The sequence below is a fragment of the Microbacterium sp. NPDC055442 genome (assembly GCF_053644215.1).
The window spans coordinates 111,101-226,443 of sequence record NZ_JBSHLF010000005.1; the positions used below are offsets into that span (position 1 = coordinate 111,101).

The window sequence follows — 115,343 nt, forward strand, 5'->3', positions numbered from 1 at the left end:
TACGGCGGCACCTACCGCCTGATCGCCCGCATCTTCGGCGCATGGGGCGTCGGCGTGCGCGTCGTCGAGATGAGCGACCTGGCAGCAGTCGAAGCGGCGCTCGTCGAGCGGCCCGCCCGCATCCTGTGGGTGGAGACGCCGAGCAACCCGCTCCTCAAGATCAGCGACGTCGCCGAGCTCGCGCGGCTCGGTCACGCCGCCGGCGCCCTCGTCGTCGTCGACAACACCTTCGCCTCCCCCGCCCTGCAGCAGCCGCTCGCCCTCGGTGCCGACGTCGTCGTGCACTCGACGACGAAGTACATCGGCGGGCACTCCGACGTCGTCGGGGGCGCACTCGTCTTCGCCGACGAGGACCTCGCCGGCGAGGTGCAGTTCGTGCAGTTCGCCGCCGGGGCCGTCTCGGGCCCGATGGATGCCTGGCTCACGACCCGTGGCATCAAGACGCTCGATGTGCGCATGCAGCGGCACAGCCAGAACGCCCAGGCGATTGCGGAGCATCTCGAGGCCCACCCGAAGGTGCAGCGCGTGTACTACCCGGGGCTGACATCGCACCCCGGTCACGAGCTCGCCGCCCGCCAGATGTCGAGCTTCGGGGGCATCGTCTCGCTCTCGCTCGCCGATGCCGCGACGGCCCGTCGTTTCGCCGAGTCGACGAGCCTGTTCACGCTCGCCGAGTCGCTCGGCGGCGTCGAGTCGCTCATGAACTACCCCGACGCGATGACCCACGCGTCGGTGCGCGGCACCGAGCTCGCGGTGCCCGAGGACCTCGTGCGCCTGTCGGTGGGCATCGAGTCGGTCGACGACCTGATCGCCGACCTCGACCGCGCTCTCGCCACCCTCTGACCCTCCGCGCCCCGCCGTCCCCCCCGCCCCCGCCGCCCGTTGACTTGCGCCTTGTGCTGAGATCTTTCGGCGTGTCGGCGACAGAGGCCGCAAGTGGGCGGGTGGGGAACGGGGCGGGCGGATGCTGCTCCAACCACCACCGCCACCACCGCCACCACTTCCCTCCGTCCGTTGACTTGCGCCTTGTGCGGAGATGTTCCGGCGTGTCGGCGACACAAGCCGCAAGTGGACGAGGGGGAATGGGGCGGGCGGATGCTGCTCCACCACCGCCACCACCTCCCTCCGCCCGTTGACTTGCGCCTTGTGCGGAGATCTTTCGGCGTGTCGGTGACAAAGGCCGCAAGTGGACGGGTGGGAACGGGGCGGGCGGATGCTGCCGGTCAGCGCGGCAGCACGAGCGAGAGGGCGAACACCCACACGCAGATGAAGGCGAGCATGCCGAGGCTGTACTTGACGGATGCGCGCAGGATGTCGCCCTCGCGTCCGGTCAGGCCGACAGCACCCGCCGCGATCGCGATCGACTGCGGTGAGACGACCTTCGCGACCGTGCCGCCGGCGGTGTTCGCGGCGACCAGCAGCGTCGAGTCGACGTCGATCCGCTCGGCGGTGATGGTCTGCAGGTGCGCGAACAGGGTGTTGTTGTTGACGACCGAGCCGGTGATGAAGACGCCGAACCACCCGATGATCGGCGCGAAGAGCGGAAACAGCATGCCCACCGCCGCGAGCGCGTTGCCGATCGAGGCCGAACCGCCCGAATAGTTCGCGATGTTCGCGACGATCAGGATGAGCGCGATGAGCACGATCGGCCGCCACAGCTCGCGCACCGTCGCGGCGAACTGCGCGCCGAGCTGAGACGCCGACAGCTGCGGTGTCGTGAAGAAGGTGATGAGCACCGCGATGAGGATCGCCGTGCCCGTCGCATTGATCGGCGTGAGCGCCCAGGTCGTCGTCACCGCAGCCTCGGCGCCTTCGGGACGCACGACGCCCGTGATGCCGGGGATCGGCACGTTCACCACGAGCCAGGACAACGGCCCGTCCGCGGCGAAGAGCGACTTGAACCACGGGATGCTCCACACGAAGATCACCCCCGTGAGGATGTAGAACGGGCTCCAGGCGACGACGACGTCGCCGAACTCGTGCTTCTCGATGGCGGGCGGCTCGCCCCCGTCCTCGCGGTAGATGCGCTTGGGCTGCCACGCGCGGCCGATCGCGAAGATCGCGACCATCCCGAGCAGACCCGGCACGATGTCGGCGAGCTCGGGGCCGAGGAAGATCAGGATGCCGGCCTGCGTGCCGCTGTACACCGCGCTCACTCCGAGCGTCGCCGGCCAGGTTTCACGGATGCCGCGCCACCCGTCGAGGATCATGACGAGGATGAACGGCACGGCGAAGGTCAGCAGTTGCAGCACGACCACCATGTCGAGCGTGAGGTCCATCAGCTCGACCTCGCCGACCTGCGCACCGACGATCACCGGGATGCCGATCGCACCGTACGCACCGGCCGCCACATTCGCGACGAGCGACAGCATCGCCGCCTTGATCGGGCCGAACCCCAGCTGAACCAGCAGCGCCGCGCAGATCGCGATCGGCACGCCGAAGCCCGCCGCACCCTCGAGGAACGCGCCGAAGCAGAAGCTGATCAGCAGCACCTGGATCCGCTGGTCGGGGGAGATGCCCGAGATGCTCGCGCGGATGACCTCGAAGCGACCGCTCGCGACGGCCAGCTTGTAGAGCCACACCGCCATCACGATGATGTACGCGATGGGCCACACGGCCGTGAGGATGCCGAGCAGCCCCGCGCCAGCGATCGAGCCGACCGGCATCCCGAACGGCCACAGGGCGACGAGCACCTGCAGGGCGACGGCGATGAGCCCGGCGGTGATGCCCTTCAGCTTGAACACGACGAGGCACACCAGGAACACGAGGATCGGGGCGACGGCGAGCAGGGCGGACAGCCAGAGCTGTCCGGTCGGGTCGATCGACTGCATCCACATGGGCGGCTCCTGCTCTGGACGGTCAGCGCTGACCGCCACGCTAGCGGCGGCGCCGCCAGCGGGGGGAGACGGGACGAAGTCAGGCGCAAACACGACGTTCCGACGCCGTCCTCCCGTGCCGTGTGCAGGAAGCCCGCTCTCTCTGCCGCTCCGTGCACGGTGTGAGGCGGCTTCCGTCACACCCGGTTCTGCCCGTCGCACACCTGCCGCACCGCGGGCCGCGTGAGTACGCTCGGTCGCGTGGACCCCGTCGTCGCAACGCTCGTCATCCTCGTGCTCGCGGTCATCGGGTTCGTCAGCAACCGGGTTCCCCTCGGCGTCGTGGCGATCGGGGTGTCGCTCGCACTGTTCTTCACGGGCGTCCTCACGCTTCCGCAGGCGCTGGCCGGATTCGGCGACCCGATCGTGCTCTTCATCGCGGCGCTGTTCGTCGTGAGCGAGTCGTTGGATGCGACGGGGGTGACGGCGTGGGCGGGTCAGGTGGTGATGGGCCGGGCGGGCACAGGACGCCGACGGCTTCTGCTCGTCGTCGGTGTGCTCGTCGCCGTGCTCACGGCGTTCATCAGCCTCAACGGGGCCGTCGCCGCCCTGCTGCCGCTCGTGGTGGTCGTCGCCGCGCGTGCCGGCATCCCGACCTCGCAGCTGCTCATGCCGCTCGCTTTCGCGTCGCATGCCGGATCGATGCTGCTCCTGACGGGGACGCCGGTGAACGTCATCGTCTCGTCGATCGCCGCAGACAGCGGAGGACGCCGGTTCGGCTACTTCGAGTTCGCGCTGGTCGGGCTGCCGCTGCTGGCGGGCACCCTCATCATCATCGGATTGTTCGGCTCGCGGCTGCTGCCCTCGCGCAACGGCGCGCTCATGCCGACCGACCTGGCCCGGCATGCGCGGCTGCTGCGCGCGCAGTACGACGTCACCCTGGACACCGGCACGATGCTGGGGCCGGTCAACGGCGTGACCGAGGTCGTCGTGCCGCCGCGCTCTCCGCTCATCGGCGCGCGCCTGTGCACCGGCATGGCGACCCCGAGCGGCGACCTCGTGCTGCTCGCGGCGCGGCGGGGCACGGAGCATCTGACCGGACAGGACATCGTCGTGCAAGCCGGGGACGCCCTCTTGCTGCAGGGCACGTGGGACGACCTCGCGCGCCACACCGAGTCGCCGGCGGCATCCATCATCCCCGTCGACGCGCCCGCCCGGCTGCGACGCTCGGTGCCGCTGGGCAGACGCGCCCCGGTGGCCCTCGCCGTGCTCGCGGCGATGGTCGTCGCCCTGGCGACGGGACTCGTGCCGCCCGCCGCCGTCGCCCTGATCGCGGCCTGCGTCCTGGTGGTCACGCGCACGGTTCCGGTCGCGCAGGCCTATCAGGCGATCCCCTGGACGACGATCGTGCTCATCGCCGGCATGATCCCGCTCGCGACGGCGTTCATCCAGACCGGCGCCGCGGACCTGATCGCGGGCGGCCTGCTCGGGGTGATCGGCGACGGCGGCGCGCAGGTGGCGCTGCTCGCCCTGTGCCTGGTGACCGTCGTGCTCGGCCAGCTCATCAGCAACACCGCGACGGTGCTCATCGTCGCGCCCGTCGCCGTATCGATCGCCGCGACGCTCGACGTTTCGGTGCAGCCGTTCATGATGGCGCTCACGGTCGCCGGCGCGGCGGCGTTCCTCACGCCGATCGCGACGCCGGTCAACCTCATGGTGATGGAGCCGGGCGGCTACCGCTTCGGCGACTACTGGAAGCTCGGGCTGCCGCTGGTCGTGCTGTTCCTCGTGGTCGCGGTGCTCTACGTGCCGCTCGTGTGGCCCTTCTGACGCCGGTCGCGCCGCGGCATCCGTCGGTCAGCCGCCCAGCCCCGGCCAGATCTTCGGCATCGCGGTCAGGATCTGCTCGACGCAGATCGCGAGCAGGATGAGGCCGAAGAGCTTCTGGAAGATGTCCATGCCCGCGGGGCCGAGCGCTTTGGCCAGGTAGGGGCCGAAAAAGTAGATGATCGCCGTCGCGACGGCCGACACCAGCACGATGAGCAGCCCCCACAGGTAGTCGAGCAGGGCGGGGTTGTCCTTCGCGAACGCGATGACGAGGGCGATCGCGCCGGGGCCGGCGACGACCGGCATCGCGAGGGGAACGATCGCGGGATCGCCGTCGTTCTGCTTCGGCAGGATCGACCCGCTTCTGGTCATCATCGCCCAGGCGATCGTCGAGACGAAGAGGAATCCCGCGATCTTGAGCGAGGGCACGTTGATGCCGAAGAACTGCAGGATGAGCGAGCCGAGCACGAGCGAGACGGCGAGCACGGAGAACACGCCGACCCCCGTCATCAGCGCGACCCTCCGCTGCTTCGCGACCGTCATGCCCTCGGTGACGCTCAGGAAGACGGGCAGAGTCCCGACCGGATTGCAGATGGTGAACAGCGCAACCCCGGCCGTGATGAGCGCGGTCTCGTCGATGATCCGGTCCTCTCGTCGCCGATCACCCTAGCGAGGCGCTCCGAGTCGCGTCCACGCCTCCAACAGCACGCGGCGCAGGATCCGCTCGAACTCGGCACGGCCCGATCGCGGCGGCACCGTCCTGCAGTCGCACGGTCCAGGACGCAGAATGGGGGTGTGGGAGCCGATGACGTCGACGACATCGCGGCGGAGCTGTACGTCCTGCCGCCGGACGAGTTCACCGCGGCCCGCAACGCACGCGCGACGGGGCCGCACGCGAGGTCGGTGAAGGCGCTGCGCAAGCCCACGGTCGCGGCGTGGGCGGTCAACCTGCTCGTTCACGACGGGCAGCTCGCCGAAGCGGTCGAGCTGTCGGCCGCACTGCGCGACGCGCAGGACGACCTCGACGCGGCGGAGCTCGCGAAGCTCGGCCGCCAGCGCCGCGCGCTCGTCGCCGCCCTCGCGGGAGAGGCCGTGCGCCTCGCCGAACGGGCCGCGACGGCCGTCAGCGCCGCAGCACGCGACGACATCGAGAAGACCATCAATGCCGCGATCATGGATGCTGCCGCAGCTTCGGCCGTTCTGACGGGACGCCTCGTGAAGCCGCTCGAGGCGGGCGCGATCGGCGACCTCGCGGGCGCTGTCGGCGGGTCGCTCGCCGGTGTCCCGCAGCCGGCGCCTCGCGACGACCTCGCCGAGCGCCGTGCCCGCAAGGCGGCGGAGAAAGCCGCGCGCGAGGCCGAGCGGCTCGCGGGCGAGGCGGATCGGGAGCTCCGCCGTGCCGCCGCACAGCGCGAGAAGGCGCAGGAGCGCGTCGATCACCTGTCCGAGCGCATCGAAGACCTGCGGCGTGACCTGCACCGGCTCGAGGCCGACGCCGAAGCCGCCGACGAGCAGCTGCGCCTCCGCGACGCGGAGCACGCCGCCGCGGCCGAGCAGGCCCGCGCGGCCGAGAAGAAGGCGGATGCCGCGCGCGAAGCGCTCACCTGAACCGCCTCAGCGGGCATCGGGTGCCCCGATCCGCGGCACGTCCGGGCGGTGAGGGTGAGACGATCCGTGCCAGATCCGCGTGTCCGCGGCGCCGGTGCCGGGCTGCGCCCCGCCGGGCCGCCATGCTGGTGCTCACGTGCATCGGCACGGGCAGGAGGAACCATGGACTCCCATATCGTCGGCTTCGTCGCGGTCTTCGGTGCGATGTTCGCGATCGCCAATCCCTTCTCCGGCATCCCGTTCTTCCTCGGCTACACCGCGCCGCTCACGACATGGCAGCAGAAGCTGCTGGGCGCCGTGCTGACGGTCGCGACGGTCTGGGTCGGCGGCGTCATCGTGCTGTACGCGGGCAACGCCGTGCTCGGCTTCTTCGGGATCGACATCGCGGGACTGCGGGTCGGCGGCGGTTTCGTCATCCTGCTCTCGGGCATCGCGATGATGAACACGCACGCCGACGACACGAAGAAGGCGGGGCGCAGCCTGTGGCGGGTCGTCCACGACCTCGTCAAGCGCGGACACACGGCCGTGCACGCCGCGGCATCCGTGCACGCATCATCGACGGATGCCGCATCCTCACTCGCGACGAACGCGGTCAAGGGCGGGCCGGACGCCGTTTCGACGGCCGTGACGCAGGCGGTCGCGGGATGGGCGCCGCCGCCGCCCACGAGCGAGGAGTCCGCCGCGGGCCGGCGAGCCGCGTTCCTGACGCTCATGTTCCCGTTCGCGGTGCCGATGATCCTCGGACCCGGCTTCATGTCGACGATCCTGATCGCGACGGCCGACAACCCCTCGCTGACGGTGCTGCTGGCGCTCACGGCGAACGTCGGGATCGCGTTCGTCGTCTTCCTGCTCGCTACTCCGATCCGGGCCGTGCTGGGCACGTTCGGCATGAACATCCTGCTGCGCCTGGTCGGTCTCATCGTCATCGTGCTCGCGTTCGAGATCATGGCCGCGGGCCTCGTGAAGCTGTTGCCGGGTCTGGCCGGGGCGGCGAGCTGACATGTGCCGCTGGTTGGCCTATCTGGGAACGCCCGTCGCCCTCGAAGACGTGCTCGTCAAACCCGACCACTCGCTCATCGACCAGAGCCTGCTCGCGCGCGAGCTGTACCTGCCGGGCGCCGCGATGGCATCGCAGTTCCGCCGCCGGGCGTTTCCGACCAACGGAGACGGGTTCGGTATCGCGTGGTCGGGCCGCGGCGGCGCGCTCGGTCAGTACCGCCAGATCACGCCGGCGTGGGACAGCCGCAACCTCAGGGACCTCGCCGCCCACATCGAGTCGGGATGCTTCCTGGCCCATGTCCGCGCGGCGCCCGGCGGCACCATCTCGGAGCAGAACACGCATCCGTTCGTGCACGACGGGTGGATGTTCCAGCACAACGGCGAGATCAGCGGGTTCGATCAGGTGCGCCGTGAGCTGACGTTCGAGATCGATCCCGGTCTATACCCCCGTCTGCTCGGCACGACCGACAGCGAGGTGTGCTTCTTCCTCGCTCTCACCTACGGCCTCGCCGCCGACCCGGTCGCCGCGCTCACCCGCATGGTCGGTCGCGTCGAGCGGGCGCGGAAAGAGCACGGCATCGCGGAGCCGTTCCACGCCACGATGTGCGCGTCCGACGGTGATCGGCTCGTCGTGCTGCGGTGGACGAGCCCCGACGCGGGGCCGGCTCCCTCGCTCTTCCACAGCGTCGGGCCGGAGACGCTGCACGTGGCCACGGGTGTCGTCGAGCCGCTGCCCGCCGACGCTCAGATCGTCGTCTCCGAACCGCTCGAGCTGCACTGGAGCAGGCGGCACTGGCAGGAGGTGCCCGAGGCGACTGTCGGCGTCTTCACGCGAGGCGCGCCGCCGCGGTTCTCACCGCTCGTCGTCTGAGCGGACACGGCATCGCTAATGTGATGCCGTGGACGATCTCGAGCCGACGCTGCTGGTGATCCCGCTGCTCGCTGTGCTGGCTCCGATCCTCGCCCGAGGGCTGCACCGCTGGGTGCGCATCCCCATCGTCGTGTTCGAGCTCGTGCTCGGCATCGCGGTCGGTCCGAGCCTGCTCGGCTGGGCGCAGCCGTCGGCGTTCGTCGACACCCTCGCGCAGTTCGGCGTCGCGATGCTGTTCTTCGTCGCGGGGACCGAGATCGACGTCGCGTCCTTCCGCGGTCGCGGCGGCCGCACGGCGGGCGTCGGCTGGCTCGTGAGCCTCGCCGCCGGCATCGGCCTCGGCTGGATGATCGCGCCCGGCGAAGCCGCCGTCATCATCGGCGTCGCACTGTGCTCGACCGCGCTCGGCACGATCCTTCCGATCCTGCGCGATGCGCGCGAGCTGCGCACGCCGTTCGGCCGGGCGGTGGGCGCGGTGGGAGCCGTGGGCGAGTTCGGGCCGCTCGTGGCGATCTCGATCTTCCTCGGCGGACGCGACCCGGGGCTGTCGACCGTGGTCCTCGCCCTCTTCGCCGTCGTCGCGGGCGCGGCGATCTGGCTCGCGTTCCGTGTGCCCGTCGGAGCGATGCACCGCGCCGTGAACGCCACCCTGCACACGTCGGGACAGTTCGCGATCCGGTTGGTCTTCCTCGTGCTCGCCGCCCTCGTCGTGTTGAGCATCGTGCTCGACCTCGACATGCTCCTGGGCGCATTCGCCGCGGGCATCGTGTGGCGTCTCATGATGCGCGATGCCGCGCCCGCCGACCGCGAGGCGGTCGAGAGCAAGGTCGAGGGGGTCGCCTTCGGCTTCCTCATCCCGATCTTCTTCATCTACACCGGCATCACGTTCGACCTCGATGCTCTGCTCGCCGAGCCCCTGCTGCTCGCCGCCGTGCCGGTCACCGCTCTCGTGCTCGTCATCGTCCGCGGCATCCCGTCGATGTTCGCGGCGCCGGACGGGTCGTCCCGCCGCGACCGCGTCGCCCTGGGCCTCCTCGGTGCGACGGGACTGCCGATCATCGTCGCCGTGACCGCGATCGGCGTCGCCGAGGGCGTGCTCACGTCGGCCGCGGCATCGGTGCTCGTCGGCGCCGGCATGCTCTCGGTGCTCGTGTTCCCCCTCGTCGCCATGGCGCTGCGTCGCCCGCAGCCCGAAGAGACCGTCGTTCCGTCCGAGGTCGAAGCGTGAGCGTCGCGGCGATCCTCGCCGACGCGCGCCGGCGGCTGGCGGATGCCCCGCGCGAAGGGCTCGGCGAACAGGTCCACCCGCGCCGCATCCTCGGGATCGCTCGGGCGCCGCGGATCGTGCCGCGGGGTTCGGCATGGCGCGTGGGCGTGCTGCTGCTGTCAGAGGACGCGGTGTATGCCGTCGGCGACATCCTGCGGGCGCGCGAAGAGGTGCGCCGCGGATTCACGGCCGAAGCGCAGCGCCGCCGCGCAGCCCTGGCCGCGGCCGCCCGCCGCGGTGGATTCGCCGAGGGCGCGACCGTGCACATCGGCTGGCGGATGCTGGATCCTGTCGCCGTCGATACGGGTGGGGCCTCCGGCCCTCTCGCGATCGTCGATGGCGTGCCGAGCGTGAAGTGGAGCGCCTCCGGCGGCTACACGCCGCTGCAGGGCTACCTCGATGACCGCATCGCGCTGCTGCTCGACCACCCGCTCGATGGGTGACTCGCCACGTGTCAAGCCCCTGACCGCACGCGCGGGATTCCGTACGGTCGCAGGATGGCCGCTTCGTCGAAGGACCTCACCCGCCAGATCGCCGTCATCTCCGCGACCGTGTTCATGGTCATCTCCTCGCTCGCCGGCAGGGGGCTGATCGGCGACACCCCGGTCGAAGACGCGCAGGGCGGCGCGCTCGATTCCGACGCGACGCTGCTCACCCCCGCCTCGACGGCGTTCGCGATCTGGAGCGCCATCTACGTGCTGATGATCGGGTACGCGATCTGGCAGGCGCTGCCGAACCAGCGCACGCGCGAGAGGCAGCGTGCCATCGGTTGGTGGATCGCGCTGTCGGCCGTGCTCAACGGCGTCTGGATTCTGCTCGCCCTGTATACGACGCTGCTCGTGAGCGTCATCGGCATCGTCGCGCTGCTCATCGTGCTGTGCATCGCCTTCCAGCGCACGGTGGCCTATCCCGCCGAAGGCTTCCTCGATTCGTTCCTGACCGACCTGAGCGTGGGGCTGCATCTGGGGTGGGTGTCGCTCGCGACGGTGGCCAACGTGTCGGCCTGGCTCACCGAAGAGGGGCCGGCCGAGTGGGCTGATGCCGGAACGCCCATCGGGGTCGCCGTCGTGATCGTCGTCGGGCTGATCGGGCTCGCCGTCGCGTGGCGGTCGGGTTGGCATGTGTCCCCCGGTCTCGCCCTCGCGTGGGGCCTGGGGTGGGTCGCCTACAACCGACTCGCGCTCGAACCACGCGACACCGCGATCGGTGTGACGGCGATCATCGTCGGCGTCCTCGTGATCCTCGTACCGGTGGTCGCGACGCTCGCCAGCCGCGTCGTCGGCGCCCGCAACGCCGAGGCCTGAATCAGGCCGGCCCGAACCGTTTCGCGAACGCGCGCAAGAGACGCGGGGGCTCGGTGACGGATGCCGCCAGCACGCGCCCCGCGACGACGTCGTAGTCGTCGGTGTCGAAGTAGCCGTCGTCGCGGTACACCGCCATGCGATCCACGAGCGCGCGCGGGGTGAGTTCGGGGTGGAACTGCGTCGCATAGAGGTTGTCGCCGACGCGGTACGCCTGCACGGGGCAGGCCTCGTTCGTCGCGAGCAGGACCGCCCCCGGAGGGGCGACACCGGCGCCCTCCTTGTGCGCCGTGAGCGCCGTGAACCGGTGCGCGAGGCCGCCGAAGAGGGGGTCCGTCGCGCCGTCATCGGTGAGCTCGACGACCGTGGGGCCGGTGTCTTCGGGGTGTGCGCGGCTGACTTCGCCGCCGAGGAGCCGCGTCACGATGCCGATCCCGTAGCACGTGAACAGCGACGCGGTGCGGCCCTCGAGTGTGGCCTGCGCGAGCTCGGCGAGTTCGCGCTCGACGCGCAGCTGCGTGTCGGGCTTCGTCGATTCGGGGTCGGTCACGCTGAACGGACTGCCGCCGACGACGAACCCGCTGTAGCGCTCGAGGGCGTCACCGGGCAGGGGCGCCCCGACGAGGTCGTGCGAGTCGATGCCGTCGACATCGAGCCGTGCCCCGGCCCGGAACGACTCGTACTCGGCCTCGGCGGCCTCGCGCTGCGGCCGCACGCAGACATAGAGCAGAGGGGCGGTCGTCATGGCGCGAGTCTAGGTCGACCCGTGCGGGGTTGCGAGTCGGTCGCTGTGTCGCCGCACGGTGCTGCGGCGCGACCCTGAACAGTCCTGCACGTGAGCGTGCTGCGCATCCCGGTATAGAGAACCCCGTTCCGCGCTGCTCGGACCGATGTATCAGACTCGGGGTTTCGTGCTCTGGATCGGTGTGGACACAATGGGCGTCATGACGCACACCGGCTCCGAGGCATCCGCCCCTTCGACCGAGCCGAGTCGCTGGGAGCGCGCCGCCGACCTCTTCGAGAGGTGGCGGGCGGGCGATCGTCGCGCCATGGACGATCTCGTGCGCCTCATGACACCGGTGCTGTGGCACGTCGTGCGTGCGTACGGCCTCGAACGCACGCTCGCCGAAGACGTCGTGCAGACGGCCTGGCTCACGCTCGTGCGCCGTCACACGACGATCACGCAGCCGCGCGCCGTCGCCGGCTGGCTGACGATGTGCGCGCGCCGCGAAGCATGGCGGGTGAGCAGACTGCACAGACGAGCGGATGCCACCGATGCCGACACCCTCGAACCGCACCTGCCGACGGGGGAATCCGCCGAGCGCACGGCCGTGCGCGACGACGAGACCCGCCGGCTGTGGGCGGGCGTCGGCTCGCTCGATGAGCGATGTCGCCGGCTGCTGCGCGTCGTGGCGTTCGAGGAGCGCCCCGACTACGCGCGCATCGCCGAGGACCTGTCGATGCCGGTCGGATCGATCGGGCCGACCCGACAGCGGTGCCTCGGCAAGCTCCGCAAGAAGCTCGAGGGCGAAGGATGGGGAGAGGGCCGTCATGGCAACTGAGGATCTCGCCGCGGACGCGGCACTGTTCGCACGACTGCGCGGCGTGTGGGAGGCCGTCGATCCCGCACCGGCCGACCTCGTCGACCGCATGGTCGCGGCCGTCGCGGTCGAGGACCTGTCGCACGAGTACGCGCTGCTGACCCTCGTCGAGGCGTCGGAGCCCGCAGCCGTGCGCACCGGGAGCGACGCCTCGACGCTGCAGTTCAGCGACGGCACGACGACCGTGCTGCTGCACGTCACCAAGGCGGCCGGGCAGACCCGCCGCATCGACGGCTGGGTCGACGTTCCCGCACTCGCCGTGCGGTTGGTCCAGGATGGACACGAGGAGACGGCGCAGTCGAGCGAGCACGGACGGTTCGCCTTCGCCGACGTCGCCGCCGGCCTCTGGCGGCTGCGGCTCGCGGTGAAGGATGCCGCGGGCGACATCCGCGACTTCCAGACCCCGCAGTTCGAGGTCTGACCCGACGAAAGGCGTGCTCATGGCGGACGACCCCGGCTTCCGGTCCTGGCGGGAGCGTGAGGCGGCCGCGCTGCCTCGCGGTGTCGCGCTGGATCCGCGGCGCGATCCGGTTCCTGGGATCCCGGCCTTCGGCACGGTGTACGCCGCGGGGCACCTGATCATTTCGGGCGAGCCCGGCGACGCGCACGCGGTGCTGCGGGAGGCCGCCGCCGAGCTCGGCTGGGACGTCGAGCTCGAGACCATCCGCAAGAACGGCGAGCAGCTCACGCGGGCCCGCATCGTGCAGGCGCCCAACCCGCAGCGCGACGACGAGCCCGTGCCGCCGATCGACGCGTGGCGGCTTCTGCAGCACGCGCGCCGACGTGCGCTCGAGCCGCGCCGCAAGAAGCGAGGAAAGCGCGACGAGGACCCGCAGCTGGCCGACGCGAAGCGCCGCATCTCGCTCGCGGCATCCCGATCCCTCGATCGCTCGGTGCGGGAGCGGACCGCCGAGTCCGAGCGCGACGCCATCACGGGCGACGCGGCCCTGCGCCGCACGGGTCTGGACCACGTGCTCTCGGTCGCGCCGATCGGACTCAACCCGCACGGCAAGACGAACCCGCACGGCAAGACCAATCCGCACGGCAAGACGAACCCCTCGGGCACCGACGGATACGCCTATCCGGGCACGGGCGGCCTCGAGGTCGTCGATTACATCGGCCCGGCACCCGTGCGCACCCGGCCGCTCGCCCGCGGCGGGCGCCGCCCCGTCATCGCGTACTTCGACACGGGATGCGGCGTGCACGACCCGTGGCTGCCGCCCGAGACCGGATCCGGCGACATCGTCCGGCGACGTGTGCCGTCGCCCACGCGCCCGGGCGAGGTGATCGGCGTCGAGGACCCGCTCACCGACCCCGAGGTGTACGGCGATCAGACCGGTCCGCGCGACGGCTACCTCGACGACGCGGCCGGCCACGGCACGTTCGTCGCCGGCATCCTGCGGCAGGTGTGCCCCGAGGCCGATCTCGTCTCGATCCGGGTCGCCGACAGCAACGGCACGGTGCTCGAGAGCGAACTCATCGACGCGGTCGAAGAGCTCGCGGTGTGGGCCGAGAGCAATCCGCTCGACGTGGTCAACCTGTCGCTCGGCTACTACCACGAGACCCCCGAGGACGGCCTGTTCTCACTGCGGCTCTATGACGCGCTGCGGCGCCTGCGCGCGCTCGGGGTCATCGTCGTGTGCTCGGCGGGCAACGACGCGACCGACCGCCCGACCTTTCCCGCGGCGCTCTACGGCTGGGGCGACACCGATCTCGGCATCACCGAGAAGAAGGGGCTCGCGCGGCACCTCGCGGTGGGGGCGCTCAATCCGCAGCGCACGTCGGTCGCGCTGTACAGCAACATCGGCCCGTGGGTGAACGCCTACGGACGCGGCACTTCGGTGCTCAGCGCCTTCCCCGCCCTGATGGGCGGCGTGCAATCGGGGTCGAGCGCCGACCTGCTCGGTCGCCGGCGGCAGAGCCTCGACCCCGACGACTACTCGGCGGGATACGCGATCTGGAGCGGCACCTCGTTCGCCGCGCCCTACGTCGCGGCCCGCATCGCGACGGCGCTCGTGCCCGGGCTCATGGCGAACTCCGCGCACAAGCCACGCGACATCGTCGGGAAGGCGCTCGCCGAGATCGCGGCCGAGGACGGCTCGCGCATCGAGCCCTGACGATGCGCGGCCCGCCGCGACGGGCCATCATGTGAAGGTGACCGCGAGCGCCGAAGACCTCTCCGCGCGCGGTGTCGAGCTCGTCAACGCGGGCCGGTACACCGCGGCCCGGGCGGTGCTGGCGGATGCCGCGGCCGCGGCCGCGCGCGACGGCGACAGCGACGTGCAGGCCAGGGTGACCGGCACGACGGCGTACCTGCTCGCGCGACTCGGAGATGTGGACGGCGGCGTCGCGCTGTGCCGCCAGGCGATCGCGCGCACCGACCTCGGCGAGGACACCCGCGCGATCCTCGCGGGACAGATGGGTGCGCTCGAGCTCGAGCGAGGCGCGCTGGACAGCGCCGTCTCCTGGCTCACCGACGCGATCGACGCCCTCGACGGCGACCCCGTGCGCTCGGCCAACATGCGGATGAACCGCAGCGTCGCGGACATGCAGCGAGGACGGTGGGAGGCCGCCGCCGACGATCTGCACTGGGCCGAAGCCGCCTACCGGGCGGCAGGTCGCGCGCTGGAAGCCGAGCAGGCGGTGCACAACCGCGGCTATGTCGCGATGCTCTCGGGCGACCTCGTGACGGCGCTGTCGCTCATGCAGTCCGTCCGCGAGCCGCTCGACGGGGAGTCCGACTTCTGGGCGGCCGTCAATGAGCTCGACCACGCCGAGGTCCTGCGCGACGCGGGGTTGCAGACCGAGGCGGAGCACGCGCTCGCGAACGTCGTGCATGTCCTCGGCCGGCACCGCGCGCCCGGCGAGCGCGCTCGTGCCGAATACCAGCTCGCCCGCTCGCTGCTCGATCACGATCCGGCGCGCGCGGCGGCCGTCGCGCACGCATCGGCGCGCCGGTTCCGAGGGCAGGGCAGTCACGCCTGGGCGGCGCGTGCCGACGGGATCCGGCTGCGCGCCCGGCTGTCGCACGGTCGGCTCGACCGCGCGGGGACGCCGCTGACGCCCGGTCGTCCCCCGTCCCCGGTCGCCGTCGCGGCGGTCGTCGAGGCGCTCGAGACGCACGGGTTTCCGCACGACGCCGCCGCGCTGCGCCTGACCGCGGCGCTGGACGCGCTGCGACGTGGTGGGGACCCCGGCATCCGCGGTCCGCGCCTGCGCGCCGGCACACCGCTGGACATCGCGATGCTGTCGCACGAAGTCGCCGCCGAGCGCGCCCGGCGCGCGGGTCGCGAGAGTGACGCGCGACGGCGCGCGGCGCAGGGCATCGACCTGCTCGAACAGTCGCAGCGGCTCGGGGCGAGCCTCGAGCAGTCCGGCTCGATCGCGCGGCAGGGGCTCGGCCTCATGATGACGGGGCTCGCGTCGGCGTTGCGATCGGGTCGACCCGACATCGTGTTCGAGTGGTCCGAGCGTTCGCGACACCTGCACACGCAGGTCGTGCCGCTGCGACCGCCGCCCGATCCCGTGCTGGCGTCCGAGCTCGAAGAGCTGCGCCGCATCCGTCTCGCGGACCCGGACGGCGATTGGCTGACCGATGCGCGCGTCGACGTGCTGCGCGCTCGCGCGCGGGAACGGCAGTGGGCCCGAACGCGCACGGCCGCCGTGCACGACCGCGTCACGCTGGGCCGCGCGCAGGCGGCCCTCGACGAGGACACCGTGCTCATCTCGTTCGTCTTCGACGGGCGGGCGTTCGTCGCTCTCGTCGTCGATCGCGATTCGGCCCGGCTCGTCGACATCGACGCATCGCGCGTGCGGACCGCGATCGAAGGTCTGCGCGCCGACCTCGACGTCTCGGCGGCGGTGCGATCGGGCCCCATGGCGGCCGTCGTGCAGCAGGCGCTCGCCGGGCGACTCGAGCAGCTCTCGCACGAGACCGTCGGGCGGGCATTGGCCGGTGCACGGGATCCGGCGCGCGTCGTGCTGACGGCGCCCGGGCTGTTGGCCGGGATTCCCTGGACGATGCTGCCCGCCATGCGGGGGCGCGCCCTCACGATCGCGCCTTCGGCGTCGCGCTGGGTGGCCGAGTCGGCGGCGCGCCCTCGCCGCGCGGCGCGGGCCGTGTTCGCCGCCGGTCCGCGCGTCGCGCGCGGTGACGAAGAGGTCCTCACCGCCGCCGGCACGTGGGGCGAGCACGTCGTGCTGCACGGCGCCGAAGCGACGGTCGCCGCCGTCACGGCGTCGGCGACGACCGCCGACGTGCTGCACATCGCCGCGCATGGCCGGCATGCCGCCGACCATCCCCTCTTCTCGGGTCTCGAGCTCGCCGACGGCACCCTGTTCGGCTACGACGTCGACCTCATCCCGGACGTGCCGCAGACGGTCGTGCTGTCGGCGTGCGAAGTCGGCCGCTCGACGGTGCGCTGGGGGGAGGAGGCGGTCGGCATGACGCGTGTCTGGCTGCACGCCGGCGCGCGGGCCGTCGTCGCGGCTCCCGTCGCCGTCGCCGACGACGTCGCGTGCGAGGTGCTCGGCGCGATGCACGCGGGCCTCGCGGCGGGTGAGACACCCTCGGCGGCGCTCGCGTCGGCGACGTCGCGCACCGGCATCCTCGCGCCCTTCCAAGTGCACGGGACGGGATTCTGAGAAATTTTCTCGGCGGCATGTATCAGCGCGACATGAGGGTGCTCTTCTCATAGCGGACGGTCTATGCCGACGAGACGCAGGGGTTCTCGTCGTCGGGGGCACCGAAGACACTGGGGCGCACGTTCGTGCGTGTCGTCGGAGGCCGATCCGTCGGGGGATGTCGCGGTTCGGATCCGCTCGCGACATCCCCCGGATCACTTGACCGCGAGACTGCAACGGCACGCCGAGACAGCGGGTGAACCCCGCAGTCTCGGCCGCCCGTTGCAGTCTCGCGGCCGGTGCTCCGGCCGGGGCTCCGGCCGGGGCGGGCGGAGCCTCACCACGGGGGAGGGCGCAGGCCAAGGGTGCGGGCCCCTCGCTACGGGCCGGGCCCCGACCCACGGGCCGGGCCCCGCGCTACGGGCCGGGCCCCGCGCCATGTGCCGGGCCCCTCGCCACGTGCCAGGGCGCCGCGCCAGGGGTCAGGAGCGGGACGAGTTCGCCGTGCGACCGCGCACGATGCCGACGAATGTCTCGACCGACGGCGTCGTGCGATCGGCGACCCAGGCCAGGGCCACGGTCGAGGCGGGTCCGTCGCGCAGGGGGCGCGAGGCGGCATCCTTGCGCTGGTGCAGCCGGGCGAGCGACATCGGCACGACGAGGACGCCGACACCCGCGGCGACCGTCGCGATCGCGTCTTCGGTCGTCGCCGGAGCCTCGAAGGCCGGCGTGACGGCATCCGGCACCGTGACGCGCAGTACATCGTCGAGGGGCGTGATCACGACCTCGCCCGCGAGGTCTGCGAGGGTCAGCTCGTCGGCCGCCGTGAGATGGGACTCGCTCGAGGAGACGACGACGGGCACCTCGTCATAGAGCGCGATGACGTGCAGCCCGTCGCGGTCGATCGGCAGTCGCACGAGCGCGGCGTCGACCTCGCCGGCGATGAGCGCCGCGCGCTGGTCGGCGACGGCCAGCGGTACGAGGTCGATCGGTTCATGCGGCATCCGCTCGATCCAGCGATCGACCCACGTGCCGGGCGTCGCGCCCGGGATCATCCCGAGGCGGAAGGGGTCCGTCGAGACCGGGCGGGCCGGAGCGACCTGCGCTCGGGACTCACGAGATGCGGATGCCGCGCGCTTCGACTTCGGCGCCGGCTTGCGCCCATTCCCTCGGGCCTTCGCGCCTTTCGCCATGTGCTCCAGCGTATCGCCGGGGTCCGCCGCATCCTTCCGCGGCGTCGCGAAGAGAGATCAGCGCGGGGACTTCTCGCCGCGGTAGTCGATCGCGCTGGCGGTGAGCGGTGTGGCGAGAGCCGCCGAAACCAGCAGCACTCCGAGGACGAAGAGCACGCCACCGAACTCGGGGATGTTGAACGACAAGCCCATGACGTACATTCCGCCGATGAGCAGGATGAAACTCAACGCAAACAACATCGCGCCACCTCCCTTGGTGATCCTCACTCTAGGGCCGGCGCCCTGTTGAGGCCACCCCGTATCGACGCCGTCACGGACAGTGCATGAGCGGCTTTGGCCCCGACCGGTCGAACGTGTGCTGATTCACGGGGTGACCGCACAGCGGGCACGCCCGCTCGGCCCGAACGGCGGCGCTCGGCGGCGGCGTCGTCTCGTAGGGCCCCACCGAAGCGGGACCCGCGTATCGGATCAGCTTCGAGTTCCACCACGCGTACCAGCCGCCGGCCTCTTTCACCCGCTGTCGGAGCGGACGCCGCGGCTCGGGTCGGTCGGTTCTCTCGCTCATGATGCTTAGTGTACTAATCATCAGGGTGCGATACAATCCGGGCATGAGCTCCCCGTCTACGGACGTCGCCGACGACCTTCTCCTGCTCGAGAACCAGCTGTGCTTCGCGATCGTGACGGCGGCACGCAACATCGTCGCGCTCTATCGGCCCGTGCTCGAGCCGCTCGGTCTCACCCACCCCCAGTACCTCGTCATGCTCGCGCTCTGGGAGCGCTCGCCGCGCTCGCTGCGCGACCTGGCAGAAAACCTGGCCATGGAGCCGGCGACGCTGTCGCCCCTCGTGAAGCGCCTCGAGGCGCAGGGGCGGGTGGCGCGCTCGCGCCGTCCCGAGGATGAGCGGATGCTGGACATCACTCTGACCGAGTCCGGTCGTGCGCTGCGGGCTCAGGCGCTGCGCGTCCCGGAGCAGATTCTCGAAGCGGTCGGGATGGACGTGGCCGACCTCGTGCGGCTGCGCGACGGGCTCGTTCCCTTCGCCGGTCGCCGCCGGTCGGACTGACGGCTCGCACGGGGGCGTGGGCGCTGCTTGCTCCCGGGGTCGTCGTGATGCTCAGCGCGTCGATCGCGGCGACGTTCACCGACCCGCTGACGTGGCGGGCGATCCTCGTCATCTCTCTCGCTGCTCGCGATCCTCGTGGGAGCATCGCGGCGTCTCGCGGCGCCGTTCCTCATCGGAATCGTCGTGCTGCCGGTCGAGAACGTCTTCGCGTTCGCCGTCCAGATCGGACGCGGGATGCGTCGATGCCGTGGTGGATCACCCTCGCGGTCGTCGGCGCCGTGCTGCTCATCATCGCGGTGACCTACGACCGTCGCGCCGGCGTGCAGGCGGGTCTGGCCGCACGGCTGCGCGAGCTCGCCTGAGATGCGGGTTCGGGTCAGGACACCGCCCCGAACGCGGGGGCAGAGCAGGCCGGAACCGCGGCGACGGCGGGTCGGGATCAGGCCGCCAGGCGCAGGCCTCGCTGGTCGGTCGCGACGCGCTCGCCGTCGGCGATCGTCTCGTCGTCGCCGATGAGTGACCCCACGGCGACCCGGGCACCGATGCCGACCTGCGTGCGGATGCCGATCTTCGCGCCCGCGCCGATCGCGGCACCCGTGCAGATGTGCGCGTGCGGCGCGATCTGCGCCTCTGGGCCGATGACGGCATCCGTCTCGACCCACACTCCGCGGCTGACGCGTGCGCCGGCCGCGATCTGCACACCCGGTTCGACATACGCACCCGCCTCGACGACGGCCGACGGGTGCACCTTCGCGCCGTGCGCGACGAGTCCCCGGCCGTTGACGTGCTTGCGGTAGCGCAGCACTTCTCCGTGGTCGTTCTCGATGTCGATGTAGTTCTTGCCCACAGATCCCTCCCGATCAAGCGAACAATGACATAACCTCGCCGAGCCCCGTTCCATTCCCGCGTGGCATACTTCGCCCGTGGCGGACATCGAGATGGCGACGATTCCGGCGGGATCGGTCGTCCTGCACGATGCGCGCCGTACCCGGCGGTGGAGCGTCGCCCTCGAGCCGTTCGAGATCGGGGTGTATCCCGTGACGCAGGCGCAGGTGGCCGAACTGCTCGGCGAGACGGCGACGCAGCCGCGGCGTCCGGCCGTCGAGGTCAGCTGGTTGCGCGCCGTGCGACTGTGCAACGCGGCATCCGAATGGGAGGGCTTCGATCCCGCCTACACGTTCGACGGCGAGCAGGTCACGTGGCACGTCGACTCCGACGGCTACCGGCTGCCGACCGAGGCGGAATGGGAGTACGCGTGCCGTGCGGGCTCGACCGGCGCCCACTACGGCCCGCTCGCGGACGTCGCCTGGACCGCGGCCGACGGCGTGAGCTCCCCGCAGCCGGTCGGCGGGCGGCATCCCAATCTCTTCGGACTCTTCGACACGCTCGGCAACGTGTGGGAATGGTGCTGGGATCTGCTCGATCCCGCGCGCTACGACGACTACCGCGTGTTCCGCGGGGGCGGATTCGCCGACGACGCGTGGAGTGTGCGGGCGTCGGTGCGGCGCGGCGGCGCGCCCCGGATGCACCACGACGATGTCGGATTGCGCTTCGCGCGCGGCGGCTTCGACGGGACCGACGCGGCGCAGGGATGGTCGGCGCGTGTCGACGACGAGCGGGCCTCCCTCGGAGGGCCGCTGCCGCCGGGATGGACACCGCGGCGCTGAGTCGGTGCGGTGGCGTCGGGGTCATCCAGTCTTGCGGTCGCGCTTCTTGGCGACGAACTGCCCGAGAGTGAGCCCCTTCAGCAAGTCTGCGGGCGCGATGTCCTGCGCGACGGCGATGCGGACGAGGGTGTGGATACTCGGCGTGGCGTGATCGCGCGCGTGCCTGCGGAGGAGTCGATCCCGGTGCGCATGTCGTGCGTCTTCTTGTGGCGCCGTCGAATCTGGGCGATTTGCCGACCGATGTGTGCGGCGGCGGATGACGGGTCTCGAGCACCCGTCACGCGTGGTCACCCTGGGGTGTTTGTGCCAGGGCGGCTCCAGCGGGTGCTGATGCCTCTCGGCCTCCTCTCGATAGAAGGGGGGGGCCGATGGTCGACGAACAGCTGGTGAAGTCGCGTCGGCGCGTGCAGATAACGGTGGGGTTTCACGCCGCTGCCGACTTCGTCCACACCGGCGCCGCTCGAGGAGTTATCCACAATGCATGGGAACACCGCTTCGAATGTCGGAGGGTGTGGTCATACTTGTGGCATGAGCTTCCTCGAAGATCTTCGCGACAGGGTCGAAAGGCTCGCCGTGTTCGCGGAGCTCGATGTGGCCACTGCCGAGCTGCCGGCATCCGCGACCCAACTCAGCGATTCTTCCGTGCGCGACCTGCTCTCCGAGGCGACAGGACTCATCAAGCAGGCGACCACTCTGCAATCGATCCTGGCAGGCATCGCCTCTGCGCGGTCCGGGCGCGAACGAGGGCACAAGGGCTTCACGCAAGAGACCGGGCATCGTAACGCGGTGGAGTTCATCCGCGACCTGACCGGCACGACGCGCGGCGAGGCGATCCGCGCCGTCAAGGTCGGCGAGGCCCTGCTCGACGGGGCCGGAGTGCCGGGCGACTCGACTGATGCTCCCGATCCGGATGCCGCACCCGCCACTCCGTCGTGGCATCAGCCGCTGAGCGACGCACTGCTGGGCGGGCTGCTCTCCACCGCGCAGCACCATGCGATCCGAGGTGGTCTCGGCGAGCCCCCGCAGATCGATGGTCGCGACTGCGCAGCGGTGGTTGACGTGTGGCGGGCGGCGGCGCGCGAGCTCGCACTCGAAGCCGCCGAGTGCACGGTCGAAGACCTCGGCGCCCGTGCTCGGTCGCTGCGAGACATGCTCGATCCGGCCGGCGCCGAGGAGCGCTTCGCCGCGAGGTACGCCAAGCGATCGTTCCGGTGGTCGACGACGTCCGACGGCCAGCGGCAGGCGCACATAACGTTCGACGACGAGATGGGCGAGTGGGTGCGTGGCGTGATGGATGCTGCGCTGTCGCCCCGCCGCGGTGGCCCGCGCTTCGTCGCGGCAGATGAGAAGGCCGCGGCCGACGCACTCGTCACCGATCCGCGCACGAACGAGCAGCTCGCCTATGACTTGTTCACCGATGTCCTCCGCGCTGGAGCGCTGGCCAACGCCGACGACGTCTTCGGCGTGAAAGAAGCCGGCGTGCGCCTCGTCGCGATCCAGGATGCCGTGTCGGGTGACGCGTCCCAGCGTGATGCCTTCGACCGACTGCGCACGACTGCTCACACCGAGGACGGACTCCTCACGCTCCCCGGATCGGTGCTCGATCGGGCGCTCTGCGTGAATGGATCCGTGAATCTGACCGTCGACACCTCCGGCAACCCGCTGGATGTCGGCCGCGAAGCACGCCTGTTCACCCGGAAGCAGCGGATCGCGCTCGCCGTGCGAGACGGAGGGTGCTTGTGGCCCGGATGCGACAGGCCTCCCGCCTACTGTGAGGCGCATCATTGCGAGCACTGGGCCGACGGTGGCCGGACCGACTGCACGTCGGGTGTACTGCTCTGTCGCTTCCACCATCTGAACCTGCACAACGGCGGATGGCGTATCGGACGAGCTGATGGCGGCTTCGTTCTGCATCTTCCACCGGGTATCGCGGGCGAACCGATACCGCTCCGATCGAGATCGGCGCTGCGATGGCTCTGGGATCCGCCACCCGAACGGACTGGCTGGCGAGAGGCGGCGTAGCGCGGATGGCGCCGTGATTCGGCAGGGCGATGGGCGGTGTCTGGCGGCACCGACTTCGCTTCCGCGTTGGTCAGGTTCTGCAACCCGGCCTGCAGCGTCCGCCGGAACGCGCCGGGGTGGGCGAGGTCGGGATCCGGATCGGGATCGGGATCGGCGAGGACTTCACCGAGCGGAGTCGTCGGGACAGACCTGGTTGTGGGTCATCGTGGGATCTCTGCTGTGCTTCTTGCCGGAAACAACTGGTCATCCACGATGGCCCTTCGACGTCACCGGCGACGAGAGCCCCCGCAGGAAGTGGCAACACGCTCTGGGGGCTCGCCCGGCGACGGACGGGTCGAGCGGTGGTTGTCTGGACGGGCGGCGACGGACGGGGCAGGCGATGCGTGACAGGGCGAGGGGTGCGCGGGCACGGCGGCGTATGCGACGCAGTTTGCTCCGACGATGTTCAGGTCTGGCAGACGGGGCACCAGAAGACGTTGCGCTGCGGATCGAGCGATGGCTGTTTGGACGGAGGGCGACTGACTGGGCAGGCGATGGCTGTCTGGACGGGCGGCGACTGACAGGGCGAGCGATGCCTGACAGGTCGAGCGATGCGCGGGCACGGCTGGCGTATACGATGCGGATCCTTCCGACGATGTTCAGGTCGGGCAGACGGGGCACCAGAAGACGTTGCGCTGCGGGTCGAGCGATGGCTGTTTGGACGGAGGGCGACTGACTGGGCGGGCGTTGGCTGTCTGGACGGGCGGCGATTGACGAGGGTCGCGATGCCTGACAGGCGAGCAATGCTCGGGCACGGCTGGCGTATGCCGCGCGGACCATTCCGACGATGCTCAGGTCTGGCAGACGGGGCACCAGAACACGTTGCGCTCGCGGGGCGCGTCGGCGCCTAGCGTCGTAGCGAGGATCGCGGTGCCGCAGCGGCGGCACGGGGAGTTCTCGCGCCGGTACACCCAGGTGCGGCGCCCGGGGCGCGCGTCGCCCGTGAAGGTGCGCGCGGAGCGGTCGCGATTCGCGCGCAACATGCGGACGCCCGTGTCGATGAGCGCAGCGGCATCTGTCTCGTTCGCCGGGGTCATCGGCAGGATGCCGCGGACGAACAGCATCTCGTTCGCGTACACGTTGCCGAAACCGGCGACGTTTCGCTGGTCGAGGATCGCGACGTGCACCGGACGAGAGTCGGCCTGCACCCGCCGTGCCGCCTCGACGGGATTCCACTCGGCCGAAAGCGGGTCGGGGCCGAGATAGCCGATGAGATCGTCTTCGCGCGCCGTCGGCACGACCTCGATCTCGGCGAGGTCGAATCCGACCGTCTCATACCCGGCGGTGCCGACCACGGCCCGCGCGCGGAAGCCGGGTGCGCGCCAGCGCTCGCCACGGCGGTACACGTGCCACTCGCCTTCCATCTTCAGGTGCGAGTGAAGCGTCCAGGGGCCGATGCGGTGCAGCAGGTGCTTTCCCCGCGGGACGACCCCGTGCACCGTCAGCCCCGAGAGGTCGATCGTCGCGGCCTGCGGTACGCGCAGCTCGAAGCGCGTCACTTCGGCACCGGCGAGCACATCGTTCAACCGTCGCGCCGCGCGGAAGACGGTGTCGCCCTCAGGCACGCGTCGCCTGCCGTGCGGCGTCGCCCGCCGTGAGGCGGCGCAGCGTCAGCCCCCGGGGGGACTCGACGAAACCCGCCTCGCGCAGCAGACGGCCCACCGTCGTGCCGAACACGAGCGCACCGTTGACCTGCTCGATCGTCAGAGTCTCGAGCCGGCGCGCCCGCGCCGTCGCCGCGAGCTCGCGGGTCGCGGCCGCCAGCGCCTGCTCGTCGCCGGTGAACGCCAATGCCGACTTGCCGCCGCGTTCGAGATAGAGCGCGAGCGCACCGTCGACGAGCACGACGAGCGCGCCGGCTTTGCGTCCGGGACGATGCGAAACCCCCTCGAGCGCGGGCCACGCGAGCGCCGCTCCGTACGGGTTCGCCGGATCGGTCGCCGCGAGCGCGATGGCCCGCAGAGGCGGAGGGTCGGACAACCCGGCGAACTCGCGCAGCCGATCGACGGTCGCCGAGGCGGCGAACTGCGCGGCGCCGAGCTTCTCGATGACGTATCCCCGCCGGCAGTGCCCCGCCTCTTCGAAACCGGCCAGCACGCGGTACACCTGCGCGAACCCGCCCGGCACCCCCTCGGACTGCACCGACCCGCGCGTGACGACCCCGTACCGGTCGAGCAGCAGGCTCGCGGTCGCGGTGGCCCGCAGCGTCGGATCCGCCTCGGCGCCGGGCAGCAGAGACCATCGACCGCCGAGGGCGGGGGGCCGCGGCGGCACGGATGTCGCGAGCGTGCGCGAGGCCGCCCCCCGGTAGAGGCGCGCACGCGGTGCCCGGCGCGCGACCCGGTGGGTCTGCGCACCACCGCCCAGGAGCGTGCGCACCGGCGAGAACGTGTCGTTCGTGATGCGCCCCGCCCACGTGAGGCTCCACAGCGCGTCGATGACCGACTGCTCGTTGGCAGCCCCCGTGCGCTGCGTGAGCTGGCCGGCGAAGTACGCCCCGCCCCCCGAGAGAGCGTGCAGCAGCTGATCTTCGAGCGACCCGGGGGCGACATCGTCTTCGGGAAGGGCGAGAGTCAGGGATGCGGCATCCGCGGGGTGCAGCGCGATCCAGCCGTCGCGACCCGGCAGCGTGCCGTGGCCGGACCAGACGACTTCGCCCGAGGAGGTGAGCTCGTCGAGCATCGTGGGCGTGTAGTCGGAGACGCGGGCCGGCAGGATGAGCGACTCCCACGCACTGGCGGGGATCGGCACGCCCGCGAGCTGCTCGACGACGGCGGCGACGCCGTCGACGCCCTCGAGGGGACGGGCGACGTGCTGCCACACGGGAAGGAACCGCGCGAACGCGTCGGGCGGCACGGGCTCGACGCTTCCGCGGATGGCGGCGAGCGAGCGCATCCGCAGACGTCGGAGCACGCCCACGTCGCACCACTCGAGGTCGTCTCCGGCGGCCTCGATCCTCGCCTCCGCCGAGGCCTCGGGAAGGAAGTACCCGCTCGTGACCCGGCCCTGCGACTCGAGCCGCTGCAGCGTGAGGCGGGCGACGGCCGAGCCGATGCCGAGCCGCCGGGCTGCGGCATCCGCGGTGAACGGGCCGTGGGTGCGAGCGAAGCGTGCGATCAGGTCGCCGAGCGGGTCGGGCAGCGGTTCGAGGAAGGCCGTCGGGATGCCGACGGGAAGAGCGACCCCGAGCGCATCGCGCAGGCGCCCGGCGTCTTCGATCGCGGCGTAGCGGGCGATGCCCGCGATGGTCACCCGGATCGCCCGTCGAGCGTCGACCAGCTCGTCGAGCAGGGCCGCTGCCCCGTCGACCGTGGCCGGTCCCGGCGTCGCCTCTTCGTCGGTCGGCGTCTCGGGGTTCTGCACGCGCAGGGCGGTCTCGTCGGCGTCGAGCGGTCCGAGCAGTCGCAGCAGGTCGGCGACTCCCTCGATCCCCCGGGCACGGCGCTCGGGGTCGAGCCGCTGCGCTTCGAGCACGAACTGGGCGATGATGTCGGGGTCGAGCAGCTCGCGCATCTCGACCTTGCCGAGCAGCTCGCCCAGCAGCGCCGGATCGACCGAGAGAGCCGCGGCACGCCGCTCGGCGAGGGGAGAGTCGCCCTCGTACATGAACGCGCCGACGTAGCCGAACAGCAGATCGCGCGCGTACGGCGAGGGCTGGGCCGGCTCCGTCTCGACCAGACGGATGCGGCGATCGCCGATGCCGCGCGCGACGCGCAGCAGCGCGGGGAGGTCGTAGACGTCCTGCAGCACTTCGCGCAGCGTCTCGAGGATGATCGGGAAGGTCGGGTAGCGCCGGGCGACTTCGAGCAGCTGGGCCGAGCGCTGGCGCTGCTGCCACAGGGGACTGCGTCGCCCGGGATTGCGACGCGGCAGCAGCAGGGCGCGTGCGGCGCACTCGCGGAAGCGCGAGGCGAACAGCGCCGATCCGCCGACCTCGTCGGTGACGAGCTGTTCGAGCTCGTCGGGCTCGAACACGAACAGCTCGGCACCGGGCGGTTCGGCCGTGGCATCCGGAACCCGGGCGATGACGCCGTCGTCGCTCGCGACCGCCGAGCCCTCGACGCCGAGGCGCTCGCGGATCCGAGCGTTGACGGCGAGAGCCCACGGTGCGTGCACCTTCATGCCGTATGGGGAATGCAGGATGACACGCCAGTCCCCGACTTCGTCGCGGCCGCGCTCAACCGTCAGCGAACGGTCGGTCGGCAACGTGCCTGTCGCTTCGCGCTGCTCGGCGAGATAGGCCAGCAGGTTGCCCTGCGCGAGGTTGTCGAGCCCCGCGTCGTCGAGCCGCGCACGGGCCTTCTCTGGGTCGACGGTCGACAGCTCGCGCGAGAACTTTCCGAGGGCCTCGCCGAGCTCGGCGGGCCGGCCGAGCCCGTCGCCGTGCCAGAACGGCAGCTTTCCGGGCTGCCCGAACGCCGGTACTACATTGACCCGGTCGTGCGTGATCTCGACGATGCGCCAGCTGGTCGTGCCGAGCGTGAAGACGTCGTTGACGCGGGACTCGTAGACCATCTCTTCGTCGAGCTCGCCGACGCGCGCGTTCTGCGACTCGCCCGCGATGAAGACGCCGAAGAGCCCGCGGTCGGGGATCGTGCCGCCGCTCGTGACGGCGATGCGCTGCGATCCGGGCCTGCCGGTGAGTGTGCCGCGGTCGCGATCCCAGACCAGACGCGGCCGCAGCTCGGCGAACTCGTCGGAGGGGAATCGCCCCGCGAGCAGGTCGAGCGTCGCCTCGTAGGCCGACCGCGGCAGCGACCGGAAGGGCGCCGAGCGCTTGAGCGTGTCGTACCACTCCTCGACATCGAGCGGCTCGAGCGCGCTCGCCGCCACCGTCTGCTGCGCGAGGATGTCGAGCGGATTCTGCGGGATCGATATCGACTCGATCTGGCCCGCCAGCATCCGCTCTGTGACGATCGCGGTGTGCAGGACGTCGGCGCGATGCTTGGGGAACAGGGCCGCACGGCTGACCTCGCCCACCTGGTGGCCGGCACGCCCGATGCGCTGGAGACCGGATGCTGCACTGGGTGGGGCCTCGACCTGGATAACGAGGTCGACCGCGCCCATGTCGATGCCGAGCTCGAGGCTGCTCGTCGCCACGACGCAGCGCAGGGCGCCGCTCTTGAGCTCTTCTTCGACCTGCGCGCGCTGCTCCTTCGACACCGACCCGTGGTGCGCTTTCGCGAGCACGGGGTCGGCGCCGCCCGAGGTGCCCGCCTGGGCCCCCGTCGCCGCGGGGACGGTCGGCTCGGGCAGGTCGAGTCCCAGGCGTTCGGAGTAGATCTCGTTGAGACGGCCCGTGAGGCGCTCGCCGAGCCGGCGCGAGTTCACGAAGACGATCGTGGACCGGTGCTGCAGGATGCGGTCGACGATGGCTTCTTCGACATGCGGCCACACCGATCCGGTCACTTCGGTCTGGCCGCCCTCGGCGAACCAGTCGGCGTCTTCGCCGCCCGGCTCCGGGGCGCCGGGCGGGGGCGGCGGATTGAGCATGTCCTCGATCGGCACGACGACCGACATGTCGAACGCCTTCGTCGCGCGCGGTGCGACGATCTCGACGGGCGAGGAACCCCCGAGGAACCGCGCGACCTCGTCGATCGGCCGCACCGTCGCCGACAGCCCGATGCGCTGCGCAGCGTTGGCCTGCGGATCGTGCGCCCGGCGCAGAGCATCGAGGCGCTCGAGGCTCACGGCCAGGTGCGCGCCCCGCTTCGTCGCCGCGACGGCGTGGACCTCGTCGATGATGACGGTGTGCACGTCGCGCAGCGTCTCGCGCGCCTGGCTCGTCAGCATCAGGTAGAGCGACTCGGGGGTCGTGATGAGGATGTCGGGGGGCGCCGTGACGAGCTTGCGGCGATCCGACGACGTCGTGTCACCCGACCGCACGCCCACCGAGACGCCCGGCACCGCGATGCCCAGGCGCCGCGCGGACTGGTCGATGCCGACGAGGGGCGAGCGCAGGTTGCGCTCGACGTCGACGCCGAGCGCCTTGAGCGGTGAGATGTACAGGATGCGCGTGCCGGGCGCCGGCTCGGCACGGCGGCGGCGCGGGGCAGCGGGCGGGGGCGCGGCATCCTTCTCGCGGAAGACCCGGTCGATCGCCCACAGGAACGCCGCGAGCGTCTTGCCCGAACCGGTCGGCGCGACGACGAGCGCGTGCTTTCCGGCCGACACCGCCCGCCAGGCACCCGCCTGGGCGTCGGTCGGCGCGGCGAAGGCGCCGCGGAACCAGTCCTGGGTTGCGGGGCCGAAGCGCTCGAGCACGTCGCTCATCCCTCCATCTTCGTCGCTGTCGCCGACATCGGGCCCGGAACGTGCCGGGGAGGGCGCCACCGGGGTCAGCGCTCGCACAGCGTCCCATCGCGCGACAGCTCGAGCGTGAGATCGACACCCATCCGGTCGAGGAACGCGTCATCGTGGCTCACGACGAGCACGGCGCCGCGATAGGCGGACAGCGCCGCGACGAACCGGTCGACCGTGTCGAGGTCGAGGTTGTTCGTCGGCTCGTCGAAGACGAGCAGCTGCGGTGACGGGTCGGCCAGCAGCAGTCGCGCCAGCGCGACCCGGAACCGTTCGCCCCCCGACAGTGCCGAGACCGGTCGGTCGACGGCGGCGCCGCGGATGAGGAAGCGGGCGAGCCTGTTGCGCAGTTCGACCGTGCCGATCCCGGGAGCGACCGCCGCGACGTTCTCGAGGACGGATGCCGCCTCGTCGAGTCCGTCCACGCGCTGCGGCAGGTAGCCCACGCGATCGGTGTGCAGCTCCGCCCGGATCTCGCCGAGCGCGCCGGTGTGAGACGAGGAAGACCCGACCAGCCGCTCGAGCAGCGTCGTCTTGCCGCTCCCGTTCGGGCCGGTGAGGGCGACGCGCTCGGGTCCCTGCACGATCCAGGCGCGGTCGCCGTCGCCGAGCGTCGCGATGCGGCGCGCCGCCGCGACACCGGGATCGGGCAGATCGATCACGACCGCGTCATCGTCGCGCACGCGCCGCTCGGCGGCGTCGAGGACGTCGCGCGCCGCGGCCTCGCTCTCGGCCTTCTCTCCGCGGAGCTTGCCGGCGGACACCTGAGCCTCGCGCTTGCGCGCGTTCATGATGATCTTCGGCAGCCGCTTCTCGGCGTACGCCTTGTGCCCGACCTGCTGCCGCCGGGCGATCGTCGTCTCGGCTTCGATGCGCTCGCGCTTCTCGCGGCGGACGGCCTGCGCGGCCGCGCGCTCCGCCTGACGCGCGGCATCCTGCTCCGCGTCGAGCCACGCTCGCCACGCGGAGTACGGGCCGCCGAACACCGACAGCTCGCCGGCATACAGCTCCGCGGTGTCGTCCATGAGGTCGAGCAGCGTCGTGTCGTGACTGACGACGACGAGGGCACCGCGCCACGCGCCCACCATGTCGTACAGCCGCGCCCGTGCGTCGCGGTCGAGGTTGTTGGTCGGCTCGTCGAGCAGCACGATGGGCGCCGCCGCGAGGCGGATGCCGGCGATCGCGGTGAGCACGGCCTCGCCGCCCGACAGCTCGCCGACGTGCCGGTCGAGCATGGTCGGTGCGAGCCCGGCCTCGGCGAGGGCGACGTGGGCGCGCGCCTCGACGTCCCACGCGTCGCCGACGGCGGCGAAGTGCCGCGGGTCGGGGTCGCCGGACTCGAGCGCCCGCAGCCCGCGCAGCGCGTCGCCCACACCGAGCAGATCGGCGACGGGGCGCGCGACATCGAGCGTGAGGCGCTGCGGAAGGTATGCGGCATCCGCGGTTCTGGTGATGTGCCCGCTGTCGGGCGTCAACTCGCCGGCGATGAGCCGCAGCAGTGTCGACTTGCCCGAGCCGTTGCGGCCGACCAGCCCGGTGCGGCCCGAGCCGAACGCGCCGGACACCTCGCTGAGAGCGATCGTGCCGTCGGGCCAGGCGTACGAGACGCGGTCCAGGATGAGAGAGGGGGTGAGGGTGTGAGCAGGCATGCGGCTCCGTTCGCGTCGGGTGCGCGGACGCGCGACACCGGCGCAGCACGCACGGCGGAGCCGGGTGCAGGGCGGAGGATCGACGGTCAGCGCGAAGGAAGGGGCGCCGACGGTCGGTCCTGAGCAGCCGTGGCTGCGTCGAAGGACGACGGATGCGGCGCGATTACAGCGCGGGCGCGTCGATTCTCTTCAACGGACTTCCTCACACTCGGGACAGAAGCGCCCGACACGATACCGGATGCCGCACCCCGGCGTCCACGAGGCTCAGCCCGAGTACTCGCGGGGCACGAGCGGCGAGACGCGCACGAGGACCTCTTCGCCGACCGTGTCGATCGCCTCGCCGAGCGTCGTCGGGTCGGATTCGCCGTGCGCCCCGGGACCGAAGAACGTGACCTCGTCGCCGACCTGCGCGTCGGGCCACGCCTCTACGGCGCTCTCGGCGAGGTCGACGCGACGCAGCGCGCGCGCACCGGCCGGAGTGCCCACCGAGACGCGACCGCCGAGCGTCGACGGCAGGCCGTCGAGCGCGCCGAGCCCGACGACGACGGTGTCGCCGTCGAGGCGCACGACGGGGGCGACGAGCGCCGCGGCGGGCACGATGCCCGGCAGCGCGGGGCCGTCGGCCGAGCGCACACCGTAGCCGAACGCCCCGAAGCGCACGAGGTCGTTGCGGAACTCGGGCCGTGCGTGACCCGCGGCGCTCGCCGCGAGGTGCCGCACGCCGGGGGTGAGGCCGGCCGCGCGGGCGAGGTCGACGGCGCGCTCGAACTCCGCGCGGGCGCGGTCGTCGTCGGCGTCGCTGGCTTCGGCGATGTGGCTCCAGATGCCCGTCACGACGATGTCGCCGGCCGCCTCGAGCGCAGCCGCGCGCGCGACGAAAGCCGGCCAGTCCTCGGGCCGCACGCCGTTGCGGTGCAGTCCCGTGTCGATCTTCAGGTGCACGCGGATGCCGCGCCCCGCCGCCCGCGTCGCGACGAGGTCGAGATACCCGGCGTCGCCGACCCCCAGCTCGAGTCGCGCATCGATCGCCTCATCGACCTCGGCGGCGGGTGACGTCGCCCACGCGAAGATGCGCGCGGTGGGGGCGGCCGCGCGCACACGCACGCCCGTCGCGATGCTGAACGAGCCGAACCAGTCGATCCCGGCCGCGGTGGCGGTCCGGACGACGGCGTCCACGCCGTGCCCGTACGCGTCGTCCTTCACGACGAACATGACGTCGGCCGGGGCGACACGGGCGCGCAGCGTGTCGAGGTTCGCCCGGATCCGGGCGAGGTCCACCCGCAGGACGGCGCCGCTCATGCGGCATCCACCCGTGTGGTGTGCAGCCCGATGCCGCAGACGATCTCGGCCGCGCTCAGCCCCGACGCCACCGCCCACCCCGCCACCCCGCCATTGACCGCGAGACTGCAGGGGGAGGCCGAGACTGCGGGGTCAGCCCGCTGTCTCGGCGCGCCGTTGCAGTCTCGCGGTGATGGGGAGCCGCCGAAGTACACGACCTCGTCGCCGACGCCGACGCCGACGGCGCTGTCGCCGATGTCGACGACGCACACGTCCATCGCGATGCGGCCGACGAGAGGGTGCAGGCCGCCGCCGATCTCGACCGACACCGCGTTGCCGATCGCGCGGGGGAGCCCCTGCCCGTATCCGCCGTCGACGAGCGCGACGCGCGTGTCGCTCGCCGCTCGGTGGGTGTACCCGTACGAGACGCCCTCGCCGCGGCGCAGCGACTTGATCGACAGCACGCGGGCCGACAGCCGCAGCACGGGCATGCCGCCCGACCCGGGCAGCCCGAACAGCAGGGCGCCGTCGATCGTCGGCTCGGCCACCGCTGTGAGCCCGGCCGCGGTCAGGGCGGCGCGATCGGCCTCGTCGACGACCGCCGCACGCACGCCCGCCGCCGCGAGCACCTCGGCGACGAGGGGCAGCCCGTGCCCCCACGCGTCGCGGCGCAGGTCGGCGACGCCGTCGCCGTTCGCGAGAGCGGATGCCGCATTCCCGGCCAGCGCCGACCGCGAGATGTGCGCCGTGAGGCTCGTCACGCGTCGCCCGATTCGAGCTGCTTGTCGAGGAATGCCCGCACGTCGGCGATCTCGTCCTCGGACACCCCGTGCGCGAGGCCGGGGTAGACGCGGCCGCTCAGCTCGACATGGTCGGGCAGCCACTGGGTCGTGTGCAGGACGAGCGGCTCCGGGATGACCTCGTCGTGCGTGCCGCGCCCCCAGAAGACGGGCGGTCGCCGTTCGGCGAGCTCTTCGTCGCGGGGCAGTTCGCCGGGGGAGACGTAGCCGCTCAGCGCGACGGCGAAGGCGAACCGCGCGGGGTCGAGCCGCATCGCCTGCACGGCGATCGCGGCGCCCTGCGAGAACCCGAGCAACCCGACGGTCTCGGTCTGGGCCGCGGCATCCACCCACTCGATGAACCGGGATGCCGCCTCGGTGACGCGCCGCGGATCGCGGTTGTCGAGACCCTCGATCGGGTACCACGAATAGCCCGGCGAGGGCCACGGCGGGGCGAGCGGCGCGCGCACGGCGGCGATGACGTACTCATCGGGGAGGTAGGCCGCGAGCCCGAACAGGTCGCGCTCATCGGCCCCGTAGCCATGCAGCAGCACGAGCAGCGGACGACCGGCGCGCTCGCCGGGCGGAACCGACCACTGCACGACCGCGGAATCCAATGCCGGCGTCTCGAGTGCGGGGAACTCAGCCATGCGCCCATCTTTCCAGTGATCGTGAGGTATACAGAAAGCATGTCCGTGCGCACCCCCGACCCCGAACCGGCAGGCGACGAGCCGTTCGGCTCCTCTCAGGGCGCCGTGTCGAACCCGGGTTGGCTCTCCGATGTCGAACTCGCCGAGTCCCGCCGCCGCCTTCCGATGCTCTATGTCGAGGGCATCCCGGTGCGCGTCGACGGCATGGGGCAGGTCATCGACGTCGGCATCCTGCTGCGGGCGACGCCGCTCGGCGAGATCAAGCGCACGATCGTGTCGGGCCGGGTGCGCTACGGCGAAACGGTGCGCGACGCCCTCTTCCGGCATCTCGAAGACGACCTCGGCCCCATGGCGTTCCCGCTCCTGCCGCCGCAGCCGACACCGTTCACGGTCGCCGAGTATTTTCCGATCCCGGGCGTGAGCCCGTACCACGACGACCGGCAGCACGCCGTGTCGCTCGCGTTCGTCGTGCCCGTCACGGGTACGTGCGAGCCGCGTCAGGATGCGCTCGAAGTGACGTGGATGCCGCCTGAAGAAGCAGCATCCGACAGTCTCGCCGCCGAGATGGAGGGCGGCAGGGGCACGCTCATCCGCCTGGCGCTGGCGAGCGTCGGGGCGCTGCGCTGAACGGCGGCCCCGGCCTGACGTCGCGGGTCAGCCCGCCGTGACGCCGCCGTCGGTGACGAGCTCGGCACCCGTTGCCGCCGTCTCGTGTGCGATCGCGGCGACGAAAGCGTCGATGTCGGCCTCGGTCGTGTCGAACGAGCACATCCAGCGCACCTCGGTCTCACCCGTGGGCTTTCCGTCGGCTCCCGTGACGGCGCTCCAGTCGTAGAAGCGGAATGTCTCGCGGAGGCGGTCGGCGACGCCGGCGGGCAGCGTCGCGAAGACGCCGTTGGCCTGCGTGGGCTGCGTGAACGCGACGCCGCGGATCGAACCGTCGGAGAGTCCCGCCTCGACGCCCGCGCGCAGGCGCTGCGCCATGGCGTTCGAGTGCGACGCGTTGCGCAGCCACAGGTCGCCGTCCAGCAGCGCGATCAGCTGCGCCGAGACGAACCGCATCTTCGACGCGAGCTGCATGTCGAGCTTGCGCAGGTAGGTGAGACCGGTGGATGCCGCGGGATCGAGCACGACGACGGCTTCGCCGAGCATCGCCCCGTTCTTCGTGCCCCCGAAGCTCAGCACGTCGACGCCGGCGTCGCGCGTGAAGGCGCGCAGGGGTGCGTCGAGCGAGGCGGCGGCGTTCGAGATGCGCGCCCCATCCAGGTGCACGCGCATGCCCAGCGCGTGGGCGTGCTCGGTGATCGCGCGGATCTCGTCGACGGTGTACAGCGTGCCGAGTTCGGTCGACTGCGTGATCGAGACGACGAGCGGCTGCGCGCGGTGCTCGTCGCCCCAGCCCCACGCCTCACGGTCGATGAGGTCGGGGGTCAGCTTGCCGTCGTCGGTCGGGACCGTGAGCAGCTTGATGCCGGCGACCCGCTCGGGGGCACCGCCCTCGTCGACGTTGATGTGCGCCGTGCCCGCCGCGATGACCGCGCCCCAGCGGGGCAGCATCGACTGCAGGCCGACGACGTTCGCGCCGGTGCCGTTGAACACGGGGAACGCCTCGACGCCCTCGCCGAAGTGCTGCGCCATGACGGCCTGCAGGCGCTCGGTGTAGACGTCTTCGCCGTAGGCCACCTGGTGCCCGTCGTTCGCCGCGGCGATCGCCGCGAGCACCTCGGGATGGATGCCGGAGTAGTTGTCGGAGGCGAATCCGCGGACGGTGGGATCATGCAGCGTGGTCACGAGGATCCAATCTAGTTCGGCGCAGCCGCGAGGCCGGTTCAGAGCGCCGGGTCGGTGAGATCGACGATCGTGTCGTTCGTCTCGGCGGCGTCGGTCATCCACAGGTCCGTGAATCGCTGCGCGAGCGCTTCTTCGAGGCCGGACAGGCTCTTCACGCGGAAGATGACGGATGCCGCCCGCAAGGGCTCGTCCGCCTCGCGCGCCGCCTTCGCGAAGCCCTGCGCGACGGCGCGCGCCCACGCCTCGCTCGCGGCTTTCACCGCCGCATAGTTGGCGCCGCCGGCGAGGGGTCGGGCGACCTCGGTCGACGAGACGATCGCGAGGCGTCCCGCCTCGGATGCGCGCAGGTCGGCGTCGAACGCGCGCGAGACGTGGCGCAGCGCCGTGAACGACCGTTCGAGGAACCGGTAGTCGGCGTCGGACTGCCCCGCCAGGCCCCCGCCCCCGCGCCATCCGCCGACGAGATGCGCGATGCCGTCGACCGGCCCGTCCGTGTCGTGCACGCGCTCGGCGAGCGCCGCGACGGCGGCTTCGTCGGTGAGGTCGCACACCTCGGTCCGCACCGCCCCCGGTCCCTGAGCCTGCCCCGGTCCCTGAGCTTGTCGAAGGGTCGCGGCATCCCCCGGCCCCTGAGCTTGTCGCGGTCCCTGAGCTTGTCGCGGTCCCTGAGCTTGTCGCGGTCCCTGAGCTTGTCGAAGGGTCGCCAGCTTCTCCGCATCCCGTCCCACCGCGATGACGCGGGCGCCGGCCGCCGCCAGCGCTCGCGTCATCGCGGCGCCGGCGTCGCTGGTCGCGCCGGCGATCAGGACGAGGCGTCCGTGCACCCCCGCGTCACTCATCGCCCGCCCGGATGCCCGTCGTCGATTCGATGACGGGCCGCATCTTCTTCTCGAGGGCCTCGAAGAACATCGACAGCGGGAACTCGTCGTCCATCACGGCGTCGGTGTATCCCTTCGGGGGCCCGGCGAGGATGTCGTCCGGCAAGCCCCGTGCCCACTGCGATGCGGGGTTGGGCGTCAGCGTGCTGCGCACGAGGTCGTACGCTGCGAGCCAGTGCGCCGTCTTCGGACGGTCGATCGAACGCCAATACAGCTCGTCGATCGAATCGCCGAGCGCGACGACGGCGGCGGGCACGTCGTCCCAGTCGAACGCGAGCGCCGTGTCGGTCCAGTGCAGCACGCCGCGCTGGTGCAGCCACGCGAAGAGCAGCTGCCCGCCCAGCCCGTCGTAGTTGCGCACGCGCGAACCGGTGATCGCGAACCGGAAGATCCGGTCGAAGATGACGGCGTACTGCACGAGCCGAGCGTGCTCGAGCATCTCGACCTCAGCCTCGGTCAGAGCCCCCGACCCCTGGGCCTGTGCCTCCGGTCCCTGGGCCTGTGCCTCCGGTCCCTGCGCCTGTGCCTCCGGTCCCTGAGCGTGTGCTTCCGGTCCCTGAGCCTGTCGAAGGGCGCTCAGCCGCTTCTCGATCTCGACGCTCTCGCGGAACGCCGTGAGGTCGCACCTCAGCTCCTCGAGCGAGTAGAGGAAGTACGGCATCCGCTGCTTGATCATGAAGGGGTCGAACGGCAGGTCGCCGCGCATGTGCGTGCGGTCGTGGATGAGGTCCCACATCACGAACGTCTTCTCGGCGAGATCCTGGTCATCGAGCATGCGCGCCGCGTCCGCGGGCAGCTCGAGCTTGGTGATCTCGGATGCCGCGCGCACGACGCGCCGATACCGCGCCGCCTCGCGATCCTGGAAGATCGCCCCCCACGTGAACGTCGGGATCTCGCGCATGGCCACGGTCTCGGGAAAGAGCACGGCCGAGTTCGTGTCGTAGCCGGGCGTGAAGTCGATCAGCCGCAGCGAGACGAAGAGTCGGTTGGTGTACTCCGTCTCGAGTTGCGCGATGAACTCCGGCCAGATCGCCTGCACGATGAGCGCCTCGACGAAGCGGTTCGGCGACCCGTTCTGCGTATACATCGGGAAGACGACGAGATGACGGATGCCGTCGACCCGGTGCTGCTGCGGCTGGAACGCCACGAGCGAGTCGTAGAAGTCGGGCACGCCGAAGTCGGTTCCGGCCCAGCGCTCGAAGTCGCGCACGCTGGCCTCGAGGTAGTCGGCATCGTGCGGGAACCGCGGCGCGAGCTCGCGGATGGACTCGACGATCGTTGCGACGGCGACACGGGCGTCGGCATGGTCGGATGCCGCGGGGACCGACCCGTCTTTCGCCTGGACTGCCTGCAGGGCGATCGCGGCATCCTTCAGGCGAAGCCACGCGGTCGTGGTCTCGACGCCGTCCGCTGCGCCCGTCCCGGTCGCTGCGCCCACCCCGGTCGCCGAGCGTGTCGAAGCGTCCTCGACGACCTCTGGCTCACCGACGACGACCTGCGTGGTACGGGCGTGCTGGGTCATGGACATGGATGCCTCCGATCGCTCCTGGCTGCGGATGCCGGAATAATTCCGGCGAATGGGCTCTACTGCCGGTATTCTTCCATGCATGGAAGATGCTGTCGACCTCCGCATCATCGAAGCGGTCTCGCTCGATGCGCGCGCCACTCTCGCCCAGATATCCCACGCCGTGGGGCTGTCGGTGTCGGCGGTGCAAGCGCGGCTGCGCCGACTCGAACAGCGCGGCGTCATCGTCGGCTACCGCGCGCTGCTCGATCCCGAGGCGGTCGGAAAGTCGCTGTCGGCGTTCATCGAGATCACGCCCCTCGACCCGGGGCAACCCGACAATGCGCCCGAGCTGCTCGAGCATCTCAGCGAGATCGAGGCGTGCCACTCTGTCGCCGGTGAAGCGGCGTACATGCTGTTCGTGCGGGTCGCGACCCCGCGCGACCTCGAGTCGCTCATCCGCGACATTCGGCTCGCAGCATCCGTCAGCACGCGCACGACCGTCGTGCTGCAGACGTTCTACGAGAACCGTCCCATCGCACACGCCTGATCCAGCCTCGCCTGCCCTTCGGGGCCTTTCGCTCGTCGAGCCGAACCTTTCCTGCCGAACCGGACGTCGTGGTGGTCGGGTTCGACGGGAAAGGTCGGGTTCGGGCGGGGAGGGGGCGACGGAGGCCCGGCCCGGCCCGTCTCGGTCGTGCTGGGGAAGTCCGGGTTGAGGCCGCCGTGCGACGGGTCGAGCCGAACCTTTCCTGCCGAACCGGACGTCGTGGTGGTCGGGTTCGACGGGAAAGGTCGGGTTCGGCGAAGAGGGGTGTGCGGCGGCGGCGCGGCCCGTATCAGTCGTGCTGGGGGAAGCCCAGGTTGAGGCCGCCGTGCGACGGGTCGAGCCAGCGCGATGTGATGGCCTTCTCGGCCGTGAAGAAGTCGAACCCGTGGGGCCCGTACGCTTTCGCGTCGCCGAACAGCGATGCCTTCCACCCTCCGAACGAGTGGTACGCGACGGGCACGGGGATCGGCACGTTGACGCCGATCATCCCGACCGTCGCCTCGCGCTGGAAGCGCCGCGCGGCACCGCCGTCGTTCGTGAAGATCGCCGTGCCGTTGGCGTAGGGGCTGCCGTTGATGATCGACAGGCCCTCTTCATAGCCCTCCACGCGCACGATCGACAGCACCGGCCCGAAGATCTCGTCGGTGTAGACCGTCGACGAGGTGGGAACCCGGTCGATGAGGGTCGGTCCGAGCCAGAAGCCGTCGGCGTCGCCATCGACCTCGACATCCCGGCCGTCGACGAGGACGTCGGCTCCGTCGGATGCCGCGACATCGATGTACGACGCGACCTTGTCGCGGTGCACCTTCGTGATGAGCGGACCCATGTCGCACCCACGCATGCCGTCACCCGTGCGCAGTGTGCGCATGCGCTCGGCGACCTTCGCGGCGAGCACATCGGCGACCGAGTCAACGGCGAGCACGACCGAGATGGCCATGCAGCGCTCGCCGGCCGAGCCGAATCCGGCGTTCACGGCGGCGTCGGCGGCAAGGTCGAGGTCGGCGTCGGGCAGCACGAGCATGTGGTTCTTCGCTCCGCCGAAGGCCTGCACGCGCTTGCCGGCCGCCGTCGCGGTCTCGTAGACGTACTTCGCGATCGGCGTCGATCCCACGAACGAGACGGCACTCACACCGGGGTTCGCCAGGAGCGCGTCGACGGCTTCCTTGTCGCCGTGCACGACATTGAGCACACCGTCGGGAAGACCCGCCTCGGTGAAGAGCTCGGCGAGCCAGTTGGCCGCGCTCGGGTCCTTCTCGCTGGGCTTCAGCACGACGGCGTTGCCCGCCGCGATCGCGATGGAGAAGAACCACAGCGGCACCATCGCCGGAAAGTTGAAGGGACTGATGATGCCGACGACACCGAGCGGCTGGCGCAGCGTGTACACGTCGATGCTCGTCGAGACGTTCTCCGAGTAGGCGCCCTTCGTCAGGTGCCCGAGCCCGCACGCGAACTCGACGACCTCCATGCCGCGCGCGATCTCGCCGAGGGCATCCGAGAGCACTTTGCCGTGCTCGGCGGTGAGGATCTCGGCGAGTTCCTGCTTGCGCGCATTGAGCAGCTCGCGGAAGGCGAACATGACTGTCTGGCGCTTGGCGATCGATGCGTCGCGCCAGGAGCGCGCGGCATCCGAAGCCACGTCGACCGCCGCGGCGACGTCATCGGCGGTCGCGAAGCGCACCGACTTCTGCACCGTCCCGAGCGCGGGGTTGTAGACGTCTCCGGTGCGGGTGCCGGCGCCCGTCCAGGCGCCGCCGCCGACCCAGTGGTCGAGGATCGTGTTCGCGGTCATGGTGTTCCCTCCGTGGATGCTCTTCTTCGAGATAAGGGGCTGCGCTCAGCCGAGGTCGGCTTCGACGCTCGTGAGCGCCTCGTCGTAGATCGACATGGCCTCGGCCACCTCGTCGGCGGTGACGACGCACGGTGGCACGACGTGAATGCGGTTCTCCGCCGTGAAGGGCAGCAGGCCCCGAGCCATGAGCTCCTTCTTGAGTCGCGCGATGACATCGGCGCCGACCGGTTCGCGGGTCGCGCGGTCGCTGACCATGTCCAGCGCCCAGAAGACGCCTTCGCCGCGCACCTCGCCGATGAGCGGGTGAGCCTCGGCGAGCTGAGCGAGGCCGGGCCCGATCGCCTCCTCCCCGATGCGGCGCGCGTTCTCGACGATGCGCTCGCTCTGCATCGCATCGATCGACGCGATGATGGATGCCGCGGCCAATGGGTGCCCCGAATACGTCAGTCCACCGGGGAAGACGCGCTCGTCGAAGGTCGCCGCGATCGCATCCGAGATGATGACGCCGCCGACGGGAACGTAGCCCGAGTTGACGCCCTTCGCGAAGGTGATGAGGTCGGGCTCGCCGCCGTGCCCCTCGAACGCGAACCATTTGCCGGTGCGGCCGAACCCGGCCATCACCTCGTCGAGGATGAGGACGATGCCGTGTTTATCGGCCAGTGCGCGTACGCCGGCGAGATAGCCCGGGGGCGGAGGCATGATCCCCGCCGTGCCGGGGATCGACTCGAGCAGGATCGCCGCGATCGTCTGCGGACCCTCGGACTCGATGACGCGCTCCAGATGGTGCAGGGCGCGCTCGGATTCCTCCTCCGGCGTCGTCGCCCAGAACTCGGTGCGATACAGGAAGGGCCCGAAGAAGTGCACGTGCCCGCGGGCGTACTGGTTCGGCATCCGCCGCCAGTCGCCCGTCGCGACGATCGCCGCGCCGGTGTTGCCGTGGTACGACCGGTAGGTCGAGAGCACGGTGTCGCGGCCCGTGTGCAGGCGTGCCATGCGGATCGCGTTCTCGACGGCGTCGGCGCCGCCGTTGGTGAAGAAGACCTTGTTCATCCCCTCGGGCGCCTTCTCGGCGATGCGCTCGGCAGCTCGCGCTCGCGTGAGGTTCGCCGTCGCGGGGCCGATCGTGGCGAGCAGGGCGGCCTGCTCCTGGATCGCGGCGACGACGGCCGGATGCTGGTGGCCGATGTTGACGTTGACGAGCTGGCTCGAGAAGTCGAGCAGGCGGTTGCCGGCGTGATCCCACACCCTCGTCCCTTCACCGCCCGCGATGACCGGCAGCGACAGTGCGCCCTGTGCAGACCACGAATGGAACACGTGGGCCCGGTCGAGTCGGGTCGTCTCGGCATCCAGATCGTCCGTCATGGTTCCTCCAGTCAGCGGGGTCTCCTCGGCTACGTTCGTCGTCCCGCGACCCGAGGTCAAGTGAGAGCGCGGCAGACGGGGGCCGAACCGAGACGGAACGTCGTCATCCGCGCAGCCTCAATCCGGCTGCCGGGCCCCCGCGACGCGTTCGCCCGTGATGTCGATGCGGTCCCGCTCGAGGGCGTCGAGTCCGCGTTCGATGTACTCGTTCGTGTAGGGCACGGCCGGAGCATCCCCATCGAGCAGGCGACGGGGACCCCCGGCCGCCGTGAGGGCAGCGTCGACCGCGACCTGCCAGGCCGCGTCGTCGATGATCCCGAAGCCCGCCACGGCCGGCCAGATGAGCGCGTTGACCTCGCGCATCGTCGGCACCCGGCTCGCGGACTCGTCGAGGGGACGGGCGGCGAGGACGATCTCGGACGTCTCGTCGGGGGCATCCCGCGCGAAGACCCACCCCTTGGCGGTCGCCGCGAGGAAGCGCGCCGCGACATCGGCATAGGCCTCGTCGGTCTCGAGCCGCTCCGCGTCGGCCCAGACGGCGTCGGACCACGGCGGCGATGCCGTGGGGTCGGCGAAGATATGGGCGATGGCGACGAAACCGGCGGCCGCCGTCGGATCGGCGTCCGCCTCCGCATCCGCATCCGCATCGACGTCGGGTTCGGCGGCGTCGGGGGTCGCGTCGGTGGCATCGGCACCGGCATCCGTCTCGGCGTCGGCGGGCGCGACGGCCCAGTCCAGATCGGCGACGGTGAAGCCGGACGCCGGCTCGAGTCCCTCATCGGACGGAGGCGTCTCGTCGTCGGACACGATGATCTCGACGTCGAGGCCTTCGTCCTCGTAGTAGCCGCGCTCGGCGGCGACGAGGTATCCCGCGTACCGGGTCGTGCCCGTGTCGGGCAGCTGGAGCGTCACGGGTGCGAGCTCGACCGGGTCGCCGCTCTCGAGCGCGCGGACCGGTGCCGGCCCTTCGCCGCCGGCCGTGCATCCGCTCGCGACGAGCCCGACGGCGAGCGCGATCGCTGCGCCCCAGGCGCCGTGCCTCACCCCGCGCCGCACCGCTCCGCTCACCGTCCCACGCTAACCCCTCGCGCGGACCCGGGGGAGCCCGCGCCAGCCTCAGCGCGCACCCCGTTACCCGCGAGACTGCAACGGGGGGCCGAGACTGCGGGTGAACCCCGCAGTCTCGGCGGTCGTCTGCAGTCTCGCGGTCAGCGCGGCGCGGGAGCGCCCCGGGTGGCGCTCCCGCGCACCCGGAGTCAGCGCTTCGCGGGGGCGTGCGCCGTGAGTGCGGGGATGACGGTCTCGCCGTAGACGCGGAGCGTCTCCTCCTTGCTGTCGTGCTGCAGGTAGCCGGCGAACTGCGTGACCCCGAGCTCTTGCAGCCGCTTCAGCTTGGCGATGTGCTCGTCGGCCGTACCGAGGATGCAGAAGCGGTCGACGATCTCGTCGGGCACGAAGTCGACGTGATCGTTGTCGGACTTGCCGTGCGTGTTGTAGTCGTATCCCTTGCGCCCCGCGATGTACGACGTGAGGGCCTCGGGAACCGCGCCGTGGTGGCCGTACTTCGCGACGATGTCGGCGACGTGGTTGCCGACCATCCCGCCGAACCAGCGGCACTGATCGCGCATGTGGGCGACGTCGTCGCCGATGTACATGGGCGCGGCGACGCAGATCGCGAGCGAGTCGGGGTCGCGGCCCGCTGCGGCCGCGGCATCCTTCACCGTCGTGATCATCCACTCGGCGATGTCGAGGTCGGCCAGCTGCAGGATGAACCCGTCGCCCACTTCGCCGGTGAGCTTGAGGGCCATCGGGCCGTAGGCCGCGACCCAGACATCCAGGCTCGACCCGCGGCTCCACGGGAACTGCAGCGTCGCGCCGTTGTGCTCGACGGAGCGCGAATTGCCGAGCTCGCGGATGACGTGCACGGCCTCGCGCAGCTCCGCCAGCGTCGTGGGCTTGCCGCCCGTGACACGGACGGCGGAGTCACCGCGCCCGATCCCGCACACGGTGCGGTTGCCGTACATCTCGTTGAGGGTCGCGAAGACGGATGCCGTCACGGTCCAGTCGCGCGTCGCGGGATTGGTGACGAACGGCCCGACCGTGACGCGATGGGTCTCGGCGAGGATCGCCGAGTGGATGACGTACGGCTCCTGCCACAGCAGGTGCGAGTCGAAGGTCCACACGTGGCTGAAGCCGTGCGACTCGGCGAGCTTCGCCAGCTGCACGGTGCGCGCGGCGGGCGGATTGGTCTGCAGAACGACGCCGAAGTCCACGTCACACCAGGTACTGCGACAAGCCGCGCTTGAGGAACCGGCCGTCGCCCTTCGCGCCGAGATACTCCCCGCCGTCGACGATGACCCGACCGCGGGAGAGCACCGTGTCGACGTGTCCGTCGATCTCGAACCCCTCCCACGCCGAATGGTCCATGTTCATGTGGTGGGTCCGGCCCGTCGGGTTGCCGTTCTCGTCCACCGGCATCCCGATGCTCGTGTGCCCGTTCGGGTCGTAGATGACGACGTCGCCGTCGGCGCCCGGCTGGATGACGCCCTTGCGCCCGTACAGCCCGAACATGCGCGCGGGTGTCGTCGAGGTGAGCTCGACCCACCGCTCGAGCGTGATCCGGCCCGTCACGACGCCCTGGTACATGAGGTCCATGCGGTGTTCGATCGAGCCGATCCCGTTCGGGATGGCGCGGAAGTCGCCGAGCCCGAGCTCCTTCTGGTCCTTCATGCAGAACGGGCAGTGGTCGGTCGAGACCATCTGCAGGTCGTTCGTGCGCAGCGCCTGCCACATGTGGTCCTGGTGTCCCTCTTCGCGGGAGCGCAGCGGCGTCGAGCAGACCCACTTCGCCCCCTCGAATGCGCCCCACCGCTCGCTCGATGCGCCGAGCTGCTCTTCGAGAGACAGGTAGAGGTACTGCGGACAGGTCTCGCCGAACACGTTCCAACCCTTGTCCCGTGCCGCCGCGAGCTGTTCGACGGCCTGTTTCGCGCTCACGTGCACGACGTACAGCGGCGCGCCCGTGAGGTTCGCGAGCATGATGGCACGGTGCGTGGCCTCTTCCTCCATCTGCCACGCTCGAGCGATGCCGTGGAAGTACGGGTCGGTCTCGCCGCGCTCGACGAGCTGCGCCGCGAGCACGTCGATCGCGGGCCCGTTCTCGGCGTGCATCATCGTGAGCAGACCCGTGTCGCGACTCACCTGCATCGCCCGCAGCACCTGCGCATCGTCGGAGTAGAAGACACCCGGATACGCCATGAAGAGCTTGAAGCTCGAGATGCCCTCATCGACGAGGCCGCGCATCGCCCGCAGGGAGTCCTCGTCGACGCCGCCGACGATCTGGTGGAAGCCGTAATCCACGGCGCAATTGCCCGCCGCGAGTTCGTGCCAGTGCGCGAGGCCGTCCTGCACGCGCTCGCCGTAGCGCTGCACCGCGAAGTCGATGATGCTCGTCGTGCCGCCCCACGCCGCCGCGCGCGTCCCCGTCTCGAACGTGTCGCTCGCGTTCGTGCCGCCGAACGGCAGCTGCATGTGGGTGTGCGCGTCGATCCCGCCCGGGATGACGTACTTGCCGGTCGCGTCGATGACCCGCTCGACGGATGCTGCGACATCGGTGCCGAGCAGCTGCGAGCCCGGCGCGAGCACGGCCGCGATCGTCTCGCCGTCGATGAGCACGTCGGCCTGCGTTCGCCCTGTCGCCGAGACGACCGTGCCGCCGGTGATGAGTGTCGTGGTCATGGCTTCGCGATCCCCGTGTAGGAGTCGGGGCGGCGATCGCGATAGAACTGCCAGTCGTCGCGCATCTGCTGGACCATGTCCATGTCGAGATCGCGCACGAGCAGCTCCTCGTGCTCGCTCGATCCTCGCTCGCCGACGAAGTCACCGCGCGGGTCGATGATCTGGCTGGTGCCGTAGAAGGTGACCGCTTCGTCGCCGTACTCGTTGTCTTCGCGGCCGACGCGGTTGGGCTGCAGGACGAAGTAGCCGTTGGCGACCGCGGCGCACGGGCCCTCGACCTCCCACAGCCGGTTCGACAGCCCGGGCTTGGTGGCGTTGGGGTTGAACACCATGTGCGCGCCGTTCAGGCCGAGTTCGCGCCATCCCTCGGGGAAGTGCCGGTCGTAGCAGATGTACATGCCGACACGGCCGACCGCGGTTTCGAAGACGGGGTAGCCGAGGTTGCCGGGGCGGAAGTAGAACTTCTCCCAGAACTTCTCGAGGTGCGGTAGGTGGTGCTTGCGATAGATCCCGAGCACCTCGCCGTCGGCATCGACGATGACCGACGTGTTGTAGTAGACGCCCGTCTGGGCCTCTTCGTAGATCGGCAGCACCGACACCAGCCCGAGCTCTTTCGCGAGGGCGGCGAACCGCTGCACGATCGGGCCGTCGGCGGGCTCCGCGTAGCGGTAGTACTTCTGGTCCTGCGTGATGCCGAAATACGGACCGTAGAACAACTCCTGGAAGCAGATCACCTGCGCACCCTGCGCAGCGGCATCCCGTGCGAAGCCCTCGTGCTTGTCGAGCATCGATTCCTTGTCGCCCGTCCAGGTCGTCTGCGAGATCGCCGCGCGTACCGTCGTCATCGTGTCTCCGTTCAGTCACGGCTCCTGTGTCGGGACAGTCAAGCCTGCCGCGGACGCCCGGGCAAGGGCTTTCGCGGGATCCATCGCGAGGACGCCGCCCTCATCCGTCGACTTGCGCTCTGTGCGCGCGACACGCGGCGCGTCGCGCGCACAAGGCGCAAGTCGACGAAGGGGAGCGGCAGCGCCGTGCGCCGTGGACCTTCGCGCCCTGCGCCGTGGACCTTCGCGCCCTGCGCCCTGCGCCGTGCGCCGTGGACCTTCGCGCCCTGCGCGCTGCGCCGTGCGCCGCCCGCGTGAGCCCCATCCGTCGACTTGCGCTCTGTGCGCGCGACACGCGGCGCGTCGCGCGCACAAGGCGCAAGTCGACGGGAGAGGGGTGTCGCGTGGGATACATCGCCAGACGGATGCCGCGGCTCGCGCTCTCCCGTAGCGTGAAAGCCGTGTTCCGTCGCCTGAAGCCCTACCAGATCGTCGTCGACGCGACGGCGGCGCTGGTCTTCTTCGCGGTGGCGCTTCCGATCGAGCTCGCCACGGCGGCCGGCACAGAGCTGTACCCCTCGGGCGACGTCCTCGGCGCGCTCGCCTTCGTCGTGCCGTTCACCGTCGCCGCCGCGCTGAGCCGGCTCGCTCCGGGCCTCGCCCTCGCGATCGCCTGGCTCGCGGCCGTCATCCAGATGGCGCTCGGCCGCCCACCGACCTTCGCCGACCTCGCGGTGTTCGTCGTGCTGTTCGCCGCGGCCGCGTACGGATCGAACCGCGTGTACTGGATCGGGCTCGCGTCCGCGTTCGTCGGTGCGGTCGTCATCACGGTGTACCTGCTGGCGGGGCCTCTCGTCGTGGGTGGGGCGATCACGTGGCAGGCGATCCCCCTCGCCCTCGCGATCCTCATCGCCGCCGCGTTCGCCCTCGGCCTCGCCTGGACGATCGGAGCGCTCGTGCGCTCGGCGCGCCGCGCGCGGGCGAACCGCGAAGCGCAGAAGCGGGCCGAGGCCGAGGCCGTGGTCGAGCAGGAGCGCGTCCGCATCGCACGCGACATGCACGACGTCGTCGCGCACTCGCTCGCCGTCGTCATCGCACAGGCGGACGGCGCCCGCTACGCCGCGGCCGCCGACCCCTCCGCCGCGACGACCGCGCTCGGCACGATCTCGACGACGGCGCGCTCCGCACTGTCCGACGTGCGGATGCTGCTCACACAGCTGCGTCACAGCCAGAGCGTCGGCCCGCAGCCCACCCTCGCGGACCTGGAGCAGCTGTACGCGCAGGTGCGTGCGGCGGGGGTCGAGCTGCGCGTCGCCGTCGATCCCGTGCCGCCGGGCGAGCCGCCGGCCGCCGTGCAGCTCGCGGTGTACCGCATCCTGCAGGAGGCGCTCACGAACGCGCTGCGGCATGGCGCCGGGGTGGTCTCGGTCGGGCTCGCGTGGCATCCCGACCGCGTCGACCTCGCCGTGCGCAACCCGCTGAAGCCGGGGGATCGACCCGCCGGGACCGGCCACGGGCTCATCGGCATGGGGGAGCGTGCGCACCTCATCGGCGGGCGGTTCGACGCTGCGCCGCACGGGGCCGAATTCGTCGTGACCGCCACCTTGCCGATCCGTCAGGAGGGTTCCCGATGATCCGTGTCGTGCTCGTGGATGACCAGGCGCTGTTCCGCGCCGGCATCCGGATGCTGGTGGCATCGCAGGCCGACCTCGAGGTCGTGGGCGAAGCATCCGACGGGCGCGAAGCCATCGACGTCGTGCGGGCGACCCGCCCCGATGTCGTGCTCATGGACATCCGCATGCCCGTCATGGACGGTCTCACGGCGACCGCCGAGCTGCTCGCCGATCCGGACCCGCCGCGCATCGTCATGCTCACGACGTTCGACCTCGACGAGGCCGCGGCGCGCGCGATCCGGCAGGGGGCCAGCGGCTTCCTGCTGAAGGACGCCGAGCCGGAGTTCCTCCTCGCCGCGATCCGCACCGTGCACGCCGGATCGGCTGTCATCGCGGCATCCGCCACCCGCGACCTCTTCGCGCATTTCTCGCAGCCGAAGGCAGTGAGCGTCCCTGCCGAGTTCGAGACGCTCACCGAGCGCGAGCGTGAGATCTTCGCGCTCGCGGCGCGCGGACTGTCCAACGCCGAGATCGCCGGGCGCGAATACCTCTCCGAAGCGACGGTCAAGACGCACATCAGCCGCATCCTCACGAAGCTGGGCCTGCGCGACCGCGTGCAGCTCGTCGTCTTCGCTTTCGAGCACGGGCTCACCTGACACGCGCCCCTGTGGGAGGGCGCGCGTCAGCGCCCCTCGAGCGCCGCGCGCGTGCGCTCGTAGCGGGGCTTGCCCACCCACCGCCACATCACCCGCACCGGGGCCGGCAGGTTCTTGCGCAGCCATGCATCGCCGCCGTCGGGCTGCGATGAGACGATCGCGCCGAGCGCGTTCCACGTCTGCCCCTTCGGCGTCGAGGCGCGCCCGTGCTCCGAGAACCACTCGACCTCCTTCTGGGTGATGGTGCGCTCCATGACGGGCACGATGTTCTGCTCCTCGTCGGGCAGATGGATCGCCAGAGCCCCGTTGATCCCGTCGAGCGCCGCGAGCAGCGGTGCGGCCGTGGCGGAGGTCGCGGAGGCGCGCCACGCGGGCAGCGCAGCATCCATCGCCGTCAGCTCGGCGAGCATCGCGGCGTGATGCTGCTTCATACGTTCCACGTGGACGGTGCAGGCGGGGGAGCGCTCGACGAGAGCACCCCACAGCCTCTCGTCCTCACCGTCGTGGTGGGCGTGCAGAGCACTCGAGAGAAGGTCGAGCTGCGTCGCGACGACCTCGGCGTGCGCCGTGTTCCCGGTCCGCACCCCGCGCACGAGCGACGGCCCTTCGCGGAAGCCTGCCAGGAACATGCGGTGGATCTCGGCCATGCCACTCGCGTCGCAGGTCTTCGGTTCCGGGGAGACGGCTCCGCTGGAGGGGAGGGGTGTCGCGGCCATGATCGCTCCTTCGCGCTGACGAAGCAGAGACTACGACCAGCCGGCGTCGCGCGGAAGAGGATCATCCTCGAGATGTAGACGGATGCCCCGACAGACCGACGCGGTGGACCTCGCCCGGTTCGTACCGTCGAAGCATGGAACTGACATCGACCGATCTCGGGCTCGCCGCCCGGGTGCAGCACCTCACGAAGACCTACGGCACCGGGGCCGGCACCGTCCGCGCATTGGACGGCGTCAGCGTCGGCATCCGCCGCGGCGAGTTCACCGCGATCATGGGCCCGTCCGGCTCGGGCAAATCCACGCTCATGCACATCATGGCCGGCCTCGACGCGCCCACGAGCGGTCGGGCCTGGATCGGCGACACCGACATCACGGGTCTGTCCGACCTCGAACTGACGATCCTGCGCCGCCGCCGCGTCGGCTTCGTCTTCCAGTCCTTCAACCTCGTGCCGACCCTCGACGCCCTGGCCAACATCATGCTGCCGTTCGACCTGGACGGCCGGCGCCCGACGGTGCTCGAACGCACGCGCATCGACGGGCTCGTCGACTCTCTCGGTCTCGCCGCCAGGCTGCGTCACCGCCCGCACGAGCTGTCCGGCGGCCAGCAGCAGCGCGTCGCGATCGCCCGGGCACTCGCGACGGCGCCCGACCTCGTCTTCGCCGACGAGCCGACCGGGAATCTCGACTCGCGCAGCGGACGGGACGTGCTGCGCCTGCTCGCCGCCGCGACGCGCGAGCACGGTCAGTCGATCGCGATGGTCACGCACGACCCGGTCGCGGCGAGCCACGCCGATCGGGTGCTGTTCCTCGGCGACGGCCGCATCGTCGCCGACAAGCCCCGCCAGAGCGCCGAAGAGATCGCCGCGTACATGCTCGCGACCGAGCTCGGCGCCGAGGTCTCGTCGTGAGCGCCACGGCGATCGATCGGATGCCGCGCCCCGAGGTCGCAGCGACCCGCGCGGCGCCTCTCGGGTACCTGCGTGAGCGGGGCATGGGTGCCAGCATCCTCGTGGCGGGGATCTCCACCGCCTTCGGTGTCGTGCTGCTCACGGCGACGACCTTCATCGGCGCGATGCTGCGGGCCGACCCGTACATCGGCGACAGCGAGACGCTCGCGATCGTCGTCTCCATCCTCACGGGGCTGCTGCTCGGTCTCGCCGTCTATGTCGCCTCGATCGTGACGGCGAACACGTTCGCGACCGTCATCGCCGGACGCACGAGGCGCATCGCGCTCCTGCGTCTCATCGGCGCCTCGGCCCGCTCGCAGCGCGCCGAGGTCGCGCGTCATGGCCTCGTCGTCGGCGCCGTCGGAGCCCTCATCGGGCTGGTGCTGGGAACCGGTCTGTCGGCGGCCGGCGTGCTCCTGGCCGAGACCGCGCTCGGACTGAAGGGACTCGACTTCACACTCGTGCGCCCCGACCTGCTGGCGCCGGCCGTGATCGTCGTGCTCACGACATGGGCGTCGGCGTGGGTGGGATCGCGCCGCGTCCTGGCGGTCACGCCGCTGCAGGCGCTCGGCAGCTCGGTCGAGGTCTCGCACGCCGACGTGGCCAGTCGCACGCGGCGCAACGTCGTGGCCGTCGTGCTGCTGAGCATCGGCGCGGCGCTGCTCGCGGTTGGAATCCTCGCGGGGCTCGTCTCGCCCCTCGGCGTCATCGTCGCTTTCGCGGGCGGAGTGCTCTCGTTCACCGGACTCGCCCTCGGGGCGACGGTCGTGATGCCGCCCGTGCTGCGGCTCGTCGGACGCGCCTTCGGCCGCTCGGCGACGGCACGCCTCGCCGCCGAGAACGCTCTGCGCCACCCGGAACGTTCGAGCCGCATGGCGATCGGCGTCGTCATGGGAGTCACACTCGTGACGATGTTCGCCGTCGCGCTGGAAACGGCCAAAGCGGTCGTCACCGCCTCGGGGGGCGGCATCCCCGATCCCGAGTTCGCCCTCGTGATCGACCTGTTCTCGGCGGTCATGATGGGCCTGGTCGCCGTGTCCGCGGTCATCGCTGCCGTCGGACTGGTCAATCTGCTCACGCTCGGCGTCGTGCAGCGGCGTCGCGAGCTGGGGCTGCTGCGCTCGCTCGGGGTCTCCAACGGCCAGGTGCGGCGCATGGTGCTGCTCGAGGCCGCGCACATCACGATCGCCTCGACGGCGCTCGGCCTCGTGCTCGGCATCGCCTACGGCTGGGCCGGGGCCCAGTCGCTGCTCGGAGCCGTGCGCGTGCCGCCGCTGTGGCTCTCGCCGACCTTCGTGCTGCCCGTCGTGCCGTTGTGGCCCATCGTCGCGATCGTCGTCGCGACGGCGGTGCTCACCCTCGTCGCGGCCGTCGTGCCGACGCGCATCGCAACGCGCGTCGCCCCCGTCGAAGCGCTCGCCGAGTAGGCGCCGAGACCGGATGCCGCCCCGCGGCCCCGTCCGTGCGGTGCTGGCGTGGGGCGGCCGGTGGTCCTGTTGCCCGGGCGGTGAACCGTACGAATCGCGTCGAACCGGACGGCGGCGACGTCGGGGTCGGCGGGATCGGTACGGCTGGGCGTGGGGCGGCCAGTGGTTGGTGGCCGGGGGCGCCGGGTCGGGGGCGCTGGGTCGGGGGGCCGGGTCGGGGACGCCGGGTCAGGGTGGCGGGGCGCGGTCGCCCGGGCGGCGAACCGCACGAATCGCGTCGAACCGGACGGCGGCGACGTCGGGTTCGACGGGATCGGTATGGGTGGGCGTGGGGCGGCCGGTGGTTGGGGGCGCCGGGTCAGTCGGCGGGGTCGTGCGCCCAGGTGGGGGCGAGGGCGCGGATCCGCGCACCGCGCCACTGCCACGTCGCCCAGAGCACGGGCCAGAGGGCGGCGGCGGTCGGGCCGCCGATCACGAGGCGGTCGCGCCACAGCGTGCGGTCCGGTCGCCCGGGAATCGGCGAGACCGCCATCTGGTGATCCCACACGTCGAGGCTCGAAAGCGGCCCGGTCAGCGGGATGCCGCTGTCACGGAAGATCCGCACCGGGCCGGCAGGCTCGGCGACGGTGCGCTCGCTCACGTGGATGAGCTGCTGCCCCATCGGGATGCCGCCGAGCGCCGTCAGCTCGACGGGGATGTCGTCTCCGGGGGTCAGGCTCGTCGGCAGCCCGCCCGGAGCCATCGGCTCAAGTCCGAGGAATGGTCCGTAGAGTTCGGCGACAGCGCGTGGTGAGTGCAGGGCACGCCACGCGGCATCCGGGTCGCAATCGATCTCGAGCTTCAGCAGGATGCGCATGCTCCAGTGTCGCACCGGCTCTAGCATCGAGGGATGCCGTCACCGTTCGACCAGCACCGCTACCAAGTCCGGCTCGAGTGGGGCGTGGAGGGTCTCGCCCGTCTCGCACCCGCCGATGTCGTCGTGGTCGTCGATGTGCTCGGGCTGTCGACGCGCGTGACGAACGAACTCGCGGCGGCCGCCGGCGATGGCATCGCGGCGGGTGCCGGGGCGGTTGCGGCCGAGGCCGGGTCCCCGGACGGCACCGCGTCCCGCCCCGATGCCGTTGCGTCCGGTTCCGTCGGCACCGCGTCCCGTCCCGATGGCGCTGCGTCCGGTTCCGGCGCCGCGAGCGACGACGGTGGCACCGTTTCCGGTTGCCTCGGCACCGCGTCCGGTTCCCTTGGCACCGCGTCCCGCCCCGATGGCGCCGCGTCCGGTTCCGGCACCGCGTCCGACGTCGACGGCACCGCGTCCGACGCCGGCGGCGCCGCATCCGATCCCGACGCCGCGAGCGACGACGAAGCGACGGCGGTCTTGCGGGCCGCTGCCCGAGTGGGAGCCGTCGTGCTGCTCGGATGCCTGCGCAACGCCTCAGCCACGGCGCGCGCCGTGCTCGACGAGCAGACCCGTCGCGCGGGCCGCACGAGCATCGCCGTCGTCGCGGTGGGCCAGCGTGACCGAGACGGCGCACCGCGCTTCGCCGTCGAGGACCTGCTCGGTGCCGGAGCCGTCATCGACGCGCTCACGAAGCTCGGCATCGACCACACCTCACCCGAGGCGGCCGTCGCGGCCGAGGGGTTTCACGGATTGCGCCGAGCCACCCGTCACCTGCTCACGGCGAGCGGATCGGGTCAGGCCCTGCTCGACGGCGGCGCGCGCGACGTCGTGCTCGACGCCGCGGCGGTCGATGTCGTCTCCGTCGTGCCGACCCTGGTCGACGGCGTCTTCATCGCGGCCTGAACGCTCAGCGCGGCGTCATGGCGGCGAGGCGCGCCGCCGCCGTGATCTCGCGACGCGTCCACGAGAAGAGGTTGCGCTCGTCGAAACGCGGCGCGCACGTCGCGCACGACATCGCTCTCGCGGGACGACGGTGCCGGTAGGCGAGATGGCCGGCAGGGCAACGGCCGACCCACGGAGCGAGATCGGTCGCCGTCTCACCGCGATGCGTCGTGCCCCCGACATAGCCGAGGTCGCGGGCGACGCGCAGCCACTCGCGCCCGTGCCCCGCCGCCGGACCGGCCAACGCGTGGGCGACCTCGTGCAGCAGGGTCTGATGATTGTCGTCATCGTCGTAGCGGGCGGTGAGGTAGCGCGACATGCTGATCCGTTTGCGGCGGTAGTCGCACAGGCCCGCTCGGCGCTTGGCGTTATCGAACGCGAACGTCCACGACGAATCCAGATGGGTCACGATGAGCGCCTCGGCCCATCGCCTCACGCGATGCAGTTCCGACATGCCGAAACGTTAGAACAGACCTACGACACTCACCCGGTGAGGGCGGCCGCACGGCGTCGGTCAGCGGCGTCGACGGCCAGCAGCGCCGACTCGAGCTGCGCGTCGGTCGCACCGGACTCCTGGCGCAGGAACAGCGCGCGCTTGAAATCGACGCGCGCGGCCTCGAAATCGCCCGCCTCGTAGTTCGTCCGTCCGCGGTGCTGATAGGCGAATGCTGCGATGCTCGACCAACCCTGGCCCTCGGCCTCGTCGGCGCACATCGTCAGTTCCTGCTCGGCGGCGGCATACGCCCCCCGCACCTGCACGACGGATGCGTGCAGGATGCGCGCCCGCAGCAGGTCCTTGCGCGTGCCCGCCATGCGCGCCACGCGCACGGACTGCTCCGACAGCACGAGCGAATCCTCGGTGCGGCCCAGCACCTTGAGCAGCCACACGCGCTCGAGGAGTGCCGGCAGACTGCGCTGCTCGCCGATCTCGTCGAGACGCTCGGCGCACTCGTGCGGATCGACGATCTCCCGCAGAGTCTCCGGGTCGTAACCCTTGATATAGCTCACGACGACTCCCTCCGCGCACGATGCCCCTAGTCTGCCCCGGCACCGCGCGGTCGTCGGCCCGGCACGCCGGGGTGCAGCATCCGGTGCCTCGTCAGCGATCGAAAACGGATGCCGCGGGCTTCGGCGACGGCGAGGCGGCGGCATCCGTCACGATCGCCGCTCCGCGCACGAACTCGTCGATCTCGGCGCCCTGCGCCACCTTGGCGGGGTGCGGGCCGGCTGCCATGAGGCGCGGCAGCCACTCGGTGGGAAGGGGCGTCGCCGACGCCGCCACGACCAGGTTGCCGAAGCGCCGGCCCTTCAGCGTCTGCACCTCGGCCAGCACGGCGACGTGTTCGAGCACGTCGCGCACGGTCGCGACCTGACGCCGGGCGAAGGCGAGCCCCGCGCCGTCGGCGACATTGACCAGCAGGACGCCGTCGGGAGCGAGCAGCGCCGCCGCTTCGCGGTAGAACTCGACGGTCGTGAGGTGCGCGGGGGTCTGCGCCCCCGAGTAGACGTCGGAAACGAGCAGATCGACGTTGCCGGTGAGCGCGGCGGGCAGGCGCCCGAGTCCTGCGCGGGCGTCGCCGATGCGCACGCGGATCGGCGCTGGGCGGGGGAGCGGCATGTGCTCGCGCACGAGGTCCCAGAGGGCAGGTTCGAGCTCGATGACCTGCTGGCGCGACCCGCGCCGCGTCGCCTCGATGTAACGCGGGAGCGTGAGCGCCCCCGCGCCGAGGTGCACGGCGGTGAGCGGCTGGCGCGGCATCCGCAGCTGGTCGATGACGGCGCCCATGCGCGCGACGTACTCGAAGTGGAGGTGAGTCGGATCGTCGAGGTCGACGTGGGACTGCGGCGTGCCGTCGACGATGAGCTCGAGACCGCCGGCGAAGCGCGCGGGAACGACGCGGGCGATCGTGCCGTCCGAGAGACGGGCGCGAGGCGCCTCGTCGGGTTCCAGCCGCGCCCGTGCCATGACCCCACCGTACTGGGCGGGACACGCCGCCGCCGGGCCGCCCTCTTGTTCCGCGCTCCGCGCCCTCCCTCGCTTTGTTGACTTGCGCCCCGTGCAGCGACACGCCGGCGTGTCATCGACACGGGGCGCAAGTCAACGAAGGGGGCGGGTCAACGGGGGGAGGCGCGGCGGAGCGGAGCCGGGCGCGCGCGACGCGGCTACCGTGGGACGCATGGTGGCGATCGATCTCAACGCCGATCTGGGCGAGACGATCGACGGCGTGCCGACGGCCGACGACGAGGCGATGTTCGCCCTCATCTCGAGCGCGAACATCGCGTGCGGCGGACATGCGGGAGACGCCGCGTCGCTGCGCGCGGCCGTCGAGCGGTCGGCGCGGTACGGCGTCGCCGTGGGCGCGCATCCGTCCTACCCGGACCGCGCCGGATTCGGTCGCACGCGCATCGCGATCAACCCGGGCGACCTCGCCGACGCGATCGCCCGCCAGCTGGACGCGCTCGTCTCGGCGGGAGCCGACGTCCGCTACGTCAAGCCGCACGGCGCGCTCTACCACTCCGTGTCGCGCGACCCGGTCGAAGCAGCCCTCGTCGTGGATGCTGTCGCGGATCTGTCGGCGCGATTGGGGCGCGGCATCCCGATCCTCGGACTCGACGGCGAGATCGCCTTCAACGCCGAGCAGCGCGGCATCCCGTTCGTGCGCGAGGCGTTCCTCGACCGCGGATACCGCGCGACGGGCGGCCTCGTCGCGCGTGGGGCGCCCGGCGACGTGCTGCACGATCCCGCCGAGATCGCCGATCGCGCCGTTCGCCTCGCCGTCGAGGGGGTCCTCGTCGCCGTCGACGGCGGGCTCGTCAGACCGGATGCCGCATCCCTCTGCGTGCACGGCGATTCGCCCGGCGCCGTGGCGATCGCCCGGCGCGTGCGCGCGGCGCTGGACGCCGAGGGGGTTGAGGTGCGATCGCCGTGGTGACCGTGCGCGTGCGGCCGATGGGCGAGCGGGCCCTGCTCCTCGAGACCGATTCGATCGACGATGTGCTGGCGCTGCACGGCCGGCTCGCGGCATCCCGCCCCGAAGGGGTCGTCGAGCTCGTGCCGGCCGCGCGGACGGTGCTGGTCGTCGTCGATCCCGCGCGACTGACGCCGGCGGCCGCGCGGGCGTGGGCGCTGGGCGCGGATGCCGGGGCCGCCGGCCCGCCGCGCGGCGAGGGTTCCGCCGTCGACCTCGAGGTCGTCTACGACGGCGCCGACCTGTCCGAGACGGCGGAGCTCCTCGGTATGACGGCTGATGAGCTCGTGCGCCGCCACGCGAGCGCCGAGTGGTCGGTCGCGTTCACGGGGTTCGCGCCGGGGTTCGGCTATCTGGTGAGCGACGCTTGGCCGTTCGACGTGCCCCGACGGGCCACGCCCCGCACGCGCGTGCCCGCCGGAGCGGTGGGCCTCGCCGCCCGGTTCACGGGGGCGTACCCCCGGGAATCGCCCGGCGGCTGGCAGCTCATCGGTACGACCTCGGCGCTGCTGTGGCGTACGGCGGCGGAGGGTGCGGCATCCCCGGCCCTGCTCGCCCCCGGCACGCGCGTGCGGTTCCGCCCCGTTACCGCGGCTCCGGTCGCCGCGGCAGCCGTGTCCGTGCCCGCCCCCGCACCCGCGTCGACCACGTCGACCGTCCCCGCGCCCGTCCCCGTCCCCGCATCGACCGCGAGACTGCAAACGCAGGTCGAGACTGCGGGTGAACCCCACGGTCTCGGCGCGCCGTTGCAGTCTCGCGGTCACGGGCAGCGGGGGGTACGGGTCGAGGCGACGGGGATGCTCGCGACCGTGCAGGACCTCGGCCGGGCCGGGAACGCGGCGCTCGGCGTCGCGCGGTCCGGCGCCGCCGACCGAGGCGCACTGCGCACGGCCAACCGGCTCGTCGGCAACGACGAAGGCGCCGCGGCGATCGAGATCACGATGGGCGGCTTCCGCGCCGTCGCCGAGGTCGACGCGTGGATCGCCGTCGCGGGGGCCTGGGGGTCGCTCACGCTGGACGGCCGCCCGATCGACCCGTACACCGCGCAGGCCTGGTCCGCGGGCAGCGAACTGCAGGTCGACGTCTTCGCGCACGGCACACGGGCCTACCTCGCGGTGCGCGGCGGCTGCGAGCCCGCGGCGGTGCTCGGATCCCGGTCGACGGACATCCGGGCGGGACTGGGCCCGCGCCGGCTCGCCGCGGGCGACGTGATCCCGATCGGCCCCGCTCCCGCCCGTCCCATCCCGATCGCCGACATCGCGCCCTGGGGAGCCCCGCAGGACGACGAGCTCGAGATCGACCTGGCACCCGGTCCGCGCGCCGACTGGTTCGCGGCATCCGCCCTCGATGTGCTCTTCGCGGCGGTCTGGACCGTCTCGCCCGCGGCCGACCGTGTCGGGATCAGGCTCGAGGGACCCGAACTGGTCCGCGCGCGCCGCGACGAGCTGCCGAGCGAGGGCATGGTGCCCGGCGCACTGCAGGTGCCTCCCGACGGACGCCCCGTCGTGCTCGGCGTCGACGGTCCCGTGACGGGCGGGTATCCGGTCATCGCGGTCGCCACGGATGCCGCGCTGGATCTGCTCGCGCAAGCGCGGCCGGGGACACGCCTGCGGTTCCGGCATGCGCGCACCCCGATCGGGTGAGTCAGCGCGCGTTTATACCGCAGCTTCGGATGCTCGTCAAGAATCCGGCTGGACACGGCGCGTCCTGAGACGTATAGTCGGTAGTTGCGCTCTGGTTCCCCTGCCCTCATATGGTGGTCGGCTGTGCCCGTGTGCCCCCGCGTCACTCTCCATCGGAGTCTCGCGCGCGTGGCGCCGGGCTTCGGGAGGACGGAGCACTCCACCTGACGACAAGGAAACGGGCCCACGGGCTCACGGAGGTATTCCCCTTGGCTGCTGCGCGCAACGCATCCAACCCCACCACCCCCAAGAGCGGACGCGGCGCTTCACGCCTCTCGTTCGCCAAGGTCTCCGACACGCTGGAGGTCCCCGACCTCCTCGCGCTGCAGACGGAGTCCTTCGACTGGCTCGTCGGCAACGACGCGTGGAAGACACGCGTCGCGGCTGCGAAGGCCATCGGACGCACGGACGTCCCCGAGATCAGCGGTCTCGAGGAGATCTTCGAGGAGATCTCGCCCATCGAGGACCTGAGCGAGACGATGCAGCTCTCGTTCACCAACCCCTACCTCGAGCCTGAGAAGTACTCGATCGACGAGTGCAAGGAGCGCGGCAAGACCTACGCCGCCCCGCTCTACGTCGAAGCCGAGTTCATGAACCACCAGACCGGTGAGATCAAGACGCAGACCGTCTTCATGGGCGACTTCCCCCTGCAGACCGGCAAGGGCACGTTCATCATCAACGGCACCGAGCGTGTCGTCGTCTCGCAGCTCGTGCGCTCGCCCGGCGTCTACTTCGACAAGACCCCGGACAAGACCAGCGACAAGGACATCGTCTCGGCGCGCGTCATCCCCAGCCGCGGTGCGTGGCTCGAGTTCGAGATCGACAAGCGCGACCAGGTCGGCGTGCGCATCGACCGCAAGCGCAAGCAGTCGGTCACCGTCTTCCTCAAGGCCCTGGGCCTGACGACGGAGGACATCCAGAACGAGTTCGCCGGCTTCGACTCGATCGAGGAGACCCTCGCGAAGGACACGATCCTCTCGAAGGAAGACGCCCTCCGCGACATCTACCGCAAGCTCCGTCCGGGCGAGCAGGTCGCCGCCGAGGCCGCCCGCGCGCTGCTGGACAACTTCTACTTCAACCCCAAGCGCTACGACCTCGCGAAGGTCGGTCGCTACAAGATCAACCACAAGCTCGGTCTCGACACGCCGCTGAGCGACTCGGTGCTCACCGTCGACGACATCGTCGCGACGATCAAGTACCTCGTGCGCCTGCACCGCGGCGACGACGTCTTCGACGGCGTCCGCGAGGGCAAGCCGGCCGAGATCCGCCTCGACATCGACGACATCGACAACTTCGGCAACCGTCGCATCCGCGCCGTCGGCGAGCTCATCCAGAACCAGGTCCGCACGGGTCTTTCCCGTATGGAGCGCGTCGTGCGCGAGCGCATGACGACGCAGGACATCGAGGCCATCACGCCGCAGACGCTCATCAACGTGCGTCCCGTCGTCGCCGCGATCAAGGAGTTCTTCGGAACGAGCCAGCTGTCGCAGTTCATGGATCAGAACAACCCGCTCGCGGGCCTGACCCACAAGCGCCGCCTGTCGGCGCTCGGCCCCGGTGGTCTGAGCCGTGAGCGCGCCGGCGTCGAGGTCCGTGACGTGCACCCCTCGCACTACGGCCGCATGTGCCCGATCGAGACGCCGGAAGGGCCGAACATCGGTCTCATCGGCTCGCTCGCATCGTTCGCGCGCATCAACGCGTTCGGCTTCATCGAGACCCCGTACCGCAAGGTCGTCGACGGCAAGGTCACCGACCAGATCGACTACCTGACGGCATCGGTCGAGAGCGACTACATCGTCGCGCAGGCTGGAGTCGAGCTCGCGGACGACGGTTCGTTCGCCGACGAGCGCGTCCTCGCCCGTCGCGGTCAGGGCGGCGAGGTCGACCTCTTCCACGCCGACGAGATCGGCTACATGGACGTCTCGCCGCGCCAGATGGTCTCGGTCGCGACGTCGCTCATCCCGTTCCTCGAGCACGACGACGCCAACCGCGCGCTCATGGGCGCGAACATGCAGCGTCAGGCCGTTCCGCTCCTGCGTTCGGATTCGCCCGTCGTGGGCACCGGTATGGAGGGCTACGCCGCGATCGACGCCGGTGACGTCGTCACGGCAGCCAAGGCCGGTGTCGTCGCCGAGGTCTCGGCCGACGTCGTCACGGTCCAGCTCGACGAGGGCGGCACGCAGGACTACTACCTGCGCAAGTTCGACCGCTCCAACCAGGGCACGTCCTACAACCAGCGCGTCGTGGTCTCGGCCGGCGACCGCGTCGAGGTCGGCGAGGTCATCGCCGACGGACCGGCGACGGAGAACGGCGAGCTCGCGCTCGGCAAGAACCTCCTCGTCGCGTTCATGATGTGGGAAGGCCACAACTTCGAGGATGCGATCATCCTCAGCCAGGAGCTCGTGAAGGACGACACCCTCTCCTCGATCCACATCGAGGAGTACGAGGTGGATGCCCGTGACACGAAGCTCGGCAAGGAGGAGATCACCCGTGACCTCCCCAACGTCAGCCCCGACCTGCTGAAGGACCTCGACGAGCGCGGCATCATCCGCATCGGCGCCGAGGTCCGCCCCGGCGACATCCTCGTCGGCAAGGTCACGCCCAAGGGCGAGACCGAGCTGTCGGCCGAGGAGCGCCTGCTCCGCGCGATCTTCAACGAGAAGAGCCGCGAAGTGCGCGACACGTCGCTGAAGGTTCCCCACGGTGAGCAGGGCACGATCATCGCCGTCAAGGAGTTCAACGCCGAGGACGGCGACGACGAGCTCGGCTCGGGCGTCAATCGCCGCGTCGTGGTCTACATCGCCCAGAAGCGCAAGATCACCGAGGGTGACAAGCTCGCCGGCCGCCACGGCAACAAGGGCGTCATCGCGAAGATCCTCCCCGTCGAGGACATGCCGTTCCTCGCGGACGGCACGCCGGTCCAGGTCGTCCTGAACCCGCTCGGCATCCCCGGTCGAATGAACTTCGGCCAGGTCCTCGAGCTGCACCTCGGCTGGATCGCCCAGCAGGGCTGGAAGGTCGAAGGCACGCCGGAGTGGGCCATGGGCCTGCCCGACACCGCTCGTGAGGCCGCCCCCGGCACGAAGGTCGCGACCCCCGTGTTCGACGGTGCGTTCGAGGAGGAGATCGCCGGTCTTCTCGACTCGACCCTCCCCACGCGCGACGGTGAGCGCCTCATCGACTCGACGGGCAAGACGCGGCTGTTCGACGGCCGCTCCGGCGAGCCGTTCCCGGCACCCATCTCGGTCGGCTACATGTACATCCTGAAGCTGCACCACCTGGTCGACGACAAGATCCACGCGCGTTCGACGGGCCCCTACTCGATGATCACGCAGCAGCCCCTGGGCGGTAAGGCCCAGTTCGGCGGCCAGCGGTTCGGCGAGATGGAGGTGTGGGCGCTCGAGGCCTACGGCGCCGCGTACGCGCTGCAGGAGCTCCTCACGATCAAGTCCGACGACATCCTCGGCCGCGTCAAGGTGTACGAGGCGATCGTCAAGGGCGAGAACATCCAGGAGCCCGGCATCCCCGAGTCGTTCAAGGTCCTCATGAAGGAGATGCAGTCGCTCTGCCTGAACGTCGAGGTGCTCTCGGCCGACGGCACGCCGGTCAACCTCCGCGACACGGACGACGACGCGTTCCGCGCGGCAGAGGAACTGGGTATCAACATCTCCAGCCGCTTCGAGTCATCCTCGATCGACGAGATCTGACGCTTCGGCAAGCTCAGATCAACGACTGACTCACTAAGAATTCCGACACAGGAGAACTGAGACTAGTGCTCGAATCAACAACTTTCGATGAGCTTCGCATCGGTCTCGCCACCGCCGACGACATCCGTCGTTGGTCGTACGGCGAGGTCAAGAAGCCCGAGACCATCAACTACCGCACGCTCAAGCCCGAGAAGGACGGCCTCTTCGGCGAGCAGATCTTCGGACCCTCCCGCGACTGGGAGTGCGCCTGCGGCAAGTACAAGCGCGTCCGCTTCAAGGGCATCGTCTGCGAGCGCTGCGGCGTCGAGGTCACCAAGTCCTCGGTCCGCCGCGAGCGCATGGGCCACATCGAGCTCGCCGCGCCCGTCACGCACATCTGGTACTTCAAGGGCGTGCCTTCGCGTCTGGGCTACCTGCTGGACATGGCGCCGAAGGACCTCGAGAAGGTCATCTACTTCGCCGCCTACATGGTGATCTCCGTCGACGAAGAGGCGCGTCACCGCGACCTCGCGACGCAGGAGAACAACATCCGTCTCGAGATCAAGACGCTCGGCGACCGCCGTGACGCCAAGGTCGCAGCCCGCCTCCAGCAGCTGGAGGAAGAGCTCGCGGCGCTCGAGGAAGAGGGCGCCAAGGCCGACCAGAAGAAGAAGGTCAAGGACGCCGCCGAGAAGGAGATGGCTCAGACCCGCAAGGGCGCCGACGAGCAGATCGCCAAGCTCGAGCGCGTGTGGGAGGACTTCCGCACCCTCGATGTCGGCTCGCTCAAGGGCGAGGACGAGATCTTCCACGAACTGCAGGACCGCTTCGGCCAGTACTTCGAGGCCTACATGGGCGCGGAGTCGATCCAGCGTCGTCTGCAGGCCTTCGATCTGCAGGCTGAGGCGGACAGCCTCCACCTGCAGATCTCCGAGGGCAAGGGTCAGCGCAAGATCCGCGCGATCAAGCGCCTGAAGGTCGTCAACTCGTTCCTGCAGACGGGCATGTCGCCCGCCTCGATGGTGCTCGACGTCGTTCCGGTGATCCCGCCGGAGCTGCGCCCCATGGTCCAGCTCGACGGTGGCCGCTTCGCGACCTCCGACCTCAACGACCTGTACCGTCGCGTCATCAACCGCAACAACCGTCTTCGCCGGCTGATCGACCTCGGTGCTCCCGAGATCATCGTCAACAACGAGAAACGGATGCTGCAGGAAGCGGTCGACGCACTCTTCGACAACGGCCGCCGTGGTCGCCCCGTCACGGGCACCGGCAACCGTGCGCTGAAGTCGCTGTCCGACATGCTCAAGGGCAAGCAGGGCCGGTTCCGTCAGAACCTGCTCGGCAAGCGCGTGGACTACTCGGGTCGTTCGGTCATCATCGTCGGACCCCAGCTCAAGCTCCACCAGTGCGGTCTGCCCAAGCAGATGGCCCTCGAGCTGTTCAAGCCGTTCGTCATCAAGCGCCTGATCGACCTCGGCCACTCGCAGAACATCAAGGCCGCCAAGCGCGCCGTCGAGCGCACGCGTCCCGAGGTGTGGGACGTGCTCGAGGAGATCATCCGCGAGCGCCCCGTGCTGCTCAACCGTGCACCCACGCTGCACCGTCTGGGCATCCAGGCGTTCGAGCCGCAGCTCGTCGAGGGCAAGGCCATCCAGCTGCACCCGCTCGTCTGCGCGGCGTTCAATGCCGACTTCGATGGTGACCAGATGGCCGTGCACCTTCCGCTGTCGGTCGAGGCCCAGGCCGAAGCGCGCATCCTGATGCTCGCGTCGAACAACATCCTGAAGCCGTCGGACGGCCGCCCGGTGACCCTGCCCTCGCAGGACATGATCATCGGCCTCCACCACCTGACCACGGTCAACGAGGGTGCCCAGGGCGAAGGTCGTGTGTTCGGCTCGGTCAGCGAGGCGATCCTCGCGCGGGACGAAGGCACGCTCGACCTGCAGGCCAAGGTGCGCATCCGCATCCCCGGCCTGTCGTTCCTCGAGGGCGACGCCCCCGAGGGCTACGAGCGCCACGGTCTCGTGGACGCCTCGCTCGGACAGGCGATCTTCAACGACACGCTGCCCAAGGGCTACCCGTTCGTGCGCGAGCAGGCCGACAAGGGCAAGCTGTCGCAGATCGTCAACAAGCTCGCCGAGGAGTACCCCAAGGTCGAGGTCGCGGCATCGCTCGACAGGATCAAGGACGCCGGCTTCTACTGGGCCACGCGTTCGGGTGTCACCGTCGCGCTCTCGGATGTCCTCACGCCGCCCAACAAGGGCGAGATCGTGGCGGGCTACGAGAAGCAGGCCGCCAAGGTGCAGGCGCAGTTCGAGAAGGGCCTCACGACCGACGCCGAGCGTCGTCAGGAGCTCATCAAGATCTGGACCGAGGCGACCGACGAGGTCCAGAAGGCGATGCGGGACAACTTCCCCGCCGACAACACGATCAACCGCATGGTGTCCTCGGGCGCCCGTGGTAACTGGCTGCAGATCCGCAACATCGCGGGTATGCGCGGTCTCGTGAACAACCCGAAGGGTGAGATCATCCCTCGCCCGATCATCTCCTCGTACCGCGAGGGGCTGTCGGTCGCGGAGTACTTCATCGCGACGCACGGTGCCCGCAAGGGACTGGCCGACACGGCCCTTCGCACGGCCGACTCGGGTTACCTCACGCGTCGTCTGGTCGACGTCTCGCAGGATGTCATCATCCGCGAGGAGGACTGCGGCACGACCAAGGGCCTCGAGTTCACGATCGCGGCGCCCGGCACCGACGGTGCGCTCATCAAGGACGCCAACGTCGAGAACTCGGTGTTCGCGCGGACCCTCGCCGAGCAGGTCACATCGCCTTCGGGCGAGGTGCTCGCCGCCGCGGGTGACGACGTGGGCGACGTGCTCATCAACACGCTCGTCGAGGCCGGCGTCGAGACCATCAAGGTCCGCTCCGTGCTCACGTGCGACTCGGCTGTCGGCGTCTGCGCGCAGTGCTACGGCCGTTCGCTCGCGACAGGCAAGATCGTCGACATCGGCGAGGCGGTCGGCATCATCGCCGCCCAGTCGATCGGTGAGCCCGGAACGCAGCTCACGATGCGTACGTTCCACACCGGCGGTTCGGCTTCGGCCGACGACATCACGCAGGGTCTTCCCCGTGTGCAGGAGCTCTTCGAGGCGCGTACCCCCAAGGGCGCGTCGCCGATCGCGGAGTCCGACGGTCGCATCACGATCGACGAGACCGAGAAGTCGAAGAAGATCATCCTGACGCCCGACTCGGGCGACGAGCCGCACGTCTACCCCGTGCTCAAGCGCGCGACGCTGCTGGTCGAGGACGGCCAGCGTGTCACGGTCGGCCAGCAGATGCAGGTCGGAACGCTCGACCCCAAGGAGGTCATGCGCGTCATGGGCGCCCGCGAGGTGCAGAAGTACCTCGTGAACGGCGTGCAGGGCGTGTACCGCTCGCAGGGTGTGCCGATCCACGACAAGCACATCGAGGTCATCGTGCGCCAGATGCTGCGCAAGGTCACCGTCGTCGACCACGCCGACACGACCCTGCTCCCGGGTGAGCTGGTGGACTTCAAGAAGTACCAGCGGATCAACCGCGAGACGGTGGCAGAGGGCAAGCGCCCCGCGTCGGGTCGTCCCGAGCTGATGGGTATCACGAAGGCGTCGCTCGCGACCGAGTCGTGGCTGTCGGCGGCATCGTTCCAGGAGACCACCCGCGTCCTGACGCAGGCGGCCATGGAGGGCAAGAGCGACCCGCTCGTCGGCCTCAAGGAGAACGTCATCATCGGAAAGCTCATCCCCGCCGGCACGGGCCTTGCGAAGTACCGCAACGTCACGGTCGAGGCGACGGAAGAGGCCAAGAGCGAGCGGTACCCCAACCGCATCTTCGCCTCGGACGGTGCGTTCTCGGACGCCGACCTGAGCTACGTCGATTTCGACAGCTTCTCGACGGACGGCGACTTCACCTCGTACAACTAGACGCGGTTCGGGTCAATGCTGCGAAGCAGCGTTGAGGCGACCCGGGTCTAGATCGAGGAGCCCGCGCAGCGGGCGTATCGAGATCTCCTGAGATAACGACGAAGGCCCCCGGCACGCGCCGGGGGCCTTCGTCGTTCCCGAGCCACGGGAACAGTCCTCCCCAGCGCGCCGACACGGCCACGCGGCATCCGGTGTCTACCGTGGAGGAGGAGGACGGCATGGCGCGCACGGGGGGACGAAACCTCTGGATCGCCGTACCCTCGGTGCTCGCGTGCATCGCCGTCGTCGCGGGCCTGGTCTGGCTCGCCGCACCCATGGTGCCGACCGCCGTGGACTGGGTCGGCGACACCCTGCGGGCGAACGCGGACGCGCAGGAGGACGCCGAGAACCAGCCGACCCCCGTCCAGCTGATCGCCGACGGCGATCCGCTGGACTGTCGCGACCTGTATCCCGATCAGCTGTGGGCCGAGCTCATCTGGCACGGAGACGTGCTGCTCAGCCAGAACACCGCGCGACCCGTGATCGCAGCCGACGACCTCGTCGAGGCGCTCGCGCCGACCGTCGCCGTCAACTGCGCGTGGGCGCTCGGACGGAACGAGTCGATCACGTCCACCGTCTCGGTCATCTCGCCCGACGCGATCGGCATCGCGCAGGCGGCGCTCTCGGCGCAGGGGTTCTCGTGCTCGACCGCCGAGACGGCGCTGGAATGCGCCCGCGCGAGGGGCGGCGTGCGGGAAGAGCACATCATGCGAGACGACGTGTGGCTCTCGATCGTCGGGACGGGCTGGCGCCCCGAGGACTACGCGAACCGACTGGCCGCCTACATCTGGGGATGACGCAGTCGCGCGTCGCGCGGCATGGCTACGCGTGTGAAGGCCCTGTCGGGGTTACCCTCGCACATGCGGGGAGCGGCCCCGCGTGAGGAGTGCTTCCGATGAGTGACCCCAAGTCGTCCTACGGCGAGCCGGTCGAGGAACCCACAACGGTCGACGACGTCGTCGGGCGTGCTCACGAAGGTCTCGCTGACGCCGAGGCCGCCCGCCGCGACGCCGTCGAAGAGCCGGCCGCTGTCGAGGACGAGCAGATCGTCGTCGAAGAAGAGGTCGTGTTCTCCGACGAGACCCCGTCGGCAGAGAACGAGTGGGCCGCAGAGCCGCCCTCGTGGGCGACCGACGCGCCGCTCGACGAGGAACCGCCCTCCGCCGTCGAGGAACCAGCCGCCGTCGTCGAAGAGACGATCGTCATCGACGAGACCGTCGTCGCCGACGACGAGCCGACCGCGGTCTACGAGCCCGTCGTCGCGCCCGCCGAGCCCATCGCCGAGAGCGTCGTGCCGCCGGCGGCCGTGTCTCCGCAGCCCATCTTCGTGCAGGCGCCCGAGGCGCCGCGCCTGCGCGGCAATCGTGCCGCCGCCGGTGCGATCGGCTTGCTCGCGGCCCTCGCCTTCGCGGTGCTCTACCTCGGCGCGACCCTCGGCTTCGGTGCCATCCAGGGCGACGTCACCGCCGAGACCTTCGCCACGGATGCCGTCGCCGGGCTCACGACGTGGGCGCTGTGGGTGCCGACGGTCGTGTTCTTCATCGCGTTCTGGCTGCTCGGTGCGATCATCAACCGCGGCCGCTGGGCGGCCTGGGTCATCATGGGCCTGCTCGTGGGCGTCGCCGCCTACGGCGGCCACCTGCTCGGGCAGCTCTTCCAGGCGCCGTTCTGGATGCTCACGGCCTCCGAGGGCGCCGAGCTCGTCGAAGCGCAGCTGCTCGCCCCGCTCGCGATCGTCGCGTTCGTGCTGGGCCGCGAGCTCACCATCTGGTTCGGGGCATGGGCCGCCGCGCGCGGCAAGCGCGTGACCGAGCTCAATATCGAAGCGCAGCGTGAGTACGAGCGCACGCTCGAGGCGGGCCCGCAGCTCGTCCGGCCATGACGACCGGGCGTCCGGCTGGCGGGGCCGACCGCGGTGCCGTCTCGCCGGCGCTCGCGGTCGTCTTCGCGACGGTGGGCTATCTCGCCCTGGTCATCTTCGGATTGGGGATGCTGTCCCTCGCGCTCGATGAGAGCGTCATCGAGGAGCCGGGCCTCGGCCCGCTTCCCGGAGTGGCCGCGACGACGCTGTCGATCGTCGCGTTCGGCGCGACGCTGTGGGGTCCTGTGCGGCGCACTCAGCCGTCGTTCTGGAACTCGGCCTGGGTCATGGTCGCGTCGTTCCTCGCCTACCTCGCGGGGCTGTGGATCATGGCCGTCGCGACGGGAACGGCGGTCGGGATCGCGACTGCCGTCGCGGGCCGCATCGCGACGACCGGGTTCGGCCTGGTGATCGCCGCGGCAGCCCTCGTCGCCGCGTGGTCGGGCATCGCGCTCGTGCGCACGCGGGCTCGTCGCCCGCGCTGGCCGTGGGAATCCGACGACGAAGAGACGCTGTGACGGCGTAAGAACCCGGATCGGGCGTGCCGAGAGGATAGCGTTATCGCGTGGAGCGGTCGCTCGAGACGCAGGTCAGCCAGGCGGTGGACGCCTGGCTCGTGTGGCTGCCACGCTGGCAGCCCGCGACGCACCGCGGACGCGTCGCCCCGTGTCGACGGTGCTTCGGCTCTCCGATCCTGTCGGCGGCGGGGCTGGGGGCCGATGTGCCGCACGGCGTGCAGCACGGCCTGTCGATCCGCGTCAAGGCGATCATCGACCGCGCCGTCGCGGAATACACGGCGCGCAACCTTCCCATGCTGCAGGCCGAGCTCGATCAGCAGGCCGCGCGCAACCGGGCGCGCAGCTATCGCCCCGCCGAGGGACTCGCCCCCGAGTTCGAGGGGATGCCGCTCGACCCCGAACCCCAGCCGGGCGCGCCGTTCCTGTTCACCCTCTCGGGCCTGGCCGAAGAAGCCGAATCCCAGGTTCCCGAGCTTCCACCGCTGACCGAAGAGGCCAAAGCGGCGCTGCGCCAAGAGGTCGCCCTGGCCGACGACTACGCCAACATGGTGGGCCGCGAAGTGTGCGCCGTCCTGCTGCCGCATCGCCTGCGGATCCAGGCCGCGGTCTCTCAGCATGTCGAGCCGCAGATCGCCGCTCTGCTCGAGGATCTGTCCCGCACCCTCGACGCGCCGTTCGACCCGAACGCGCCCGGCGACTGAGGTTGTGCACACACGATCGCTGTCACCAGGATCAGCGGCTTCGGCTTTGTTAGCATGGCCCCACTTCGCGCGTGGGCGCGGACTCCGCGCTGAACACTCGGCGCGATGATCCTGGGGGAGGGAACGGTGGCCACACGCCTGCCCTCGGCCCCTCCGCTCCTTCCGGGGCTCGCCTACATCCGCCCGCTCGGATCGGGTGGATTCGCCGACGTCTTCCTGTACGAGCAGGACATGCCCCGGCGCAACGTCGCGGTCAAGGTGCTGCCGAGCGACGTGCGCGATCCCGACCTGCGGCGCATGTTCAACGCGGAGGCCGACGTGCTCGCACGGCTGTCCGCGCACCCCGCGATCGTGACGGTGTACCAGGCGGGCATCTCGGCCGACGGCCGTCCCTACATCGTCATGGAGAACTGCCCCGGTTCGCTCGCGCGGCGCTATCGCATCGAGCGGATCCCGGTCGATGAGGTGCTCGCGACCGGCGTGCGCATGGCGAGCGCGCTCGAGTCGGCGCACCGCGCCGGCGTGCTCCACCGCGATGTGAAGCCCAGCAACATCCTCATCACGACATTCGGCACGCCGGTGCTCGCAGATTTCGGGATCTCCTCGTCGCTGCTGCGCGAGACCGCCGATGAGGTGCTCGCCATGTCGATCCCGTGGAGCGCCCCGGAGGTCGTCGCCGAGCAGACGGCGGGCACCGTCGCGAGCGAAGTGTGGAGTCTCGGCGCCACCGTCTACTCGCTGCTGGCGGGCCGGAGCCCGTTCGAACGCCGCGAGCGGGGCCAGAACACGAAGGAGCTCCTGCGGCGACGGATCGCCCGGGCCTCGTATACCGACATCGCGCGCACCGACGTGCCCGCATCGCTCCAGGCCGTGCTCGCGCAGGCGCTGAGTCGTGATCCCGCCAAGCGGCATCCCTCGGCGCGCGCGTTCGCCGAGGCTCTGCAGGCGGTGCAGACCGAGCGAGGGGTGTCCCCGACGCCGATCGACGTGCCCGAGACCGAGTGGGCGCCCGCCTCCGAACGCGTCGACTTCTCGGATGCCGGGCTGCGCGGCCCCGTCCGATCGAGCGTCGACCACGTGCGCCGTCGCAAGGACCACACCGATTCCGGCGTCGCGGGCCTGGCACGCGACGAGGACACGGCGTTCTCGGGACCCGGCTCCGAGAGCCCGAGCCGCATCGGGATCGTCGTGGGCATCGCCGGCGGAGCCGTCGTCGTCGCCGCGTCGGCGGTCGTCGCGGTGCTGTTCGCGACGGGTGTGCTGTGATGCGCCGCCGGACGACAGCCGGACTCGTCGCGGCTGCCGCCGCGGTCGCACTCGTGACGACGGCGAGCATCGTGTGGCCCGGTCTCGACGCCAAGGAGACCCCGCGGATCGACGCATCGGTGTGGGCGCTGCAGACCGCCGACGGGCGCGGCTACGCCCGCGTCAACACGACGGTCGGCGAACTCGACACCGTCCGCAGCATCAGCAATCCCGACCTCGTGGTGCAGGCTCCCGACGCCGCGTATCTTCTCAGCGACAGCCTCAGCACGATCACTCGCATCGACGAAGCGCAGCCCGCCGACCTCGACGACGAGACGCTCGACGTGTCGACGCCGACGCCGACGGGCACGGTCGACGTCGCCGCGGCCGACGACTTCATCGCGTACCTGACCGATGCCGGCGCCGTCTTCGCCGGACGGCTCTCGCTCGGCGATGCCGCACAGCTCGCCCCCTTCGCCGACGGCGATGACAGCCCGCGGTACACCGCCGATGCGATCGCGGTCGACGAACGCGGCATCCTGTTCGCCTACTCGCGCGCCGACGGATCGGTGCTGCGGTACGACATCGCGTCGTCGACGGTGCGCGGTCGCGATGCCGTCGCGGTCGACGCGACCGAAGCGCTCGCGATCACGGCCGCGGGCGACACGTGGGCCGTCGTCGACACCGACACCGGGACGCTGTGGCGACGAGGGGCGGATGCCGCCGAGCAGGCCCCGACGACGGGGCCGGTCGTCGTGGGCGAGCCCGATGCCCACGGCGATGCGATGTACCTCGCCGATGAGATCTCGGTCGTGACGGTTCCCGCCGACGACGGGCCCGCCGCGCGGGCGTACGGCATCGGCGACACGGTGCTCGGCGTGCCGGCGGCACCGGTCGTGCACGACGGCGACGTCTATGCCGCGTGGCTCGGCCAGGGCGGCACCGGCGGCCTGCTGTGGAACTCGCGCGACGACGCGGCCGTGCCGCTCGACTACGGCGACGCCGTGCTGTCCGATCAGCGTCGGCCGACCTTCGTCGAGGGCCGTGATGCGCTGCTGCTCAACGAGACCAGATCGGGCTGGGTGTGGACGGTCCCCGACGGCGAGCTCGTCCCATCGAGCCAGGACTGGTCCCTCGACGACCGCGTCGAGGCGGAGTCGGTCGTGAGCGATGAGGAGCTCCCGGTCATGCTCGACCCCAAGCCTCCCGTGGCCGAACCGGATTCCTTCGGTGTCCGGGCGGGGGCGCTCGCGGCGCTGCCGGTGCTCATGAACGACCACGACCCCAACGAGGACGTGCTCAGCATCGTGGGCGAGTCGGTGACCGGGCTCGACCCGGGGTTCGGGACGGTGTCGCTCACCGACGACGCGCAGCGGCTCACGGTGCGCGTCGCGCCGGGGGCGACGGGGTCCGCCACGTTCTCGTACGCCGTGACCGACGGCACCTCCGACGACGGCCTCGTGTCCGAGCCCGCGACCGTGACGATCACGGTCGCGCCCGAGTCCGCCAACACGGCCCCGCAGTGGTGCGGAGTCGAACGCTGTCTGCTGGAGTGGCCCGAGCCCGAGGTCGCCCGCGGCGGCACCGTCACGGTGCCGGTGCTGCACGGCTGGGTCGATCCCGAAGGCGACCCCGTCCTGCTGCTGTCGGTCGACAACCCGTCGGGCATCGGCAGCGTCGCGGCGACGCCCGGTGGCGAGGTCGTCTACCAGCACGACGACGACGGGTCGGGCGGCGAGCAGCTCGTCGAGCTCGCGCTGACCTTCGCCGATGCGCGGGGCGCGACGACGGTCGAGCCGCTGATCGTCCGCGTCACACCGCAGCCCGCGCTGGATGTGCGCTCGTTCGCCGTCGTCGACGTGCTGGCGCCCGGAACGACGGTCGATGTCACGGCTCACGTGACGGGCACGACGGGGATGCTGTCGCTCTCTTCCGTCCGCGTGCTCGACGACGCACCGGCGACGGCGACGATCGTCGGCGGCACGACCGAGTTCGACTTCTCGGCGCGTGCGGCCGGCACGTACCGGGTCGACTTCACGGTGACCGACGGCGCTCAGGAGGGCAGCGGCACGGCGCGCATCACGATCCTCCCCGAGGACGCCCCGCCGCAGCTCGCCACGGCGCCCGTCGTCGCGTTCGTGCATCCGCAGAAGGACGCCACGATCGACGTGCTCGAGGCGGTGCACAATCCGACGCGTCGCGTGCTTCTGCTCAGCGATGTCGAGGCGACCCCCGAGGCGGGGGCCAGTCTCTCGGTCGACGCCGTGGGTCAGCGCCACCTGCGCGTCTCGGGTGCGACGGCGTCGGGGGCCTCGGGGCGCCTGGGCACGGTGCGCTACGTCGTGAGCGACGGCACCGAAGACGCCGGCGCACGCGTCGAGGGCGAAGCGACCGTGTATCTGCTGCCCCCCGCGCCCGAGCTCGCGCCGATCGCCGTGGACGACCGCGTCGTCGTGCGCGCCGGAACCCAGATCGACATCCCGGTGCTCGAGAACGACGTCGCTCCCGCGGGAGGGCGGCCCGTGCTCGATCCGTCGCGAGTCGTCTCGTCGACCGATGACGCCCTTGCGTTCGCATCGGGAGACCTGCTGCGCTATCTCGCCCCGACCGAGCCGGGCGAGTACACGATCGACTACGCCGTCTTCACGACGGGCTCGCCCGCGCTCGCCGACGTCGCGACCGTGCGGGTGCAGGTGCTGGGCGACGAGACGAACCGTGCACCGCTGCCCGAGCGGCTCGAAGGCCGCGTGCTCAGCGGACAGTCCACCGTCATCGACTTCACGCCGTTCGAGATGGATCCCGACGGCGACACCGTGACGCTCGACAGCATCGTGACCCAGCCCGAGCGCGGGTCGGCGTCGCTGTCCGCCGACGGCACGTCCATCGTCTACACGAGCGTCGCGGGTGACCGCGGACAGGTGTCGTTCACGTACCGCGTCGTCGATCCGTCGGGTGAGAGCGGAGATGCGCGCGTGCGCATCGGGGTGCTGGACGCGCAGTCGAATCCGAGTCCGGTGACCTACACCGATTACGTGCAGGTGCAGGCGGGCGAGGGCAAGTCGATCCGCGTCCGGCCGCTCGCCAACGACATCGACCCCGTCGGGGGCCGTCTCGCGCTCACCGACGCGCGGCCGGATCTGCCCCAGACGCTCGTCGAGGGCGAGCCCAACCCCGAGTTCGACCGTCTGGCGGCCCGGCTGCTGTCGGTCGACGAGCAGACGGTCGTCGTCGAGGCCGGTCAGGAGCCGGGCACGATGTCCTTCCTCTACGACGTGGCATCGACGTCGGGCAACACGGCGCGCGGGCTCATCGTCGTCAGCGTCGTCCGCGAGAGCGTGCCGGACTACCCCGTCGTGAGCGACACCGTCTTGACGGCCGAATCCCGGGAGGAGTTCCCCACCGGCGTCGATGTGCTCAGCGGCAAGGTCGCCTGGTCGGCGGGCACGGTCGAAGACCTCGACCTCTCGCTGTGGGGCGATCCGGACGACGTCTCGGTCGCGGGGCCCCGGATCCGGGGACCGCTCACGGCTCGGACGCAGCTCATCCCGTTCGCCGTGTCGGGCGAAGGCGCCGCGGGCGAGGTGACCACGTACGCGTTCCTGCGCGTGCCCGGCGACGGCGACGTCACGCTGGCCCTTCGCGCGGGGATCGCCGCGCCGCAGGTCGTCGAGCTGGAATCGGTGACCTTCGACATGGCCGACCTCGTCGCCAGGCCGCGCGGAAGCCGGCTCGAGGTCGGCGGCGAGGCGACCGCGTCGGGTGCGCGCGCCGATTCGGCGTGCGTCGTCGAAGCCGGCACACGCGTGCGCTACGACGCGGGCGCGGGCGCACCCTGGACCGATGCCTGTCGCGTGGCCGTGCGCCTCGAGGGGCAGGACGAGTGGACGCAGCTGTCCGTGCCGATCACCGTGTGCGCGCGCGACCCCCAGCCCGAGCTCAAGGCCGGATCGGTGACCGTCGGCCCCGGCGAGACGACGACGTTCGACCTGCGGTCGATGACCACCTGGCAGCTGCGCGACGACTGGGCCGGGATCGCCTACGCCCTGGATTACACCGGCACCTCGTTCACCGCCTCGCTCGACGGATCGATCGTCACCGTGACGGGCGCCGATCGCGCCGTGCCGGGACTCGACGAGGCAGCCGTCGTGTCGGTCACGAGCCACGCCGATGTGACACCGGCTCGGCTCATCCTGCGCGTCGGCGCCGCACCGTCGACCCTGCCGCGCGGCGGCTCGGTGACGCAGCAGTGCTCGCAGGCCTCCGGGTCCTCGTGCACCTTCACGGTCATCGGCGCTGCCGGCGAAGTCAATCCGCTGCCGCGCACTCCGCTCGAGGTGGCCGCCATCCGGGACGCCGGCTCGTGCAGCGGCGTGACGTTCGCCCGCGTCTCCGCGGCCACCGTCTCGGCGACGTGGACCGCCGACACGGCGGGAATGACGTGCACCGCGGCCTTCTCCGTGCAGGACGCGCAGGGCCGCCGCACGAACGGCGAGCGCGACGGCCGCATCGTGTTCGACCTGCTCGGCTACCCGAAGGGGCCCGCCTCGATCGCGCAGACCGGCTACGCCGACGGATCGGTCACGCTGCGCATCGACCCCGGCGCGGCGCGCGCGGCGTATCCCGAGCTCACGGGCTTCGTCGTCGTGTCCGACGGCAGAGAGGTCGCGCGCTGCCCTGCCGACGGCGCGTGCCCGGAGATCTCGGCGCCGAACGGCGAACCGCGCACCTATGAGGCGTTCGCGCGCAATGCGGTCGGCCAGTCCGTCGCCTCCGTGCGCACGGTCGCGTGGGCCTACGACGCACCCGCCGCACCGGCATCCGTCACCGTCCGGCCCGTGCCCGCTGGAGCAGAGGGGGGCATCGTCGCCCTGACGGTCGAGGGACTCGACCGCGACACCGGCTCGGTCGAGATCACGAGCGCGACGGGCGACACGGTCCGCGTGCCCGTGGGCCGCGGGTCGAGCACGCTCGACGTGCGTTCGTACCGCCTCGGCACGAACGCCCGCTCGCCGATCACGGTGACGCCGTACTCGCGCTTCGAGCTGCCGCCGGGGCTCGGCGGCAGCCCGACCGGCGCCTCGACGATCGGCTGGGGCAACGGCGTCGGCGCCCCGCTCGCATCCGACCTGGTGCTCGAGTCCACGTCGAACGGCGACGGCACGTCGACCGTGACCGCGCGCGCGTCGGCGCAGCTCAACGGCACCGGCTCGAGCCTGCGCTACGGCATCGTGCGCGACGGTCAGACGTGCCGTGTCACGACCGACGGGTCGTCCGCGACCTTCTCGGGTCTCGCCGACGGCGAGGAGTACCGCTTCGTCCTGTGCGTCGAATCCTTCTGGGGCGACGAGGCCTTCGCCCGCGCCGAGACGTCGAAGACGGTGCGCGCCGCGCAGTCCGGTCGTGCTCCGCGCGGGTACACCTTCGTCGTGGATGCCACGCCCGACGTCGTGCCGTCGGCCGGCCGGGCGCAGTGGGTGATCCGGGACACCCCGCGCTCGAGCGAGCCGGTCCCCAACCGCAACAGGGTGCAGTTCGACGCGTGGTCCCCGGGCAGCGGCACGTTCGGCCAGGATCCCGGCATCCGCGTCCGCTACGTGCACGAGTTCTGGGGCATCGCGACGGACTGGTCCGCCGTCGCGCCTGCCCCGGGCAGCGCTCCCTACCAGTTGCAGGCGTCGTGGCAGCTCGCGTCGCCGTGCGTCGGCGGCGGCGCGCTCACGCCGACGGGAACATCGTCGAACGGTCCCGGCGGCACCGTCGCGGCGTTCCAGTTCGACGCCTCCCGTGTGGTCTACTACGACGCGGCGGGCGCCGTCGTGCCGCACGAGGCGGGCACGTGGGCCGTGCCGGTCGGGGCGATCCGCGTGGACGGCATCGGCGTGACGGCGAGCTGGTCGCAGTGGGGGCTCAGCCCCGCGTCGGCGACCTTCGGCGCGTCCTGCAACCCCAACCTGCCGCCGGACCCCGAAGAAGCCCCCTGACCCATGCCGACGACCGATCGATCGAGGAATCCGCGATGACCATCTCCCCAGAGCAGGCGACCTGGTTCGCTCAGACGTTCGCCCAGCTCGCCGATAACGTCGAGCGCGCGGTTCTGGGCAAGCGGCACGCCGTCGAGCTCGTCCTCACGGCCATGCTGAGCGACGGCCACGTGCTGCTCGAAGACGTCCCCGGAACGGGGAAGACCTCGCTTGCACGCGCCATGGCGCAGTCGGTGCAAGGGACCAACACCCGCATCCAGTTCACACCGGATCTGCTTCCGGGCGACATCACGGGCATCAGCGTGTACGACCAGAAGGAGGGCGTGTTCGAGTTCCACGCCGGCCCGATCTTCGCGAACATCGTCCTCGCCGACGAGATCAACCGCGCCTCGCCCAAGACGCAGTCCGCGCTCCTCGAGGTCATGGAGGAAGGGCGCGTCACGATCGACGGCGTCTCGCGTCCGGTCGGCGACCCCTTCATCGTGCTCGCGACGCAGAACCCGATCGAGCAGGCCGGCACCTACCGGCTGCCCGAGGCGCAGCTCGACCGGTTCATGATGCGCACCTCTCTCGGCTACCCCGACCACGCGGCGACCGTGCGGATCCTCGACGGTGCCGCGACGCCGACGGCCGACCTCGCCCCCGTCATCACCCCCGATGCGCTCGTCGGCATGGCAGACCTCGCGGCGCAGACGTACGTCGACGCGCTCGTGCTCGACTACATCGCGCGCCTCGTCGACGCGACGCGCTCGGCCGATGAGGTGCGCCTCGGGGTCAGCATCCGCGGTGCGCTCGCCCTGACCCGCGCCGTCCGCACGCGCGCCGTCTCACAGGGGCGCACCTACGCGACGCCCGACGACGTCAAGGCGCTCGCCGTGTCCGTGCTGTCGCACCGGCTCATCCTGCACGCCGAAGCGGAGTTCGACGGCGTCACGCAGGAAGCGGTCGTCGGGCAGGTGCTGCTCGACATCGCACCGCCCTCGCGCCGAGAGGCCGTATGAGCCTCACCGACACGCGACTGACACGGACCTCGACCGAAGGCGCGGCGGGGCGCACCCACGCGACCTCGGTGACCGCGACGTCGATCTCGTCGGGGCGGATCGTGAACGTCGTCGTCTGGTCGACGCGTGCCTGGCGCGCTCTCGCCCGTGCGGCGACGGCGAGCACGATCTGGGTCGCCCGCACGGTGCGACCGGCGGGCGCGCTCGTGCTGCTGGCCGCCACGGCGGGTCTCGCGGCCGGCCTCGTGTTCGGCTGGGTCGAATGGATGGTCGCCGGCGCGGCGGCCCTGCTGCTTCTGCTGGCCAGCATCCCGTTCCTGTTCGGGTCGCGTTCGTACGAGGTGGACCTGTCGCTCGCGCGCGAGCGGATCATCGCGGGCGACGGGCTGTCGGGCGACGTCGTCGTCCGCAACACGGGCCGGCGGATGGCTCTGCCCGGCCGCATCGACATCCCGGTCGGGCCGGGCCTGGTCGAATTCGGCGTGCCGCTGCTGCGCCCGGGTCACACGGTCGCCCAGCCGCTGGACATCCCGCGGCTGCGGCGCGGCGTCGTGCGCGTCGGTCCCGCCACGACGGTGCGCAGCGACCCCGTCGGACTGCTGCGGCGCGAGCACGCGTTCGCCGATGCGCACGAGGTGTTCGTCCACCCCCGCACGACGTCGATCCCGTCGACGAGTGCGGGGCTGATCCGCGACCTGGAAGGCGCCCCCACGCGTCGCACGGTCGACGCCGACATGAACTTCCATGCGATCCGCCCCTACGTCGCGGGGGACGCCCGGCGCCACATCCACTGGAAGTCGACGGCGAAGACCGGTCGCCTCATGGTGCGGCAGTACGAGGAGTCGCGCCGGTCGCGGATGGCGCTCGTGCTCGCCGTCGCCGAGCACGAGTTCCGCGACGCCGACGAGTTCGAACTCGCCGTCTCGGCGGCGGCGTCGTTCGGCGTGCAGGCCGTCCGCGACGCGCGTGATGTCGTCATCGTGACGGGATCCGAGATCCCTCGCGCCGTGCGCGGACGCCTGCGGGCGATCCGCCACCTGCCCGCGGCTTCGCCCCGGCCCATGCTCGACGGCTTCAGCGGCGTGCGCATGTTCGAGAACACGATGGCCCTCGGCGACGTCTGCCGGCTCACCGCCGAGTCCGGCGAGCGGATCTCGATCGCCGTCCTGGTGACGGGCTCGGCCATGACGCTCACGCGTCTTCAGCAGGCCGCCCTCGCATTCCCCGCCGACACCGCGGTCGTCGCCGTCGTGTGCGACGAGCGCGCGCACCCCCGCGTGCAGACGCTGTCGAGCCTCACCGTCATGACCATCGGCACACTCGACGACCTGCGGGGGCTGCTGCTGAGAGGGGCTTCGGGGTGAGCGGGGCGCAGCGACGACGGGATGCCGCGAAGGCGGGCGGCCGCGTGCCGCCGCGCATCGTCGCGGGCTCCCTCTTCGCGGCGGCGGTCGTCGCGACGGCGGGCGTGTCGGCGTGGCCGATCTACCGCGAGCCGGCGTTCGTCGTCCTCGTGGCGGTCTCGGTCGGCGTCGCGGTCGGGATCACGGTGGTGGCGACGCGTCGCCGGTGGAGCGGCTGGCTCGTCGCCGGGGTCGTCGCGGCAGCGTTCATCGTGCTGGGCGTGCCGCTCGCCGTCCCCTCACGCCTCGGGGCCCCGGTGGAGCTCGTCCGGGGGCTCGGCGAGCTCACGGCGGGCACCGCGGTCGCGTGGAAGGACCTTCTCACGGTCGAACTGCCGGTCGGCTCCTACCGCAACCTGCTCGTGCCGGCGCTCGTCGTCTTCCTCGTCGGCACGACAGCGCTGCTGCGGCTGTCCTGGCGCGAGGGGCGCCGCGCGTACGTCGCGATCCCCGTCGCACTGGCGATGGTGTCGTTCGGTCTGGTGTTCGGCCACGCTGACGTGAGCAGTCCCCTGATGCTCGGGCCCGTGACGCTGCACGCGCCGGTCGAGACGGCGCTCGGCGTCGCCGGTCTGCTCGCGTGCCTGCTGTGGCTCGCCTGGCGCGCGCACGATGAGCGGGTGCGCGCTCTGCAGCGCGCGGCGGTCGCGAGCGGCGTGCGCGTCGCACGACGGGCGACCCCCGCCGACCGTCGCCGGGCCGCGCTCGGGATCGGGATGATCGCGGTCTCGGTCGTCGTCGCGGTCGCGGTCGTGCCGTTCGCGGCCCGGGGGATCGACCGGGACGTGCTGCGCAGCGCCATCGGCCCCGAGATCGATCTGGCGGCCGAGCTCAGTCCGCTCACGCAGTACCGCGGCTTCTTCCAGGACGAACGCGCCGACGACGTGCTCTTCACCGTCGAGCTGACCGAGCGCACTCCCGACCGCGTGCGGCTGGCGACGCTCGACGACTACGACGGCGAGGTGTTCCGCACGAGCGAGGGGACGGGGGACGGGCGGTTCGTCCGCGTGGCATCCGCTCTCGAGGCCGGAGACGGAGAGCCGATCGAACTGCGCGTCACGATCGATCGCTGGGACGGACTGTGGATGCCGACGGCCGGCCGGCTGGCACGCGTCGACTTCGACGGGCCCCGGGCGGCGCTGCTGGCGGACGGCTTCTACTACAGCGCGGAGGCGACCGCGGGCGTCCAGGCGGCCGGCGGCGGACTGGAATCCGGCGACGCGTACCGGATGACGGGGGTCGAGCCGGCGCGGATCCCGCTCGCGCAGGCGCAGGCGCCCGGTGCGCCGGGGCTCGACACGATGCCGCCGAGCGTGCGGACCTGGGTCGAGGAGCACGCGTCGGGATCGGACGGCGTCGCGCTCGAGGCGGCGGTCGATCTGCTGCGCGAGCGCGGATACCTCAGCCACGCCCTGTCGCTGGGCGCCGACGGCACCGCCGTATGGGCGAGCGGGCTGTCGGGCTACCGGTTCCAGCCGAGCGCGTCGGGGCACTCGCTCGGACGCATCGACGCCCTGTTCACGCGGCTGCTCGAGCGTGAAGCCGACCCGCGTGCCGCGGCATCCGGCAACTTCGTCGCCGCGATCGGCGATGACGAGCAGTTCGCGACGGCGGTCGCGATCATCGCGCGCGAGCTCGGATTCCCCTCACGCGTCGTCGTCGGCACGCGCCTGGCCTCGGACGACGCGGACCTGAGCGTGTGCGACGACGGCGTCTGCCGCGCGCAGCATCTCGCGGCCTGGGCCGAAGTGCGCTCCGCGGGCGGCGAGTGGATCCCGATCGACGCGACGCCGCAGCACGCGCAGTCGCCGAGCCTCGAGGTGACGCAGCAGCGCGACCCGGAGGTCGTCACCGAAGTCCTGCCCGATTCGGTCGAGGAGATCATCCCGCCCGAACCCGTACAGCAGGATTCCGTCGCCGCCGACCCGTCCGATGAGGCGGCCGGTCCCGACCTCGCGTGGCTGTGGCCCGTGCTGCGCATCTCCGGGATGGTGCTGCTCGTGCTGCTCCTCGTGCTCGGCCCGTTCCTCGCGGTCATCACCGCGAAACGGCTGCGGCGTCGTGCCCGCCGGACGACGGGGACGGCCGCGGAGCGCGTCGCGGGCGGGTGGGAGGAGTACGTGGACGCCGCGATCGACGCGCGTCGTGATGTGCCGCGCAGCGCCACGCGCAGCGAAGTCGCGGCCGCTCTGGGCACGTCGGCGGGCGCCGATCTCGCGGCGGCCGCCGACGAGGCCGTCTTCGCGGGGGAGGCGGGAGAGCCCTCGCCCGAAGCGGTCGACGCCTATTGGCGGACCGTCCACGCCGAGCGACACGCGCTGATCGGTGCGAACGGAATCCGGCGCAGGGTCGCCGCGACCGTATCGTTGAGATCGATCATCCGCCCGCTGGCACCCGCGAAAGGTGCTCGCACGCTCTTCGCCGAGAGGGGGAGGCGTTCGGGGCTGCGGCCCCTGCGTCCCACGCCATGACCATCGATGCCTCTGCCGTCGCCGCCGCCGGCCTGACCTGGTCCCTCGTCGCCCTCGCGCTCTACGTCTGGACGGCGATCGCCCTCGCCGCGGTGTTCCGCAAGTCGGGAGAGCCGGCGTGGGCGGGATGGGTTCCCGTCTACAACCAGGTCGTGCTGTTCCGCCTCGGCGGCGTCTCGCCGTTCCTCCTGCTGCTGTATCTCGTTCCGGGCGCGGGGGCCGTCGCCGTGTGGATCCTGCAGATCATCGCGTGCCACCGCATCAACGCCGCGTTCACGCTCGGCACGGGGATGACCGTGCTGGCGGCACTCGTGTTCCCCGTGTGGGCGTCGATCCTGGGTTTCGGCAGCGCACGCTGGGTCGGCGAAGAAGAAGCCGGTCCGCGACGGATCGGCGTTCCTGCGCCCGAAGCGACGCCGGTGTTCCCTCAGACCGGCCCGATTCCGCCGATGCCCGGCGCCGATGAGACCTTCCACGGACGCTCGACGCTCGTCGCGCCCGAGGATCCGCTGTTCGCGACGTCATCCGAAGCGGTCGCTCCGCCCGCGCCCGCCCCGGGACGACCGACGCCCTTCGCCCCATCTGCGCGCACGGCTCCCGACGAGGACGAGCCGGTCGGCCCCGTGGCCGGTCGTGCGGAGTCGCCGGTCTCGCCGCCCCCCGGCGGCTGGGCTCCGTCGGTCCCGGGCGACGCGAGCCGAACGCACCGTCGTGACGAGTTCGACGGACTGCGGCCGCCGCCCGTCCCGGAGGACAGCGTCGAGGTGACGGGGGCGATCCCGGGTGCGCCCGAACCGATGCCGGCCGCACCGTGGTCGCTGCCCGACCCCGCGCCCGTCACGCGCGCGCCCGCGGCCGCCAGGCCCTCGCCCGCGCCCGAGCAGGCGGACGCCGGCCCGGCGGACGGCGAGCCGATGGCTCCCGAGCCGTGGGCCCCCACGCGGTCGCCGCACTTCGACACCGACGCCTTCTCCGACAGCTCCGGCGCGGTCTCGGCGATCGCCGGCGCCCCCGACGCGGGCTCCCCCCGGTCGGCCCTGTCGTCGGTCTCGGCGCAGAACAGACGCCCGCAGATCCCGGACGACGCGTTCGATGAGACGATCATCGCTCGACGCCGTCGCACCGACTGGTCGCTCGTCACGCCTTCGGGCGACCCCGTCCCGATCGGCGCCGAGGTCGTGCTGCTGGGCAGGCGTCCCCAGCCCGATCCCGGGCATCCGAGCGCGCAGCTCATCTCGATCGACGACGGAACCGTCTCCAAGACGCACGCGCGGCTCGAACTGCGCGGCGACACGTGGTGGGTGACCGACCTGAACTCCACGAACGGCGTGGTCTTCGCGACGCTCCTGGGCACCGAGGTCGAGGCGACGCCGGGCGTCGCGATCGAGGCGGGTGACCGTTTCCTGCTCGGCGATGCCGAGATCCGCCTGGCCCGGAGCGTGGAGTGACCGACGAACCCGACGACGAGACCCGCGTCGCGCGGCGACGCGGCACGGGCTCGGACGCGCATCCCGAGGACGACCTCGAGGCGACACGGCTGGTCGCCCGGCGCGGGGCCGAAGCGGCCGCACCGGTCGATCCAGGAGACGCCGGAGCGGACACCGACCTCGATGACGCGACCCGGCTCTCGCGCCGCGCCGCGCGGGAGGAGGCTGAGATCGCCGGTCCCCGGCGGACGACAGCCGGGGACCTGCCCGAGGTCGATCCCGACGAGGGATCGACCGTCGTCGTGCGACGCGAGTCGCGGCGTCGCGCCGACCTCGCCGCAGCGGGCCACGAGGCGATCGAGGACACCGTGCTCACACGTGGACACGGCCCGTCCGTGCCGGGAGGCGCCGTCCGGTCGGCGCCCCGCCGCGAGGAGACCGCGCCTGCCGTGACGTACGGTCCGCGCGCCGCGGAGCCCGCACGCGTGACGCGCGCGGCGGCACCGGTGCGCAGCCCGCAGCAGCCCGTCGACACCGACTCGCTGACCGCGCGGCGGCGGCGTCTGGCACGCCGACGTCTCGTGGGGACGATCGTCGTGGCGGGGTTCGTCGCACTCGCCGCGGCGGTCACGCTGGGCGTGATCCTGCTGGCGGGCGCGGGATGACCGCCCGCCGGTTTTCCGAAGTCGGCGCGCTTCGTGAGAGTGTGGGGCGGTCCGTGCGCCCGCATCGTGCGCACCGTGATCTGATGCTGCCGTGATGCGAGGAAGACGATGACACAGGCTGACGTGCCCACGGGCGAGTTCGACGACTCCGATCCCGCCGTCGCTGCGGCCCTCGGGCTCGTGCCCGCCGGCGCCGGCATCCGCTCGCTCGCCTTCGCGATCGACGTCGCGCTGTGGGCGATTCCCGCCGCGGTTCCCGTCGCCGGCGCGGTGCTTCTGGTGACCGGGACCGCGCCGCTCGTGCCGATCATCCTGCTCGCCGCCGGCGGGTTCCTCACGACGCTCTTCGTCGTCATCCAGCTCATCGTGCACGGGCGTCGCGGTGTCACCGCGGGCAAGGCCATGCTGCGCCTGCGTTCGGTCTCGGCCGTCGACTACGGTCCTCCCGGTTTCTGGCGAGTCGTGCTGCGCGCACTCGTCCTGTGCGTCGGCAACATCGCGGTGCTCATCGGACCCGCGATCCTCTTCGCGTCCGCGCTGTGGGATCCGCAGGCTCGCGGGCGCAGCATCCTGGATCGTGTCGGCGGATGCTGGGTGGTCGACACCCGCGCCGGCATCGACCCGTTCGACGCCAAGGCGATGCGTCACGCGCGCCGCACGCTGCGCGGGCGCCCCGACGACAGCGAGGACCTGCCCTCGATGGCCACGGGGGTCGGCGCCGCCGATGCGCTGCGGATCCTCGGGGCCCGCTCGCGCGCGGGCGTCGTGGGCTCGGGCAGCACCGGTGCGCAGTGGGCCGCGCGGGACTCGGCTCCGGTCGGCGTCATCGACGCGGTCCCCGACGTGTCCCGGCCCGCCCCCGCCGAACCGTCCCGCGACCGAGTCGCCGCGGCACCGGCCGTCGCGACTTCGGCCGCCGTGGCACCGCCCGTCGCGGCTTCGCCCGCCGTGGCACCGCCCGCCGCGACGCCGCCCGTTGCCGCCCCGCCCGCGGCCGCAGAGGCGGTCGGCAGCCGTCGGGGGCGACCGACCGTGCGCTTCGACGACGGCTCGACGATGCGAGTCCCCGCGCTCGCGCTGATCGGCCGCGATCCCGAAGCCGCCGCGGGCGAGCACGTCGACGCGATCGTCCAGCTCGACGATCCCGAGCGACTCATGTCCAAGACGCACGCCGCGTTCGGTCAGGACGCCGACGGCGTCTGGATCGCCGATCGCGGGTCGCGCAACGGCACGCAGCTGCGCTCGCCGGGGGGCGACACCGTCCCGGTGCCGGTCGGCGAGGCCATGCGCGTGCCGCTCGGCTGGACCGTGCACGTGGGTGGACGCACATTCGACGTCGTCGCGAGAGGTGCCGATTCGTGAAACTCAAGCTCAGCCTGCGCCGCGGGGTGGGCACGTCGGTCGACGTGCTCGTCACGGCGGATTCCACCGCGACCGTGCAGGACGTCGCGCGCGAGCTCTCCGACGGCGACTCGCTCGCCCAGGGAAGCGCCGTCAACGCGAGCGCCGTGCCGACGCTTCTCGTCGCCCCGCCCGCCGGCGAGCCCGTGCACCTCGACCCCGCGACGCCCATCGGCGACGCCCCGATCGGATCGGGCTTCGCGGCGTCCGTCGTGCCGGCCGCGCCCGGTGCCGACGGCAGCACCGCGACGGCCGCGGTCATGCACATCCTGAACGGACCCGACGCGGGACGCACCGTGCCGCTCGCCGCCGGCAGCACCGTCATCGGCCGCGCGGCGCCCGCCGAGCTCCTGCTCGACGATCCCCTCGTGTCCAAACGCCACGCGCGCGTCGACGTCGACCAGGGCATCGAACTGGTCGACCTCAACTCGGCCAACGGCCTCATCGTCGACGGCGGCCTCGTGCAGCGCGTGCGGGTCATCCCCGGTCAGCGCATCACGATCGGCGCGACCGACGTGTCCTTCACGCTCGCCGAGCGCGTCGCGACCGACGACGCCCTCGTGCTCGAGCGCGGCGGCGCGCTCATGTTCAACCGCTCCCCGCGCGTCGAAGACCGCTACGCGGGCGAGGAGTTCCGGCATCCGATCATCCCCAATGAAGCAGACCCGCGGATGTTCCCGTGGCCGATGATCATGGCGCCCGTGCTGCTGGGACTCGCGATGTACGCCATGACGCAGCGTCCGACGTCGCTGCTCATCGTCGCGATGGCGCCGCTCATGATGCTCGGCAACTTCATCGGGCAGCGCACGCAGCAGGGCAAGAAGCTCAAGCTCGAAATCGAGACCTTCGAGACGCAGCTCGACGAGCTCGACGAGAATCTCGCCGACGAAGAGCTCGTCGAACGCGAGCGCCGGCGCGCCGAGGCCCCCGCGACGGCGGCCGTGTACGAGAACGCGATCTCGCTCGGCCCCATGCTGTGGACGCGTCGTCCGGAGCACTGGAACTTCCTCGGCCTGCGGCTGGGCGTCGGCACGGGAGACAGCCGCAACACCGTCGGGCAGCCGAACGACCAGCGCGGGATCGCCCACTACTCGCACCAGGTCGAGGTCGTGCGGCAGCGCTTCGCGCGCATCGACGACGTGCCCGTCATCGAGCTGCTGCCGTCGGCCGGTGCCATCGGCATCGCCGGCACGCGCGAACTGGCGGCCGACGTCGTGCGCGGCCTGGGCGTGCAGCTGTTCGGCCTGCACGCGCCGAACGAGGTCATCACGGCCGCGATCGTCGACCCGAGCTGGACGGCCGACATGGAGTGGATGAAGTGGCTCCCGCACACGACGAGCCCGCGATCGCCGTTCGCCGAGATGGCGCTCGCCGACAGCCAGTCCGCCGGCACGGCGCTGCTGAACGGTCTCGAAGAGGCGATCCTCGAGCGGCTCTCGGGCTCGGCGACGCGACGCGGACCTCTCTCGGCGAAGGACACGTCGATGGCGCTCGGTCAGCACGTCGGCGAGCAGAGCGGCGGATCGGACAAGATCGGCGACGTGTCGCTCGTGCTCTTCGTCACGCACGACGCACCCGTCGACCGTCCGCGACTGACGCAGGTGATCGAGCGCGGACCGGATGCCGGCGTGTACACGATCTTCGTCGCCCCGACGGTGGAATCCCTGCCGGCGGCCTGTCGCACGTTCATCGACGTGACCGAGGGTCTCGAGCGCGCGCACGTCGGCTGGGTGCGCGCGGGTGAGCGCGCCGTCGACGTCGAGATCGAGGGCGTCTCGCGCGACTACGCCGAGATCTTCGCCAAGCGGCTCGCGCCCGTCGTCGACTCCAGTTCCGTCGCGGCGGACTCCTCCGACCTGCCGGCGAGCGTCTCGCTGCTGCGGCTCATCGGGAGCGACCTCGCACAGGAGCCGCAGGCGGTCGTCGAGCGCTGGCGGCAGAACAACTCGATCATCGACCGCACGCGCGGTCCGCGACCGCGCCTGAAGCGCGCGGGCACGCTGAAGGCCTACGTCGGTCAGGGCAGCCCCGACGCCATGACGCTCGATCTGCGGACGCAGGGTCCGCACGCCCTCGTCGGCGGCACGACCGGCTCGGGGAAGTCCGAGTTCCTGCAGGCGTGGGTGCTCGGCATGGCGGCCGAATACAGCCCCGACCGCGTCACGTTCCTGTTCGTGGACTACAAGGGCGGATCCGCGTTCGCCGACTGCGTCGAGCTGCCCCACACGGTGGGACTCGTGACCGACCTCAGCCCGCACCTCGTGCGGCGGGCGCTGACGAGCCTGCGCGCCGAGCTGCATCACCGCGAGCACCTGTTCAACCGCAAGAAGGCGAAGGACCTGCTCGAGCTCGAGAAGCGCCAGGACCCCGAGACGCCGCCCGCCCTCGTCCTGGTCATCGACGAGTTCGCCGCCCTCGCGACCGAGGTTCCCGAGTTCGTCGACGGCGTCGTCGACATCGCCCAGCGCGGTCGCTCGCTCGGCATCCACCTGATCATGGCGACGCAGCGGCCCGCGGGCGTCATCAAGGACAACCTGCGCGCCAACACCAACCTGCGCGTCGCGCTTCGCATGGCGGATGCTGCGGACTCGAACGACGTCGTCGGCGATGTCGTCGCGTCGACCTTCGATCCCTCGATCCCCGGGCGCGGCATCGCCAAGACCGGACCCGGCCGGCTCGTGCCCTTCCAGTCGGGATACGCGGGAGGCTGGACCACCGACGAGCCCGATCGCGCGCAGGTGCGCGTGGCCGACCTGCGCTTCGGCTCGGTCACCCTGTGGGAGTCCGATGCCGAGGGCGAATCCGACACGCACGACGAAGACCTCGGCCCCAACGACCAGAAGCGGCTCGTCGCGAACCTCGTCCGCGGCGCCGCCGAGGCGGGCATCCCGGTTCCGCGTCGGCCATGGCTCGACGACCTCACGACGACGATCGACCTGCGGGACCTGCCGCTCGACGGCGACGAGCGCATTCCCCTCGGCCTCGCGGACATCCCGCAGCGGCAGCTGCAGGAGGCCGTGTTCTTCGCACCGGACACCGACGGGCACATGCTCGTGTACGGCACGAGCGGCGCGGGCAAGAGCGCCGCGCTGCGCACCGTCGGGATCGCGGCGGGCGCGCGTCCTGATCTGGCCCGCACGGCCGTGTACGGCATCGATTTCGGAACCGGCGCGCTGCGCTCGCTCGAGATCATGCCGCACGTCGGCTCGATCGTCTCGGGTGACGACGCCGAGCGTGTGCAGCGACTGTTCCGCACGCTGCGCGGCATCCTCGACGACCGTGCCAAGCGCTATTCCGCCGTCAACGCCGCGACGATCACCGAATACCGCCAGATCACGGGCGACGTGGCCGAGCCGCGCATCTTCCTGCTGCTGGACGGCTTCGGCGTGTTCAAGCAGGACTGGGAGACGACGTCGGCCCGTGCGCCGTTCTACGCGATCTTCATGCGGCTCCTCGGCGAAGGACGCCCGCTCGGCGTGCACGTGGTCGCGACGGCCGATCGCTACGGCGCCGTGCCGACGGCGGTGAGCGCGAACGTGACCAAGCGCATCGTCCTGCGCATGTCCGACGAGAGCGCCTACGCCATCCTCGGCGTCGCCAAGGACGTCCTCAACGAGCGCAGCGCGCCCGGGCGCGCGATCGTCGACGGGCTCGAGACGCAGGTCGCCGTCATCGGGGGCACGTCGAACGTCGCCGAGCAGAACGCGGCGGCCGAGGCGTTCGCGGCCGCGCTGCGGCAGGCGGGAGCGCCCGAGGCCAAGAACATCGGGGCGCTGCCCACCGAGCTCGACGCGGCCGAGCTTCCCGAATGCGTCGGCGAGCTGCCGACCCTCGGCATCGGCGACGACACCCTGGGGCCCACCGGCTTCGAGCCCGTCGGCACGTTCGTCGTCGCCGGGCCCCCGCAGAGCGGAAAGACGACGGCCCTGCGCGGGATCGTCGCGGGGCTGGAACGCTTCGACCCGGCGGTCGAGCTCTTCCACATCGGCGGACGGCGAGCCGCGCTGCGATCGTTCCGCCCGTGGCGGCGCGCGGCGACGGGGATCGACGACGTGCGCACTCTCGCGAAGGAGCTCAAAGAGGTCGTCTCCGACGAGACGATCCCCACGCGCATCGCGATCGTCGTCGAGAACGTCACGGAGTTCGGCGACACCGATGCCGAGCGGCCCCTCAAGGAGCTCTTCCAGGCGATCAACCGCAGCGACCACTTCCTCGTCGCCGACGGCGACGTCTCGCAGCTCAGCAGCGGGTACGGCCTCATCGGCGAGCTCAAGGCCGGGCGCCACGGCATCGCCCTGCGTCCGGACACCTACGACGGCGAGTCGCTGTTCAAGGTGGGCTTCCCGAAGGTGCAGCGTCACGAGTTCCCGCCCGGCCGGGGGCTCTTCGTCGAGAACGGACGCTTCGTCACGGTGCAGCTGCCGCTGGTCACCGACTGAGCCCAATGGGGATTCCTCCCCATAGGGCACGGGGGAGCAGCTCGGTTACCCTGATTGTCGACCGGGGGGTGCTCGGTCCCAGTGACCGAAAAGGTGGATGATGGCTGATTTCAAGGCTTCTTATGGCGAGATGGACTCGATGGCGGGCAAGCTCGAGACCGGTCGCGAGGAGATCGGGGACGTGCTGCGTCGCCTGAAGGCCGATGTCGATCGCCTCCTGGGCGATGACTTCAAGACCGAGCACGCGTCGGGCAAGTTCGGCGAGGGCTACAACGAGCTGACGACGGGTCTGGAGAAGGCCATCGAGGGCATCAGCGACATGGGCGAGTCGCTGCGCAAGATGATGCAGGCCATCAAGGACACCGACCAGGCACTCGCCGGCAACTGAGAATCCTCGACGGATGCGGCGGCGTGAAGCCGTCGCATCCGTCGCATCCGGGGGGAGCTGCGCATGACGAAGGTCATCGTCGAGTACAGCGTGCTCAACGAGCTCAATCATTCGCTCAAGCAGATCATCGTCGAGTTCGAGAAGGCCGAGGGGCGCGGCGATGCGCTCGAGGGCCAGATCGGCGCGCCGTACGGCAAGACGCGGCTTCGCGACGAGGCCGCCGAGTTCGAAAGCGGCTGGAACGACCGCCGACGCGTGCTGAAGGAAGATCTGCTCACGATCCAGGACCGCGTCGAGAGCACGGGCCGGGAATGGGCGAACTGGGACCTCGAGGCGTCGAAGAGCGGCGGGGTCGAAGTGAACGAGGTCGACACCATGCCGAGGGTCAACTGACATGGATCTGACTCCGAAACGACGGGTCATCGAGGTGCTCACCGGTGACGCCGACGGCATCGAGGCCCGCGGCAAGGACGTCAAGAGCCTGGGCGATCAGATGATCGGATCGGCGGGCGTCCTCGAGGCGATCGCGGGCGGCGCCGACGGTCAGGAGGGCCTTTCGATCGAGAAGATCCGCGAGGTCGTCGGCGACATCCACCAGGAGCTGCGACTGGCGGGGGAGCGGTACACCCCCACGGGCGATGCGCTGGTCGTGTACGCCATCCAGCTGCGCGCGAGCCAGCAGAGCATCTCCACGGCGGTCACGAACTGCACCGCATCGTGGAGCACTCTGCAGGCGAAGGAGCAGGAGCTCAGCAGGCTCGACCCCTTTCCGGGACTGCTTCCCCTGCCGATGCCTGAGGATCCGACGCCCGAGCAGCTGCAGCGGCAGGAGGACATCGCCTCGGCGCGGACGGCCGTCGGCTGTGCGCGCAACGCCTTCGTCACCGACGCGCAGGCTTTCGACACCGAGTACGACACGTGGGAGGCGGCCTTCGATCAGGCCGCCGATTCGATCGGCGACGCCACCGAGGGCGGCATCAGCGATGCGTGGCACGACAACATCGCGGCGGCGGTGGACGGCATCCTCGTCGTGCTGCAATGGGCGGGCGTCGTGCTCGCCGTGCTCGCGTTCGTCGTCGGCGGGCCGATCATCGCGCTGCTCGGCACGCTCGTGGCACTGGCCACGCTCGCCGCGACGATCTTCAAGGCCGCTCGAGGCACCGCCACCGGGTGGGACCTCGCTCTCGCCATCATCGGGGTGATCCCCTTCGGGTCGATCGCGAAGTTCGCGAACGGCAAAGCCGGGGTCGTCGCCTTCCTCGACGACATGATCGGCGGATGGGGCACGTCGGCGGGCCGCACGGCGATCGGAACGGCCTTCCGGAACATCGGCACGGGGTGGAGCAGTGCGTCCGGGTTCTTCCCCCGCCTGACATCGGCCTTCGGCGGCGCGAACGCGATCGATGACATCGCTGCGCGACTGATGGGGTTCGGCGACGCCGCCGAAGCACTGTTCGCGACGGGCAAGGGCGGCGGCTGGGGTATCGCGGGCACCGTCTTCGGCCACTACGGATGGGTCATCAACACCCCGGCGGGGATCGTGCTGCAGGGCGTCGACGTCGTGCAGCAGTCGCAGGCCCGGACGGATGGCCGGCGGCACGCCGACAACATCGAGACGTGGGAGACTGAGCTCGTCGACGCGTGAGCGCGCCGTGCTCGGTGTCACGGAGAGGATCCGACGATGACTGCGCGCACCTACGCCGAAGACGTCGTCGCCGGCCGCGCCGACTTCTCCTGGTCCGGTCTCGAGAACGCCGCCTACGCGGGGTCTGCCGATGTGCAGGCGCTGCTCGCGCAGTCGCAGGAGGAGTGGCGGCGTGCACCGCGTGACCCCGCGCGAGCCTGGCTCGACGCGCTCCGCGCGATCGTCGAGTTCTGGCCCATCGTGGCTTTCGGGCTCGTCGTCGTGCCCATCCGCCTCGATGGTGATCCCGCACCCGCCGCGATCGTCGCCGGTGTCGGCGGCATCGTCTACATCGTGTCGCGGTGGCTCTGGTGGCTCCGCCCGGGAGCCGACGTCTCGGCCTCGGCGGCGCTGCTCTCATTCGCCGGCGCCGCGCTCGCCGCCGTGACGGCGGGGCTGTTCCTGTTCATCGCGCCCTGGGTGCCCGCGAGCGGCATCTGGTTCGCGATCTTCGTGCTCATGGCTCTCGCCGGCGCCGTGACCGGCGTCGTCGTGACGATCCGCGGGCGCCGGCACGGACCGCACCCCGCCCCGAGCGCGCTCGAGCGCGCTCGACGCATCCATCGGGCCCTCCCCGTCGAGCGGCGCGAGGCCGTCAAAGGCGATCTCGCCGCGGCGCTCGTCGTGCTCGAAGGGGCGGGTGTCGTCGATGCGCGAGATGCCCGGCTGGCCGCCCACACTCAGCCGCTGCTGCTCACGCGCGCCTTCGCGCTGCGCGAGCACCGACCGACCGTCGAAGGAGCACAATCGTGAGCGATCTGCGCGCAGAACTGCGCGGTGAGCCGGCACCGCCGATCCCCGAATTCGCCGTCGTGGTGCCCAGCGGGTGGGACGAGTTCGCGCCCACCGACGCCGCGCAGACCGAGCTGCTCGACAAGGCGATCGAGCGTGCCCGGCAGGCGCACCGCCCCGATCTCGCGGCACAGCTGCGCGCCTATACGGGGCGAGCCTTCGCGGGGATGCGCTCCGCCGAGACGCTGCGCTTCTACATCCAGACCGATTCCTGGAGCGACGACGTCGTCCTGCCGCTGTCGATCACGGCGAGTCTGCGGCGCCCTCCGGCCGGTTCGACGCTCGATGCCGTCGTGACCGACCTCATCCGCACGAAGGGCGCGGTGGCGCTCTACGACGACAAGCGCTTCGTCCGGTGGCAGTCCCGCTCGACCCTGGGGCTCGGTGCGGGGTACGTCCAGCAGCTGTCGACGGCGTACCTCACGCCCGTCCCCGGTGCGCAGCGCACCGTCGCGCTGCAGTTCACCGCCGTCGTCGCCGCGCCCGCCGATGACACGGTCGACCTCGAGACGCCGTTCGTGCGGTCGATGTTCGACCTCACCGACGCCATCGTCTCGACCCTCGTCTGGCACACGACGTGAGGCTCGTCTACGAGGCCGAGCAGCGATTCTGGCTGCACATCCCCACGGGGTTCCCCACGAGCCGGTTTGCGGGCATCGCGGAGTGGGAAGCCGACGTCACCGAGCGCTACACGGAGTCGAAGCCGGATGCCGCACCCGAGGAGGTGCGCACGGTCCTGGGCCTCGCGCGGGATGCGCAGCGTGCCCTGTCGAGCACGGCGCTGTTCGGGCTGCAGTTCGCGCCGATGCCGGCGCCGATGGCCGTCACCTTCGAGGTCGAGGTCGGGCCGCCCCTGAGCGACCCCGACGCGCAGCTCGAAACGCTCGTGGGTGCCGTGCCGCTCGCTCTGCCGCCCGTGGTCGATGCGGTCTCGGCGCCGAAGCTCGGCGAGGGCGTCATCGCGCGGTTCATCGCGGCGGGCGACGACCGCAATCCCCGCGCCGGGATCGGTGCCTTCGTCGCCGGCGAGACGGTGGGGGTGCGGATCCTCAGCCGGGCGACCACGACCACCCTCGTGGGGCTCGTCGACGCACGCCTGCGCGACCTCGTCGAGTCCTTCCGCATCGAGGTGGACGCCGACTGAGATCGGTGTTTGCCGAGCCCCGGCATCCCGCGTATCATTGATCGGGTGTGCGCATTGCGCGCCGTCCACTGTGCCTCGGCGCGGATGGCGGCGGGTGACGTGCCGCATCTCAGGGACCGACCTGCGAACAGGTCGCCCCCACGGCATATCCACCAACGACTCGCGTCAGACCATTCTGGCGCGCGGTGGGTCCGCGTGAGTCCGCAGCGTCACGAATCGAAAGATCCGGATGCCGCGGGTTGAGACCACGACGCTGTCACCGTGCAGCACAACAAGGAGAGAACGTGCCAACCATTCAGCAGTTGGTTCGCAAGGGGCGGACGCCGAAGGTCTCGAAGACCAAGGCTCCCGCGCTGAAGGCGAACCCGCAGCAGGCGGGTGTCTGCACCCGCGTGTACACCACGACCCCCAAGAAGCCGAACTCGGCGATGCGCAAGGTCGCCCGTGTCAAGCTCCGCAACGGGACCGAGGTCACCGCCTACATCCCCGGCGAGGGCCACAACCTGCAGGAGCACTCGCTCGTGCTCGTGCGCGGCGGTCGTGTGAAGGACCTTCCCGGCGTGCGCTACAAGATCGTCCGCGGCGCCCTGGACACCCAGGCCGTCAAGAACCGTAAGCAGGCTCGCAGCCGCTACGGCGCGAAGAAGGGTTGAGTTAGATGCCTCGCAAGGGACCCGCCCCGAAGCGCCCCGTCGTCAACGATCCGGTCTACGGTGCACCGATCGTCACGCAGCTGGTGAACAAGATCCTCGTCGACGGCAAGAAGTCGCTCGCCGAGTCGATCGTCTACGACGCCCTCCGCGGCGTCGAGGCGAAGAACAGCCAGGACGCCGTCGCGACGCTCAAGAAGGCGCTCGACAACGTCCGCCCGACCCTCGAGGTCAAGTCGCGTCGCGTCGGCGGCTCGACCTACCAGGTGCCGGTCGAGGTCAAGCCTCACCGTGCCAACACGCTCGCCCTGCGCTGGCTCGTCAGCTACGCGAAGGGTCGTCGTGAGAAGACGATGACCGAGCGTCTGCAGAACGAGATTCTCGACGCCTCGAACGGCCTGGGTGCCGCGGTCAAGCGCCGCGAAGACACCCACAAGATGGCCGAGTCGAACCGGGCGTTCGCGCACTACCGCTGGTAAACCCTCGACAGGCTCGGGGCCGGACGCAACCCGTTCGGCTCCGAGCCCGTCGAAGGGTCGGACTCCACGACACAACCCGACCGCTCCACAAGATAAGGACACCCCGTGGCACAAGAAGTGCTCACCGACCTGAACAAGGTCCGCAACATCGGCATCATGGCGCACATCGATGCCGGCAAGACGACGACGACCGAGCGCATCCTGTTCTACACGGGCGTCAACCACAAGATGGGTGAGACGCACGACGGCGGTGCGACCACCGACTGGATGGAGCAGGAGCAGGAGCGTGGCATCACGATCACCTCCGCCGCCGTCACCTGCTTCTGGAACAAGAACCAGATCAACATCATCGACACCCCCGGCCACGTCGACTTCACGGTCGAGGTCGAGCGGTCGTTGCGCGTGCTCGACGGCGCCGTCGCCGTCTTCGACGGCAAGGAGGGCGTCGAGCCCCAGTCCGAGACCGTGTGGCGTCAGGCCGACAAGTACGACGTTCCGCGCATCTGCTTCGTCAACAAGATGGACAAGCTGGGCGCCGACTTCTACTTCACGGTCGACACGATCATCAACCGCCTCAAGGCGAAGCCCCTCGTGCTGCAGCTGCCGATCGGCGCCGAGAGCGACTTCCTCGGGGTCGTCGACCTCGTCGAGATGCGCGCGCTCGTGTGGCCCGGCGACGCCAAGGGCGACGTGACGATGGGCGCCAAGTACGAGGTCCAGGAGATCCCCGCCGACCTCGCTGACAAGGCCGCCGAGTACCGTCAGAAGCTGCTCGAGACCGTCGCCGAGACCGACGACGCGCTGCTCGAGAAGTACTTCGGCGGCGAAGAGCTCACGCTCGCCGAGATCAAGGGCGCGATCCGCAAGCTCACCGTCGCCGGCGACATCTACCCCGTGCTGTGCGGCTCGGCGTTCAAGAACCGCGGCGTGCAGCCCATGCTCGACGCCGTCGTGGACTACCTCCCCTCGCCCCTGGACGTGCCCGCCATCGAGGCGCACGACCCCAAGGACGAAGAGATCGTCATCGAGCGCCACGCGAACAAAGACGAGCCGTTCGCGGCGCTGGCCTTCAAGATCGCCGTGCACCCCTTCTTCGGCCGCCTCACGTACATCCGCGTGTACTCGGGTGCGATCGACTCCGGCGCCGCGGTCGTGAACTCGACCAAGGGCAAGAAGGAGCGCATCGGAAAGATCTTCCAGATGCACGCCAACAAGGAGATGCCGGTCGACTCCGTCACGGCAGGCCACATCTACGCCGTCATCGGTCTGAAGGACACGACGACCGGTGACACGCTCTCGGATGCCGCGAACCCGGTCGTCCTCGAGTCGATGACGTTCCCCGAGCCCGTGCTCGAGGTCGCGATCGAGCCGAAGACGAAGGCGGACCAGGAGAAGCTGGGTCTGGCGATCCAGAAGCTCGCTGAGGAGGACCCGACGTTCCGCGTCGAGCAGAACGCCGAGACCGGCCAGACCGTCATCAAGGGAATGGGCGAGCTGCACCTGGACATCCTGGTCGACCGCATGAAGCGGGAGTTCAAGGTCGAGGCCAACGTCGGCAAGCCGCAGGTGGCCTACCGCGAGACGATCCGCAAGACCGTCGAGCGTCACGACTACACCCACAAGAAGCAGACGGGTGGCTCGGGCCAGTTCGCCAAGATCCAGTTCGCGATCGAGCCGCTCGAGGTCACGGCCGAGAAGACGTACGAGTTCGCGAACAAGGTCACCGGTGGCCGCATCCCGCGCGAGTACATCCCCTCGGTCGACGCGGGCTTCCAGGACGCGATGAATGTCGGCGTGCTCGCGGGCTACCCGATGGTCGGCGTCAAGGCGACCCTCATGGACGGTGCCGCGCACGACGTCGACTCGTCCGAGATGGCGTTCAAGATCGCCGGGTCGATGGGCTTCAAGGAGGCCATCCGCAAGGCGAACCCCGTCATCCTCGAGCCGATCATGGCCGTCGAGGTGCGCACGCCCGAGGAGTACATGGGCGACGTCATCGGCGACCTGAACTCGCGTCGTGGCCAGATCCAGTCGATGGAGGATGCCGCGGGCGTCAAGGTCGTGCGCGCTCAGGTGCCGCTGTCCGAGATGTTCGGCTACATCGGCGACCTGCGTTCGAAGACGTCGGGCCGCGCCGTCTACTCGATGGAGTTCGACAGCTACGCCGAGGTTCCGCGCAACGTCATGGACGAGATCGTCCAGAAGACCAAGGGCGAATAACCCTACGGATGCCGCCCCGGTCCCTGAGCTCGTCGAAGGGCCGGGTCGGCATCCGCACAACTTCATATCGAACCAGTCATTAGACTGATCACCATCCCCGTAGAGAACCGGTCGCAAACCAGTGCCCGGACGCTCTACATGAACGTCCTGAGGAGGACCCAGTGGCCAAGGCCAAGTTCGAGCGGACCAAGCCGCACGTCAACATCGGAACGATCGGGCACGTCGACCACGGCAAGACCACGCTGTCGGCCGCGATCTCTAAGGTGCTCGCTGACAAGTACCCGTCGGCCACCAACGTGCAGCGTGACTTCGCCACCATCGACTCGGCTCCCGAAGAGCGTCAGCGTGGCATCACGATCAACATCTCGCACATCGAGTACGAGACCCCGAAGCGTCACTACGCGCACGTCGATGCGCCCGGTCACGCCGACTACATCAAGAACATGATCACCGGTGCCGCCCAGATGGACGGCGCGATCCTCGTGGTCGCCGCGACCGACGGCCCCATGGCGCAGACGCGTGAGCACGTGCTGCTGGCCAAGCAGGTCGGCGTGCCGTACCTGCTCGTCGCGCTGAACAAGTCCGACGCCGTCGACGACGAAGAGATCCTGGAGCTCGTCGAGCTCGAGGTCCGCGAGCTGCTCTCGAGCCAGGACTTCGACGGCGACAACGCGCCGGTCATCCGCGTCTCGGCGCTCAAGGCGCTCGAGGGCGACGAGAAGTGGTCGCAGTCGATCGTCGAGCTCATGGAAGCCGTCGACGAGAACGTGCCCGACCCGGTGCGTGACCGCGACAAGCCCTTCCTCATGCCCGTCGAGGACGTCTTCACGATCACCGGTCGTGGAACGGTCGTCACCGGCCGCGCCGAGCGTGGCACGCTCGCGATCAACTCCGAGGTCGAGATCGTCGGTCTGCGTCCGACGCAGAAGACGATCGTCACGGGTATCGAGATGTTCCACAAGCAGCTCGACGAGGCCTGGGCCGGCGAGAACTGCGGTCTGCTCCTGCGCGGCACCAAGCGTGACGACGTCGAGCGCGGCCAGGTCGTCGTGAAGCCCGGTTCGGTCACCCCGCACACGAACTTCGAGGGCACGGCGTACATCCTCGCCAAGGACGAGGGCGGCCGCCACAACCCGTTCTTCACGAACTACCGCCCCCAGTTCTACTTCCGCACCACGGACGTCACCGGCGTCATCACGCTGCCCGAGGGCACCGAGATGGTCATGCCCGGCGACACCACCGACATGTCGGTCGAGCTGATCCAGCCGATCGCCATGGAAGAGGGCCTCGGCTTCGCGATCCGTGAGGGTGGCCGCACCGTCGGCGCCGGCACGGTCACGAAGATCCTGAAGTAACGTCGCAGCACCGTAAAAGGCCCCTCGGACTCCGGTCCGAGGGGCCTTTCGCATCCCCGCCGGCGCTCGATTTGGCGTTTGCGCTTCGATGTCCTAGTGTCATCGTCAGTGTCTCGTCGACGCGGATCCGGGGGGCCGGCGCCGCACGATGTCGAAGGGTCATCACTGGGGAGTAGAGCTCGTCCACCGTGGGGGTGGGATCGAGTCTTGGCCTGCTTCCCGTGCAACGCGCTTTTGGGGAGCAGCATGCACAACGAGGTTCCAACGCGCCGTCAGCGACGTACGCGATCGCGGATCAATCGACGCGCGCGCCACACGACGGCCATGATCCTCGCGGCGGTCGTCGTCGCGGGAACGGTCGCGGGCGGCTTCACGCCGGCCATCGCGACGACGCTCGATCCCGAGCAGGCTCCGGTGGTCGCGACTGTCACCGACCTCGAGGTCGCCGACACCGGTGCGGCCCAGCCCGAGGCTGCGCCGCCCGCCGATGACGCCGGCATCGCCATTGCGGCGGACGAGGCGGCGATCGCCGAGTCGACGGACGACGCCGTGGTCCCCGAGACCGACCTCGAAGCGGTCGCCCCCGAGGCCGCGGCCGCGAAGACGGGCGCGTCCGGCGCGGTGAGCACGTTCGCTGCGGGACCGATGCCGATGTGCCAGTCGAACTACGTGTACTCGGTCTCGAGCTCCGGCACCGTCCGTCAGATCGTCAACGGCAGCGGGAACAACACCGCCGCCGTCACCACCTTCGGCAGCTGGCCGGGGAGCTTCACGGGGGTCAACAGCCTCGCGATCGGCCCGAACGGCAGCGTCATGTACGCCATCAACCGGTCGGCGAACAACAACGCCGCCGACGTCCTCAACGTCCTGCGTTACACGCAGGCCACCGGAGTCTGGGAGACGCTGCCGAACACGGGGCTCACGACCGGCAACAGCACGTCGCTGGTGGCCGGTGCCGTGAACCTCGCCAACGGCCGCTTCCTCATCGGCGGGTTCGATTCGGAGTACCGCGGCATGCCGTACTTCCGCAACGAGTACCGCTTCATGCTCTACGAGTTCGACCCGGTCCGCTATGCGGCGGACCCCGCGACGGCGTATCGCACGCTCGGCTACTTCTGGACCGGCGCCACGACCGGGCAGCAGAACGGCGACATGGCCTTCGACTCCTCGGGCAACCTCTACGTCGTCCGCAGCGATGACTCCGGCACGACGAACATCTTCTCGGTCACGGCGGCGACTCTCGCCGCTGCTCAGGGCGGACTGCTCACGCGGTCGCAGACGAACGCATCGGACGGCATCCGGATCTCGGCCGTCAACGGCATCGCCTTCGAGGCGGACGGCACGATCTACCTCGGTAACGGCACGACGATCGAGCGCTACAACCCGACCACGTGGCAGCGTCTGCAGCGCGTCACGACATCGCTGAGCAGCAGCACGGACCTCGCAGGCTGCAACTCGCCCGCCAACCTCACGGTGCAGAAGAACGTCGTCGGCCGCGCCGCTCCCACCGACCAGTTCCGGCTCGAGGTCGGCTCCGGCAACACGGTCGTGGCGACCGCGACGACCGTCGGCACCAGCACGGGCATCCAATCCGAGCAGATTGGTCCGATCCCGGTCGTCGCCGGGGCGGAGTACCGCATCGCCGAGACGATGGCCTCGGGCTCGGCGACCGACTACGCGTCGAGTTGGACCTGCACGCGCGACGGCGCCGTCGTGGCATCCGGCCAGGGGGCCTCGGGCACGATCAGGATCCCGAGCGTCAACGGCGCGAGCGTGGCGTGCGTGTTCACCAACGCTCCGCTGGTGACGCCCGTGACCATCACCAAGACGGTCCTCGACGACCGCGGCGAGAACCCGCGGCCGGGTGCCGGCTGGACGATGGGTCTGTCCGCGACGGCGACGGGCGGCACCGTGACGAAGGTCGCGGGCAACACCCCCGAAGGCACGACGAATGCCGCAGGCGCGGCATCCTGGACCCTCCGCTACGGCTCGAGCGCGGCGCGCGCGACGTTGTCGGTGTCCGAGACGCAGCAGGCCGGCCACGAGTTCGTGAGCGGCCAGTGCACCGTCACTGCACCGTCGGGCGCATCCTCGACCATCACGCTGACGAGTGAAGCCGCCCAGGCGATCGGCGATGTCGCACCCGGCTCGACGGTCCAGTGCGCCTACGTCAACAAGCTCAAGCCGACCTCGCTGACACTGGTCAAGAAGGTCGAGGGCGACGCCGATCCCGCCACCTGGACGCTCACGGCGCAGGCGCTCGCGCCGTCGGGTGCGCTCCCGGGGCCGAGCGGGAGCTCCGGAACGGACGCCGCGACGGCCGCTGTGACGGCCGGCGTCCCGTACGCGCTGTCCGAGGACGACCCGGTGGCGACGTACGTGCGACACGGGGAGTGGACCTGTCTCGATCAGGACGATGTCCTCGTCGCCGTCGACGGCGACACCGTCACGATCCGCGAGGCAGGCGACCAGGTCACCTGCACGATCACGAACGCCACGGCGCGCCTCACCATCCTCAAGCACGTCGTCGACGGATCGCAGCTCGACCCGGCCGACTTCACGCTGACCGCCACACCCGCCGCCGGCCCCGCGCTCGAGCCGGTCGCCACTCGCGGCACAGCGTCCATCGCGGATGCCGACACGTTCGAGGTCCGCCCCGATCACGCGTACACGCTCGCCGAGTCGACCGATTCCGCGACGATCGCCTACCGAAACCTGGCGCTGCAGCGACTCACGCCGGGCGGCGACCCGGCCGTGGACGCCGACTGGACCGACGTCGACGCCGCCGCGATCACGATCGCACCCGGCGAGCACGCCACCTACCGCTTCGTCAACGACCGGATTCCGGCGGTCGTGCTTCCTCTCACGGGTGGCACGTCGGCCGACATGTTCCTGATGCTGGGCGCCGCCATCATGGCAGCCCTCGCGGGACTCGGAGTCTGGCACGCGACCCGACGCGCGAAGAGCGCATCATGACCCGGCCGAGCAGGATCAACGGCCACACCACGCAGTACACAACTGGGGGAGAAAAAGGAAACATGAGTACATCCATCACCAAACGACTCGCCGCAGGGGCGGTCGCGCTTGCGCTCGGTCTGACCGGCGCGGTCGCCATCTCGGCGCCGGCGGCTGCAGACAACGGCGTCGGAAACATCACCGGCACGCAGGGAACGCTGACGATCCACAAGTACGAGCGCGCCGTCGACAGCCCGCTCGACCCGGGCACGGGTCAGGCCATCCCCGGCTTCACGGGTGAGGGCCTCGACGACGTGACCTTCACGATCCAGCGCGTCCAGACCGGTTCGCTGCTGACCGCGGCCGGGTGGAACGACGTCCAGGCGATCGCCGACGCAGCCGACCCCATCGCCGCTGCGACCGCCGCGGGCCTCACCGCGGCCGGAAGCGTCACGACGTCCGGTGGTGGCGTCGCGACCGCGACTCTGCCCTACGCGCTCTACCTCGTCACCGAGACCGCGACCGCGAACACCCCGTCGACGATCACCGGCGTGGCCGCGCCGTTCCTCGTCACGATCCCGTTCCCGACGGGCCCGGACGCGCAGAACCCGAACGAGTGGATCTACGACGTCCACGTCTACCCGAAGAACGCCGTCACCGGCCTCGAGAAGGACGTCGTCGCCCCGACCGAGGGTGAGCTCGCCCACGGCGACCTGGTTCGCTGGGCGATCAAGGCCGACGTCCCCGTCCTCGGCGCGGACGAGTCGTTCGACACGTTCACGGTGAGCGACGTCGTCGACTCCGCGCAGCTCGCGTTCGTCACCGACGCCGAGGCCGGCGACCTGGGTGTCCAGCCCACGACGGTCGTCGTGACCGACGCGTCCGGTGCCGCTGTGTCGCTGACGGCGGGCACGGACTTCACGATCACTCCGAGCCCCGCAGCGGGCGACACGCTGACGGTCACGTTCACCGAGTCCGGCCGCGCTGCGCTCGAGACGTCCGCCCAGGGCGGCCAGGTGACCTTCACGGTCCTCACGCGTGTCCTTTCCGTGCCGGCCGACGGCATCCTGACGAACGACGCCGTGAGCGTCGTCAACGACGGTGAGAACGAGACCAGCACGACCACGACCGTGGGTCAGCTCGGTGTGTTCAAGTACGCCGTGACCGCGGGCGGCGCCCAGCAGGCGCTCGAGGGCGCGACCTTCGCGCTCTACCGCGACGCCGACCTGACCCAGCCGGTCACGGTCGCCGGCGAGTCGGAGTGGACGAGCGACGCCGAGGGCCTGCTGAGCATCCCGGCTCTGCGCCCGGGCACCTACTGGCTCGTCGAGACGGCGGCGCCCGCGGGCTACGTGCTCGACGCGACGCCGCGCGAGGTCACGATCGTGGCCGGTGCGACCACCACGACGGTCAACTACGTCGAGGTCGAGAACGAGCAGGTTCCCGCGTGGGAGCTGCCGCTGACCGGTGGTGACGGCGCCCTGTGGTTCGGCGTCGGCGGAATCGCGCTCGTCGCGGTCGCAGCCGGTGCGGCCGTCCTCGTGGCACGTCGCCAGAAGGCCCAGGCCTGATACGCCGGGTTCGTCGCCCGGCGATGAACCCAGGCAGCGGCGGGGGATATCGCGTCCCCCGCCGCTGTCGTCTCACGTGACCGGAAGCAGCCATGACTCTCACCGCCGATCCGCGCCCGCCCGCGCTGCGCGACCGCTCGAACCGCCGATCCCGGCGGAGGTTTCCCTGGGTGCCGGCCATCATCGCCCTGGGCTTCATCCTGGGTGTCGCGGTCTTCCTCTACCCGAGCGCCGCGGCCTGGCTCACGCAGTACCAGCAGACGCAGCGGATCGACGGCTACTCGAACACCGTCCGCGATCTCAACGCCGAGTCGCGTCACCAGGCGATCCAGGATGCTCTCGCCTACAACAGCGCCCTCGTCGACGGCACGTCCGTCGTCGCCGCCGGTGAGCGCAAGCCGCAGGCCGAAGGCGGCACCGCCGCCGACGACTACGACCGGCTCCTCCGCGCCGACGCGGAAGGGCTCATGGCGCGCATCAAGATCCCCGTCATCGACCTCGATCTGCCGATCTATCACGGCACGAGCGACGACACCCTGGAGCGGGGGATCGGGCACCTCGCGGGCACCGCACTCCCCGTCGGCGGGACTGACTCGCACTCCATCCTGACGGGGCATCGTGGTCTCGCCGGTGCCGAGCTCTTCACGAGGCTCGACGAGGTCGAACTCGGCGACACCTTCACGATCGAGGTCTTCGGCGAGGTCCTGACCTATCAGGTGCGCGACAAGAAGGTCGTGCAGCCCGACCAGACCGAGACCCTGTATCCGACGCGCGGCGAGGACCTCGTCACGCTCGTGACGTGCACGCCGCTCGGCATCAACAGTCACCGCATCCTTCTCACCGCCGAACGCATCCTGCCGACGCCCTTGGCCGACATCGAGGCTGCGGGGCAGCATCCCTCAGTGCCGGGATTCCCGTGGTGGGCACTCGTCTTCGGCGGCGTCGTCATCGCCGGTTCCACCTACGTCTGGGTCATGTCACGGCCGCGCCGCGCCGCTGCGACACCGACCGAAGCGCGCGTCGCCGCACCTTCCGACGGCGGGGGATCCGCGTCACAATGAGTTCGACGGGCACCGGCCCGTCGAGCACTTCGAAGGAGACCGCGCATGGGCATCGATGACCTCGTCAACCAGGGCAAGCAGTTCCTCGACCAGAACAAGGACAAGATCGGCGACGCGCTGAAGAGCGACAAGGCCGAAGAAGTCAGCGACAACGCCCTCGGCGCCGCCGCAGACTTCGTCAAGAAGGTCGCACCGGACAGCGTCGACCAGCACGTCGACGGCGTTCGCGACAAGCTCGACGGCATGATCGGCAACGACGGCAAGGACGCCGGCGGAGTCTGACGCAGAGCGCCACGCGCACTCGACTCCCGGTGCGGCTTCCCGAAGCCTGCCGGAGAGAGGGGCTTGTGCGTCCTGTGGCCCTCCCCTAGATTGGCGCCATTCAAGCCCCAGGTCAATGAATGGAACTGAATGACGTCGTTCCGTCGTTCGGCCCGCGGCACAGCGAAGTGACGAATGCAATGGGAGAGCAATGCCGAACCACATCAGACGGAGCGCTGGTGTCGCGGGGGTGTTCGCGCTCGCGGTGAGTCTTCTCGCCGTCGGGGCCACACCTGCGCTCGCAGACGTTCCGAGCGGGAACGACGACTACAAGACCACTGTCGCCGAGTACGTCGCGGAGCGCGACCACCTCGTGGCGACCTACCCGGATCTCGCTCGCGTCGTCGAGCTGCCGGAGCCATCGTCGAAGGGCACCCCGATCTGGGGACTCGAGATCACGCGTGACGTCGACGTCCCCGACGGCAAGCCGGTCTTCGTCCAGGTCGGCACCCACCACGGCAACGAGTGGACGAGCACGGAGCTCACATGGGAGTTCGCGTGGGATCTGCTCACCAACGCCGACTCTCCCGAGTACGCGGACCTTCTGGACTCGACGCGCGTCGTCATCGTTCCGCTCGTGAACCCGGACGGCTTCGAAGCGCACACCCGCGCGACGCAGACCGGCATCGACATGAACCGCAACTACGGCTACGGCTGGATCCCGTCGGCCCGCGGCTCCGGCAACGGCACGGCGGCGTGGTCCGAGCCCGAGACGCGCAACATCCAGTGGCTGATGTCGACGCGGCAGGCGACGGTGTTCAACACGCAGCACACGTGCATCCAGGTCGTGCTCTACCCGCCCCTGCTCAAGGCCGCCGGCCTGACCCAGGACAACGACCGTCTGCACGCGCTCGCGGCCGAGATGGCCGCTGCCCTCGGCCCGACCTACACGGCCCTTCCGTCCGGATGGGACTACGAGACCAACGGCGAGGCGATCGACTGGACGTACTACGCGACCCGCGCCCTGTCGGTGACGACCGAGACGTGCCACCCCGGCGTGAACAACAGCCGTCACAACTACAAGCTCGAGGTCGGCGACTACTACCCGACGTTCAAGAACGCCGTGATCGTCGCGCTGCGCGAGACCGCCAACCCGGCTCAGCACTCGAGGATCACCGGCGTCGCGGTACCCGGGACGACGCTCGAGTTGAGCAAGGCGTTCCCCATGTACACGCGACCCCACGCACAGCCCGACGGCACGGTCGCCCCCGTGAGCTTCGAGCAGTCGCTCACGAGCGAGATGGTCGTCACGAACGCGGACGGCTCCTTCACCTGGGCGGTCAACCCGTCGGTGCGGCCGGCCGGTGCCTACACGGCCGAAGGAGTGCGCGACGTCTCGCAGCTTCCGGCCGAAGAGGCCTTCGTCACGGATGAGCCGTGGCTGCTGACCTGCACCACTCCGGACGGTGCGACGCAGACCGTCGAGGTGAACGTCGACCTGGGCCAGATCGCCGAGGTCGAGATGGCCGAGTGCGCACCCGACCCCGTGACCGCGGAGACCACGGCGCGTGCGCTCGGCGGCAAGGTCTACCTGTCGGTGTCGGCGACGAACTTCGCGCGGGTGCCTGCCGACATCAAGGTCACCACCGCATACGGGAGCAAGACGTTCACGAACGTCGCGCCCGGCACGACGGTCGCCGTCTCGGTCAACTCGCGCCTGAACGCGGTCCCGGCCGGGGAGGCGACGGTCGTCTCGACCGTCGAGATGAACGGCGAGATCACCGTCAATGTCGCGAAGGCGTCCTATGCGGCCTATCCGGCGGACTGATCGCGGTGGGAAGTGAGGCGGACGTGTCCCGGCAACGGCCGGGGCACGTCCGCCTCGATCAAGGGGGAGGAAGATGACGAAACCGGCCGACGCGCTCGCGGCGCTCATCGAGGACAGGCGACTCACTCCCATCCAGCGGCGCATCGCGCACCGGATCATGTCGGACCGGACCGACGCCGCCTACCGCAGCGCGAGCGAACTCGCCGCCCTCGCGGATGTCAGCCAGCCGTCGGTGAGCAGATTCGTGCGGACGCTCGGCTTCGGCAGCTTCCAGGAGTTCTCGCAGTTCCTGCGCCGCAGCGCCGGCACGGCATCGTCCGAGCCCGCCTCCGGTGCCGGCGAAGACCTCAACATCTACCAGCGCGCGGCGAGCGCCGAAGTCCGCAACCTCCTGAAACTGCGCGACGATCTCGCGAACCCCGAGCCGCTCCGCGCGATCGCCGGTCGACTCGTGGATTCCGGACCCCTCGTCGTCGTGGGTCTGCGCGCGTCCTCGGGACTCGCGCAGACGCTCGGATACTTCGCGGCGATCGTCCTCGCGGACGTCCGCGTCTTCACGCATTTCGACAGTGCGACGCAGGACTCGCTGGAACAGGCCCGCATGTCCGGCGCCACGTGGGCGATCCTGCTGGCGCTGCCGCGCTATCCGGCTGAGATCGTCGAGGTCGCGCGCTTCGCGAAATCCATCGGGCTCCGTGTGCTCGCGATCACCGACTCGCCGTACACGGCCCTCACCGAGTTGGCCGACGATCGACTTGTCGCACCCGTGGGCAATCAGCTCGTGTTCGACTCCCACGTCGTGCCGACGATGCTGTGCATGTCGTTGCTCGAGGCGATCGTCGAGGTCAGCCCGGAGTCGACTCAGCACCGCCTGGAGTCCTTCGAGGAGTCCGTCGTCGCCCGGCGGGTGTTCATGGGGCCGTGACGCGTCCCACGTCGTCGTCGCCGACGTCCATCTACGTGCTCCATCCAAACGAAAGGACCAGCGTGCTGCTCTCCGACCTCTCACCGCTCGGCCGCAACGGCGCGACCGGCGGCTACAACAGATTCGCGTGGGGTCCATCCGAGCTCGCGGCACGCGAGTGGTTCGTCGGCCGTGCGGGCGATCTCGGGCTCGACGTCGACGTCGACCGCAACGGAAACCTCTGGGCGTGGTGGGATGCGCACCTCCCCGGAAAGGCCTTCGTGTGCGGGTCGCATCTCGACAGCGTTCCCGAAGGTGGCCTGTGGGACGGCCCCCTCGGTGTCGCGGCGGCGTTCGCCGCCGTCGGCGAGCTGATGGCCTCCGGCATCCGTCCGCGGCGTCCGATCGCCGTCGTCGCGTTCTCGGACGAAGAGGGCTCACGGTTCGGAACGGCATGCCTCGGCTCGCGCCTGATGACCGGATCGCTCACGGCCGACCGTGCGCTGCGACTTTCGGACGCCGACGGGACGACGCTCGCCGAGGTGCTCGGCAGGAACGGGCACACGCCGGAGCACATCGGAGCCGACCACGCCCTCCTCGCCAGGATCGGCGAATTCGTGGAGGTCCATGTCGAGCAGGGTCATATGCCCGTGGAGTCGGAGCGGGGCGCCGGTCTCGCATCGCTCGGACAGCCGCTCGGCATCGCCACGGCGATCTGGCCCCACGGCCGCTGGCGCATGGATCTCGCGGGTGTGGCCAATCACGCGGGAACGACACCGCTCGACGCGCGCACCGACCCGGTGCTCAAGATGGCGCAGGGCATCCTGGCCGTCCGGTCGGCGGCAGAGGAGCTCGGCGTGCTCGCCACGGTGGGGCGCGTCGACGTCGAGCCCGGCGCGGTCAACGCCATCGCGTCGCGTGCGCGGCTGTGGATCGACGCCCGGGGCGCGGATGCGGAGCGCGTGCGCGCCCTCACCCGCAGCATCCAGCACCGCATGGGGGAGCCCGTCGTGGAAGAGAGCTGGACGCCCGTCGTCTTCTTCGATCCGGGGGTGGCGGAGACGATCGACGCCGCGGTGGGGCGGGCGCTGCCCCGGCTGCCGTCCGGTGCGGGCCACGACGCGGGGGTCCTCGCGCTCGCCGGCATCCCCACGGCGATGATCCTCGTGCGCAATGTCACGGGTGTCTCCCATTCGCCCGAAGAACACGTGGACGACTCCGACGCGGCGATCGCGGTGCAGGCTCTGCGTTCGCTCATGACCGCGCGCGCCGCCTGAGACGATGGGCACCTTCTGGCTCGAGCACGCGGCCATCGGCGACGACGTCGTCGCCGGCGTGCGACTGATCGAGCGGGACGGCATCATCGTCGACCACGTCGTGGAGGAATCCCCCCGCGAGGGGGATGCGCAGCTGCGCGGTCTGACCGTGCCGGGGTTCGCCAACGCGCACTCCCATGCGTTCCACCGCGTCCTGCGGGGGCGCCTCAGTCACGACGCCGGCGACTTCTGGAGCTGGCGGACGCTCATGTACCACGCCGTCACGCGACTGGATGTCGACCTCTACCGGCGGACGGCGACGGCCGTCTACGCGGAGATGGTGCTCGCCGGCTACACCGTGGTGGGCGAGTTCCACTACGTGCACCATCGGCCCGACGGGCGCCCGCACGACGTCGTCAACGCGATGGGGCACGCCCTCATCGAGGCCGCGCGGGATGCCGGGATCCGCCTCACGCTCCTGGACACCATGTACTTGCGCGGAGGACTCGACGAGGACGGCCGTTCCGTGCCGCTGGAGCCGGCGCAGCGCCGGTTCTCGGACCGCGACGTCGAGGGATGGTTCGCGCGACATGACGGGCTGTCGGCGGGTCCGCTCGTGCAGATCGGCGCAGCGATCCACTCCGTCCGCGCCGTGGATGTGCGCGGACTCGGACGGATCGCCGCCCGGTTGCAGCAGCGCCCCGTGCACGCGCATGTCTCCGAGCAGCCCCGGGAGAACCAGCAGGCGCGCGCGGCGTACGGCTGCACGCCCGTGCGGGCTCTCGAAGAAGCCGGTCTCCTGGGTCCCGCCTTCACCGCCGTCCACGCGACCCACCTCACCGACGAGGATGTGCAGGCGCTCGCGTCGAGCGGGAGCACGGTCTGCTTCTGTCCGACCACCGAGCGCGACCTCGCCGACGGCATCGGCCCCGCACGCGTGCTCGTGGAGGCGGGGGTCAGGCTCGCGATCGGCAGCGACCAGCACGTCATCGTCGATCCCTTCGACGAGCTGCGCGCCCTCGAGGGCCACGAGCGGCTCGCCTCGGGCAGACGCAGCAACTTCTCGCCGTCGCAGCTGCAGCGCATCGGCGGCGCGAACGGCTACGCGTCACTGGGCTGGAACGGCGGCCGGATCGAGCGCGGCGCGGTGTGCGATCTCGTGACGATCGACACGCGGAGCGTGCGCACCGCGGGGGCTCTGCCGGATCAGGTCTGGCTGAGCGCCGCGGCATCCGACGTGCGCGACGTCGTCGTCGCGGGCCGGCCCGTCGTCGCGAACGGGCGGCACCGTCTCGGTGACGTCGATGAGATGCTGGCGGCTGTCGTGGACGAGGTCTTCCACTGAGCAGGGATGCCACTTCCCGCCCGCGCGGAACGGTACTCGGGGGCCGTGGGAACCGGGGCGCCGGGCACCTGTTGTCGCGACACGCCCGAGTTTGCGACACGCCCGGGCTGCACGTACACTAGTGAGGTTCCACATTCCGACGTGCCTTCGCTGTGCAGGTCGGATCACTGCCAGGGCAGTGCATAGGCGGCGCGAGAGCGCAGAGTCCTAGGCCGCGGGCAGCAGAACACCAATCCACTCCCTCGACAGGTTCGAGCACCGGGATGCCCGGAGATCGAACTGCACGTATGCGTGCGGTCGGGGAGGGAGCCGGAGGCGCAGGCCGCCGGTTTGACACGAGAACAGTGGTGCACCAGTGCCAGGGCGTGCAAGCGCCGCAGTGCGTCCAATGCCCCCGGGGTCCCCGGGCCGGTAAGACGCGGATAGAGAGTGAGCAGACAATGGCGGGACAGAAGATCCGCATTCGCCTGAAGTCGTACGACCACGCCGGCCTCGATTCGTCGGCCCGCAAGATCGTCGACACCGTGACCCGTGCGGGCGCGACCGTCGTGGGCCCCGTGCCCCTTCCGACCGAGAAGAACGTCGTGTGCGTCATCCGGTCGCCCCACAAGTACAAGGACAGCCGCGAGCACTTCGAGATGCGCACCCACAAGCGCCTCATCGACATCATCGACCCGACGCCCAAGGCCGTCGACTCGCTGATGCGTCTCGACCTCCCGGCCGACGTCAACATCGAGATCAAGCTCTGAGGTCGACATGGCTGATATCAACTCTAAGGTTTCCAAGGGCCTGCTGGGCACGAAGCTCGGCATGACCCAGGTTTGGGACGAGAACGGCAAGGTCGTTCCCGTCACCGTCATCGAGGTGGCACCGAACGTCGTCACCCAGGTGCGCACGCCCGAGAAGGACGGCTACAAGGCCGTCCAGATCGCCTACGGCCAGATCGACCCCCGCAAGGTCAATAAGCCGCAGACCGCCCACTTCGAGGCCGCCGGCGTGACGCCGCGTCGCCACCTCACCGAGATCCGCACGGCGGATGCTGCTGACTACTCACTCGGTCAGGAGCTCACGGTCGACGGTGTCTTCGAAGCCGGTCAGCTCGTCGACGTCGTCGGCACGAGCAAGGGCAAGGGCACCGCGGGTGTCATGAAGCGCCACAACTTCAAGGGCGTCTCGGCATCTCACGGTGCACACCGCAACCACCGCAAGCCCGGTTCGATCGGCGCCTCGTCGACCCCGAGCCGTGTCTTCAAGGGCATGCGCATGGCCGGCCGTATGGGTGGCGAGCGCGTGACCGTCCTCAACCTCACGGTGCACGCCGTCGACGCCGAGAAGGGTCTGCTGCTCGTCAAGGGCGCCGTCCCCGGCGCGCGTGGCCGCATCGTCTACGTCCGCAACGCAGTGAAGGGTGCCTGAACTCATGGCTGACTCGACTCTCGCGCTCGACGTGCGCAAGTCCGACGGCAAGAAGGCCGGCTCCGTGGAGCTGCCCGCCGCGATCTTCGACGTCAAGACGAACATCCCGCTGATCCACCAGGTCGTCGTCGCGCAGCGCGCGGCGGCTCGCCAGGGCACGCACGCGACCAAGACCCGAGGCGACGTCTCGGGCTCGGGCCGCAAGCCGTTCAAGCAGAAGGGCACCGGTAACGCCCGTCAGGGTTCGGTGCGCATGCCGCAGCACCGCGGCGGTGGCACCGTCCACGGCCCGCAGCCGCGTGACTACTCGCAGCGCACGCCCAAGAAGATGATCGCCGCCGCGCTCCTCGGTGCGCTGAGCGACCGCGTCCGCGGCGAGCGTCTTCACGTCGTGGAGTCCTTCGGCATCGAAGGCGCCCCCTCGACGAAGGCCGCTGCCGCCGTCCTCGCCGGCTTCGGCGCGGCCAAGAACGTCCTGATCGTCATCGACCGTGACGACGAGCTCAGCATCCGCAGCCTGCGCAACCTCGCATACGTGCACGTGCTGACCTTCGACCAGCTGAACGCCTACGACGTGATCGTCTCGGACGACATCGTCTTCACCAAGGCCGCCTTCGACGCGTTTGTCTCGACCAAGCTCGACACAAGTGCCGCTGCGAAGTCCGGCGCCACCACCGTGAGCACCGAGGAGGTCTCGGCATGAGCACCGTGAACAAGGACCCGCGCGACATCATCCTGAAGCCGGTCGTCTCCGAGAAGAGCTACGGGCTCATCGACGAGGGCAAGTACACGTTCCTCGTGGACCCCCGCTCGACGAAGACCGAGATCAAGCTCGCCATCGAGAAGATCTTCGGCGTCAAGGTCGTCGCGGTCAACACGATCAACCGCGTCGGCAAGTCCCGCCGCACCCGCTTCGGCACGGGCAAGCGCAAGGACACCAAGCGCGCCATCGTGACGCTCAAGTCGGGCACCATCGACATCTTCACGGCAGTCGGCTGACGGTCGGGATAGAGGACTAGAGAACAATGGCTATTCGCAAGTACAAGCCCACGACCCCGGGTCGCCGCGGCTCGTCGGTGGCTGACTTCGCCGAGATCACCCGATCGACGCCTGAGAAGTCGCTCCTTCGCCCGCTGAGCAAGACCGGTGGCCGCAACAACCAGGGCCGCATCACGACGCGTCACATCGGTGGCGGCCACAAGCGCCAGTACCGACTGATCGACTTCCGTCGCAACGACAAGGACGGCGTCAACGCCAAGGTCGCTCACATCGAGTACGACCCCAACCGCACCGCGCGCATCGCGCTGCTGCACTACTTCGACGGCGAGAAGCGCTACATCCTCGCGCCGAACAAGCTGAAGCAGGGCGACATCGTCGAGTCGGGTGCCGGCGCCGACATCAAGCCCGGCAACAACCTGCCGCTGCGCAACATCCCCACCGGTACCGTGATCCACGCGATCGAGCTCCGCCCCGGCGGCGGCGCGAAGATGGCGCGTTCGGCCGGTGTGTCGGTGCGTCTCGTCGCCAAGGACGGCCCCTACGCGCAGCTTCGTCTGCCGTCGGGCGAGATCCGCAACGTCGACGCGCGCTGCCGTGCGACGATCGGCGAGGTCGGCAACGCCGAGCAGTCGAACATCAACTGGGGCAAGGCCGGCCGCAACCGCTGGAAGGGCATCCGCCCGACCGTCCGCGGTGTCGCGATGAACCCGGTCGACCACCCGCACGGTGGTGGCGAGGGCAAGACGTCCGGTGGACGCCACCCCGTCTCCCCCTGGGGTCAGGCAGAGGGTCGCACCCGCCACCCCAACAAGGAGAGCGACAAGTACATCGTCCGCCGTCGCAACGCCGGCAAGAAGCGCAAGTAGGAGTAGAGGATGCCTCGCAGCCTTAAGAAGGGCCCCTTCGTCGACGAGCACCTGCTTCGCAAGGTCGTCTCCCAGAACGAAGCCGGTTCCAAGAACGTCATCAAGACCTGGTCCCGTCGCTCGATGATCATCCCGGCCATGCTGGGTCACACGATCGCCGTGCACGACGGTCGCAAGCACATCCCTGTGTTCGTGAGCGAGACCATGGTCGGTCACAAACTGGGCGAATTCGCGCCTACCCGCACCTTCCGCGGCCACGAGAAGGACGACAAGAAGGGTCGCCGCCGCTGACGCGGGGCGCTCTCGACAGAGATTAGGAGGAGAAGCAATGGTGGATTCCATCGCACGCGTGAAGCACATCCGCGTGACCCCTCAGAAGGCTCGCCGTGTCGTCGCTCTCATCAAGGGCAAGCAGGCTCAGGAGGCCTTGGCCATCCTGAAGTTCGCTCCGCAGGGCGCCAGTGAGCCGATCTACAAGCTCGTCGCCGCTGCCATCGCGAATGCTCGCGTGAAGGCGGACAAGGACGGCGAGTTCCTGGACGAGCAGGACCTGTACGTGGCCAACGCGTACGTCGACGAGGGCACGACGCTCAAGCGTTTCCAGCCCCGCGCTCAGGGTCGCGCTTTCCAGATCAAGAAGCGCACGAGCCACATCACGGTCGTGCTCTCCACGCCCGAGGTCGCAGACGCGGCTCCGGCAGCGTCGACAAGCTCAACGACCGGTAAGAAGAAGGCGAGCAAGTAATGGGCCAGAAAGTCAACCCGTACGGCTTCCGCCTCGGGATCACCACCGACCACGTGTCGCGCTGGTTTTCCGACTCGACGAAGCCCGGCCAGCGCTACGCGGACTACGTGGCCGAGGACATCAAGATCCGCAAGCTGCTGCAGAAGAACCTCGACCGCGCGGGCGTCAGCAACATCGAGATCGAGCGCACGCGTGACCGCGTTCGCGTCGACATCCACACCGCCCGCCCGGGCATCGTGATCGGCCGCCGCGGCGCCGAGGCCGAGCGCATCCGCGCCGACCTCGAGAAGCTCACCGGCAAGCAGATCCAGCTCAACATCCTCGAGGTCAAGAACCCCGAGGCCGACGCGCAGCTGGTCGCCCAGGGCGTGGCCGAGCAGCTCTCCGCTCGCGTGGCGTTCCGCCGCGCGATGCGCAAGGGTCTGCAGGGCGCGCAGCGCGCCGGCGCCAAGGGTGTCCGCATCCAGGTGTCGGGCCGCCTCGGCGGCGCCGAGATGAGCCGTTCGGAGTTCTACCGCGAAGGCCGTGTGCCGCTGCACACGCTCCGCGCGAACATCGACTACGGCTTCTACGAGGCCAAGACCACCTTCGGCCGCATCGGCGTGAAGGTCTGGATCTACAAGGGCGACCTCACCAACAAGGAACTCGCGCGCGAGCAGGCGAATGCGCCGAAGGCACCCCGCGGTCGTGACGACCGTGGCGGCGACCGTCGCCGTGGCCCCCGCAACGAGGCCCCCGTCGCAGAAGGAGCGTCTGCCTGATGCTTATTCCCCGCAAGGTCAAGTACCGCAAGCAGCACCACCCGGGTCGCTCCGGCCAGGCCTCCGGCGGCACCAAGGTGTCGTTCGGTGAGTTCGGCATCCAGGCGCTCACGCCCGCGTACGTGACGAACCGTCAGATCGAGTCCGCTCGTATCGCGATGACCCGTCACATCAAGCGTGGCGGCAAGGTGTGGATCAACATCTACCCCGACCGCCCGCTCACCAAGAAGCCCGCCGAGACCCGCATGGGTTCGGGTAAGGGCTCGCCGGAATGGTGGGTCGCGAACGTCAAGCCGGGCCGCGTCCTCTTCGAGGTCGCCGGTGTCAGCGAGGAACTCGCTCGCGAAGCCCTCACCCGGGCAATCCACAAGCTGCCGCTCAAGGCACGCATCATCAAGCGCGAGGAGGGCGACGCGTAATGGCGATCGGCACCAAGACGCTCGCCCCGAGCGAGCTCGACACGTTCGAAGACCAGCGCCTGGTCGAAGAGCTGCGCAAGGCCAAGGAAGAGCTGTTCAACCTGCGCTTCCAGTCGGCCACCGGCCAGCTCGAGAGCCACGGCCGCATCCGTGCGGTCAAGCGCGACATCGCGCGGCTCTACACCGTCATCCGTGAGCGCGAGCTCGGCATCCGTGCCACGCCCGCACCGCTGGAGACGGCGACGAAGGCGAAGAAGACCAAGGCCAAGAAGGCGGATGCCGCTGACGAGGCGACGAAGGAAGAGGCTGAGTGATGGCCACCAAGAAGGCTGAAGAAGCCGTCGTGACCGGTCACGAATCGGCTGAGCACGACGTGCGCGACGTGGACGCCCGCGGTTACCGCAAGTCGCGCCGCGGCTACGTCGTGAGCGACAAGATGGACAAGACGATCGTCGTCGAGGTCGAGGACCGCGTGAAGCACCCCCTCTACGGCAAGGTCATCCGTCGCACGTCCAAGGTCAAGGCACACGATGAGGGCAACACCGCCGGCATCGGCGACCTGGTCGTCATCAACGAGACCCGCCCGCTGAGCGCCACCAAGCGCTGGCGCCTCGTGGAGATTCTGGAGAAGGCCAAGTGATTCAGAACGAATCCCGCATCAAGGTCGCCGACAACACCGGCGCGAAGGAGCTGCTCACCATCCGCGTGCTCGGCGGCTCCGCACGTCGCTACGCCGGCGTGGGCGACATCATCGTCGCGACGGTCAAGGACGCGATCCCCGGCGGAAACGTCAAGAAGGGCGACATCGTCAAGGCTGTCGTCGTCCGCACCGTCAAGTCCACCCGTCGTCCCGACGGTTCCTACATCAAGTTCGACGAGAACGCCGCCGTCATCCTGAAGAGCGACGGGGAGCCTCGCGGCACCCGCATCTTCGGACCGGTCGGTCGTGAGCTTCGTGACAAGAAGTTCATGAAGATCGTCTCGCTCGCCCCGGAGGTCATTTGATCATGGCGAAGATCAAGAAGGGCGACCTGGTTCAGGTCATCACGGGCGCCAAGCCCGAACGCGGCGGCGACCGCGGCAAGCAGGGCAAGGTCCTCGAGATCCTGTCCGAGCAGAACCGCGTCATCGTCGAGGGCGTGAACTACGTCACCAAGCACACCCGCGTGGGCCAGACCCAGCGCGGAGCCAAGACGGGCGGCATCGAGACGATGGAAGCCCCGATCCACATCTCCAACGTCGCACTCGTCGACCCCTCGAGCAAGAAGCCGACCCGCGTCGGTCACCGCGTCGAGGAGCAGACGAAGGACGGCGTCAAGCGCACCGTCCGCGTGCGTTACGCGAAGAAGTCAGGCAAGGACCTCTGAACATGAGCAACGCCACTGCCGTGGAGGCTGGCAAGATCCAGCCCCGCCTGAAGCAGAAGTACCGGAACGAGATCAAGAAGCAGCTGCAGGAAGAGTTCGGCTACGCGAACGTCATGCAGATCCCCGGTCTCGTGAAGATCGTCGTGAACACGGGCGTCGGCGAAGCCGCGCGCGACAGCAAGGTGATCGACGGCGCGGTCTCGGACCTCGTCCAGATCACCGGCCAGAAGCCGATCGTCACGA

General features: G+C 70.5%; 98 protein-coding genes (2 of these 98 running past the window's edge). 71 read left to right on the forward strand and 27 right to left on the reverse strand.

The features are described 5' to 3' along the window. On the forward strand, nucleotides 1-843 hold the 3' portion of the coding sequence (locus ACWIBS_RS12590; RefSeq protein WP_376130808.1) for a cystathionine gamma-synthase. 318 nt of this gene lie to the left of the window's left edge; 843 of the gene's 1,161 nt are visible here — the last part of the coding sequence; its start codon lies off the left edge, out of view; the stop codon is at nucleotides 841-843. Nucleotides 844-1,223: 380 nt separating this feature from the next. Here the strand turns inward: ACWIBS_RS12590 and ACWIBS_RS12595 are convergent, their stop codons facing one another. Then, a complete protein-coding gene (locus ACWIBS_RS12595) occupies nucleotides 1,224-2,837 on the reverse strand; it encodes an L-lactate permease (RefSeq protein WP_376130811.1) in 1,614 nt (537 codons plus the stop codon). 240 nt (nucleotides 2,838-3,077) lie between these two features. Here ACWIBS_RS12595 and ACWIBS_RS12600 point away from each other — a divergent pair, with 240 nt between their 5' ends. Further along, complete coding sequence (locus ACWIBS_RS12600) at nucleotides 3,078-4,646, forward strand: SLC13 family permease (RefSeq protein WP_376130814.1); 1,569 nt, start codon at nucleotides 3,078-3,080, stop codon at nucleotides 4,644-4,646. Between the two features lie 27 nt (nucleotides 4,647-4,673). Here ACWIBS_RS12600 and ACWIBS_RS12605 read toward each other — a convergent pair whose 3' ends face one another. Continuing rightward, nucleotides 4,674-5,285 carry a MarC family protein gene (locus tag ACWIBS_RS12605; protein WP_376130850.1) on the reverse strand — a complete coding sequence of 204 codons (612 nt, stop codon included), beginning with the start codon at nucleotides 5,283-5,285 and terminating at the stop codon, nucleotides 4,674-4,676. A 153-nt stretch (nucleotides 5,286-5,438) separates the two neighbouring features. On the opposite strand from ACWIBS_RS12605, the gene ACWIBS_RS12610 reads away from it, so the two are divergent. The 6 genes from ACWIBS_RS12610 to ACWIBS_RS12635 all read left to right on the forward strand — a co-directional run bounded on the left by ACWIBS_RS12610 (nucleotide 5,439) and on the right by ACWIBS_RS12635 (nucleotide 10,692). Then, nucleotides 5,439-6,251 carry a transposase gene (locus ACWIBS_RS12610; RefSeq protein ID WP_376130817.1) on the forward strand — a complete coding sequence of 271 codons (813 nt, stop codon included), beginning with the start codon at nucleotides 5,439-5,441 and terminating at the stop codon, nucleotides 6,249-6,251. 162 nt (nucleotides 6,252-6,413) lie between these two features. After that, the gene (locus ACWIBS_RS12615; RefSeq protein ID WP_376130820.1) at nucleotides 6,414-7,250 is read left to right on the forward strand and encodes a MarC family protein; all 837 of its coding nucleotides are present in this window, start codon (nucleotides 6,414-6,416) and stop codon (nucleotides 7,248-7,250) included. Between the two features lies 1 nt (nucleotide 7,251). Beyond that, complete coding sequence (locus ACWIBS_RS12620; protein ID WP_376130823.1) at nucleotides 7,252-8,121, forward strand: class II glutamine amidotransferase; 870 nt, start codon at nucleotides 7,252-7,254, stop codon at nucleotides 8,119-8,121. 28 nt (nucleotides 8,122-8,149) lie between these two features. Continuing rightward, nucleotides 8,150-9,349, forward strand: a complete 1,200-nt coding sequence (locus tag ACWIBS_RS12625) for a cation:proton antiporter (RefSeq protein ID WP_376130826.1) — start codon at nucleotides 8,150-8,152, stop codon at nucleotides 9,347-9,349. Then, on the forward strand, nucleotides 9,346-9,831 hold the full coding sequence (locus ACWIBS_RS12630) for a glutaminase (protein ID WP_376130829.1): 486 nt from the start codon (nucleotides 9,346-9,348) through the stop codon (nucleotides 9,829-9,831). The genes ACWIBS_RS12625 and ACWIBS_RS12630 overlap by 4 nt, the downstream gene beginning before the upstream one ends. Nucleotides 9,832-9,885: 54 nt before the next feature. After that, complete coding sequence (locus tag ACWIBS_RS12635) at nucleotides 9,886-10,692, forward strand: tryptophan-rich sensory protein (RefSeq protein WP_376130832.1); 807 nt, start codon at nucleotides 9,886-9,888, stop codon at nucleotides 10,690-10,692. Between the two features lies 1 nt (nucleotide 10,693). Here the strand turns inward: ACWIBS_RS12635 and ACWIBS_RS12640 are convergent, their stop codons facing one another. Next, the gene (locus tag ACWIBS_RS12640) at nucleotides 10,694-11,434 is read right to left on the reverse strand and encodes a glutamine amidotransferase-related protein (RefSeq protein ID WP_376130835.1); all 741 of its coding nucleotides are present in this window, start codon (nucleotides 11,432-11,434) and stop codon (nucleotides 10,694-10,696) included. A gap of 199 nt (nucleotides 11,435-11,633) precedes the next feature. Here ACWIBS_RS12640 and ACWIBS_RS12645 point away from each other — a divergent pair, with 199 nt between their 5' ends. The 4 genes from ACWIBS_RS12645 to ACWIBS_RS12660 are packed head-to-tail and all read left to right on the forward strand — an operon-like array spanning nucleotide 11,634 to nucleotide 16,934. Next, nucleotides 11,634-12,251, forward strand: a complete 618-nt coding sequence (locus ACWIBS_RS12645) for an RNA polymerase sigma factor (protein WP_376130838.1) — start codon at nucleotides 11,634-11,636, stop codon at nucleotides 12,249-12,251. After that, nucleotides 12,241-12,711, forward strand: coding sequence for a hypothetical protein (locus tag ACWIBS_RS12650; protein WP_376130841.1), 471 nt, complete (start codon nucleotides 12,241-12,243; stop codon nucleotides 12,709-12,711). The genes ACWIBS_RS12645 and ACWIBS_RS12650 overlap by 11 nt, the downstream gene beginning before the upstream one ends. 19 nt (nucleotides 12,712-12,730) lie before the next feature. Beyond that, entirely contained in the window at nucleotides 12,731-14,407 is a 1,677-nt protein-coding gene (locus ACWIBS_RS12655) for a S8 family peptidase (protein WP_376130844.1), read from the forward strand. Nucleotides 14,408-14,444: 37 nt separating this feature from the next. Then, on the forward strand, nucleotides 14,445-16,934 hold the full coding sequence (locus ACWIBS_RS12660; RefSeq protein ID WP_376130847.1) for a CHAT domain-containing protein: 2,490 nt from the start codon (nucleotides 14,445-14,447) through the stop codon (nucleotides 16,932-16,934). Nucleotides 16,935-17,395: 461 nt separating this feature from the next. On the opposite strand, the gene ACWIBS_RS12665 is transcribed toward ACWIBS_RS12660, so the two are convergent. The 3 genes from ACWIBS_RS12665 to ACWIBS_RS12675 all read right to left on the reverse strand — a co-directional run bounded on the left by ACWIBS_RS12665 (nucleotide 17,396) and on the right by ACWIBS_RS12675 (nucleotide 18,671). Next, nucleotides 17,396-18,106 carry a LysR substrate-binding domain-containing protein gene (locus ACWIBS_RS12665; protein WP_376130931.1) on the reverse strand — a complete coding sequence of 237 codons (711 nt, stop codon included), beginning with the start codon at nucleotides 18,104-18,106 and terminating at the stop codon, nucleotides 17,396-17,398. A gap of 57 nt (nucleotides 18,107-18,163) precedes the next feature. Then, nucleotides 18,164-18,334 carry a hypothetical protein gene (locus ACWIBS_RS12670; protein WP_376130928.1) on the reverse strand — a complete coding sequence of 57 codons (171 nt, stop codon included), beginning with the start codon at nucleotides 18,332-18,334 and terminating at the stop codon, nucleotides 18,164-18,166. A gap of 82 nt (nucleotides 18,335-18,416) precedes the next feature. Beyond that, complete coding sequence (locus ACWIBS_RS12675; RefSeq protein ID WP_376130925.1) at nucleotides 18,417-18,671, reverse strand: hypothetical protein; 255 nt, start codon at nucleotides 18,669-18,671, stop codon at nucleotides 18,417-18,419. Between the two features lie 43 nt (nucleotides 18,672-18,714). Between ACWIBS_RS12675 and ACWIBS_RS12680 the strand changes: the two genes are divergently transcribed. Continuing rightward, nucleotides 18,715-19,170, forward strand: coding sequence for a MarR family winged helix-turn-helix transcriptional regulator (locus ACWIBS_RS12680; RefSeq protein ID WP_376130922.1), 456 nt, complete (start codon nucleotides 18,715-18,717; stop codon nucleotides 19,168-19,170). Nucleotides 19,171-19,609: 439 nt separating this feature from the next. Here ACWIBS_RS12680 and ACWIBS_RS12685 read toward each other — a convergent pair whose 3' ends face one another. Continuing rightward, nucleotides 19,610-20,017: an LbetaH domain-containing protein gene (locus ACWIBS_RS12685; RefSeq protein ID WP_376130920.1), complete on the reverse strand. Its 408-nt coding sequence runs from the start codon at nucleotides 20,015-20,017 to the stop codon at nucleotides 19,610-19,612. A 76-nt stretch (nucleotides 20,018-20,093) separates the two neighbouring features. On the opposite strand from ACWIBS_RS12685, the gene ACWIBS_RS12690 reads away from it, so the two are divergent. Further along, nucleotides 20,094-20,837, forward strand: a complete 744-nt coding sequence (locus ACWIBS_RS12690) for a formylglycine-generating enzyme family protein (RefSeq protein ID WP_376130917.1) — start codon at nucleotides 20,094-20,096, stop codon at nucleotides 20,835-20,837. A gap of 528 nt (nucleotides 20,838-21,365) precedes the next feature. Continuing rightward, nucleotides 21,366-22,859 carry an HNH endonuclease signature motif containing protein gene (locus ACWIBS_RS12695; RefSeq protein WP_376130914.1) on the forward strand — a complete coding sequence of 498 codons (1,494 nt, stop codon included), beginning with the start codon at nucleotides 21,366-21,368 and terminating at the stop codon, nucleotides 22,857-22,859. Between the two features lie 830 nt (nucleotides 22,860-23,689). On the opposite strand, the gene ACWIBS_RS12700 is transcribed toward ACWIBS_RS12695, so the two are convergent. The 6 genes from ACWIBS_RS12700 to ACWIBS_RS12725 all read right to left on the reverse strand — a co-directional run bounded on the left by ACWIBS_RS12700 (nucleotide 23,690) and on the right by ACWIBS_RS12725 (nucleotide 33,554). Beyond that, a complete protein-coding gene (locus ACWIBS_RS12700; protein ID WP_376130912.1) occupies nucleotides 23,690-24,463 on the reverse strand; it encodes a DNA-formamidopyrimidine glycosylase family protein in 774 nt (257 codons plus the stop codon). Beyond that, nucleotides 24,456-29,171, reverse strand: coding sequence for an ATP-dependent helicase (locus ACWIBS_RS12705; RefSeq protein WP_376130909.1), 4,716 nt, complete (start codon nucleotides 29,169-29,171; stop codon nucleotides 24,456-24,458). The genes ACWIBS_RS12700 and ACWIBS_RS12705 overlap by 8 nt, the downstream gene beginning before the upstream one ends. 65 nt (nucleotides 29,172-29,236) lie before the next feature. Beyond that, a complete protein-coding gene (locus ACWIBS_RS12710) occupies nucleotides 29,237-30,847 on the reverse strand; it encodes an ABC-F family ATP-binding cassette domain-containing protein (protein ID WP_376130906.1) in 1,611 nt (536 codons plus the stop codon). A gap of 264 nt (nucleotides 30,848-31,111) precedes the next feature. Beyond that, on the reverse strand, nucleotides 31,112-32,146 hold the full coding sequence (locus ACWIBS_RS12715) for an alanine racemase (protein ID WP_376130903.1): 1,035 nt from the start codon (nucleotides 32,144-32,146) through the stop codon (nucleotides 31,112-31,114). Beyond that, nucleotides 32,143-32,886, reverse strand: a complete 744-nt coding sequence (locus ACWIBS_RS12720; RefSeq protein WP_376130901.1) for an alanine racemase — start codon at nucleotides 32,884-32,886, stop codon at nucleotides 32,143-32,145. The genes ACWIBS_RS12715 and ACWIBS_RS12720 overlap by 4 nt, the downstream gene beginning before the upstream one ends. Next, nucleotides 32,883-33,554, reverse strand: a complete 672-nt coding sequence (locus ACWIBS_RS12725) for an alpha/beta hydrolase (RefSeq protein WP_376130898.1) — start codon at nucleotides 33,552-33,554, stop codon at nucleotides 32,883-32,885. The genes ACWIBS_RS12720 and ACWIBS_RS12725 overlap by 4 nt, the downstream gene beginning before the upstream one ends. A gap of 39 nt (nucleotides 33,555-33,593) precedes the next feature. On the opposite strand from ACWIBS_RS12725, the gene ACWIBS_RS12730 reads away from it, so the two are divergent. Beyond that, entirely contained in the window at nucleotides 33,594-34,181 is a 588-nt protein-coding gene (locus tag ACWIBS_RS12730) for an NUDIX hydrolase family protein (protein WP_376130895.1), read from the forward strand. Nucleotides 34,182-34,208: 27 nt separating this feature from the next. Here the strand turns inward: ACWIBS_RS12730 and ACWIBS_RS12735 are convergent, their stop codons facing one another. Genes ACWIBS_RS12735 through ACWIBS_RS12745 form a run of 3 tightly spaced genes read right to left on the reverse strand, consistent with a single transcriptional unit; the run spans nucleotide 34,209 to nucleotide 37,751 of the window. Continuing rightward, nucleotides 34,209-35,345: a threonine aldolase family protein gene (locus ACWIBS_RS12735; protein ID WP_376130892.1), complete on the reverse strand. Its 1,137-nt coding sequence runs from the start codon at nucleotides 35,343-35,345 to the stop codon at nucleotides 34,209-34,211. Between the two features lie 38 nt (nucleotides 35,346-35,383). After that, nucleotides 35,384-36,184, reverse strand: coding sequence for an SDR family NAD(P)-dependent oxidoreductase (locus ACWIBS_RS12740; RefSeq protein WP_454137027.1), 801 nt, complete (start codon nucleotides 36,182-36,184; stop codon nucleotides 35,384-35,386). Then, entirely contained in the window at nucleotides 36,177-37,751 is a 1,575-nt protein-coding gene (locus tag ACWIBS_RS12745) for a DUF6421 family protein (RefSeq protein ID WP_376131452.1), read from the reverse strand. Before ACWIBS_RS12745 ends, ACWIBS_RS12740 begins: the two co-directional genes overlap by 8 nt. A 79-nt stretch (nucleotides 37,752-37,830) precedes the next feature. Here ACWIBS_RS12745 and ACWIBS_RS12750 point away from each other — a divergent pair, with 79 nt between their 5' ends. Continuing rightward, nucleotides 37,831-38,277, forward strand: coding sequence for an Lrp/AsnC family transcriptional regulator (locus tag ACWIBS_RS12750; RefSeq protein WP_376131455.1), 447 nt, complete (start codon nucleotides 37,831-37,833; stop codon nucleotides 38,275-38,277). 289 nt (nucleotides 38,278-38,566) lie between these two features. Here the strand turns inward: ACWIBS_RS12750 and ACWIBS_RS12755 are convergent, their stop codons facing one another. From ACWIBS_RS12755 to ACWIBS_RS12780, 6 genes are all read right to left on the reverse strand, one after another. Next, nucleotides 38,567-40,066, reverse strand: a complete 1,500-nt coding sequence (locus ACWIBS_RS12755) for a CoA-acylating methylmalonate-semialdehyde dehydrogenase (protein WP_376131458.1) — start codon at nucleotides 40,064-40,066, stop codon at nucleotides 38,567-38,569. A 45-nt stretch (nucleotides 40,067-40,111) separates the two neighbouring features. Next, on the reverse strand, nucleotides 40,112-41,428 hold the full coding sequence (locus tag ACWIBS_RS12760) for an aspartate aminotransferase family protein (RefSeq protein ID WP_376131461.1): 1,317 nt from the start codon (nucleotides 41,426-41,428) through the stop codon (nucleotides 40,112-40,114). 117 nt (nucleotides 41,429-41,545) lie between these two features. Continuing rightward, complete coding sequence (locus ACWIBS_RS12765; protein WP_376131464.1) at nucleotides 41,546-42,496, reverse strand: ABC transporter substrate-binding protein; 951 nt, start codon at nucleotides 42,494-42,496, stop codon at nucleotides 41,546-41,548. A gap of 188 nt (nucleotides 42,497-42,684) precedes the next feature. Beyond that, a complete protein-coding gene (locus ACWIBS_RS12770) occupies nucleotides 42,685-43,701 on the reverse strand; it encodes a TIGR03842 family LLM class F420-dependent oxidoreductase (protein WP_376131502.1) in 1,017 nt (338 codons plus the stop codon). Between the two features lies 1 nt (nucleotide 43,702). Beyond that, the gene (gene hydA, locus ACWIBS_RS12775; RefSeq protein WP_376131499.1) at nucleotides 43,703-45,166 is read right to left on the reverse strand and encodes a dihydropyrimidinase; all 1,464 of its coding nucleotides are present in this window, start codon (nucleotides 45,164-45,166) and stop codon (nucleotides 43,703-43,705) included. Next, nucleotides 45,163-46,011: a nitrilase-related carbon-nitrogen hydrolase gene (locus ACWIBS_RS12780; protein ID WP_376131496.1), complete on the reverse strand. Its 849-nt coding sequence runs from the start codon at nucleotides 46,009-46,011 to the stop codon at nucleotides 45,163-45,165. The genes hydA and ACWIBS_RS12780 overlap by 4 nt, the downstream gene beginning before the upstream one ends. A 440-nt stretch (nucleotides 46,012-46,451) precedes the next feature. Between ACWIBS_RS12780 and ACWIBS_RS12785 the strand changes: the two genes are divergently transcribed. Together ACWIBS_RS12785 and ACWIBS_RS12790 are read left to right on the forward strand one after the other, a co-directional pair. Then, nucleotides 46,452-47,624 (forward strand): sensor histidine kinase, encoded by a 1,173-nt coding sequence (locus ACWIBS_RS12785; protein ID WP_376130889.1) that lies wholly within the window; start codon nucleotides 46,452-46,454, stop codon nucleotides 47,622-47,624. After that, nucleotides 47,621-48,259 carry a response regulator gene (locus ACWIBS_RS12790; protein ID WP_376130886.1) on the forward strand — a complete coding sequence of 213 codons (639 nt, stop codon included), beginning with the start codon at nucleotides 47,621-47,623 and terminating at the stop codon, nucleotides 48,257-48,259. The genes ACWIBS_RS12785 and ACWIBS_RS12790 overlap by 4 nt, the downstream gene beginning before the upstream one ends. A 26-nt stretch (nucleotides 48,260-48,285) precedes the next feature. Here the strand turns inward: ACWIBS_RS12790 and ACWIBS_RS12795 are convergent, their stop codons facing one another. Next, nucleotides 48,286-48,975, reverse strand: a complete 690-nt coding sequence (locus ACWIBS_RS12795; protein ID WP_376130884.1) for a hemerythrin domain-containing protein — start codon at nucleotides 48,973-48,975, stop codon at nucleotides 48,286-48,288. A gap of 134 nt (nucleotides 48,976-49,109) precedes the next feature. On the opposite strand from ACWIBS_RS12795, the gene ACWIBS_RS12800 reads away from it, so the two are divergent. Both ACWIBS_RS12800 and ACWIBS_RS12805 read left to right on the forward strand, forming a co-directional pair. After that, entirely contained in the window at nucleotides 49,110-49,883 is a 774-nt protein-coding gene (locus tag ACWIBS_RS12800) for an ABC transporter ATP-binding protein (RefSeq protein WP_376130881.1), read from the forward strand. After that, the gene (locus tag ACWIBS_RS12805) at nucleotides 49,880-51,349 is read left to right on the forward strand and encodes an ABC transporter permease (protein ID WP_376130878.1); all 1,470 of its coding nucleotides are present in this window, start codon (nucleotides 49,880-49,882) and stop codon (nucleotides 51,347-51,349) included. Before ACWIBS_RS12800 ends, ACWIBS_RS12805 begins: the two co-directional genes overlap by 4 nt. Before the next feature lie 358 nt (nucleotides 51,350-51,707). Here the strand turns inward: ACWIBS_RS12805 and ACWIBS_RS12810 are convergent, their stop codons facing one another. After that, complete coding sequence (locus tag ACWIBS_RS12810) at nucleotides 51,708-52,205, reverse strand: hypothetical protein (RefSeq protein ID WP_376130876.1); 498 nt, start codon at nucleotides 52,203-52,205, stop codon at nucleotides 51,708-51,710. Between the two features lie 33 nt (nucleotides 52,206-52,238). Here ACWIBS_RS12810 and ACWIBS_RS12815 point away from each other — a divergent pair, with 33 nt between their 5' ends. Further along, complete coding sequence (locus ACWIBS_RS12815; protein ID WP_376130873.1) at nucleotides 52,239-53,147, forward strand: 2-phosphosulfolactate phosphatase; 909 nt, start codon at nucleotides 52,239-52,241, stop codon at nucleotides 53,145-53,147. A gap of 4 nt (nucleotides 53,148-53,151) precedes the next feature. Here the strand turns inward: ACWIBS_RS12815 and ACWIBS_RS12820 are convergent, their stop codons facing one another. From ACWIBS_RS12820 to ACWIBS_RS12830, 3 genes are all read right to left on the reverse strand, one after another. Next, the gene (locus tag ACWIBS_RS12820) at nucleotides 53,152-53,640 is read right to left on the reverse strand and encodes a SprT-like domain-containing protein (protein ID WP_376130870.1); all 489 of its coding nucleotides are present in this window, start codon (nucleotides 53,638-53,640) and stop codon (nucleotides 53,152-53,154) included. Nucleotides 53,641-53,669: 29 nt separating this feature from the next. Beyond that, complete coding sequence (locus tag ACWIBS_RS12825; protein WP_376130867.1) at nucleotides 53,670-54,194, reverse strand: hypothetical protein; 525 nt, start codon at nucleotides 54,192-54,194, stop codon at nucleotides 53,670-53,672. 91 nt (nucleotides 54,195-54,285) lie between these two features. Continuing rightward, a complete protein-coding gene (locus tag ACWIBS_RS12830; protein ID WP_376130865.1) occupies nucleotides 54,286-55,152 on the reverse strand; it encodes a spermidine synthase in 867 nt (288 codons plus the stop codon). 211 nt (nucleotides 55,153-55,363) lie between these two features. Between ACWIBS_RS12830 and ACWIBS_RS12835 the strand changes: the two genes are divergently transcribed. From ACWIBS_RS12835 to rplE, 49 genes are all read left to right on the forward strand, one after another. Further along, a complete protein-coding gene (locus ACWIBS_RS12835) occupies nucleotides 55,364-56,119 on the forward strand; it encodes a LamB/YcsF family protein (RefSeq protein ID WP_376130862.1) in 756 nt (251 codons plus the stop codon). Continuing rightward, on the forward strand, nucleotides 56,116-57,798 hold the full coding sequence (locus ACWIBS_RS12840; RefSeq protein ID WP_454137028.1) for a 5-oxoprolinase subunit B/C family protein: 1,683 nt from the start codon (nucleotides 56,116-56,118) through the stop codon (nucleotides 57,796-57,798). The genes ACWIBS_RS12835 and ACWIBS_RS12840 overlap by 4 nt, the downstream gene beginning before the upstream one ends. 248 nt (nucleotides 57,799-58,046) lie before the next feature. Then, the gene (gene rpoB, locus ACWIBS_RS12845; RefSeq protein ID WP_376130856.1) at nucleotides 58,047-61,544 is read left to right on the forward strand and encodes a DNA-directed RNA polymerase subunit beta; all 3,498 of its coding nucleotides are present in this window, start codon (nucleotides 58,047-58,049) and stop codon (nucleotides 61,542-61,544) included. Nucleotides 61,545-61,609: 65 nt separating this feature from the next. Then, entirely contained in the window at nucleotides 61,610-65,482 is a 3,873-nt protein-coding gene (gene rpoC, locus ACWIBS_RS12850) for a DNA-directed RNA polymerase subunit beta' (RefSeq protein WP_376130853.1), read from the forward strand. A gap of 218 nt (nucleotides 65,483-65,700) precedes the next feature. After that, nucleotides 65,701-66,318: a hypothetical protein gene (locus tag ACWIBS_RS12855; RefSeq protein ID WP_454137029.1), complete on the forward strand. Its 618-nt coding sequence runs from the start codon at nucleotides 65,701-65,703 to the stop codon at nucleotides 66,316-66,318. Between the two features lie 98 nt (nucleotides 66,319-66,416). Beyond that, entirely contained in the window at nucleotides 66,417-67,403 is a 987-nt protein-coding gene (locus tag ACWIBS_RS12860) for an ABC transporter (RefSeq protein ID WP_376131057.1), read from the forward strand. Then, nucleotides 67,400-67,900, forward strand: a complete 501-nt coding sequence (locus tag ACWIBS_RS12865; RefSeq protein ID WP_376131054.1) for a hypothetical protein — start codon at nucleotides 67,400-67,402, stop codon at nucleotides 67,898-67,900. Before ACWIBS_RS12860 ends, ACWIBS_RS12865 begins: the two co-directional genes overlap by 4 nt. 47 nt (nucleotides 67,901-67,947) lie before the next feature. Beyond that, nucleotides 67,948-68,601 (forward strand): spermidine/putrescine ABC transporter substrate-binding protein, encoded by a 654-nt coding sequence (locus tag ACWIBS_RS12870; protein WP_376131052.1) that lies wholly within the window; start codon nucleotides 67,948-67,950, stop codon nucleotides 68,599-68,601. Between the two features lie 126 nt (nucleotides 68,602-68,727). Continuing rightward, entirely contained in the window at nucleotides 68,728-69,867 is a 1,140-nt protein-coding gene (locus tag ACWIBS_RS12875; RefSeq protein ID WP_376131065.1) for a serine/threonine-protein kinase, read from the forward strand. Next, nucleotides 69,867-75,827, forward strand: coding sequence for an Ig-like domain-containing protein (locus tag ACWIBS_RS12880; RefSeq protein ID WP_376131062.1), 5,961 nt, complete (start codon nucleotides 69,867-69,869; stop codon nucleotides 75,825-75,827). Before ACWIBS_RS12875 ends, ACWIBS_RS12880 begins: the two co-directional genes overlap by 1 nt. A gap of 35 nt (nucleotides 75,828-75,862) precedes the next feature. Continuing rightward, nucleotides 75,863-76,828 carry an AAA family ATPase gene (locus ACWIBS_RS12885; RefSeq protein ID WP_376131049.1) on the forward strand — a complete coding sequence of 322 codons (966 nt, stop codon included), beginning with the start codon at nucleotides 75,863-75,865 and terminating at the stop codon, nucleotides 76,826-76,828. Then, nucleotides 76,825-78,192, forward strand: coding sequence for a DUF58 domain-containing protein (locus tag ACWIBS_RS12890; protein WP_376131046.1), 1,368 nt, complete (start codon nucleotides 76,825-76,827; stop codon nucleotides 78,190-78,192). The genes ACWIBS_RS12885 and ACWIBS_RS12890 overlap by 4 nt, the downstream gene beginning before the upstream one ends. Then, complete coding sequence (locus ACWIBS_RS12895) at nucleotides 78,189-80,702, forward strand: transglutaminaseTgpA domain-containing protein (protein WP_376131043.1); 2,514 nt, start codon at nucleotides 78,189-78,191, stop codon at nucleotides 80,700-80,702. The genes ACWIBS_RS12890 and ACWIBS_RS12895 overlap by 4 nt, the downstream gene beginning before the upstream one ends. Then, nucleotides 80,699-82,150 carry a DUF5684 domain-containing protein gene (locus tag ACWIBS_RS12900; RefSeq protein WP_376131040.1) on the forward strand — a complete coding sequence of 484 codons (1,452 nt, stop codon included), beginning with the start codon at nucleotides 80,699-80,701 and terminating at the stop codon, nucleotides 82,148-82,150. The genes ACWIBS_RS12895 and ACWIBS_RS12900 overlap by 4 nt, the downstream gene beginning before the upstream one ends. Further along, nucleotides 82,147-82,794, forward strand: coding sequence for a hypothetical protein (locus ACWIBS_RS12905; protein ID WP_454137030.1), 648 nt, complete (start codon nucleotides 82,147-82,149; stop codon nucleotides 82,792-82,794). Before ACWIBS_RS12900 ends, ACWIBS_RS12905 begins: the two co-directional genes overlap by 4 nt. 108 nt (nucleotides 82,795-82,902) lie before the next feature. Next, entirely contained in the window at nucleotides 82,903-84,156 is a 1,254-nt protein-coding gene (locus ACWIBS_RS12910) for an RDD family protein (RefSeq protein ID WP_376129561.1), read from the forward strand. Then, nucleotides 84,153-88,634: an FtsK/SpoIIIE domain-containing protein gene (locus ACWIBS_RS12915; RefSeq protein WP_376129559.1), complete on the forward strand. Its 4,482-nt coding sequence runs from the start codon at nucleotides 84,153-84,155 to the stop codon at nucleotides 88,632-88,634. The genes ACWIBS_RS12910 and ACWIBS_RS12915 overlap by 4 nt, the downstream gene beginning before the upstream one ends. Nucleotides 88,635-88,734: 100 nt before the next feature. After that, nucleotides 88,735-89,022, forward strand: coding sequence for a WXG100 family type VII secretion target (locus ACWIBS_RS12920; protein ID WP_376129556.1), 288 nt, complete (start codon nucleotides 88,735-88,737; stop codon nucleotides 89,020-89,022). A 63-nt stretch (nucleotides 89,023-89,085) separates the two neighbouring features. Beyond that, nucleotides 89,086-89,415, forward strand: coding sequence for a hypothetical protein (locus tag ACWIBS_RS12925; protein WP_376129554.1), 330 nt, complete (start codon nucleotides 89,086-89,088; stop codon nucleotides 89,413-89,415). Nucleotide 89,416: 1 nt separating this feature from the next. Continuing rightward, complete coding sequence (locus tag ACWIBS_RS12930) at nucleotides 89,417-90,667, forward strand: hypothetical protein (protein WP_376129551.1); 1,251 nt, start codon at nucleotides 89,417-89,419, stop codon at nucleotides 90,665-90,667. A 36-nt stretch (nucleotides 90,668-90,703) separates the two neighbouring features. Continuing rightward, entirely contained in the window at nucleotides 90,704-91,459 is a 756-nt protein-coding gene (locus tag ACWIBS_RS12935; RefSeq protein WP_376129548.1) for a hypothetical protein, read from the forward strand. After that, complete coding sequence (locus tag ACWIBS_RS12940; RefSeq protein ID WP_376129546.1) at nucleotides 91,456-92,079, forward strand: hypothetical protein; 624 nt, start codon at nucleotides 91,456-91,458, stop codon at nucleotides 92,077-92,079. Before ACWIBS_RS12935 ends, ACWIBS_RS12940 begins: the two co-directional genes overlap by 4 nt. Beyond that, the gene (locus tag ACWIBS_RS12945; RefSeq protein WP_376129543.1) at nucleotides 92,076-92,642 is read left to right on the forward strand and encodes a hypothetical protein; all 567 of its coding nucleotides are present in this window, start codon (nucleotides 92,076-92,078) and stop codon (nucleotides 92,640-92,642) included. The genes ACWIBS_RS12940 and ACWIBS_RS12945 overlap by 4 nt, the downstream gene beginning before the upstream one ends. Before the next feature lie 284 nt (nucleotides 92,643-92,926). Beyond that, nucleotides 92,927-93,295 (forward strand): 30S ribosomal protein S12, encoded by a 369-nt coding sequence (gene rpsL / locus ACWIBS_RS12950; protein ID WP_067194597.1) that lies wholly within the window; start codon nucleotides 92,927-92,929, stop codon nucleotides 93,293-93,295. A gap of 5 nt (nucleotides 93,296-93,300) precedes the next feature. Beyond that, on the forward strand, nucleotides 93,301-93,771 hold the full coding sequence (rpsG, locus tag ACWIBS_RS12955) for a 30S ribosomal protein S7 (RefSeq protein ID WP_150893261.1): 471 nt from the start codon (nucleotides 93,301-93,303) through the stop codon (nucleotides 93,769-93,771). A 105-nt stretch (nucleotides 93,772-93,876) separates the two neighbouring features. Then, nucleotides 93,877-95,991, forward strand: a complete 2,115-nt coding sequence (gene fusA, locus ACWIBS_RS12960; RefSeq protein ID WP_376129539.1) for an elongation factor G — start codon at nucleotides 93,877-93,879, stop codon at nucleotides 95,989-95,991. Between the two features lie 161 nt (nucleotides 95,992-96,152). Continuing rightward, nucleotides 96,153-97,346 carry an elongation factor Tu gene (gene tuf, locus ACWIBS_RS12965; RefSeq protein WP_376129536.1) on the forward strand — a complete coding sequence of 398 codons (1,194 nt, stop codon included), beginning with the start codon at nucleotides 96,153-96,155 and terminating at the stop codon, nucleotides 97,344-97,346. Between the two features lie 324 nt (nucleotides 97,347-97,670). Continuing rightward, the gene (locus tag ACWIBS_RS12970; RefSeq protein ID WP_376129533.1) at nucleotides 97,671-100,322 is read left to right on the forward strand and encodes an LPXTG cell wall anchor domain-containing protein; all 2,652 of its coding nucleotides are present in this window, start codon (nucleotides 97,671-97,673) and stop codon (nucleotides 100,320-100,322) included. A 62-nt stretch (nucleotides 100,323-100,384) separates the two neighbouring features. Continuing rightward, complete coding sequence (locus ACWIBS_RS12975; protein WP_376129531.1) at nucleotides 100,385-101,872, forward strand: SpaH/EbpB family LPXTG-anchored major pilin; 1,488 nt, start codon at nucleotides 100,385-100,387, stop codon at nucleotides 101,870-101,872. 92 nt (nucleotides 101,873-101,964) lie between these two features. After that, nucleotides 101,965-102,933 (forward strand): class C sortase, encoded by a 969-nt coding sequence (locus ACWIBS_RS12980; RefSeq protein ID WP_376129528.1) that lies wholly within the window; start codon nucleotides 101,965-101,967, stop codon nucleotides 102,931-102,933. A gap of 45 nt (nucleotides 102,934-102,978) precedes the next feature. After that, a complete protein-coding gene (locus tag ACWIBS_RS12985; protein ID WP_376129525.1) occupies nucleotides 102,979-103,215 on the forward strand; it encodes a hypothetical protein in 237 nt (78 codons plus the stop codon). Nucleotides 103,216-103,405: 190 nt separating this feature from the next. Further along, on the forward strand, nucleotides 103,406-105,022 hold the full coding sequence (locus ACWIBS_RS12990) for a M14 family zinc carboxypeptidase (RefSeq protein ID WP_376129522.1): 1,617 nt from the start codon (nucleotides 103,406-103,408) through the stop codon (nucleotides 105,020-105,022). Between the two features lie 73 nt (nucleotides 105,023-105,095). After that, on the forward strand, nucleotides 105,096-105,947 hold the full coding sequence (locus tag ACWIBS_RS12995; RefSeq protein WP_376129519.1) for a MurR/RpiR family transcriptional regulator: 852 nt from the start codon (nucleotides 105,096-105,098) through the stop codon (nucleotides 105,945-105,947). Nucleotides 105,948-106,009: 62 nt separating this feature from the next. Further along, entirely contained in the window at nucleotides 106,010-107,203 is a 1,194-nt protein-coding gene (locus ACWIBS_RS13000; RefSeq protein WP_376129517.1) for an allantoate amidohydrolase, read from the forward strand. 4 nt (nucleotides 107,204-107,207) lie between these two features. Further along, nucleotides 107,208-108,527 carry a formimidoylglutamate deiminase gene (locus tag ACWIBS_RS13005; RefSeq protein WP_376129514.1) on the forward strand — a complete coding sequence of 440 codons (1,320 nt, stop codon included), beginning with the start codon at nucleotides 107,208-107,210 and terminating at the stop codon, nucleotides 108,525-108,527. Between the two features lie 440 nt (nucleotides 108,528-108,967). After that, nucleotides 108,968-109,276 carry a 30S ribosomal protein S10 gene (rpsJ, locus tag ACWIBS_RS13010; protein ID WP_013584016.1) on the forward strand — a complete coding sequence of 103 codons (309 nt, stop codon included), beginning with the start codon at nucleotides 108,968-108,970 and terminating at the stop codon, nucleotides 109,274-109,276. A 7-nt stretch (nucleotides 109,277-109,283) separates the two neighbouring features. Next, the gene (gene rplC, locus ACWIBS_RS13015; protein ID WP_376129512.1) at nucleotides 109,284-109,943 is read left to right on the forward strand and encodes a 50S ribosomal protein L3; all 660 of its coding nucleotides are present in this window, start codon (nucleotides 109,284-109,286) and stop codon (nucleotides 109,941-109,943) included. Nucleotides 109,944-109,947: 4 nt separating this feature from the next. Further along, the gene (rplD, locus tag ACWIBS_RS13020) at nucleotides 109,948-110,646 is read left to right on the forward strand and encodes a 50S ribosomal protein L4 (protein ID WP_376129509.1); all 699 of its coding nucleotides are present in this window, start codon (nucleotides 109,948-109,950) and stop codon (nucleotides 110,644-110,646) included. After that, a complete protein-coding gene (gene rplW, locus ACWIBS_RS13025; protein WP_376129507.1) occupies nucleotides 110,643-110,942 on the forward strand; it encodes a 50S ribosomal protein L23 in 300 nt (99 codons plus the stop codon). Before rplD ends, rplW begins: the two co-directional genes overlap by 4 nt. A gap of 26 nt (nucleotides 110,943-110,968) precedes the next feature. After that, a complete protein-coding gene (gene rplB / locus ACWIBS_RS13030; RefSeq protein WP_376129504.1) occupies nucleotides 110,969-111,808 on the forward strand; it encodes a 50S ribosomal protein L2 in 840 nt (279 codons plus the stop codon). 9 nt (nucleotides 111,809-111,817) lie between these two features. Next, on the forward strand, nucleotides 111,818-112,099 hold the full coding sequence (rpsS, locus tag ACWIBS_RS13035; RefSeq protein WP_248170013.1) for a 30S ribosomal protein S19: 282 nt from the start codon (nucleotides 111,818-111,820) through the stop codon (nucleotides 112,097-112,099). Between the two features lie 37 nt (nucleotides 112,100-112,136). Then, nucleotides 112,137-112,553: a 50S ribosomal protein L22 gene (gene rplV, locus ACWIBS_RS13040; RefSeq protein ID WP_376129501.1), complete on the forward strand. Its 417-nt coding sequence runs from the start codon at nucleotides 112,137-112,139 to the stop codon at nucleotides 112,551-112,553. Continuing rightward, a complete protein-coding gene (gene rpsC / locus ACWIBS_RS13045; protein ID WP_376129499.1) occupies nucleotides 112,553-113,314 on the forward strand; it encodes a 30S ribosomal protein S3 in 762 nt (253 codons plus the stop codon). The genes rplV and rpsC overlap by 1 nt, the downstream gene beginning before the upstream one ends. Beyond that, on the forward strand, nucleotides 113,314-113,733 hold the full coding sequence (rplP, locus tag ACWIBS_RS13050; protein WP_376129497.1) for a 50S ribosomal protein L16: 420 nt from the start codon (nucleotides 113,314-113,316) through the stop codon (nucleotides 113,731-113,733). Before rpsC ends, rplP begins: the two co-directional genes overlap by 1 nt. Continuing rightward, nucleotides 113,733-114,047: a 50S ribosomal protein L29 gene (gene rpmC / locus ACWIBS_RS13055; protein WP_159846875.1), complete on the forward strand. Its 315-nt coding sequence runs from the start codon at nucleotides 113,733-113,735 to the stop codon at nucleotides 114,045-114,047. Before rplP ends, rpmC begins: the two co-directional genes overlap by 1 nt. Next, complete coding sequence (rpsQ, locus tag ACWIBS_RS13060; protein WP_376129494.1) at nucleotides 114,047-114,373, forward strand: 30S ribosomal protein S17; 327 nt, start codon at nucleotides 114,047-114,049, stop codon at nucleotides 114,371-114,373. Before rpmC ends, rpsQ begins: the two co-directional genes overlap by 1 nt. Next, nucleotides 114,370-114,738 carry a 50S ribosomal protein L14 gene (gene rplN, locus ACWIBS_RS13065; RefSeq protein WP_376129491.1) on the forward strand — a complete coding sequence of 123 codons (369 nt, stop codon included), beginning with the start codon at nucleotides 114,370-114,372 and terminating at the stop codon, nucleotides 114,736-114,738. Before rpsQ ends, rplN begins: the two co-directional genes overlap by 4 nt. Before the next feature lie 2 nt (nucleotides 114,739-114,740). Further along, on the forward strand, nucleotides 114,741-115,100 hold the full coding sequence (rplX, locus tag ACWIBS_RS13070; RefSeq protein ID WP_376129489.1) for a 50S ribosomal protein L24: 360 nt from the start codon (nucleotides 114,741-114,743) through the stop codon (nucleotides 115,098-115,100). 2 nt (nucleotides 115,101-115,102) lie between these two features. Then, nucleotides 115,103-115,343, forward strand: the start of a protein-coding gene (gene rplE / locus ACWIBS_RS13075; RefSeq protein ID WP_376129487.1) for a 50S ribosomal protein L5. It continues 350 nt past the right edge of the window; only the first 241 of its 591 coding nucleotides appear in the window; its start codon is at nucleotides 115,103-115,105; its stop codon lies beyond the right edge, outside the window.

Excerpts from the sequence above, each read along its gene's own strand:
- ACWIBS_RS12595 (WP_376130811.1), bottom strand. The coding sequence starts at position 2,837 with ATGTGGATGCAGTCGATCGACCCGACCGGACAGCTCTGGCTGTCCGCC.
- ACWIBS_RS12615 (WP_376130820.1), top strand. The coding sequence starts at position 6,414 with ATGGACTCCCATATCGTCGGCTTCGTCGCGGTCTTCGGTGCGATGTTC.
- ACWIBS_RS12620 (WP_376130823.1), top strand. The coding sequence starts at position 7,252 with ATGTGCCGCTGGTTGGCCTATCTGGGAACGCCCGTCGCCCTCGAAGAC.
- ACWIBS_RS12635 (WP_376130832.1), top strand. The coding sequence starts at position 9,886 with ATGGCCGCTTCGTCGAAGGACCTCACCCGCCAGATCGCCGTCATCTCC.
- ACWIBS_RS12640 (WP_376130835.1), bottom strand. The coding sequence starts at position 11,434 with ATGACGACCGCCCCTCTGCTCTATGTCTGCGTGCGGCCGCAGCGCGAG.
- ACWIBS_RS12645 (WP_376130838.1), top strand. The coding sequence starts at position 11,634 with ATGACGCACACCGGCTCCGAGGCATCCGCCCCTTCGACCGAGCCGAGT.
- ACWIBS_RS12650 (WP_376130841.1), top strand. The coding sequence starts at position 12,241 with ATGGCAACTGAGGATCTCGCCGCGGACGCGGCACTGTTCGCACGACTG.
- ACWIBS_RS12655 (WP_376130844.1), top strand. The coding sequence starts at position 12,731 with ATGGCGGACGACCCCGGCTTCCGGTCCTGGCGGGAGCGTGAGGCGGCC.
- ACWIBS_RS12665 (WP_376130931.1), bottom strand. The coding sequence starts at position 18,106 with ATGGCGAAAGGCGCGAAGGCCCGAGGGAATGGGCGCAAGCCGGCGCCG.
- ACWIBS_RS12675 (WP_376130925.1), bottom strand. The coding sequence starts at position 18,671 with ATGAGCGAGAGAACCGACCGACCCGAGCCGCGGCGTCCGCTCCGACAG.
- ACWIBS_RS12680 (WP_376130922.1), top strand. The coding sequence starts at position 18,715 with ATGAGCTCCCCGTCTACGGACGTCGCCGACGACCTTCTCCTGCTCGAG.
- ACWIBS_RS12695 (WP_376130914.1), top strand. The coding sequence starts at position 21,366 with ATGAGCTTCCTCGAAGATCTTCGCGACAGGGTCGAAAGGCTCGCCGTG.
- ACWIBS_RS12705 (WP_376130909.1), bottom strand. The coding sequence starts at position 29,171 with ATGAGCGACGTGCTCGAGCGCTTCGGCCCCGCAACCCAGGACTGGTTC.
- ACWIBS_RS12710 (WP_376130906.1), bottom strand. The coding sequence starts at position 30,847 with ATGCCTGCTCACACCCTCACCCCCTCTCTCATCCTGGACCGCGTCTCG.
- ACWIBS_RS12715 (WP_376130903.1), bottom strand. The coding sequence starts at position 32,146 with ATGAGCGGCGCCGTCCTGCGGGTGGACCTCGCCCGGATCCGGGCGAAC.
- ACWIBS_RS12725 (WP_376130898.1), bottom strand. The coding sequence starts at position 33,554 with ATGGCTGAGTTCCCCGCACTCGAGACGCCGGCATTGGATTCCGCGGTC.
- ACWIBS_RS12730 (WP_376130895.1), top strand. The coding sequence starts at position 33,594 with ATGTCCGTGCGCACCCCCGACCCCGAACCGGCAGGCGACGAGCCGTTC.
- ACWIBS_RS12740 (WP_454137027.1), bottom strand. The coding sequence starts at position 36,184 with ATGAGTGACGCGGGGGTGCACGGACGCCTCGTCCTGATCGCCGGCGCG.
- ACWIBS_RS12745 (WP_376131452.1), bottom strand. The coding sequence starts at position 37,751 with ATGTCCATGACCCAGCACGCCCGTACCACGCAGGTCGTCGTCGGTGAG.
- ACWIBS_RS12750 (WP_376131455.1), top strand. The coding sequence starts at position 37,831 with ATGGAAGATGCTGTCGACCTCCGCATCATCGAAGCGGTCTCGCTCGAT.
- ACWIBS_RS12755 (WP_376131458.1), bottom strand. The coding sequence starts at position 40,066 with ATGACCGCGAACACGATCCTCGACCACTGGGTCGGCGGCGGCGCCTGG.
- ACWIBS_RS12760 (WP_376131461.1), bottom strand. The coding sequence starts at position 41,428 with ATGACGGACGATCTGGATGCCGAGACGACCCGACTCGACCGGGCCCAC.
- hydA (WP_376131499.1), bottom strand. The coding sequence starts at position 45,166 with ATGACCACGACACTCATCACCGGCGGCACGGTCGTCTCGGCGACAGGG.
- ACWIBS_RS12780 (WP_376131496.1), bottom strand. The coding sequence starts at position 46,011 with ATGACGACGGTACGCGCGGCGATCTCGCAGACGACCTGGACGGGCGAC.
- ACWIBS_RS12790 (WP_376130886.1), top strand. The coding sequence starts at position 47,621 with ATGATCCGTGTCGTGCTCGTGGATGACCAGGCGCTGTTCCGCGCCGGC.
- ACWIBS_RS12795 (WP_376130884.1), bottom strand. The coding sequence starts at position 48,975 with ATGGCCGCGACACCCCTCCCCTCCAGCGGAGCCGTCTCCCCGGAACCG.
- ACWIBS_RS12800 (WP_376130881.1), top strand. The coding sequence starts at position 49,110 with ATGGAACTGACATCGACCGATCTCGGGCTCGCCGCCCGGGTGCAGCAC.
- ACWIBS_RS12810 (WP_376130876.1), bottom strand. The coding sequence starts at position 52,205 with ATGCGCATCCTGCTGAAGCTCGAGATCGATTGCGACCCGGATGCCGCG.
- ACWIBS_RS12815 (WP_376130873.1), top strand. The coding sequence starts at position 52,239 with ATGCCGTCACCGTTCGACCAGCACCGCTACCAAGTCCGGCTCGAGTGG.
- ACWIBS_RS12820 (WP_376130870.1), bottom strand. The coding sequence starts at position 53,640 with ATGTCGGAACTGCATCGCGTGAGGCGATGGGCCGAGGCGCTCATCGTG.
- ACWIBS_RS12830 (WP_376130865.1), bottom strand. The coding sequence starts at position 55,152 with ATGGCACGGGCGCGGCTGGAACCCGACGAGGCGCCTCGCGCCCGTCTC.
- ACWIBS_RS12835 (WP_376130862.1), top strand. The coding sequence starts at position 55,364 with ATGGTGGCGATCGATCTCAACGCCGATCTGGGCGAGACGATCGACGGC.
- ACWIBS_RS12855 (WP_454137029.1), top strand. The coding sequence starts at position 65,701 with ATGGCGCGCACGGGGGGACGAAACCTCTGGATCGCCGTACCCTCGGTG.
- ACWIBS_RS12860 (WP_376131057.1), top strand. The coding sequence starts at position 66,417 with ATGAGTGACCCCAAGTCGTCCTACGGCGAGCCGGTCGAGGAACCCACA.
- ACWIBS_RS12865 (WP_376131054.1), top strand. The coding sequence starts at position 67,400 with ATGACGACCGGGCGTCCGGCTGGCGGGGCCGACCGCGGTGCCGTCTCG.
- ACWIBS_RS12880 (WP_376131062.1), top strand. The coding sequence starts at position 69,867 with ATGCGCCGCCGGACGACAGCCGGACTCGTCGCGGCTGCCGCCGCGGTC.
- ACWIBS_RS12885 (WP_376131049.1), top strand. The coding sequence starts at position 75,863 with ATGACCATCTCCCCAGAGCAGGCGACCTGGTTCGCTCAGACGTTCGCC.
- ACWIBS_RS12890 (WP_376131046.1), top strand. The coding sequence starts at position 76,825 with ATGAGCCTCACCGACACGCGACTGACACGGACCTCGACCGAAGGCGCG.
- ACWIBS_RS12900 (WP_376131040.1), top strand. The coding sequence starts at position 80,699 with ATGACCATCGATGCCTCTGCCGTCGCCGCCGCCGGCCTGACCTGGTCC.
- ACWIBS_RS12910 (WP_376129561.1), top strand. The coding sequence starts at position 82,903 with ATGACACAGGCTGACGTGCCCACGGGCGAGTTCGACGACTCCGATCCC.
- ACWIBS_RS12920 (WP_376129556.1), top strand. The coding sequence starts at position 88,735 with ATGGCTGATTTCAAGGCTTCTTATGGCGAGATGGACTCGATGGCGGGC.
- ACWIBS_RS12925 (WP_376129554.1), top strand. The coding sequence starts at position 89,086 with ATGACGAAGGTCATCGTCGAGTACAGCGTGCTCAACGAGCTCAATCAT.
- ACWIBS_RS12930 (WP_376129551.1), top strand. The coding sequence starts at position 89,417 with ATGGATCTGACTCCGAAACGACGGGTCATCGAGGTGCTCACCGGTGAC.
- ACWIBS_RS12935 (WP_376129548.1), top strand. The coding sequence starts at position 90,704 with ATGACTGCGCGCACCTACGCCGAAGACGTCGTCGCCGGCCGCGCCGAC.
- rpsG (WP_150893261.1), top strand. The coding sequence starts at position 93,301 with ATGCCTCGCAAGGGACCCGCCCCGAAGCGCCCCGTCGTCAACGATCCG.
- ACWIBS_RS12970 (WP_376129533.1), top strand. The coding sequence starts at position 97,671 with ATGATCCTCGCGGCGGTCGTCGTCGCGGGAACGGTCGCGGGCGGCTTC.
- ACWIBS_RS12975 (WP_376129531.1), top strand. The coding sequence starts at position 100,385 with ATGAGTACATCCATCACCAAACGACTCGCCGCAGGGGCGGTCGCGCTT.
- ACWIBS_RS12980 (WP_376129528.1), top strand. The coding sequence starts at position 101,965 with ATGACTCTCACCGCCGATCCGCGCCCGCCCGCGCTGCGCGACCGCTCG.
- ACWIBS_RS12985 (WP_376129525.1), top strand. The coding sequence starts at position 102,979 with ATGGGCATCGATGACCTCGTCAACCAGGGCAAGCAGTTCCTCGACCAG.
- ACWIBS_RS12990 (WP_376129522.1), top strand. The coding sequence starts at position 103,406 with ATGCCGAACCACATCAGACGGAGCGCTGGTGTCGCGGGGGTGTTCGCG.
- ACWIBS_RS12995 (WP_376129519.1), top strand. The coding sequence starts at position 105,096 with ATGACGAAACCGGCCGACGCGCTCGCGGCGCTCATCGAGGACAGGCGA.
- ACWIBS_RS13005 (WP_376129514.1), top strand. The coding sequence starts at position 107,208 with ATGGGCACCTTCTGGCTCGAGCACGCGGCCATCGGCGACGACGTCGTC.
- rpsJ (WP_013584016.1), top strand. The coding sequence starts at position 108,968 with ATGGCGGGACAGAAGATCCGCATTCGCCTGAAGTCGTACGACCACGCC.
- rplC (WP_376129512.1), top strand. The coding sequence starts at position 109,284 with ATGGCTGATATCAACTCTAAGGTTTCCAAGGGCCTGCTGGGCACGAAG.
- rplD (WP_376129509.1), top strand. The coding sequence starts at position 109,948 with ATGGCTGACTCGACTCTCGCGCTCGACGTGCGCAAGTCCGACGGCAAG.
- rplW (WP_376129507.1), top strand. The coding sequence starts at position 110,643 with ATGAGCACCGTGAACAAGGACCCGCGCGACATCATCCTGAAGCCGGTC.
- rplB (WP_376129504.1), top strand. The coding sequence starts at position 110,969 with ATGGCTATTCGCAAGTACAAGCCCACGACCCCGGGTCGCCGCGGCTCG.
- rpsS (WP_248170013.1), top strand. The coding sequence starts at position 111,818 with ATGCCTCGCAGCCTTAAGAAGGGCCCCTTCGTCGACGAGCACCTGCTT.
- rplV (WP_376129501.1), top strand. The coding sequence starts at position 112,137 with ATGGTGGATTCCATCGCACGCGTGAAGCACATCCGCGTGACCCCTCAG.
- rpsC (WP_376129499.1), top strand. The coding sequence starts at position 112,553 with ATGGGCCAGAAAGTCAACCCGTACGGCTTCCGCCTCGGGATCACCACC.
- rplP (WP_376129497.1), top strand. The coding sequence starts at position 113,314 with ATGCTTATTCCCCGCAAGGTCAAGTACCGCAAGCAGCACCACCCGGGT.
- rpmC (WP_159846875.1), top strand. The coding sequence starts at position 113,733 with ATGGCGATCGGCACCAAGACGCTCGCCCCGAGCGAGCTCGACACGTTC.
- rpsQ (WP_376129494.1), top strand. The coding sequence starts at position 114,047 with ATGGCCACCAAGAAGGCTGAAGAAGCCGTCGTGACCGGTCACGAATCG.
- rplX (WP_376129489.1), top strand. The coding sequence starts at position 114,741 with ATGGCGAAGATCAAGAAGGGCGACCTGGTTCAGGTCATCACGGGCGCC.